The 113362-nt window shown below is 59.2% G+C and carries 107 protein-coding genes and 1 pseudogene (2 of these 108 only partly in view); 58 read left to right on the forward strand and 50 right to left on the reverse strand.

The genetic code is table 11. The annotated features are described in order from the left end of the window. Positions 1-178, reverse strand: the 5' portion of a protein-coding gene (gene leuS / locus JFU37_RS15955; RefSeq protein ID WP_201116131.1) for a leucine--tRNA ligase. Its footprint begins 2429 nt before the window's first position; 178 of the gene's 2607 nt are visible here — the first part of the coding sequence; it begins with the start codon at positions 176-178; its stop codon lies beyond the left edge, outside the window. Positions 179-457: 279 nt separating this feature from the next. Between leuS and JFU37_RS15960 the strand changes: the two genes are divergently transcribed. Both JFU37_RS15960 and JFU37_RS15965 read left to right on the forward strand, forming a co-directional pair. Further along, on the forward strand, positions 458-778 hold the full coding sequence (locus JFU37_RS15960; RefSeq protein ID WP_201116132.1) for a hypothetical protein: 321 nt from the start codon (positions 458-460) through the stop codon (positions 776-778). Positions 779-890: 112 nt separating this feature from the next. Continuing rightward, entirely contained in the window at positions 891-1652 is a 762-nt protein-coding gene (locus JFU37_RS15965) for a YdcF family protein (RefSeq protein WP_201116133.1), read from the forward strand. A 131-nt stretch (positions 1653-1783) separates the two neighbouring features. Here JFU37_RS15965 and lnt read toward each other — a convergent pair whose 3' ends face one another. From lnt to miaB, 5 genes are all read right to left on the reverse strand, one after another. Further along, complete coding sequence (gene lnt / locus JFU37_RS15970) at positions 1784-3307, reverse strand: apolipoprotein N-acyltransferase (RefSeq protein WP_201116515.1); 1524 nt, start codon at positions 3305-3307, stop codon at positions 1784-1786. A 270-nt stretch (positions 3308-3577) separates the two neighbouring features. Then, positions 3578-4417, reverse strand: a complete 840-nt coding sequence (locus JFU37_RS15975; RefSeq protein WP_201116135.1) for an HlyC/CorC family transporter — start codon at positions 4415-4417, stop codon at positions 3578-3580. A gap of 5 nt (positions 4418-4422) precedes the next feature. After that, positions 4423-4917 (reverse strand): rRNA maturation RNase YbeY, encoded by a 495-nt coding sequence (gene ybeY / locus JFU37_RS15980; protein WP_201116137.1) that lies wholly within the window; start codon positions 4915-4917, stop codon positions 4423-4425. Continuing rightward, entirely contained in the window at positions 4910-5914 is a 1005-nt protein-coding gene (locus JFU37_RS15985) for a PhoH family protein (RefSeq protein WP_201116139.1), read from the reverse strand. Before JFU37_RS15985 ends, ybeY begins: the two co-directional genes overlap by 8 nt. 181 nt (positions 5915-6095) lie before the next feature. Further along, the gene (miaB, locus tag JFU37_RS15990; RefSeq protein ID WP_201116141.1) at positions 6096-7421 is read right to left on the reverse strand and encodes a tRNA (N6-isopentenyl adenosine(37)-C2)-methylthiotransferase MiaB; all 1326 of its coding nucleotides are present in this window, start codon (positions 7419-7421) and stop codon (positions 6096-6098) included. A 134-nt stretch (positions 7422-7555) separates the two neighbouring features. Between miaB and JFU37_RS15995 the strand changes: the two genes are divergently transcribed. Beyond that, positions 7556-7885, forward strand: coding sequence for a DUF1820 family protein (locus JFU37_RS15995; RefSeq protein WP_007894425.1), 330 nt, complete (start codon positions 7556-7558; stop codon positions 7883-7885). Positions 7886-8100: 215 nt separating this feature from the next. Here JFU37_RS15995 and JFU37_RS16000 read toward each other — a convergent pair whose 3' ends face one another. The 4 genes from JFU37_RS16000 to JFU37_RS16015 form a co-directional block, all read right to left on the reverse strand. Beyond that, complete coding sequence (locus tag JFU37_RS16000; protein WP_201116143.1) at positions 8101-8649, reverse strand: tetratricopeptide repeat protein; 549 nt, start codon at positions 8647-8649, stop codon at positions 8101-8103. A gap of 224 nt (positions 8650-8873) precedes the next feature. Beyond that, positions 8874-10157, reverse strand: coding sequence for a glutamate-1-semialdehyde 2,1-aminomutase (hemL, locus tag JFU37_RS16005; RefSeq protein WP_201116146.1), 1284 nt, complete (start codon positions 10155-10157; stop codon positions 8874-8876). A 17-nt stretch (positions 10158-10174) separates the two neighbouring features. Next, positions 10175-10798, reverse strand: a complete 624-nt coding sequence (gene thiE, locus JFU37_RS16010) for a thiamine phosphate synthase (RefSeq protein WP_201116148.1) — start codon at positions 10796-10798, stop codon at positions 10175-10177. A gap of 18 nt (positions 10799-10816) precedes the next feature. Further along, entirely contained in the window at positions 10817-11614 is a 798-nt protein-coding gene (locus JFU37_RS16015; RefSeq protein ID WP_201116150.1) for a hydroxymethylpyrimidine/phosphomethylpyrimidine kinase, read from the reverse strand. 313 nt (positions 11615-11927) lie between these two features. On the opposite strand from JFU37_RS16015, the gene JFU37_RS16020 reads away from it, so the two are divergent. The 4 genes from JFU37_RS16020 to JFU37_RS16035 all read left to right on the forward strand — a co-directional run bounded on the left by JFU37_RS16020 (position 11928) and on the right by JFU37_RS16035 (position 18435). After that, positions 11928-14312, forward strand: coding sequence for a hybrid sensor histidine kinase/response regulator (locus JFU37_RS16020; RefSeq protein WP_201116153.1), 2385 nt, complete (start codon positions 11928-11930; stop codon positions 14310-14312). A gap of 74 nt (positions 14313-14386) precedes the next feature. Then, positions 14387-16036, forward strand: coding sequence for an acyl-CoA dehydrogenase family protein (locus JFU37_RS16025; protein WP_201116155.1), 1650 nt, complete (start codon positions 14387-14389; stop codon positions 16034-16036). A gap of 189 nt (positions 16037-16225) precedes the next feature. After that, positions 16226-17725 carry an AMP nucleosidase gene (gene amn / locus JFU37_RS16030; protein WP_201116516.1) on the forward strand — a complete coding sequence of 500 codons (1500 nt, stop codon included), beginning with the start codon at positions 16226-16228 and terminating at the stop codon, positions 17723-17725. Positions 17726-17793: 68 nt separating this feature from the next. After that, entirely contained in the window at positions 17794-18435 is a 642-nt protein-coding gene (locus JFU37_RS16035) for a pseudouridine synthase (protein ID WP_242485734.1), read from the forward strand. On the opposite strand, the gene JFU37_RS16040 is transcribed toward JFU37_RS16035, so the two are convergent. Then, positions 18430-18636, reverse strand: a complete 207-nt coding sequence (locus tag JFU37_RS16040; RefSeq protein ID WP_201116158.1) for a DUF2788 domain-containing protein — start codon at positions 18634-18636, stop codon at positions 18430-18432. The genes JFU37_RS16035 and JFU37_RS16040 overlap by 6 nt on opposite strands. Before the next feature lie 277 nt (positions 18637-18913). Then, positions 18914-19393 carry an Lrp/AsnC family transcriptional regulator gene (locus JFU37_RS16045; RefSeq protein WP_030129517.1) on the reverse strand — a complete coding sequence of 160 codons (480 nt, stop codon included), beginning with the start codon at positions 19391-19393 and terminating at the stop codon, positions 18914-18916. Between the two features lie 436 nt (positions 19394-19829). Here JFU37_RS16045 and JFU37_RS16050 point away from each other — a divergent pair, with 436 nt between their 5' ends. Continuing rightward, positions 19830-20903 carry a DUF6515 family protein gene (locus tag JFU37_RS16050; protein WP_201116160.1) on the forward strand — a complete coding sequence of 358 codons (1074 nt, stop codon included), beginning with the start codon at positions 19830-19832 and terminating at the stop codon, positions 20901-20903. Here the strand turns inward: JFU37_RS16050 and JFU37_RS16055 are convergent. Both JFU37_RS16055 and JFU37_RS16060 read right to left on the reverse strand, forming a co-directional pair. Further along, positions 20888-21793, reverse strand: coding sequence for a cation diffusion facilitator family transporter (locus JFU37_RS16055; RefSeq protein ID WP_201116162.1), 906 nt, complete (start codon positions 21791-21793; stop codon positions 20888-20890). The genes JFU37_RS16050 and JFU37_RS16055 overlap by 16 nt on opposite strands. Before the next feature lie 44 nt (positions 21794-21837). Further along, a complete protein-coding gene (locus JFU37_RS16060; protein ID WP_201116164.1) occupies positions 21838-22257 on the reverse strand; it encodes a polyribonucleotide nucleotidyltransferase in 420 nt (139 codons plus the stop codon). A gap of 110 nt (positions 22258-22367) precedes the next feature. Between JFU37_RS16060 and hrpB the strand changes: the two genes are divergently transcribed. Then, positions 22368-24884 (forward strand): ATP-dependent helicase HrpB, encoded by a 2517-nt coding sequence (gene hrpB / locus JFU37_RS16065; RefSeq protein WP_201116166.1) that lies wholly within the window; start codon positions 22368-22370, stop codon positions 24882-24884. A 97-nt stretch (positions 24885-24981) separates the two neighbouring features. Here hrpB and JFU37_RS16070 read toward each other — a convergent pair whose 3' ends face one another. After that, positions 24982-25911 (reverse strand): LysR substrate-binding domain-containing protein, encoded by a 930-nt coding sequence (locus JFU37_RS16070; RefSeq protein WP_201116168.1) that lies wholly within the window; start codon positions 25909-25911, stop codon positions 24982-24984. Between the two features lie 227 nt (positions 25912-26138). Here JFU37_RS16070 and JFU37_RS16075 point away from each other — a divergent pair, with 227 nt between their 5' ends. Together JFU37_RS16075 and JFU37_RS16080 are read left to right on the forward strand one after the other, a co-directional pair. Further along, on the forward strand, positions 26139-27629 hold the full coding sequence (locus JFU37_RS16075; protein ID WP_201116170.1) for an aldehyde dehydrogenase family protein: 1491 nt from the start codon (positions 26139-26141) through the stop codon (positions 27627-27629). Between the two features lie 24 nt (positions 27630-27653). After that, on the forward strand, positions 27654-29024 hold the full coding sequence (locus tag JFU37_RS16080) for an aspartate aminotransferase family protein (RefSeq protein ID WP_201116172.1): 1371 nt from the start codon (positions 27654-27656) through the stop codon (positions 29022-29024). 2 nt (positions 29025-29026) lie between these two features. Here JFU37_RS16080 and JFU37_RS16085 read toward each other — a convergent pair whose 3' ends face one another. Then, a complete protein-coding gene (locus JFU37_RS16085) occupies positions 29027-29299 on the reverse strand; it encodes a hypothetical protein (protein ID WP_201116174.1) in 273 nt (90 codons plus the stop codon). Between the two features lie 85 nt (positions 29300-29384). Between JFU37_RS16085 and JFU37_RS16090 the strand changes: the two genes are divergently transcribed. From JFU37_RS16090 to JFU37_RS16100, 3 genes are read left to right on the forward strand one after another with little or no spacing between them, the layout of a single operon-like run. Beyond that, the gene (locus JFU37_RS16090) at positions 29385-30371 is read left to right on the forward strand and encodes an ABC transporter substrate-binding protein (protein ID WP_201116176.1); all 987 of its coding nucleotides are present in this window, start codon (positions 29385-29387) and stop codon (positions 30369-30371) included. A 9-nt stretch (positions 30372-30380) separates the two neighbouring features. After that, positions 30381-31184 carry an ABC transporter permease gene (locus tag JFU37_RS16095; RefSeq protein WP_201116178.1) on the forward strand — a complete coding sequence of 268 codons (804 nt, stop codon included), beginning with the start codon at positions 30381-30383 and terminating at the stop codon, positions 31182-31184. Continuing rightward, complete coding sequence (locus JFU37_RS16100) at positions 31172-32008, forward strand: ABC transporter ATP-binding protein (protein ID WP_201116179.1); 837 nt, start codon at positions 31172-31174, stop codon at positions 32006-32008. The genes JFU37_RS16095 and JFU37_RS16100 overlap by 13 nt, the downstream gene beginning before the upstream one ends. 134 nt (positions 32009-32142) lie before the next feature. Here the strand turns inward: JFU37_RS16100 and JFU37_RS16105 are convergent, their stop codons facing one another. Beyond that, on the reverse strand, positions 32143-33234 hold the full coding sequence (locus JFU37_RS16105) for an endonuclease/exonuclease/phosphatase family protein (protein WP_201116181.1): 1092 nt from the start codon (positions 33232-33234) through the stop codon (positions 32143-32145). Between the two features lie 245 nt (positions 33235-33479). Next, the gene (locus tag JFU37_RS16110) at positions 33480-34154 is read right to left on the reverse strand and encodes a YciC family protein (protein WP_201116183.1); all 675 of its coding nucleotides are present in this window, start codon (positions 34152-34154) and stop codon (positions 33480-33482) included. Positions 34155-34332: 178 nt separating this feature from the next. Here JFU37_RS16110 and JFU37_RS16115 point away from each other — a divergent pair, with 178 nt between their 5' ends. From JFU37_RS16115 to JFU37_RS16125, 3 genes are all read left to right on the forward strand, one after another. Further along, positions 34333-35091 carry a DUF2076 domain-containing protein gene (locus tag JFU37_RS16115; RefSeq protein ID WP_201116185.1) on the forward strand — a complete coding sequence of 253 codons (759 nt, stop codon included), beginning with the start codon at positions 34333-34335 and terminating at the stop codon, positions 35089-35091. A gap of 137 nt (positions 35092-35228) precedes the next feature. Further along, complete coding sequence (locus tag JFU37_RS16120) at positions 35229-35708, forward strand: NYN domain-containing protein (RefSeq protein WP_201116187.1); 480 nt, start codon at positions 35229-35231, stop codon at positions 35706-35708. 22 nt (positions 35709-35730) lie between these two features. Next, positions 35731-36342, forward strand: coding sequence for a 3'-5' exonuclease (locus JFU37_RS16125; RefSeq protein ID WP_201116189.1), 612 nt, complete (start codon positions 35731-35733; stop codon positions 36340-36342). Positions 36343-36451: 109 nt separating this feature from the next. Here the strand turns inward: JFU37_RS16125 and JFU37_RS16130 are convergent, their stop codons facing one another. Further along, positions 36452-36898 carry an Lrp/AsnC family transcriptional regulator gene (locus JFU37_RS16130; RefSeq protein WP_201116191.1) on the reverse strand — a complete coding sequence of 149 codons (447 nt, stop codon included), beginning with the start codon at positions 36896-36898 and terminating at the stop codon, positions 36452-36454. Positions 36899-37060: 162 nt separating this feature from the next. On the opposite strand from JFU37_RS16130, the gene yedA reads away from it, so the two are divergent. Both yedA and JFU37_RS16140 read left to right on the forward strand, forming a co-directional pair. Beyond that, positions 37061-37987: a drug/metabolite exporter YedA gene (gene yedA, locus JFU37_RS16135; RefSeq protein ID WP_201116193.1), complete on the forward strand. Its 927-nt coding sequence runs from the start codon at positions 37061-37063 to the stop codon at positions 37985-37987. A gap of 65 nt (positions 37988-38052) precedes the next feature. Next, a complete protein-coding gene (locus JFU37_RS16140; protein ID WP_201116196.1) occupies positions 38053-39387 on the forward strand; it encodes a DEAD/DEAH box helicase in 1335 nt (444 codons plus the stop codon). Between the two features lie 124 nt (positions 39388-39511). Here the strand turns inward: JFU37_RS16140 and JFU37_RS16145 are convergent, their stop codons facing one another. Together JFU37_RS16145 and JFU37_RS16150 are read right to left on the reverse strand one after the other, a co-directional pair. Beyond that, entirely contained in the window at positions 39512-40750 is a 1239-nt protein-coding gene (locus JFU37_RS16145; RefSeq protein ID WP_201116198.1) for a TIGR03862 family flavoprotein, read from the reverse strand. Between the two features lie 278 nt (positions 40751-41028). Beyond that, positions 41029-41949, reverse strand: a complete 921-nt coding sequence (locus JFU37_RS16150; protein ID WP_201116201.1) for a histone deacetylase family protein — start codon at positions 41947-41949, stop codon at positions 41029-41031. Between the two features lie 74 nt (positions 41950-42023). Between JFU37_RS16150 and JFU37_RS16155 the strand changes: the two genes are divergently transcribed. From JFU37_RS16155 to JFU37_RS16165, 3 genes are all read left to right on the forward strand, one after another. Beyond that, positions 42024-42593: a GNAT family N-acetyltransferase gene (locus JFU37_RS16155; RefSeq protein WP_201116203.1), complete on the forward strand. Its 570-nt coding sequence runs from the start codon at positions 42024-42026 to the stop codon at positions 42591-42593. 108 nt (positions 42594-42701) lie between these two features. Beyond that, a complete protein-coding gene (gene tesB, locus JFU37_RS16160; protein ID WP_201116206.1) occupies positions 42702-43571 on the forward strand; it encodes an acyl-CoA thioesterase II in 870 nt (289 codons plus the stop codon). Further along, on the forward strand, positions 43568-44161 hold the full coding sequence (locus tag JFU37_RS16165; protein WP_201116208.1) for an HAD family hydrolase: 594 nt from the start codon (positions 43568-43570) through the stop codon (positions 44159-44161). Before tesB ends, JFU37_RS16165 begins: the two co-directional genes overlap by 4 nt. 140 nt (positions 44162-44301) lie before the next feature. On the opposite strand, the gene JFU37_RS16170 is transcribed toward JFU37_RS16165, so the two are convergent. Further along, a complete protein-coding gene (locus tag JFU37_RS16170) occupies positions 44302-45261 on the reverse strand; it encodes an alpha/beta hydrolase (protein ID WP_201116210.1) in 960 nt (319 codons plus the stop codon). Beyond that, positions 45262-46155: a KPN_02809 family neutral zinc metallopeptidase gene (gene ypfJ, locus JFU37_RS16175; protein ID WP_201116213.1), complete on the reverse strand. Its 894-nt coding sequence runs from the start codon at positions 46153-46155 to the stop codon at positions 45262-45264. A gap of 296 nt (positions 46156-46451) precedes the next feature. Here ypfJ and JFU37_RS16180 point away from each other — a divergent pair, with 296 nt between their 5' ends. Next, positions 46452-47228, forward strand: a complete 777-nt coding sequence (locus JFU37_RS16180) for an IclR family transcriptional regulator (RefSeq protein WP_201116215.1) — start codon at positions 46452-46454, stop codon at positions 47226-47228. A gap of 343 nt (positions 47229-47571) precedes the next feature. After that, positions 47572-48450, forward strand: a complete 879-nt coding sequence (locus JFU37_RS16185; RefSeq protein WP_201116217.1) for a DMT family transporter — start codon at positions 47572-47574, stop codon at positions 48448-48450. A 128-nt stretch (positions 48451-48578) separates the two neighbouring features. Here the strand turns inward: JFU37_RS16185 and JFU37_RS16190 are convergent, their stop codons facing one another. After that, on the reverse strand, positions 48579-49916 hold the full coding sequence (locus JFU37_RS16190) for an MFS transporter (protein ID WP_201116219.1): 1338 nt from the start codon (positions 49914-49916) through the stop codon (positions 48579-48581). Positions 49917-50524: 608 nt separating this feature from the next. On the opposite strand from JFU37_RS16190, the gene quiC reads away from it, so the two are divergent. Both quiC and JFU37_RS16200 read left to right on the forward strand, forming a co-directional pair. Beyond that, complete coding sequence (gene quiC / locus JFU37_RS16195; protein WP_201116221.1) at positions 50525-52426, forward strand: 3-dehydroshikimate dehydratase QuiC; 1902 nt, start codon at positions 50525-50527, stop codon at positions 52424-52426. Positions 52427-52528: 102 nt separating this feature from the next. Continuing rightward, the gene (locus tag JFU37_RS16200) at positions 52529-53206 is read left to right on the forward strand and encodes a TetR family transcriptional regulator (RefSeq protein ID WP_201116222.1); all 678 of its coding nucleotides are present in this window, start codon (positions 52529-52531) and stop codon (positions 53204-53206) included. An 89-nt stretch (positions 53207-53295) separates the two neighbouring features. Here JFU37_RS16200 and JFU37_RS16205 read toward each other — a convergent pair whose 3' ends face one another. The 5 genes from JFU37_RS16205 to JFU37_RS16225 all read right to left on the reverse strand — a co-directional run bounded on the left by JFU37_RS16205 (position 53296) and on the right by JFU37_RS16225 (position 58298). Beyond that, positions 53296-54150 (reverse strand): shikimate dehydrogenase, encoded by an 855-nt coding sequence (locus JFU37_RS16205; protein ID WP_201116224.1) that lies wholly within the window; start codon positions 54148-54150, stop codon positions 53296-53298. A 5-nt stretch (positions 54151-54155) separates the two neighbouring features. Next, complete coding sequence (aroQ, locus tag JFU37_RS16210; RefSeq protein ID WP_201116226.1) at positions 54156-54596, reverse strand: type II 3-dehydroquinate dehydratase; 441 nt, start codon at positions 54594-54596, stop codon at positions 54156-54158. Between the two features lie 211 nt (positions 54597-54807). After that, positions 54808-55716 carry a LysR family transcriptional regulator gene (locus tag JFU37_RS16215; RefSeq protein ID WP_201116228.1) on the reverse strand — a complete coding sequence of 303 codons (909 nt, stop codon included), beginning with the start codon at positions 55714-55716 and terminating at the stop codon, positions 54808-54810. A gap of 210 nt (positions 55717-55926) precedes the next feature. Then, positions 55927-57006 (reverse strand): tRNA (uridine(54)-C5)-methyltransferase TrmA, encoded by a 1080-nt coding sequence (gene trmA / locus JFU37_RS16220; RefSeq protein ID WP_201116230.1) that lies wholly within the window; start codon positions 57004-57006, stop codon positions 55927-55929. Next, a complete protein-coding gene (locus tag JFU37_RS16225) occupies positions 57003-58298 on the reverse strand; it encodes an NCS2 family permease (RefSeq protein ID WP_201116232.1) in 1296 nt (431 codons plus the stop codon). Before JFU37_RS16225 ends, trmA begins: the two co-directional genes overlap by 4 nt. A 214-nt stretch (positions 58299-58512) precedes the next feature. Between JFU37_RS16225 and JFU37_RS16230 the strand changes: the two genes are divergently transcribed. Beyond that, positions 58513-58968: a DUF4879 domain-containing protein gene (locus JFU37_RS16230; RefSeq protein ID WP_201116234.1), complete on the forward strand. Its 456-nt coding sequence runs from the start codon at positions 58513-58515 to the stop codon at positions 58966-58968. 66 nt (positions 58969-59034) lie between these two features. Then, positions 59035-59586 carry a DJ-1 family glyoxalase III gene (locus JFU37_RS16235; protein WP_201116235.1) on the forward strand — a complete coding sequence of 184 codons (552 nt, stop codon included), beginning with the start codon at positions 59035-59037 and terminating at the stop codon, positions 59584-59586. Between the two features lie 6 nt (positions 59587-59592). On the opposite strand, the gene JFU37_RS16240 is transcribed toward JFU37_RS16235, so the two are convergent. From JFU37_RS16240 to JFU37_RS16250, 3 genes and pseudogenes are all read right to left on the reverse strand, one after another. Then, complete coding sequence (locus JFU37_RS16240) at positions 59593-59880, reverse strand: HigA family addiction module antitoxin (RefSeq protein WP_201116236.1); 288 nt, start codon at positions 59878-59880, stop codon at positions 59593-59595. A gap of 13 nt (positions 59881-59893) precedes the next feature. After that, positions 59894-60172, reverse strand: a pseudogene (locus JFU37_RS16245) (type II toxin-antitoxin system RelE/ParE family toxin). 89 nt (positions 60173-60261) lie between these two features. Continuing rightward, positions 60262-61500: an MFS transporter gene (locus JFU37_RS16250; RefSeq protein ID WP_201116237.1), complete on the reverse strand. Its 1239-nt coding sequence runs from the start codon at positions 61498-61500 to the stop codon at positions 60262-60264. A 486-nt stretch (positions 61501-61986) separates the two neighbouring features. Here JFU37_RS16250 and JFU37_RS16255 point away from each other — a divergent pair, with 486 nt between their 5' ends. From JFU37_RS16255 to JFU37_RS16265, 3 genes are read left to right on the forward strand one after another with little or no spacing between them, the layout of a single operon-like run. Then, positions 61987-63420 carry a cytochrome ubiquinol oxidase subunit I gene (locus JFU37_RS16255; protein ID WP_201116238.1) on the forward strand — a complete coding sequence of 478 codons (1434 nt, stop codon included), beginning with the start codon at positions 61987-61989 and terminating at the stop codon, positions 63418-63420. A 3-nt stretch (positions 63421-63423) separates the two neighbouring features. Continuing rightward, the gene (gene cydB, locus JFU37_RS16260) at positions 63424-64431 is read left to right on the forward strand and encodes a cytochrome d ubiquinol oxidase subunit II (RefSeq protein WP_201116239.1); all 1008 of its coding nucleotides are present in this window, start codon (positions 63424-63426) and stop codon (positions 64429-64431) included. A 57-nt stretch (positions 64432-64488) separates the two neighbouring features. After that, positions 64489-64656 carry a DUF2474 domain-containing protein gene (locus JFU37_RS16265; RefSeq protein WP_201116518.1) on the forward strand — a complete coding sequence of 56 codons (168 nt, stop codon included), beginning with the start codon at positions 64489-64491 and terminating at the stop codon, positions 64654-64656. Between the two features lie 70 nt (positions 64657-64726). On the opposite strand, the gene JFU37_RS16270 is transcribed toward JFU37_RS16265, so the two are convergent. Further along, on the reverse strand, positions 64727-65851 hold the full coding sequence (locus JFU37_RS16270) for a methyltransferase (RefSeq protein WP_201116240.1): 1125 nt from the start codon (positions 65849-65851) through the stop codon (positions 64727-64729). A 162-nt stretch (positions 65852-66013) separates the two neighbouring features. Next, positions 66014-66733, reverse strand: coding sequence for an autoinducer binding domain-containing protein (locus JFU37_RS16275; RefSeq protein ID WP_201116241.1), 720 nt, complete (start codon positions 66731-66733; stop codon positions 66014-66016). 322 nt (positions 66734-67055) lie between these two features. Between JFU37_RS16275 and JFU37_RS16280 the strand changes: the two genes are divergently transcribed. After that, positions 67056-67832: a ferredoxin--NADP reductase gene (locus tag JFU37_RS16280; RefSeq protein WP_201116243.1), complete on the forward strand. Its 777-nt coding sequence runs from the start codon at positions 67056-67058 to the stop codon at positions 67830-67832. 130 nt (positions 67833-67962) lie between these two features. Here JFU37_RS16280 and mscL read toward each other — a convergent pair whose 3' ends face one another. Beyond that, on the reverse strand, positions 67963-68376 hold the full coding sequence (gene mscL / locus JFU37_RS16285; RefSeq protein ID WP_201116246.1) for a large-conductance mechanosensitive channel protein MscL: 414 nt from the start codon (positions 68374-68376) through the stop codon (positions 67963-67965). Positions 68377-68989: 613 nt separating this feature from the next. Here mscL and radA point away from each other — a divergent pair. Continuing rightward, on the forward strand, positions 68990-70357 hold the full coding sequence (gene radA, locus JFU37_RS16290) for a DNA repair protein RadA (RefSeq protein WP_140669448.1): 1368 nt from the start codon (positions 68990-68992) through the stop codon (positions 70355-70357). A gap of 130 nt (positions 70358-70487) precedes the next feature. Here radA and JFU37_RS16295 read toward each other — a convergent pair whose 3' ends face one another. After that, a complete protein-coding gene (locus JFU37_RS16295) occupies positions 70488-70856 on the reverse strand; it encodes a PilZ domain-containing protein (protein WP_201116248.1) in 369 nt (122 codons plus the stop codon). A gap of 160 nt (positions 70857-71016) precedes the next feature. On the opposite strand from JFU37_RS16295, the gene JFU37_RS16300 reads away from it, so the two are divergent. From JFU37_RS16300 to yjiA, 3 genes are all read left to right on the forward strand, one after another. After that, positions 71017-73083 carry a carbon starvation CstA family protein gene (locus tag JFU37_RS16300; RefSeq protein ID WP_201116250.1) on the forward strand — a complete coding sequence of 689 codons (2067 nt, stop codon included), beginning with the start codon at positions 71017-71019 and terminating at the stop codon, positions 73081-73083. Positions 73084-73098: 15 nt separating this feature from the next. Then, complete coding sequence (locus JFU37_RS16305) at positions 73099-73296, forward strand: YbdD/YjiX family protein (protein ID WP_007895266.1); 198 nt, start codon at positions 73099-73101, stop codon at positions 73294-73296. Between the two features lie 141 nt (positions 73297-73437). Beyond that, entirely contained in the window at positions 73438-74409 is a 972-nt protein-coding gene (gene yjiA, locus JFU37_RS16310) for a GTPase (RefSeq protein ID WP_201116252.1), read from the forward strand. Positions 74410-74540: 131 nt separating this feature from the next. Here the strand turns inward: yjiA and JFU37_RS16315 are convergent, their stop codons facing one another. The 5 genes from JFU37_RS16315 to JFU37_RS16335 form a co-directional block, all read right to left on the reverse strand. Further along, on the reverse strand, positions 74541-75230 hold the full coding sequence (locus JFU37_RS16315; RefSeq protein ID WP_201116254.1) for a GntR family transcriptional regulator: 690 nt from the start codon (positions 75228-75230) through the stop codon (positions 74541-74543). A gap of 25 nt (positions 75231-75255) precedes the next feature. Next, a complete protein-coding gene (locus JFU37_RS16320; protein ID WP_201116258.1) occupies positions 75256-75960 on the reverse strand; it encodes an FCD domain-containing protein in 705 nt (234 codons plus the stop codon). 84 nt (positions 75961-76044) lie between these two features. Further along, positions 76045-77358 (reverse strand): C4-dicarboxylate transporter DctA, encoded by a 1314-nt coding sequence (locus JFU37_RS16325; RefSeq protein ID WP_201116260.1) that lies wholly within the window; start codon positions 77356-77358, stop codon positions 76045-76047. Between the two features lie 335 nt (positions 77359-77693). Continuing rightward, positions 77694-78947 (reverse strand): serine hydroxymethyltransferase, encoded by a 1254-nt coding sequence (gene glyA / locus JFU37_RS16330; RefSeq protein WP_201116261.1) that lies wholly within the window; start codon positions 78945-78947, stop codon positions 77694-77696. A gap of 249 nt (positions 78948-79196) precedes the next feature. Next, on the reverse strand, positions 79197-83045 hold the full coding sequence (locus JFU37_RS16335; protein ID WP_201116262.1) for a sensor domain-containing protein: 3849 nt from the start codon (positions 83043-83045) through the stop codon (positions 79197-79199). Between the two features lie 285 nt (positions 83046-83330). Between JFU37_RS16335 and ettA the strand changes: the two genes are divergently transcribed. Further along, on the forward strand, positions 83331-84995 hold the full coding sequence (gene ettA / locus JFU37_RS16340) for an energy-dependent translational throttle protein EttA (RefSeq protein WP_201116263.1): 1665 nt from the start codon (positions 83331-83333) through the stop codon (positions 84993-84995). Positions 84996-85174: 179 nt separating this feature from the next. Here ettA and JFU37_RS16345 read toward each other — a convergent pair whose 3' ends face one another. From JFU37_RS16345 to JFU37_RS16355, 3 genes are all read right to left on the reverse strand, one after another. Further along, positions 85175-85675, reverse strand: a complete 501-nt coding sequence (locus JFU37_RS16345) for a GreA/GreB family elongation factor (protein ID WP_201116264.1) — start codon at positions 85673-85675, stop codon at positions 85175-85177. A 180-nt stretch (positions 85676-85855) separates the two neighbouring features. Further along, a complete protein-coding gene (locus tag JFU37_RS16350; RefSeq protein WP_201116265.1) occupies positions 85856-87709 on the reverse strand; it encodes an Lnb N-terminal periplasmic domain-containing protein in 1854 nt (617 codons plus the stop codon). A gap of 129 nt (positions 87710-87838) precedes the next feature. Beyond that, complete coding sequence (locus JFU37_RS16355) at positions 87839-88327, reverse strand: DUF3015 domain-containing protein (RefSeq protein WP_201116266.1); 489 nt, start codon at positions 88325-88327, stop codon at positions 87839-87841. A gap of 278 nt (positions 88328-88605) precedes the next feature. Between JFU37_RS16355 and JFU37_RS16360 the strand changes: the two genes are divergently transcribed. Together JFU37_RS16360 and JFU37_RS16365 are read left to right on the forward strand one after the other, a co-directional pair. Beyond that, entirely contained in the window at positions 88606-91044 is a 2439-nt protein-coding gene (locus tag JFU37_RS16360) for a Lon protease family protein (protein ID WP_201116267.1), read from the forward strand. A 323-nt stretch (positions 91045-91367) separates the two neighbouring features. Then, a complete protein-coding gene (locus JFU37_RS16365; RefSeq protein WP_201116268.1) occupies positions 91368-91691 on the forward strand; it encodes a PA4575 family protein in 324 nt (107 codons plus the stop codon). 25 nt (positions 91692-91716) lie between these two features. On the opposite strand, the gene JFU37_RS16370 is transcribed toward JFU37_RS16365, so the two are convergent. Further along, positions 91717-93546, reverse strand: a complete 1830-nt coding sequence (locus JFU37_RS16370; protein WP_201116270.1) for a hypothetical protein — start codon at positions 93544-93546, stop codon at positions 91717-91719. 159 nt (positions 93547-93705) lie between these two features. Here JFU37_RS16370 and JFU37_RS16375 point away from each other — a divergent pair, with 159 nt between their 5' ends. The 3 genes from JFU37_RS16375 (at position 93706) to JFU37_RS16385 (ending at position 95396) form a co-directional block, all read left to right on the forward strand. Further along, complete coding sequence (locus JFU37_RS16375; RefSeq protein WP_095166485.1) at positions 93706-94194, forward strand: TIGR00645 family protein; 489 nt, start codon at positions 93706-93708, stop codon at positions 94192-94194. Positions 94195-94343: 149 nt separating this feature from the next. After that, positions 94344-94655 (forward strand): DUF6482 family protein, encoded by a 312-nt coding sequence (locus tag JFU37_RS16380; protein ID WP_201116272.1) that lies wholly within the window; start codon positions 94344-94346, stop codon positions 94653-94655. A gap of 123 nt (positions 94656-94778) precedes the next feature. Beyond that, on the forward strand, positions 94779-95396 hold the full coding sequence (locus JFU37_RS16385; protein WP_109634978.1) for an FKBP-type peptidyl-prolyl cis-trans isomerase: 618 nt from the start codon (positions 94779-94781) through the stop codon (positions 95394-95396). A 143-nt stretch (positions 95397-95539) separates the two neighbouring features. Here JFU37_RS16385 and JFU37_RS16390 read toward each other — a convergent pair whose 3' ends face one another. The 3 genes from JFU37_RS16390 to JFU37_RS16400 all read right to left on the reverse strand — a co-directional run bounded on the left by JFU37_RS16390 (position 95540) and on the right by JFU37_RS16400 (position 97494). After that, positions 95540-95797: a PA4570 family protein gene (locus JFU37_RS16390; protein WP_201116274.1), complete on the reverse strand. Its 258-nt coding sequence runs from the start codon at positions 95795-95797 to the stop codon at positions 95540-95542. A gap of 205 nt (positions 95798-96002) precedes the next feature. Next, a complete protein-coding gene (locus tag JFU37_RS16395; RefSeq protein ID WP_201116276.1) occupies positions 96003-96344 on the reverse strand; it encodes a zinc ribbon domain-containing protein YjdM in 342 nt (113 codons plus the stop codon). A 181-nt stretch (positions 96345-96525) separates the two neighbouring features. Then, positions 96526-97494 (reverse strand): polyprenyl synthetase family protein, encoded by a 969-nt coding sequence (locus JFU37_RS16400; protein ID WP_201116278.1) that lies wholly within the window; start codon positions 97492-97494, stop codon positions 96526-96528. A gap of 240 nt (positions 97495-97734) precedes the next feature. On the opposite strand from JFU37_RS16400, the gene rplU reads away from it, so the two are divergent. The 5 genes from rplU to JFU37_RS16425 all read left to right on the forward strand — a co-directional run bounded on the left by rplU (position 97735) and on the right by JFU37_RS16425 (position 101617). Beyond that, on the forward strand, positions 97735-98049 hold the full coding sequence (gene rplU / locus JFU37_RS16405) for a 50S ribosomal protein L21 (RefSeq protein ID WP_003176051.1): 315 nt from the start codon (positions 97735-97737) through the stop codon (positions 98047-98049). Between the two features lie 34 nt (positions 98050-98083). After that, positions 98084-98359 carry a 50S ribosomal protein L27 gene (gene rpmA / locus JFU37_RS16410; RefSeq protein WP_003215862.1) on the forward strand — a complete coding sequence of 92 codons (276 nt, stop codon included), beginning with the start codon at positions 98084-98086 and terminating at the stop codon, positions 98357-98359. Positions 98360-98554: 195 nt separating this feature from the next. Beyond that, a complete protein-coding gene (gene cgtA / locus JFU37_RS16415; RefSeq protein WP_201116282.1) occupies positions 98555-99778 on the forward strand; it encodes an Obg family GTPase CgtA in 1224 nt (407 codons plus the stop codon). 243 nt (positions 99779-100021) lie between these two features. Then, on the forward strand, positions 100022-101140 hold the full coding sequence (gene proB, locus JFU37_RS16420; protein ID WP_201116519.1) for a glutamate 5-kinase: 1119 nt from the start codon (positions 100022-100024) through the stop codon (positions 101138-101140). A 12-nt stretch (positions 101141-101152) separates the two neighbouring features. Further along, positions 101153-101617: a CreA family protein gene (locus JFU37_RS16425; protein ID WP_201116283.1), complete on the forward strand. Its 465-nt coding sequence runs from the start codon at positions 101153-101155 to the stop codon at positions 101615-101617. A 186-nt stretch (positions 101618-101803) separates the two neighbouring features. On the opposite strand, the gene rpsT is transcribed toward JFU37_RS16425, so the two are convergent. Next, entirely contained in the window at positions 101804-102082 is a 279-nt protein-coding gene (gene rpsT, locus JFU37_RS16430) for a 30S ribosomal protein S20 (RefSeq protein WP_008154937.1), read from the reverse strand. Between the two features lie 252 nt (positions 102083-102334). Here rpsT and murJ point away from each other — a divergent pair, with 252 nt between their 5' ends. The 6 genes from murJ (at position 102335) to ispH (ending at position 109808) form a co-directional block, all read left to right on the forward strand. Continuing rightward, positions 102335-103873: a murein biosynthesis integral membrane protein MurJ gene (gene murJ, locus JFU37_RS16435; protein ID WP_201116285.1), complete on the forward strand. Its 1539-nt coding sequence runs from the start codon at positions 102335-102337 to the stop codon at positions 103871-103873. A gap of 127 nt (positions 103874-104000) precedes the next feature. Beyond that, positions 104001-104951, forward strand: coding sequence for a bifunctional riboflavin kinase/FAD synthetase (ribF, locus tag JFU37_RS16440; RefSeq protein WP_201116288.1), 951 nt, complete (start codon positions 104001-104003; stop codon positions 104949-104951). Next, complete coding sequence (gene ileS, locus JFU37_RS16445; protein ID WP_201116290.1) at positions 104952-107783, forward strand: isoleucine--tRNA ligase; 2832 nt, start codon at positions 104952-104954, stop codon at positions 107781-107783. Further along, entirely contained in the window at positions 107776-108288 is a 513-nt protein-coding gene (gene lspA, locus JFU37_RS16450) for a signal peptidase II (RefSeq protein ID WP_201116292.1), read from the forward strand. Before ileS ends, lspA begins: the two co-directional genes overlap by 8 nt. A 7-nt stretch (positions 108289-108295) precedes the next feature. Beyond that, positions 108296-108733 (forward strand): FKBP-type peptidyl-prolyl cis-trans isomerase, encoded by a 438-nt coding sequence (fkpB, locus tag JFU37_RS16455; protein WP_201116520.1) that lies wholly within the window; start codon positions 108296-108298, stop codon positions 108731-108733. Between the two features lie 127 nt (positions 108734-108860). Continuing rightward, a complete protein-coding gene (gene ispH, locus JFU37_RS16460) occupies positions 108861-109808 on the forward strand; it encodes a 4-hydroxy-3-methylbut-2-enyl diphosphate reductase (RefSeq protein WP_201116294.1) in 948 nt (315 codons plus the stop codon). On the opposite strand, the gene JFU37_RS16465 is transcribed toward ispH, so the two are convergent. Then, on the reverse strand, positions 109785-110333 hold the full coding sequence (locus JFU37_RS16465) for a GspH/FimT family pseudopilin (RefSeq protein ID WP_201116297.1): 549 nt from the start codon (positions 110331-110333) through the stop codon (positions 109785-109787). The genes ispH and JFU37_RS16465 overlap by 24 nt on opposite strands. Before the next feature lie 131 nt (positions 110334-110464). Here JFU37_RS16465 and JFU37_RS16470 point away from each other — a divergent pair, with 131 nt between their 5' ends. The 5 genes in view from JFU37_RS16470 to JFU37_RS16490 are tightly spaced (at most 11 nt apart) and all read left to right on the forward strand, a layout consistent with a single transcriptional unit that may run on beyond the window. Continuing rightward, positions 110465-110938, forward strand: a complete 474-nt coding sequence (locus JFU37_RS16470; RefSeq protein ID WP_201116299.1) for a GspH/FimT family pseudopilin — start codon at positions 110465-110467, stop codon at positions 110936-110938. Further along, a complete protein-coding gene (gene pilV / locus JFU37_RS16475; RefSeq protein WP_201116301.1) occupies positions 110935-111384 on the forward strand; it encodes a type IV pilus modification protein PilV in 450 nt (149 codons plus the stop codon). Before JFU37_RS16470 ends, pilV begins: the two co-directional genes overlap by 4 nt. Beyond that, positions 111381-112094 (forward strand): PilW family protein, encoded by a 714-nt coding sequence (locus tag JFU37_RS16480; RefSeq protein ID WP_201116303.1) that lies wholly within the window; start codon positions 111381-111383, stop codon positions 112092-112094. The genes pilV and JFU37_RS16480 overlap by 4 nt, the downstream gene beginning before the upstream one ends. A gap of 11 nt (positions 112095-112105) precedes the next feature. Further along, the gene (locus tag JFU37_RS16485; protein ID WP_201116306.1) at positions 112106-112588 is read left to right on the forward strand and encodes a pilus assembly PilX family protein; all 483 of its coding nucleotides are present in this window, start codon (positions 112106-112108) and stop codon (positions 112586-112588) included. Next, a protein-coding gene (locus JFU37_RS16490) for a pilus assembly protein (RefSeq protein ID WP_201116307.1) crosses the window boundary here: on the forward strand, positions 112575-113362 show its 5' end (the start). It continues 2275 nt past the right edge of the window; the window shows 788 of its 3063 coding nt (coding positions 1-788); it begins with the start codon at positions 112575-112577; its stop codon lies beyond the right edge, outside the window. The genes JFU37_RS16485 and JFU37_RS16490 overlap by 14 nt, the downstream gene beginning before the upstream one ends.

Below are 113362 nucleotides of genomic sequence, written 5' to 3' on the forward strand. Positions count from 1 at the left end.
CGCCGATGGTGTAGTTGCGCACGTGCCCCATGTGTAGCTTGCCGCTGGGGTAAGGGAACATCGACAGGCAGTAGAACGTCTCCTTGCCTGGCTGTTCACTGACTTCAAAGGACTTTTGCTCGTCCCAGAACGACTGGGCGGCGGCTTCGATTTCACGGGGCTGATATTGTTCGTGCATGGCTACTTTTGAACTGAATAGGGGTGGCCTAATCCTCTTCGATGCAACGCTGGGCGATGATCACGCCGAATCGGCGTTTCGCTGCCCAGACAAGCTGGAAGTGGAGTTACAGGAAGCGCCGTAGCATACATGACCGCACTCTACCGAGGGAAACCCTGATTACTGTCGGGGCCCCCCCGAAACGGGCTGCGAGGGCCGTTGGTCGCGGCGTCCAGCCGGTTTGTTCAGCGAAGCTAAGCTCTAAATGGGGAGTAAGTCTTATCTTCAATGAGGTGAGGGATGGTTGAGTCACGGGAAAAAGTTACAAAACCGGAGCTGTACGAAAGACTGATCGATCGGCTGGGAATGGCCCTGGACGCGGCAAAAACCGCTGGCCAGCTGCGTGACGAACGTCCTCTTGAGCTGGAACTGCGTGGTTTGAGCCCCGCTGAGTATGCACTGGTCAAGGCGTATCTGGATCGCAGTGAACGTGAAACACACGGATGCTTGTCAGAAGCAGTGAAGCAACTCGACGCACCACGTTCAGCCAAGATCATCTGGCTTAAGGACAAGACTCCCGGCAGAGACGCGGTAAAGGTCCGGTCTCTGCAATTCAAGTAAGGGCACTTGAAGCTAAAGCCATGACTGATGTTTATTTACAGCATAGTGCTTGCACAGTTGTTGTCGCATTGCGTCAACCCACATAGGCTTCGAGCATCTCTGGAGATGCTCGATGCCTTTTCGTTATTTCGTTAAACAACTTCTACTGCCGCCCGGCATTCTTTTGCTGCTGTTGGTTCTTGCCTGGTGGTTGCGTCGCTCAAGGCCGCGGCTTGCTGGCTTTTGCTTTGCGCTGGGTGTGGGTGGCTTTTGGCTGATGAGCCTGCCGGTGATGGTGCAGTGGGGCGCCGAGGCACTTGAGCGTGAAGCGCCGCTGACGCACGATGAATGGGCAACCCTGGGTCAGCAGGCGGACGCGATCGTGGTGCTGGGCTCGGGACGCGAACGTGGCGACCTGGCGTGGGGCTCCGACCAGCCGACCGGTGTGGGTCTGGAGCGTGAACGTTACGCCGCACGATTGGCCAAGGCCTCGGGCCTGCCGGTCCTGACCAGCGGCGGTTTGCATTTCGGCACTCCGCCGACTGAAGCCAAATTGATGGCTGACTCGATGCTCGATGATTTTGGCGTGACCGTGCGTTGGCAGGAAGGGCGCAGTCGCACAACCTGGGAGAACGCGCAGTTCAGCGCCGAGGTGTTGTTGCCGGAAGGGATCAAGCGCGTTGTGGTGGTGACCCAGGCCTGGCATATGCCGCGAGCGGTCTGGAGTTTCCAGAAGGCTGGGTTTGAGGTGGTGCCGGCGCCGGTAGGGTACTTGGGCGTGGACAACGCCCGGCCGCTGGGCGGCTGGATGCCGGAGTTCAAATCGATCTGGCAGAGCGGGCAGTTGTTGAATGAGGCGGTGGGGCAGGTGGGGTATTGGTTGTTTTACCGATAACCGAAAACTTACACATTCCCTGTAGGAGCGAGCTTGCTCGCGATGAGCGTGAGGGCGGCGCTTGCTGGCGGGAATCACGCGTCATCGTTCATGTCCATCGCGAGCAAGCTCGCTCCTACAGAGTTCGCGTATCAGACAGTCTTGGCCATCCGGCTCGCAACCAACGCCCATCCAAACAACAACACACACACAATGATCAGCGGCCACGAACGCCATTGCAGGTACGGCGTCAGGTTGTGCATCGGCACCACTTCGCCATACAGAATGCCGCGTTCGAATTGCGGGATCTGCGCGGTGATCTGGCCGTACGGGTTGATCAGGCCGGTGACGCCGTTATTCGTGGCGCGGATCATCCAGCGGCCGGCCTCAAGCGCGCGCATTTGCGCCATCTGCAAGTGTTGCAGCGGGCCGATGGAGGTACCGAACCAGGTGTCGTTGCTGATGGTCAGCAGTAAATCGCTACGGGCGGCGAGGCTGGCGGCGAACTCTGGATACACCACTTCGTAGCAGATGAACGGCGCAATCTGATAACCCTTGGCCTGCAGCATTGGCTGATCGTCCGGGCCGCGGGCAAAGTCCGACATGGGCAGGTCAAAGAAGGCAATCACACCGCGCAGCACTTCCTGCAGTGGAACGTATTCGCCAAATGGCACCAGCTTCTGCTTCAAGTACGTTCCGTCACCTTCGCCCACCACGGTGATGCCGTTGAAGAAACGCTTCTCGTGGTGGACTTCCTGACGGATCGGTACGCCGGTAATCAGTGCGGAGTTACGCTCTGCGGCGAAGTTTCCCATCATGTTCAGGTAGCCCTCGGCGGACTCCTTGAGCACCGGGACCGCGGTTTCCGGCCAGATCAGCAGGTCGACGCGCTTGGAACTGAAACTCATGTCGCGGTACAGCGCCAGTTGTGCGTTGAGCTGCGCCGGGTCCCACTTCATGCTTTGTTCGATGTTGCCCTGGATCGCCGCGACGGTCAGCGGTGCGCCCGCCGGACTGGTCCAGGCGTGGCCTTTCAGTGCCATGCCGGCGACCCAAGGACCGATCAGCAGCAACACGCCGGCCGCGATAAAGCCCTTACGGCCGGTCTTGATCAGGCGCGAAGCGTTGTAGATCAGTGCGGCGGTCAGGGCCAGCGTGAAGGACACCAGCCACATGCCGCCGATGGGCGCGAGTCCGGCCAGTGGGCCATTGAGCTGACTGTAGCCGGAGTAAAGCCATGGGAAACCAGTGAGAAACCAGCCGCGAAACGCTTCCTGGCCGACCCACAATGCCGCGAACGCCAAGGCATCGGCCAGCGGCGCTTCGTTTCGGCGCAACCACCGCGCCCAGATCCAGGCGGGCAGGGCGAAGAACCAGGCAATCGCTGCGGTGAAGGCCAGCATCAGCAGCCCGGCCAGCAGCACCGACGCGCCGCCAAAGTTGTGAATGCTGTAGTAGATCCAGCTGGTGCCGGCGCCAAACAGGCCGAAACCGAAACACCATCCACGGCCCAGGGCCTGGCGTGGGCTCAGCTCGCGCAAACCGGCATAGAAAAAACCGACCGCCAGCAATGCCAGCGGCCAGAGATCGAATGGCGCCAGGGCCAGGGTGGTGAGTCCACCGGCCACCACGGCCAGCAGGTTACCGGGCCAGCCGGGGCGGGTCAGACGATGCAGGGGGTGTGTCATCAGCTATTTCCTGTATCGCGCCGGGTCTGCTGTTACGCAGGGCAAGGCGCGAGGAGTGTGGTTTGGGTTTTCAAATGAGCGACGAGTAACACAGCCCTGCGTAACAGCAGACCCGGCCCTTCGGGTTGCGCCTGAAAGCGGGCCATGCTGCGTTGCAGTCCTTGGAAAGGGCAAGCCATTCCCTGCGGCCTGCGCCTTGCCTGGCCCGCTTTCAGGCGCAACGCGATGCAGGAAATAGCTGATGACACACCCCAATCCTTAGCGGGCAATAGGTGTTAAGCGCAGCAAGTGAATCCGACGGCTGTCGGCGTTCAGGATGCGGAAGCGATAAGGGCCGATTTCAGTGATTTCGTTGCGTTTTGGCAAGTGCCCGAACGCGCTCATCACCAGGCCGCCAACGGTGTCGAACTCATCGTCGGAGAACTCGCAGTCGAAGAACTCGTTGAAGTTTTCGATGGGCGTCAGGGCCTTGATCAGGAAGTCACCGCTGGGCAGGGGCTTGATGTAGCTGTCTTCTTCGACGTCGTGCTCGTCTTCGATGTCGCCGACGATTTGCTCCAGCACGTCTTCGATGGTTACCAGCCCTGCCACGCCGCCGTATTCGTCAATGACGATGGCCATGTGGTTGTGGTTGGCGCGGAACTCGCGCAACAGCACATTCAGGCGCTTGGACTCGGGCACGAAAGTGGCCGGGCGTAGCAGGTCCTTGATGTTGAAGCTGTCGCCGTTCTCCCTGAGGATCAACGGCAGCAAGTCTTTCGCCAGCAGCACGCCCATCACGTCGTCGTGGCTTTCGCCGATGACCGGGTAGCGGGAGTGGGCCGAGTCGACCACGGCAGGCAGGAACTCGCGGGGTGTCTGGGTCGCCTTGATGCTGATCATCTGCGAGCGCGGGACCATGATGTCCCGTACTTGCAGGTCCGCAACCTGGATGGCGCCTTCGACGATGGCCAGCGCTTCGCTGTCCAGCAACTTGTTTTGGTGTGCGTCGCGCAGCAGCTCCAACAGCTCCTGGCGGTTCTTCGGCTCGTGGGCAAAAGCCTGGGTGAGCTTACCCAGCCAAGACTTTTGCCCGTTGCTCGATCGATCTTCGCTCATAGCGATTACTCTGAATCCTTTGTTGTAACGATAGGGGATGTTTCTATTTCGTCGTCCGCGTACGGGTCGCGATAGCCCAGTTCTGCAAGCAACGTTCGTTCCAGCGCTTCCATCTCTTCGGCTTCGTCGTCATCTATATGGTCGTAACCGAGCAGATGCAAGCAGCCGTGAATCACCAGGTGCGCCCAATGGGCGTTTAGTTCCTTGCCTTGCTCGGCGGCTTCGCGCTCGACCACTGCCACGCAGATCACCAGATCGCCGAGCAGCGGGATGTCGAGAAACTCGTCCGGCACATCGGCAGGAAACGACAGGACGTTAGTGGCGTAATCCTTTTGCCGCCAAGTGTGGTTCAGCTCGCGACCTTCCTCTTCGTCGACCAGGCGAATGGTCATTTCAGAGTCGGCAGTGCGCTGGCGCAGAGCCAGTTCGCACCATTGGCGGAACTCGGCTTCGCTTGGGGCAGACGCTTCGGTAGCGAGTTGCAGATCAAGCTCAAGCATCGCGGCGGCTATCCTTTGGGGTGTCGTCTGCCGCACGATTCTCGAAGCGCTCGTAGGCTTCGACGATGCGTTGCACCAGCGGATGGCGCACAACGTCCTTGGGCATGAAATGGGTGAAGCTGATGCCAGGCACGTCTTTCAGCACCTCGATCACATGGTGAAGGCCGGACTTGGTGCCTTTCGGCAGATCGACCTGGGTGATGTCACCGGTGATGACCGCGGTTGAACCGAAGCCGATCCGGGTCAGGAACATCTTCATTTGCTCGACCGTGGTGTTCTGGCTTTCGTCGAGGATGATGAAGCTGTTGTTCAGCGTTCGACCGCGCATGTAGGCCAGCGGCGCGACTTCGATCACCTGACGTTCGATCAGCTTGGCGACGTGTTCGAAGCCGAGCATTTCGTAGAGGGCGTCGTACAGCGGACGCAGGTACGGGTCAATTTTCTGTGACAGGTCGCCGGGCAGGAAGCCAAGCTTTTCGCCCGCTTCAACCGCCGGACGCACCAGCAGGATGCGCCGAATCTGCTCGCGTTCCAGCGCATCCACCGCGCAGGCAACGGCCAGGTACGTCTTGCCCGTACCGGCCGGGCCGATGCCGAAATTGATGTCGTTACCGAGGATTTCCTTCACGTAGCGCAGTTGATTCAAGCCGCGAGGGCGAATCATGCCTTTTTTGGTGCGCAGGGCCACGGAAGGTTCGGCGGGGGAGACGTTGTCCAGCTCTTCGACGGCTGATTCTTGCAGGAACAAGTGAACCATGTCCGGCGACAGCTCGGTACCTTTGGTTTCCCGGTACAGGCGGCGCAGGAGGTTTTCCGCGGAGGTGGTGTGTTTCGGGTCGCCGATCAGTTCGAACTGGTTTCCGCGGTTGCGGATCTCGATGGTCAGGCGCTGTTCGATCAAGCGCAGATGCTCGTCGAATTGCCCGCACAAATTGGCGAAGCGGCGAGCCTCAACGGGCTCGAGGATGAAACGATGTGGTTCGATGGGTGCGTTCAAGGTCGTATTTAGCCGCCCTGGGGCAATTAAGATGAAATTAAGGATAGCGCCAGTGGCGCGGGTGCGAAAGCTCTTAAAACTTCTAATCGTCGAGACCGCCAAGATCGCAGCCTTCGGCAGCTCCTACAGGGGAATGCTATCCATGTAGGAGCTGCCGAAGGCTGCGATCTTTTGGCGGTTATTAGATCAGCGAGCCCCGCAATGAGTGCGGCTGTGCGGCATCAATGTGCACATCGGCGAACTGGCCGATCAAGGTTGGATTGTCGCAGCGGAAGTTGACGATCCGGTTATTCTCGGTCCGGCCTTGCAGCTCGCCGGGGTCCTTTTTCGAATAATCGGTGACCAGGATCCGCTGGATCGAACCGACCATTTGTCGGCTAATTTCGAAGCCTTGCTGGTTAAGGCGATGTTGCAGCGCGTTCAGGCGTTCTTTTTTCAGTTCTTCCGGCGTTTCGTCGGCCAGGTCGGCGGCCGGTGTGCCGGGACGCTGGCTGTAGACGAACGAGTAGGAGAAGTCGAAACCGACGTCTTCGATCAGCTTCATGGTCTGTTCGAAATCTTTCTCGGTCTCGCCCGGGAAGCCGACGATAAAGTCGGAGCTGATACAGATCCCCGGCACGGCGGCGCGCAGTTTGCGCAGTTTGGATTTGTATTCCAGGGCGGTGTGATTGCGCTTCATCGCCGACAGAATCCGGTCTGAACCCGATTGCACCGGCAGGTGCAGGTGTTTGACCAGTTCCGGCACATCGGCGTGAGCCTGAATCAGGCTGTCGGAGAATTCCAGCGGGTGCGAGGTGGTGTAGCGAATCCGGTCGATGCCATCGACGGCGGCCACCACGCGAATCAGTTCGGCGAGGTCCGCCAGGCGACCATCGTGTGTGGCGCCGCGATAACCATTGACGTTCTGACCCAGCAGGGTCACTTCACGTACGCCGTTTTCGGCCAGGTGGATAATCTCGGCAATCACGTCGTCGAACGGGCGGCTGACTTCTTCACCGCGGGTGTAGGGCACTACGCAGAACGTGCAGTACTTGCTGCAGCCTTCCATGACCGACACGTAAGCACTCGGGCCATCGACGCGCGGCTCGGGCAAATGGTCGAACTTTTCGATTTCCGGGAACGAGACGTCCACTTGCGGCAACTTGGTGGCGCGTGCGGCGTCGATCATTTCCGGCAGGCGGTGCAAGGTTTGCGGGCCGAATACCACGTCGACATACGGGGCACGATCGCGGATGGCCGCGCCTTCCTGGCTGGCCACGCAACCGCCGACGGCGATCACCATGTCCGGGTTGGCGAGCTTCAGTTCGCGCCAGCGACCGAGCTGGGAATACACCCGGTCCTGAGCACGTTCACGAATGGAGCAGGTGTTGAGCAGGATTACGTCCGCGTCTTCAGCGCGAGCGGTGACTTCCAGGGCCTGGTGTTCGCCCAGCAGATCGACCATGCGCGAGCTGTCGTACTCGTTCATCTGGCAACCGTGGGTTTCGATGTAAAGCTTCTTGGCCATGGAAAGAGTCATCACGTGATTCAAAGAACCAAGCATTATAGGGAACATGTCCCAAGGTTCCTACCGCTGCGCGTCCGGTGGCTATGCTATAGTTCGCGCCCTCATTTTTATCCCCGATGTGTTGCTCGCCCACCATGACCAAACGTGAAGCTCCAATCTACAAGGTGATTTTTCTCAACCAGGGCCAGGTGTACGAAATGTACGCCAAGCAGATCTATCAAAGTGATCTGTGGGGCTTTCTGGAAGTGGAAGAGTTCGTCTTTGGCGAGCGCACGCAAGTGGTCGTCGATCCGAGCGAAGAGAAACTCAAGGCTCAGTTTGAAGGCGTTGTGCGCAGTTTTGTGCCGATGCATTCGATCGTGCGCATCGACGAAGTCGAGCGTCTAGGCACGCCGAAAATCAGCGAAGCCCGCGGCGCGGTTGGCAATGTCATGCCGTTTCCGATGCCGATGCCTGAGAAGTAAGTAGCAGTCTTGAAGCTGATAGGGCTCTCTACTGTGGCTAGAGAGTCATTGTGATCAGGGGATTTATTGTGGCGAGGGGATTTATCCCCGTTGGGCTGCGAAGCAGCCCTGCCATCAGCCAATGCATTCTTTCAAGCGGACCGCATTCGCTGACTTTACGACTGCTGCGCAGCCGAACGGGGATAAATCCCCTCACCACAGGGCCAGTGCAGGAATCAGGGTAGTGGCGAAAACGGTGTACGCCCGTCGGCGCTTTGCAATTCCATCAGGTATTTACGGAAAATTTGCCCAAGCACTTGGGTAGCGACTTCCAGCTCTTCGCGCGGCATTTTTTCCGCCACTTCGTCAGCCGTGTCCAGCGCATCTTCAGCGCCATTGACCGCCGCCATTTTCAGCACGATGTACGCCTGAATGTTATTGGCCGGTACGCCTTCGCCATGGAAAAACATGGTGCCCAGTTTGAACTGTGCCTGGGCATGGCCTTGCAGCGAGGCCTTTTCGAAGTAGCTCAGGGCTTGATTGAGGTCGCGCGGCGTATTTTTACTGTTGTAGTAGAACTCACCCAACTCGTATTGCGCTTGCGCATCCCCTGCATCCGACGCTTTCTGACAGACAGCGAGTGCCTGTGCCAGATCTTGCCCCTGGGTATTGAGGGTGCAACGACCCATCGCTGGGATTAACAACGAGTTGCCGCCTGCCTGTGCGAGCAGGGGCTGAAGGAGCAACAGGCAGCCCAGTGCAAGGGCGCGGCCGGTGCGGTTCATGGGAATCGACTTACCTCTGAAGGGCGCGCGGACCCATCGAGGGATCCAATAAGCGCGCATTATGAAATAAGCAGGGCCAACCTTACAAAGTCTTTACTCGTTTTTCTGCTGCGCGGGAAATATATCGCCCACTTTGCGGGGGATTATTAGCAGAAGCGTAGGAATAAGGGCAGGAATGTAGGTGAAAGCTGACGCTGGCAATCGCCAACGTCAGCGGCTCAGCGTTATTTCAATGCAGCGAATGCTCGCTCGGCGGCATCCAGTGTCAGTTTCAGCTCGGCTTCGCCGTGAGCGATCGAGGTGAAGCCGGCTTCGAATGCGCTCGGCGCCAAATACACCCCGCCCTCGAGCATCAGGTGGAAGAAGCGCCCGAACCGGGCAGCGTCGCTGGCCATTACGTCATCGAAGGTCACGATGTCGTCGGCGCCGCTGAAGTACAGGCCAAACATGCCGCCGGCCTGCGTGGTCACGAACGGAATGCCGGCGGCATCAGCGCGCTGTTGCAGACCGTCGAGCAGGCGGCTGGTGTAGTCGCTCAGCTCGGCATGGAAACCTGGACGGCTGATCAGGCGCAAGGTGGTCAAGCCGGCCGCCATCGCCAATGGGTTACCCGACAAGGTGCCCGCCTGGTAGACCGGACCCAAAGGCGCGATGTGCGACATGATTTCGCGTTTGCCGCCGAAGCAGCCGACCGGCATGCCGCCGCCGATGATCTTGCCGAAGGTGGTCAGGTCCGGCGTCACGCCGTAGTGCGCTTGTGCGCCGCCGAGGGCGACACGGAAACCGGTCATGACTTCGTCGAAAATCAGCACCACGCCATGCTTGTCGCACAGGGTCCGCAGGCCTTCGAGGAAACCGGGTGCCGGTGGCACGCAATTCATGTTGCCGGCCACGGGCTCGACGATGATGCACGCCACGTCCTGGCCGACTTCGGCGAGCATGGTTGCAACGGCATCGATGTCGTTGAACGGCAGGGTCAAGGTGTGTTTGGCGAAGGCTGCCGGCACACCTGCCGAGCTTGGTACGCCTTGGGTCAGGGCGCCGGAACCGGCCTTGACCAGCAAACTGTCGGAGTGACCGTGGTAGCAGCCTTCAAACTTGATGATGCTGTCGCGACCAGTGAAACCACGGGCCAGGCGAATGGCGCTCATGGTCGCTTCGGTGCCGGAGCTGACCATGCGCACCATTTCCATCGACGGCACGATCGAGCAGACCAGATCAGCCATCTGGGTTTCCATCTCGGTGGGAGCGCCGTAGGACAATCCATGCTCAAGCTGCTTGCGCACGGCGTCCAGCACGTCCGGATGGCTGTGGCCGAGAATCATCGGGCCCCAGGAACCGACGTAATCCACATAACGCTTATTGTCTTCGTCAGTGACGTAGGCGCCTTCGGCGTGTTTGAAGAACAGCGGCGTGCCGCCGACGCTCTTGAATGCGCGAACAGGTGAGTTCACGCCACCGGGAATGTGTTTCTGGGCATTGGCAAACAGGGTTTCAGAACGAGACATGATCGGGCTCTCAAAAATCAGGATTTGAACAATTCGTTAAAGGCACGGGCCCGGCGTGTTACCTCGGCCGTGCTGTCGGCGCCAAACAAACCATGGACCACCGCCAGCAAATCGACCCCGTGGGCCACCAGCGGGGCGGCGTTGTCCAGGGTGATGCCACCGATTGCGCAGATCGGCAGGTGCAGTTTGCTGCGGGCCTGGTCGAGCAGTTCGAGGCTGCAGGTCGGTGCACCGGGTTTGGTGTTGGAATTAAAGAAGCGGCCGAAAGCGACATAACTGGCGCCTTCTTTGGCAGCTTGTTCGGCGAGCTCGAGTTGCGCGTGGCAGGTCGAGCCGATGATCGCCTGGCGACCGAGCAACGCCCGGGCCGGCGTCAGCGGGCCGTCGGTCTGGCCCAGGTGCACGCCGACGTTCAGGCGCGCGGCCAGTTCGGCATCATCGTTGATGATCAGCTGGGTCTTGTAGCGGTCGCACAGGTCGCGCAGGGTTTCGGCCTCGCGCAGACGGCGGGCCTCATCGCTGCTTTTGTCGCGGTATTGCAGCAAGGTAACGCCGCCTTCCAGCGCCGCCTCCACGTACGAAAGAAATTTACCCGCCAGTAGCTGGCTGTCGGTAATGGCGTACAGGCCACGTAGTTTCATCGGACAAGCCTCATGGCGTTACGAACAGAAATCCAGCGGCAAGCGGCGGGGCACGAACTGACCTTTGCCCAGTTGCTCGGCATCACGCAGGGTGCGCCACGTGTAGTTAAGTGCGGTCTGCACCGCGCTGACGAGATTTTCACCCTGGGCCAGACGACCGGCGAGGGCGCTGGCCAGGGTGCAACCCGATCCGTGATAACTGCCGGGCAGGCGCTGACAGGTATAGGTTTCGCGCAGGCCGTCACGGCTGTACAGGCGATTGTGTATTTCGTGTTCATCACCGTGGCCGCCTGTGATCAGCAGGTGTTTGACGAACGGCAGGAGTTTTTCAGCGCATTCGTCCGCGGTGCCTTCGGGCAGTTCGGCGAGGATGCGTGCTTCGGGGAGGTTGGGGGTGGCAATGATGGCCAAGGGCAACAGGCGTTCGCGCATAGCGTAGCCGACTTCATCCTTGCCCAGTCGTCCGCCACCGCCGGCGCGCAGCACCGGGTCGCAGACCATTGGCAAATGCGGGTGCGCCTGGAGCAGTTCGACGACGGTGTCGACCATTTCCAGTGAACCGAGCATGCCCAGTTTGACCGCAGCGACTTCGCAATCGTTGAGCACGGCGTTGGCCTGGGCCAACACCCACTCACGGTCGAGGACGCGGAAGTCAGTGACGTTGACCGTGTCTTGCACGGTCAGGGCGGTGACGGCCGGAGCCGCATGGCAACCCTGCGCGAGCAGGGCTTCGATATCTGCCTGCAGGCCGGCGCCACCACTTGGGTCGTGGCCGGAGAGACAGAGGACAACGGGGCGAGAGCTGTAGATATTCATGGTGCGCGAGCTTACCACCAAACATCTTTTTTCGGCCGCAGGAAGATCAAAAGATCGCAGGCTTCGCCAGCTCCTACAAGGAGGCTGCGATCTTTTCAGCCCCTTCTGACCGGGTCAACAGCTCTAGCTCAATGTGTAGCGCTGGAACGCCCGTGCTAGAGCCTTTGTAGGAAAGATTTCGATGGTGTTCAAAGGCCATCAACGGCTATGCTAGAGTGGATCCAAACCAATAACAGGTGATACCGGTTCTACGTCTACTCAAACGGAATGGGGGGCTTCCTGACAGAACCGGACAGGCCACGCTGGGGCTTCAATGCGCTATTTGCTGATGTTGCTGTTGTGTTTGCCCCTCATGGCGAGCGCCGTCGAATTCGATGAATTCACTCAAAGCCTCCCCTTGGGGCGCACCCTGCAAGTGTTCGAGGACGCGGGTGGTCAGGCGACCATTGCGGATGTTCGCGCACAAGCGGCGGCGGGAAACTTCAAGCCCCACCATAAAGACACCCTCAACGCGGGTTACTCGCGTTCGGCGTTCTGGCTGAAAATCGATCTGCATTACCGCCCGACCAACCCTGATGCGCAACGCACCTGGCTGCTGGAACTGGCCTATCCGCCCCTCGATCACCTCGATTTGTACTTGCCTGATGCTGACGGTCGCTATCAGTTGGCCCGACAGACCGGCGATGCCTTGCCATTCGACAGTCGCGAGATCCGCCAGAACAACTATCTGTTCGATCTGAACTTCACCCCTGATCAGACGCAAATCGTGTACCTGCGCCTGCAAAGCGAAGGCTCGATCCAGGCTCCGGTCACGTTGTGGTCGAGCACCGCATACCTCGAAGAACAGCCGGTGCGACTGTATGTGCTCGGGTTGATCTATGGCGTGTTGCTGGGGATGCTGGTCTACAACCTGTTCATCTACCTCAGCGTGCGCGACACCAGCTACCTCTATTACATTTTCTATATCGCCTCGTTCGGCTTGTATCAGCTGTCGGTGAACGGCGCGGCGGTGCAGTATTTCTGGCCGGACAACCCGTGGTGGGCCAATGCTGCGACGCCGTTTTTCATCGGTTGCGCAGGGTTGTTCGGCAGCCAGTTCGCCCGCAGCTTCTTGCAGACAGCCACTTACAGTCGCTGGCTCGACCGCTTGTTGCTGGCGCTGATTGCGTTCGGTGCGGTGGTGGTCGGATTGTCATTGATGACCAGTTACGCGCTGGCCTTGCGCTTGGCAACGGCCTTGGCACTGACGTTCACCGTGGCGATTTTTACAGCAGGGATTTTCGCCTGGCTGCGCGGTTTGCGAGTGGCGCGGTATTTTATTATTGCCTGGTCGGCGTTTTTGCTCGGCGGCATCATCAACACGCTGATGGTGTTGGGTTACTTGCCGAACGTGTTCCTGACCATGTATTCCAGCCAGATTGGTTCTGCGATCGAAGTCGCGTTGCTGTCCCTGGCGCTGGCCGACCGCATCAACGCCATGCGCGAGCAGCAAGCGCAGACCCTGTTCGATGCCGGTCAAAAACTCGAAGTGCTCAACCAGCAACTGGCTCGAAGCAACAAACTCAAGGACGAATTCCTCGCCACGCTGACCCACGAACTGCGCACGCCCATGAACGGTGTGATCGGTTCGCTGGAACTGATGCAGACCGTCGAAATGGACACCGAGCTGGAGCAATACCAGCAAACCGCAGCGGGTTCGGCACGGGACATGATGCGCATGGTCAATGGCATCCTCACCCTGACCGAGCTGCAGGCTGGCAAGCTCAAGGCCTCGGCGACCCCCTTCAGTTTGCGCGGCGTGGTTGAAGCATTGCGCCTGCAGTTCCAAGGCAATGCATCGAGCAAGTCCCTGGATTTCAAAGTGGACGTGACACAGGGGCTGCCGGATCGCTTGAACGGCGACAGCGCCAAGTTGGCGCAATGCCTGGAATGTCTGCTGGACAACGCGATCAAGTTCACCAAGGTCGGCGGTCTGGCGCTGCGCGTGACGGGCAAACCTCTGGAAAACAATCGCCTGGCCCTGTCATTTGCGGTGATCGACACCGGCATCGGTTTCACCGATCTGGGGGAGGCGACGATGTATCAACGCTTCTTCCAGCTCGACGGCTCGATGACCCGTGAATACGGCGGCCTGGGCGTCGGCCTGGCGATTTGTCGGCAACTGGTCGAATTGCTTGGCGGACGCCTGACTCACCGCTCCGAGCCAGGGAGCGGCAGCCGCTTCCAGCTGGATGTCGAGTTCGAACAGCCGGTGGTAGAGCGTGTGCAAGCACCTTTTATGAGCCGGGATTTTCCGCGCTTGCGACTGCCACAGGATTGCACCGTGCTGCTGGCGGATGACAACAGCATCAATCAACTTGTGATGCGCGGCATGTTGCTCAAGCTTGGGTTCCGGGTGCGCACCGCTGACAGCAGCGGTGCTGCGCTGGAGTATTTGCAGCGTGAAGCCTTTGACGCGGTGCTGCTTGACTGCCAGTTGCCTGCCGCGGACGGTGTGTCTCTGTGCTGCCAGATCCGCGCATTGCCGGGTTGCGCCGAATTGCCGGTGTTCATGGTGGCCCTGAGCGTTGATCGTGAGCGCTGCCCGACCGGCGCGTTGATTGACTATCTGGGCAAACCGGTAAAATTCGAGGACTTGCAGGCAGTGCTTTATCGGCGGGTGCTCTGCCCGCAGCAGGGTGAAAGCGCCGGCAGATAGGCAGATATGACACTTTGATCGGCCAAGGGGCGGTGCTTAACTGAATTCCCTTGGCTGACCAAAGGAGCCCTGTCATGAACCTGCATCAGTTCGCTGAAACCCACGAAGTCACCAACCAGCCACCGTCGCTGGACGGCACCAATCTGTATCGCATCGACCTGCCTTTGCAGGAGTGGTCGCAGCGTTTCGGGGCCGGTTGGGCGCAGGTGCGGATCGACGCTTACGGCGCACTGGCCGGCGGGCCGCTGATGGAAGCAGGGTTCCTGGCCAATCAGAACAAACCGGTCTTCGTCAGCCATGACCGTTATGGTCATCGCATCGACCTGGTGGAGTTTCATCCGGCCTACCACGAATTGATGCGCACGGCGGTCGAGCACGGGCTGACCTCGTTGCCGTGGGCGCACCCGCAGCCCGGCGCCCACGTCGCCCGCGCCGCCATGACCTACTTGCACAGCCAGGCCGAAGCCGGCAGCGGATGCCCGTTGACCATGACTTTCGCCAGTGTCCCGGCGATGCGCCTGCAGCCGGATCTGGCCGAACAATGGCTGCCGAAAATCCTCGCCACCGAATACGACCCGCGCAACGTTGGCATGGCGCACAAGGCCGGTGTCACCATTGGCATGGCCATGACCGAGAAGCAGGGCGGCACCGATGTGCGGGCCAACACCACCAAGGCGTATCCGGTCGGTGCCAGCGGTCCGGGCCAGGCCTATGAGTTGTTGGGCCATAAGTGGTTTTGTTCCGCGCCAATGTGCGATGCCTTCCTCACCCTGGCGCAGACGGACAAGGGATTGACCTGTTTCCTGCTGCCGCGCCATCGCCCGGATGGTACGCGCAATCAGTTCTACATCCAGCGGCTGAAAAACAAACTCGGCAACAACTCCAACGCCTCCAGCGAAGTGGAATTTCGTGGCGCCCTGGCGTGGATGGTGGGTGACGAAGGGCGGGGCGTTCCGACCATCATCGAAATGGTCGCCATGACCCGGTTCGATTGCATGGTCGGTTCCAGCGCGCTGATGCGCCAGGCGTTGACCCAGGCCAGCCATCACTGCGCGCACCGCCGCGTTGGCGGCAAGCTGCTCAGCGAACAACCCTTGATGCAGAACGTACTGGCCGACCTCGCCCTGGAAAGCGAAGCCGCCCTGGCCTTGAGCCTGCGCATGGGCCGGGCGCTGGATCATCTGGACGACGCGCAGGAAGCGAAATTCGCACGCCTGGTGACGGCCGTGGGCAAGTATTGGATCTGCAAGCGCGCACCCGCGATGATCAACGAAGCCGCCGAGTGCATGGGCGGTGCCGGCTATGTCGAAGAAAGCATCCTGCCGCGTTTGTACCGCGAGGCACCGGTCAATTCGACGTGGGAAGGCTCCGGCAACGTGCAATGCCTTGATGTACTGCGGGCCTTGTCGAAAGAACCGGGGGTGCTGGATGTGCTGTTCAGCGAGTTGGGGGACGGCCATGGCGACAAACGCCTGGCCGCGCACATCAGTCAATTGCAGGCGGCCTTCAAGGACACTGGCGACATTCAATACCGCGCCCGGCAGCTGACCGAAGACATCGCCTTGGGGCTTCAGGCCAAGCTATTGCTGGAGGCAGGTAATGCCGCGGTCAGTGACGCCTTCATCGCCAGTCGTCTTGGGTCGGCAGGCCGGGTGTTTGGCGCGTTGCCGCGAGGACTGGAGGTGGAAGCGATTGTGGCGCGCTCTACTCCGCAGGGTTTTTGACCACGCTCGGGTGAACGACAATGATCCACTGTGGGAGCGAGCCTGCTCGCGAAAGCGGTCTGTCAGTCATATCGATGTTGGATGTGCCGGCGCATTCGCGAGCAGGCTCGCTCCCACATTTGATCTTTGGTGAACCGACTAGTGTGTATCAGCATGCCACTGTTCCCGTCGGGCGACGATACAGGCAAGATGAAGGTCTGCAAGTCAGAACACAGGATGCTGATCGTGACCGAAGCTTTTATTATCGTTCAAACCGCCGAGCAAGCCGTGGACCGGCTTGCACTCTTGCACAATCGTGCAACCACCGCGCTGAACCAGGCGCTCAAGCGTTACCTCAAGGACCGTATTGAGCCGGACGCCGAACAGCGTGCGATGTTTCGTTATCCTGAATTGCGTCTGACCTACCATTGCCAGGGCGAAGTCCCACAGACCACGCGTGCCTACGCCAAGGTTCAGTTGCCGGGGACCTACAGCGTTACCGTCACCCATCCCGCCGCTTTCCGTAAATACCTGCTGGAACAGCTGGTGCCGTTGATGCATGACTTCACCGTGACGGTCGAAGTGGGCATCAGCCAGCAGAACATTCCTTATCCATATGTGGTTGAACAGGGCGATGAGCTGGCCGGTTCCGGTGTCACCGCCGCCGTGCTGGCGCGGGTGTTCCCGAGTACCGACCTGTCGGCCGCCACCGATGGCATTGCCGATGGTTTGTACGATTGGGAAAACACCGATCCGCTGCCGCTGGCGTTGTTCGATGCGGCCCGGGTGGACTTCTCGCTACGCCGACTGGTGCATTACACCGGCAGCGACTGGCGCCATGTACAGCCGTGGATTCTGCTGACCAACTACCACCGTTATGTCGACCAGTTCATCGTCCATGGCCTGGAGCAGTTGCGCAGTGATCCGCGTTTCGTGCGGATGGTGTTGCCGGGCAACGTGATCATCGAAAAGAGCATGGATCACGGCGAAGCCTCGGCGATTGCCGCGGGCGTGGTTTGGCATCGCTACCAGATGCCGGCCTATCACCTGATTGCCAGCGACGGCCATGGCGTGACCCTGGTGAACATCGGCGTCGGCCCGTCCAACGCTAAAAACATCACTGACCATTTGGCGGTACTGCGCCCGCATTGCTGGCTGATGATTGGCCACTGTGGTGGCTTGCGTCAGTCGCAGACCATTGGCGACTACGTATTGGCTCACGCCTACATGCGCCGCGACGGGATTCTTGACCGGGTCGTGCCGCCGAACATTCCGATTCCGGCCCTGGCCGAAGTGCAGATGGCGTTGCAGCAAGCGGCGGCCAACATCACCGGCGAGAAGGGCGATGAGCTGAAGAAACGCCTGCGCACCGGCACCGTGCTGACCTACGACGACCGTAACTGGGAGCTGCGTTGGGCTCAGGAACGTCCGTTGATCAACTTGTCCCGCGCTGTCGCGGTGGACATGGAAAGCGGCACCATCGCAGCGCAGGGTTATCGCTTGCGAGTGCCTTACGGCACGCTGCTCTGTGTCTCGGACAAACCCTTGCACAGCGAAATCAAGCTGCCGGGCTCGGCCAACGCCTTCTATGAACGCGCGGTCAGCCAGCACTTGAAGATCGGTATCGAGGCGGTGGATCTGTTGCGCACCGAACTCAACTCGCTGCACTCGCGCAAATTGCGCAGCTTCGACGAGCCGCCGTTCCGCTAACAGGCATGGTTATTTAACGGTCGGGGTACTAGCATTGGCAGCCCTGACCGTTAGATGTTCTTTTCGCCATGTCCCGTCCCCAACGTCCCGTTTCCCGCCGCCCTGGCGCGAAGCCTGCGCCATCGTCCTCAGCCCCGCGTCGCGTTGCCAAAGCGCCGCCGGCCGAGCCGAAGCTGATTCTGTTCAACAAACCGTTCGATGTGCTGACGCAATTCAGCGATGGCGAAGGGCGGGCGACGCTCAAGGACTATATCGAGATTCCGGGGATTTACCCGGCAGGACGGCTGGACCGTGACAGCGAAGGGTTGTTGCTGTTGACCAACGACGGCCAGCTTCAAGCGCGGATCGCCGACCCGAAACACAAACTGGCCAAGACTTATTGGGTGCAGGTGGAAGGCGAGCCGAGCGCCGAGCAGTTGCAGCGCTTGCGCGATGGCGTCGAGCTGAACGACGGCATGACCTTGCCCGCTGAGGCGCGGCAGTTGGATGAGCCTGAATTATGGCCACGCAACCCGCCGGTGCGCTTTCGCAAAAGCGTGCCGACCCATTGGCTGGAGCTGGTGATTCGCGAGGGACGCAACCGTCAGGTGCGGCGCATGACCGCTGCGGTCGGCTTGCCGACGCTGCGGCTGGTGCGGGTCAGAATCGGCGACTGGACGATCGAAGGGCTCGATCAAGGCCAGTGGAAGGAAGTCCCGGCGCGTTTATGAGCCGCTTTCGATGTACGCGATCACCACGCTTTTGACGATGAACGCGAAAATTCCCAGGCCCAGCACGAAGAACAGAATGAGCGTGCCGAACTTGCCGGCCTTGGACTTCTTCGCCAGATCCCAGACGATGAAGCCCATGAAAATGATCAGGATGGTGACCAGGCCGGTCATCATCCACTCTTCAAATACTGCAGGATCCATCGAACATCTCCAGCGCGGGCGGGGCTAAAAAGGGCGGGTCGAGTATACGCCATGGGGGAATGGCGGAGCATTGACCTGCGTCGGTGTGACGCGGTCATTCATCGCCTGTGCCGGCCCTTGTAGGAGCTGTAGGAGCTGGTAGGAGCTGTCGAGTGAAACGAGGCTGCGATCTTTTGATCTTGTTTCTTAAAAAGCAAAATCAAAAGATCGCAGCCTCGTTTCACTCGACAGCTCCTACCAGCTCCTACCAGCTCCTACAGCTCCTACAGAAGTGGGCTCAGTTGCGCAGGTGGGTGAGGGGCAGTTCGGTGCTGTTGAGCACCTGGTTCAACACAAAACTGGAGCGCACGCTCGTCACCCCTTCAATCCGGGTCAAATGCCCCAGCAGCAGTTTCTGATAGTGGTCCATGTCCGGCACCACCACCTTGAGTTGATAGTCGGCATCCATCCCCGTCACCAAGCTGCATTCCAGCACTTGCGGCAGCGTGCGAATGGCCGCTTCAAAGTTCTCGAACCGCTCCGGCGTATGTCGGTCCATGCCGATCAGTACGTAGGCCGTCAGGCTCAAACCGAGCATTTTGCGGTCCAGCAGGGCGACCTGACGGGTGATGTAGCCGTCATCTTCCAATTGCTTGACCCGCCGCGAGCACGGCGAGGGGGACAGGCCGATGCGTTCGGCCAGCTCCTGGTTGGAGATGCGCGCGTCACGCTGCAATTCCGCCAAAATGCTCAGGTCGTATCGGTCGAGTTTGCTCATCAATCAGGCCTTTGTCATAACTATTGCGGAAGATTATCTATCCAGGGTTAAAAATTGCGCAAGTGATGTTTATTTGAGCAATCTTCGCAATCCTCTGCCGGCGCCGCGAGCCTATTCTTATTACCAGAATCACTGCTCGGACAAACAGTCCACAGCGGCTCGCCCAATCAGGCCAGCTGCGGTCGCCACTCCCCACAGGGGATGAGCCGGCCCCCGAGCTACACACTGTCCAGAAGACGGCGTGAGGTGAGCCGACGTCATAAGCGTCGAGCACGGACGAAGTTCTCAAGGGGAGGCCGACGGGTCTCCCCTTTTTCTTGCCTGGAATTTCTCGCCAGTCCTCAATAAATAAGTTGCGCGACTGATAACCTGTTGCAGAACCGGCCTGCACTTTCCCAGTCTTACGTACAGGCCCTAACCCACAGTGAGGAAAAGCATGAAGTCGCGCATCTGGCGTTTGGCCGGTGTTGGTTTGCTGTGTGTAAGTGTCACTGCTCAAACGCTGGCCGATGAACCGCAAAACCGTGGCCCTGAGGGCGGGCAACACGGGTCGGAGGGCCATGAGGGAAACAATCAGGGCCATCAGGGAAACAATCAGGGCCATGGCGGCAACAATCAGCCGCGCCCGCAAAATAATCAGCCTGCTCAAAACAATCAACCGCGTGTGCAGAACAACGATGGCAATCGAGGTGACAACAACCGTCAGTTCGAGCACAACGGCCAGAATCAGAATGGGCAAAACCACGCGCAGCACGACTACAACAATCCGGTCCGGCCGCCACCACCGCCGCCGAAGCTGCCGGCCAATGACCTGCCGATCCAGGGCCGGCCCGACACGGTGCGCCAGACCCAGCAGCCGCAGCGTGGCTACTATCAGGACGTTCCGCGGCGCAACGATAACAACCCGCACTGGCAAAACGGTGGTCAGGCTTCACACCCCGACGATCATCGGTGGGCAGGGCGTCCGGAGGGGCATGGCAATGGCTGGGGCCCCGGCCCGCAGTACCGTCCCGGTCATATGATCGATCGCTTCCCGGACCGTGAATTCCGCGTGCCTTATCGAGGTCAGGATTACTTCTACTCCGGTGGCTACTGGTATCGCCCGCAGGGCCCACGCTATGTGGTGGTGCAGCCGCCTCGCGGAATTCGTGTCAGCTACTTGCCCGATTACGCGCGTGAAGTGTGGATCGGCGGTGCGCTGTTGTTCCTGGCGGCGGGTTCGTATTACGCCTATCAGGAAAGCACTCAGGATTACGTCGTGGTTGAACCGCCCGTGCAACAGGCGCCGCAACCGACCAGCAATGGCTATGACGTGGAGGCTTATCCAGCCAACGGCCAGTCGCCCGAGCAGATCAATCAGGACGGTTACGAGTGCTATCAATACGCAGTACAGCAGAGTGGCTTTGATCCACGAACGGCCACCTATCAACCGGACCCGTCGGTGGTGCAAGCCTACCGCCAGGCCCAGGGCAACTGCCTGAGCAGTCGCGGTTATCAGGTTTCTTTCTGAGCCCTGGCGGGCAGTACCACTTCCCGCGGGTCGGCGTGCACCAGCACTTCGGCTCGCGGGTAGGCGGCGTGAATCGCATCGGCGGCTTGATCGCTGATGGCGTGAGCGACTGACAGGGTGAGGTTTCCCGGTAACTCCAGATGCAATTGCACGAACCACTGGTTGCCGGAAATTCGCGTGCGCAGGTCATGCGCGCCCAACACCCCAGGTACACCGCACGCCAGTTCAAGCATGTGCTGGCTGACATCCGGCGGCAGTTCTTCATCCATCAGCACCGTAAAACTTTCCCGGGCGATTTGAATCGCGCTCCACAAAATGTAGACCGCGATCCCCAGACCAAACCACGCATCCACCTGGTTCCAGCCAAACCCCGCCAATATCAGCGCCACGAGGATGCTGCCATTGAGCAGCATGTCCGAGCGGTAATGCAGCGAGTCGGCGCGCACCGCGTTCGAGCCGGTGGCCTTGACCACCCGATGTTGCAACGTCAGCAACGCCAGCGTCAGCACCAGGGAGAACACAATCACCCCGATGCTGATCCACGGTGCGCCCACGGGCTCCGGATGCTTCAACCGGTCAAACGCCTGCAAGGCAATCAACACCGCACTGCCGCCAATGAACAGCGCCTGAGCCATGCCGGCCAGTGATTCGGCCTTGCCATGCCCGTAACGGTGATCGTCATCGGCGGGGCGCAAGGCGTAATGCACCGCCAGCAAATTAAGCAGCGATGTCACGCCATCGAGTACCGAGTCAGTCAACCCGGCGAGCATGCTCACCGAACCGCTCAACCACCAGGCGATGGCTTTGGCGACGATCAGCGTACAGGCCACCGCCACCGAGGCACGGGTTGCCAGCCGCAGCAGGCGGGCGTGTTCGACGCTTGTGATCATAGGTACGGCTTTTCCTTTTTTAAGCGGCCCTTCACGTGCACGGATTACGCGGCAGGTTGCAAGCCGAACATGGCCAGTTGCTGAGGGCTGCCCTTGTGTTGGATCAGGCGCGGGTCATCCAGCGGGAATCGACGACCCAGTTCAGTTTCGAGAATAGTCTGCAATTTTTGGGTATCGACCTTGCCGTCGGCGCCGATGGCGTCCTTGAGTTTTTCCGGGGCTACCTGGGCGGTCTTGCCCGGTTCGAAATAAATCGCCCCAGTGGCGAAGTCCACGGCAAACGCGATCAGGCCTGGGATGATATAGAACAGCAGCCCCACCGCATCGAGGGCGGCGATGGCCGGGTCGATCTTGCCGTCAATCTGGCCGCGGCGATCCGGGTAGAAAATCGATCCGCAAGCGGTCACTTGGGTCAGCAGGGTTGCCACCAAGACACCGCCAATCAGGCGAAAGGGAACACGCATATGAAATCTCCTGAGTCATTTGGAAAACGTAGCGTCGTCGATATGAATTAGGACCGCAACGAGCGACAAGCAGTTCGCCGTTATACTCGCGCCTCTGTTTGGGAGCCAGCATGATTTCTTTGCCGATTGATGAAGTTTTACCCGCCCTGCGTGAAGCCTTGGCTACACGCCACGAAGCCGTGCTTGAAGCACCGCCCGGCGCGGGTAAAACCACCCGTGTGCCCTTGGCCTTGCTCAACGAGCCGTGGCTGGCGGGACAAACCATCCTGATGCTCGAACCGCGCCGGTTGGCAGCGCGGGCGGCGGCGGAACGTCTGGCCAGTGAACTGGGCGAGAAGGTCGGTGAAACCGTCGGTTATCGCATTCGCCTCGACAGCAAAGTCGGCCCCAAAACGCGTATCGAAGTGGTCACCGAAGGTATCCTCACCCGGCGCTTGCAGGATGACCCGGCGCTGGAAGGCGTCGGTCTGCTGATCTTCGACGAGTTCCATGAGCGTAGTCTCGACGCCGACCTGGCGTTGGCCCTGAGTTTGAACGGCCGGGAGCTGTTCCGAGACGATCAACCGCTGAAAATTCTATTGATGTCTGCAACCCTGGAAGGCGAACGCCTGGCCGGGTTGCTCGATGACGCGCCGATCCTGCGCAGTGAAGGGCGCATGTACCCGGTGCAGATGCGTTGGAGCCGACCGTTCCAGCCGGGTGAATTCATCGAGCCTCGTGTGGTGCAGACCGTTCTCGACGCCTTGAATGACGAAACCGGCAGCCTTCTGGTCTTTCTGCCGGGGCAGGCGGAAATCCGTCGAGTTCATCAACAACTGGCCGATGCTCTGGGCGAGAGCTCACAGGTGTTGCTCTGCCCATTGCATGGCGAACTGGACCTGGCCGCGCAGCGTGCGGCGATTGATCCGGCGCCTGTCGGCAAACGCAAAGTGGTGCTGGCGACCAACATCGCCGAGACCAGCCTGACCATCGACGGTGTGCGCGTGGTGATCGATGCCGGGTTGGCGCGAGTGCCGCGTTTCGATCCGGGCAGCGGCATGACCCGGCTCGACACCCAGCGCATTTCCCGCGCCAGCGCCACACAGCGCGCCGGCCGGGCCGGGCGCCTGGAGCCGGGCGTGTGTTATCGCTTGTGGTCGCAGGATCAGCACGAGCAATTGGCGGCTTACGCCAGTGCGGAAATTCTCTCGGCGGACCTTGCCGGCCTGGCGTTGCAACTCGGGCGTTGGGGCGTGACGCCGGGTCAGTTAGTGTGGCTCGACATTCCGCCAGCGGCGGCTTATGCACAGGCTCAGGATCTGCTTGATCGACTGGGCGCCCTGGACGGCGAAGCGCTGACCCGTCACGGTCAGGCCATGGCCGAACTGCCGGCGCATCCGCGCATCGCGCATTTGCTGTTGCGCGGTCAGGCACTTGGCCTGGCAGACATGGCCTGCGACGTCGCGGCACTGCTGGGGGAGCGCGATATTTTGCGCGGTGCCGGGGCTGACTTGCACAGTCGACTGGTGTTGTTGTCCGGCGAAGAGCGCGCTGCCCGTGGCGCTCAGGGCGGCGTGCAACGGGCCCGGCAACTGGCGCGACAGTATCGCGGTTACCTGCGCGGCAAAGCGTCGGAGCCCGTCAGCGATCCGGATCATCCGCGTTGGCTCGGCGCGCTGCTGGCGCTGGCCTATCCGGACCGAGTTGCCCAACAACGTCGGGCCGGTGGCGCGGAATATCGCCTGGCTAACGGTCGCGCAGCGCTGTTCGCCGACGCCGACAGTCTGATGAAGCAACCGTGGCTGGTGATCGCCGACCTCGGCAGCCGTCAGGGCCAGCGTGAGGAACGGATTTATCTGGCAGCGGATTTCGATCCGGCGCTGTTCGATTCCGTGCTGTCGGAGCAAGTGCGTTGCGTCGATCAACTGGATTGGGACGAACGCGAAGGTGTGTTGCGCGCTGAGCGCCAGCGCAAGGTGGGCGAGTTGATCCTCAGCCGCGAACCGCTGACCGGCCTCGATGAAACGGCTCGCAGTCAGGCGCTGGTCAATCTGGTGCGACGCAAGGGGCTGGAGCTGTTGCCATGGACGCCGGAGCTGCGTCAGTGGCAAGCGCGAGTCGCGTTGTTGCGGCAGTTGGACCTCAGCAGCAAGCCTGAAAGTGAATGGCCGGATGTCAGCGACACCGCACTGCTCAAAAGCCTTGAGCACTGGCTGATGCCGTATCTGGGGAAAGTCTCGCGACTCAGTCACTTCGCCAACCTGGACCTGTCGAGCATCGTCCATAACCTGTTGCCATGGCCGCTGCCGCAACGGCTCGACGAGCTGGCGCCGCACCATTTGAGCGTGCCGTCGGGTTCGTCGATTCGTCTGGATTACAGCGAGCAACCGCCTATTCTGGCGGTGCGTTTGCAAGAGTTGTTCGGCCTGGCCGAGACGCCGAGGGTTGCCGGCGGCCGCCAGGTGGTGAAGTTGCACCTGCTGTCCCCGGCGCGGCGGCCGGTGCAGGTGACGCAGGACCTGGCCAACTTCTGGCGCAGTACTTACGCCGAGGTGAAGAAGGATTTGAAAGGGCGGTATCCGAAGCATTACTGGCCGGATGACCCGTTGGTGGCCGAAGCCACCGCGCGGATCAAACCCCGTAAATAATCTGTAGGAGCGAGCTTGCTCGCGATGGACGTGAACGATAACGCGTGCTGTCTGGAAACAAGCGCCGCCTTCAAGCCCATCGCGAGCAAGCTCGCTCCTACAAGGGTAAGTGCGATCTTTCGGCTTTCGCGGTGAGCTGCTCCCGGCAATAGTCGGCAAACAACTGCGCCGGTTTGGTCAGTTGCCCGCGCTTCAACCACGCAGCCACCAGCCCTGAGCCGGTGACGTCTTCGACGATGTCCACGCACACCACTTTCTGGCCGTCGTAGGTGCATTCCGAATGCGGCCGGGTGACCAGGATCGAAAAGCCGAACCCTTGCCCGACCATCCCCCGCACCATCTCGATCGAGGGAGAGCTGAAGGCAATGTGCGGCGTCAGGCCGAGTTCTTCGAACAGGCTGACGAAGTAAGTCCGGCTCGGTTGCACGTCCAGCAGAATCATCGGCTCCAGGCACAGGTCGCGCAGTGACACTTGCTTCAACTGGGCAAAGCGATGATCCGCCGGCAGTAACGCGTAAGGCCGTTGTGCCGGCATCAGCGGTTCGGTCTGGATGGTGGCGTCGAGGTCGTGTTCATACAGGATCGCCAGGTCGAAGGTACCCGACGTCAGGCCTTGCACCAGCTCTTGCTGCTCGCCGTCGCGGATGCGGATTTTCACCCCCGGATACAGCGCCGAGAACCCGGCAATCAACTGTGGCAAGTACAAGGGGGCAACCGTTTCGAAGCAGCCGATATCGATTTGCCCGGACACCACGTCGTTGTCGGCGAGGGCGTTCTGTTCGAACTCCTTGGCCATGCGCAACAGTTCCTGGGCCTTGCGATAGAAGCGCGCGCCGCTAGGGGTCAAGGACACACCCTGGGCGTGGTGACGGATCAGCAGTTGCACGCCGAAGCTGTCTTCCAGGCCTTTGATCGCCGTGGAGATCGCCGGCTGGGCGATGTACAGCTTGCGCGAAGCCTCGGCGACGCTGCCGCATTCGACGGTGGTGATGAAGTATTTCAGTTGACGCAGGTTGTAGGCAGCCACGGCAAACCTCGGGGTGGATGGACTATACATCCAGGCAATTTTCGCGCCGACTGCATCCGTTCTGACGACGGTGTTGTTAGGCCTGAACAATAACCACATAACCGCGCAACCGGGGAGATTGGCTGCCCAGTTTTTTCATGGTCTGCGAAGACATTTTTACTATTTTTCCTGGTCGAGGGCCTGGGCCACCATCCAATTCACAAGAAAAGCCCATGGAGCATCTGAACGTGTTCGAGCTTACATACTGGCAAAACAAGGCCGCTGCACTGCCGTTTCCAGATCAGGCACTGATCGACGGCAAACCCCATTCGGCGCAGTCGGGACAGACCTTCGCCGTGATCAACCCCGCCACCGGCCAGTGTCTGGCTAACGTGGCCGCTTGCGGCGATGAAGACGTGAACGCGGCTGTGCGCAGTGCGCGGCAAGTGTTCGAGGCTGGAACCTGGGCGGCGCGTTCGCCGGGCGAGCGCAAGCAAGTGCTGTTGCGCCTGGCTGATCTGATCATGGATCACCGCGAAGAACTGGCGTTGCTTGATTCGCTGAACATGGGCAAACCGGTGATGGATGCCTACAACATCGACGTGCCGGGCGCTGCCGGCGTGTTTCGCTGGTACGCCGAAAGCCTCGACAAACTGTATGACCAGATTGCCCCCAGCGCGCAGAACGTACTGGCGACCATCACCCGCGAAGCGCTCGGTGTGGTGGCTGCAGTGGTGCCATGGAATTTCCCGTTGGACATGGCAGCGTGGAAACTTGCCCCGGCCTTGGCTGCTGGTAACTCGGTGGTCCTCAAACCCGCCGAGCAATCACCGTTTTCCGCGCTGCGTCTGGCCGAGCTGGCGCTGGAAGCCGGCCTGCCGCCAGGTGTGCTGAACGTAGTGCCGGGTCTCGGTGAGCAGACCGGCAAAGCCCTCGGTTTGCACCCGGACATCGATTGCCTGGTCTTCACCGGCTCCACCGAAGTCGGCAAATACTTCATGCAGTATTCCGCGCAATCGAACCTCAAGCAGGTGTGGCTGGAATGCGGCGGCAAGAGTGCGAATCTGGTGTTCGCCGACTGTCAGGACCTTGATCTGGCCGCCGAGAAAGCGGCGTTCGGGATCTTCTTCAATCAGGGTGAAGTCTGCTCGGCCAACTCGCGCTTGCTGGTGGAACGTTCGATTCATGATGAATTCGTCGAACGCCTCAAGGTGCAGGCCGAACGCTGGCAGCCGGGTGATCCGCTGGACCCGTCGAGCAATGCCGGGGCGATTGTCGACAGCCGCCAGACTGCGCGCATCATGAAGTTCATCGAGCAGGCCGAACGCCTGGGCGCGACGAAGGTGTGTGGTGGTCGGCAATCGATCTTCAACGGCTCCGACAACTTTATTCAGCCGACCATTTTCACCCACGTGCGTGCGGACATGCCGCTGTTCCGCGATGAAGTATTCGGCCCGGTGCTGGCCATCACAGCCTTCGATGACGAGGCACACGCCTTGCAACTGGCGAACGACAGCGTCTACGGTCTGGCCGCTTCGCTGTGGACCGACGACCTCAATCGTGCCCACCGTGTGGCGCGACAATTGCGAGCGGGCACGGTGTCGGTCAACAGTGTCGATGCACTCGACGTGACCGTACCTTTTGGCGGTGGCAAGCAGTCCGGGTTCGGCCGCGACTTGTCGCTGCACTCATTCGATAAATACACTCAGTTGAAGACCACCTGGTTTCAATTGCGCTAATAACAAAAAAACGGAGAACTGGCGATGACCACACCACGTGAAACCCGCGACTACCAGGCCGCCGATGCTGCGCACCACATCCACGCATTCGTCGATCAAAAGGCACTCAACGACGAAGGGCCACGCGTGATGGTCCGTGGCGAGCGCCTGCATCTGTGGGACAACGATGGTCGGCGTTACCTCGACGGCATGTCCGGGCTGTGGTGCACAAACCTCGGTTACGGCCGCAAGGACCTGGCGGCGGCCGCGACTAAACAGCTTGAGCAGTTGCCTTACTACAACATGTTTTTCCACACCACCCACCCGCAGGTGATCGAGCTGTCGGAGCTGCTGTTCAGCCTGCTGCCGGGACACTACAGCCACGCGATCTACACCAACTCGGGCTCGGAAGCCAACGAGGTGCTGATCCGTACCGTGCGCCGTTACTGGACGATCCTCGGCAAGCCCGAGAAGAAAGTCATGATCGGTCGCTGGAACGGTTACCACGGCTCGACCCTGGCCGCGACGGCGCTCGGTGGCATGAAGTTCATGCACGAAATGGGCGGCATGATTCCGGACATCGAACACATCGATGAACCGTACTTTTTTGCCCACGACGGCAATCTGACCCCGGCCGAGTTTGGACTGCGGGCAGCACAGCAACTGGAAGCGAAGATTCTCGAACTCGGCGCGGACAAGGTCGCCGGCTTCATCGCCGAACCGTTCCAGGGCGCGGGCGGGATGATCTTTCCGCCAGAAAGCTACTGGCCGGAAATTCAGCGGATCTGCCGCAAGTACGATGTGCTGCTGTGCGCCGATGAAGTGATCGGCGGCTTCGGTCGAACCGGCGAATGGTTCGCCCACGAGCACTTCGGTTTCGAGCCGGACACGCTGTCCATCGCCAAGGGGTTGACCTCGGGTTATATCCCCATGGGCGGACTGATCCTGTCGAAAAAAATGGCCCAGGTGCTGGTGGAGCAGGGCGGGGTGTTTGCCCACGGGTTGACCTATTCCGGGCACCCGGTGGCGGCGGCAGTGGCCATCGCCAACCTCAAGGCGTTGCGCGATGAGGGGGTGGTGACGCGGGTCAAGGACGACATCGGGCCGTACTTGCAACAGTGCTTGCGCGAGGTGTTCGGCAATCACCCGTTGGTTGGGGATATTCAAGGCGTCGGTATGGTCGCGGCACTGCAATTGGCGGAGGACAAAACCAGCCGCAAGCGCTTTGCCAACGAAAACGATATTGCCTGGCGATGCCGCACGATTGGCTTTGAGGAAGGGGTGATTATTCGCTCGACGCTGGGGCGAATGATCATGGCGCCGGCGTTGATTGCCAGTCGAGAGGAGGTTGATGAGCTGGTGGGGAAAACCCTGAAAGCGGTTGATCGTACGGCACAGGAATACGGCCGTCTCTGATCTTAAATTAGTGTGATCCCAAAAAGATCGCAGCCTTCGGCAGCTCCTACAGGGGATCGCATTCCTGTGTAGGAGCTGCCGAAGGCTGCGATCTTTTGCTTTTGATTGAGCGTTGCACCCACCCCGTGCACCCCCGCCAACACCGCCCTTTCCCAGCGCACGCTACCCAGTTTTTTCATCGCTCCCATCGACATATTTCCTAATTTTCCTAATCCCTGCCTTGGTCCAACATCGACTTCGCCAGTCAGCCAAACGTTGACCACCGACGGGTCCATTCAGAGACCACAGGTGGCATCTGCTCCAAGGCCACTGACCGTACTGCCCATTACAAAACTAAATCAACAGCTTTGGGAGTGCTCCATGAAAAAGTCCTTGTTTACCCGCTTCGCTCATCCACTGGCGGTCACCGCCATTGCCGCGACGGTCGCTACCAGCGCCCAGGCCGGCACCCTGTCCATCGGTCACACCACGTGGGTTGGCTATGGCACGCTCTACCTGGCTCAGGATCTGGGCTACTTCAAGGAAAACGGCTTGACCGTCGAACTACCCGTCGTCGAAGAGGCCTCGATGTACATGGCCGCGCAGGCGTCGGGGGAGTTGTCGGGCTCGGCGTCGACCATCGACGAAGTGCTCAAGTACCGCCCGCAATTTTGCTTCAAGGCCGTCGCCGCACTCGATGACAGCCATGGTGGCGACGGTGTGCTCGTGGGCAAGGACGTCAAGAGCCTGCAGGAGCTGAAGGGTCAAGCGGTGGCGGTGAACGAAGGGTCGACCTCGCAGTTCTGGCTATCGTATCTGCTGAAAAAACACGGCATGAAAATGAGCGACATCACCGTGCAAAACATGACGGCTGACGACGCTGCTACCGCATTTATCGCCGGTCGCGTGCCGGCCGCCGTGACCTGGGAACCGCACCTGTCGATGGTTCGCAGCAAGAATCAAGGCAAGGTCCTGATCGACAGCAGCAGCACGCCGGGGGTAATTGTCGACGTGGTGGCGCTCAACTGTTCGGTCATCGAAAAGCAGCCAGAAGACGTCAAGGCATTGGTCGCCGGGTTGTACAAAGCGGTGAAATACACCCAGGAGCATCCGCAAGAGGCCTACAAAATAATGGCCAAAGGCGTCGGTGGTTACCTCGCCGATCCGAAGGAGCTGGCCGCCGCCGCGCAAGGCGTGCGCTTCTACGATCAAGCCATGAGCGAAAAACTCCTGGGCTCGCCGGGCAAACCGGGTGACAGCGAGCCGTTGATCAAACTGGCCAACGAAACCGCCAGTGAATTGCAGGGCAAACCCTACAACGTCAGCAATGACGACCTGATCGACAACCGTTTCGTCAGCCCGCTCTAGGAGGTTCGCATGTTCAAGCGCAATTCATGGCTGAGCCGCTGTATGACGCCCAAGACCGGCCTGCCCGTGCAGGTCATCTGGAGCGCGAGCGGTCTGGCCTGGCTTTTATTGATCGGCCTGTGGGCCGGATTGTCTTACGGCGGCGTGGTGCCGGGCATGTTCCTGCCAACACCGGGGGCGGTGGTCGAGGCCGCCGTGCGCCTGGGTCGCGACGGCACGCTCGGTCAACACGTGTGGGCCAGCGTTGAAGTGGTGATGGTCGGTTTCATCGTCTCGTCCCTGGTGGCGGTGCCGTTGGGGTTGCTGATGGGCAGCTTCCGCATCGTCCAGGCCTTCCTCGAACCGATGGTCAACTTCATCCGTTACCTGCCGGTGACCTCATTCGTGCCGCTGTTCATTCTGTGGATCGGCATCGGCCTGGAACAACGGGTCTCGGTGATCATCTTCGGGGTGTTTTTCCAGCAACTGGTGATGATCGCGGACGTGTCCAAAGGCATTTCCAAAGACCTGATCAACGCGTCCTACACCCTTGGCTCGAACCGCCGCGATGCGGTGTTGCATGTGATCGCTCCGGCGTCGTTGCCGGGTGTGCTCGACACCTTGCGCGTGACCATGGGCTGGGCCTGGACGTATCTGGTCGTCGCCGAACTGGTCGCGGCCTCCAGTGGTTTGGGCTACCTGAGCCTTAAAGCCATGCGCGGCTTTCAAGTGGATGTGATCTTTCTGGCAATCGCGATCATCGGTCTGTTGGGCCTGGTCACCGATCAACTGTTCCGTTTCCTACGTCTGAGGATCGCCGCATGGGCTCAGTAACCGCCGTCAACCCTCGTTTCATCACGCCCCAGGCTGCCCCGGCGCAGGCCGCGCCTCGACTGCAAGTGGACAAGGTCAGTCTGCGTTACCAGAAGCCCGACGGTGGAATGTTCACCGCGCTGGAGCAAGTCTCGTTCGAAGTGCCGGATCAGCAGTTTGCTGTGCTGGTCGGGCCATCGGGCTGCGGCAAGTCGAGCTTGTTGTACCTCACTGCCGGACTGAATGAACCCACGGAAGGCGAGATTTACGTGGGCGGTCAGCAAGTGCAGGGGCCGGGCGCGGATCGCGGCATGGTGTTCCAGAGCTACACGCTGTTCCCGTGGCTGACGGTGCGGCAGAACGTCGAATTCGGCCTCAAGCGTCGCGGCATGGCATCCGCCGAGCGCAAGGAAATCGTCGACTACTACGTCAATGAAGTGGGCCTGACGGGGTTCGCCGACAACTACGCCAAGCAGTTGTCCGGCGGCATGATGCAGCGTGTCGCCATTGCTCGCGCATTGGCCAACGACCCGCAAATTTTGCTCATGGATGAACCCTTCGGCGCGCTCGACAGCCAGACTCGCCTGCAAATGCAGCAACTGTTGTTGCGGGTTTGGGGCAACAGCAAGAAGACCGTGCTGTTCGTGACCCACGATATCGACGAGGCGATTCTGTTGGGCGACCGGGTCTACGTCATGGGCGCGCGGCCGGGCCGGATCAAGCAAATTCTGGACGTGCCGATCGACCGCCCACGGACCCTGGACATGGTCATGGAGCGCTCGTTCATCGACATGAAGCGCAAGATCTTCGGGTTGCTGCACGACGAGCTGGAAGAGGAGCATTGAGCCCTGATGCCAGTCGAGCGCAATTTCTGTAGGAGCGAGCTTGCTCGCGAAGGCGTCGTGTCAGGCGAAATCAATGTTGATCCACCGCTTTTCGCGAGCAAGCTCGCTCCTACAGGTCTTGCGTTGAACCGGGGTTAAGGCGCAGCCGGCAAGAGGAAACGGGCGATCACCGGCAAGTGATCGGAGATCCGCAAGGTATCGTCCTGCCTCACCATCGCCTCGACTCGTTTGATCCGCGGACTGTAGAACAGGTAGTCGACAGTCCGGTCCGGACCGTTCAAGCCCGGATCGTTCGGGTAATGGGTAAGCCACTGCGCCCGCTCGACGCCGCCGGCTTCGTTGTTGGTGGGGATCATCGGGTATTTGTCCCACAGCAAATGCAGCGCGCTGTCGGCGGAGTAGGGCGTGCGTTGCTCGGAAGGCAGGCGTTGATATTGCCCCAGCGGCAACAGATTGAAGTCACCCCCGATCAACCATGGCGTGCCACGGCTTTCGTACTTGTCGAGTACTTTGGCCACCGCCGTCACTTGATCTTGCAAGGATTGGTCGGGTTCGGTGATGCGGTCCAGATGGGTGTTAAGCACCGCTATCTGGCCGCCATCGCTCAATGGCAGGTAACTCACCAACAGGGCGTTTTTCGGTTTGAACTGGCGACTGATGAAATTGATCGGCAGGGTCGGCAATTGCAGGCGTTCGGCGTGTTCGATCTGGAAGCGGCTGAGGGTCACCAGTTGTCGGCCAACGCTGCCGAAGATGTGCGGATCGGGGACGAAATCGGCTTTCCAGTCGAAGGCGTGGGCGCTGCACGGATACAGGTCCGCGACCCGCTCTTGAAGCAGCTTGAGCTGGTTCTGGTAATCGCTGGCCTTGGCGTCGTCATCGAGTTCTTGCAGCAGCACCAGGTCCGGTTGTTCATCACGAATCACCCGCGCCACTTCATCGAGGCTGAAGGCCATGTCTTCGGGGGTCGGTTTTTCGTCGTCGCCGTGCGCCAGGTCGTTCCAGAAAACGTAGCGTTTACCCGCCAGGTATTGGACGTTCCAGGTCATCACCTTCAGCGCCTGGCCAGGCGCCAGGGTCGGCGCCAGGGTCGGCGCCTGGGCGTTGCAACTGACCGGCAACACGTCCTTGGCACCGGGGCGCCAGGTCAGCGTGTAGATCAACAGTGCAAACAGACCGATAACAATCAGCAGGCCCAGCAGGGTGTAGCGCAGTAGACGGGTCATGGCTCGGCTTATAGCGTTACAAAAGATGCCCCGAGCATAACCGAGCGTAAACGGCATGCCCATCATGTAGCAGCTGGCGAAGCCTGCGTTCGGCTGCCTGTAGGAGCGAGCTTGCTCGCGAAAGACCTGAGAGCGCACGTTTATCCAACATGAACGCGTTATCGTTAACGTCTTTCGCGAGCAAGCTCGCTCCTACAGGCAGCCGAACGCAGGCTTCGCCAGCGGCTACAAGGAGGCGTCGCCAGTCAGAGCGGTCGATCAATTTTCTCGGGCGCCTCTGCAATCAGCATGAACAAGCGGAACAGCACCACACTGGTGAACAGTTGCAGGAAGCTGTGAGCGCTGTCGATCAGCAGCGAAAGCACCGGGTTCTGCGGGTCGGGGTACACCGCCACGGTCGCGCCCTTGAGCACCCACAATGGTCCCATCACGCAAAGGATGCACACCAGAATGCGCAGGAAATGGCCGCGGGTCAGGCGCATGCTTTCCTTCATCGCCGCCAGCGGGGCCATGCCGCGCAGCACCAGCAGGTACTCGGCAAACGCCAGGGTCACCATCAGCCAGATGCCCGGCAGGAAATACAGCGACAGGCCGATCAGGATCAGCACCGTATTGAGCGCCGTCAGCAGGGCGAAGCGCGGCCACAGGGTCGCGGACATCGCCAGCAGGTCGCGGGTGCGCGGCGATTCGCCACGGCTGCGGGCATCGAGAAACAGGATCAGGGCAGCGGTGTACAGCGGATACACCAGCAGGCCGACAATCACGCTGTAACCGGGGAAACCTTCCGGGCCGGCCGTGTTGTCGACAATTTGTTGCAACAACGCTTCAAAAATCACCAGCGGCAGGCACAGCTGCACGATCTGGCCCAGATTGCGCTTGAAGAAGTACAGAGAGTCACGCAGTACGTCGAACGGATTCATCAGTCGGTATCGCTGGTCATAAGCAGTTACACACTTTAACCGATGAAGTGCTGCCACAAGCAAACGTAAACGTTAGGTAAAGACCATTGAAACATCCTGTATCAGCCTCCATTACGAGTTTGCACCTTATCCACAGTGGATAAGGGCGACGAAATTCCCGGCAATCTACGAGGTCGCCATGAACAGCGAAGAACAAACCCTGATCGATGGACTGTTTTCCCGGCTGCAACAGGCAGAAACGGATTCAGCCCCGCGCGACGCCCTGGCCGAGGCGCGGATCAAGGAGCACCTGACTCGCCAACCCGCGGCGGGCTATTTCATGACCCAGGCGATTCTGGTGCAAGAGGCGGCCATCAAGAGCCTCGACGAACAGAACAAGCAATTGACCCAGCAAGTCCAGCAGTTGCAGGCCGAACTGCAACAGGCCAAGGCTCAGGCGCCCGCGGCTGCACCCGCCAGCGGTGGCTTTCTGTCGAGCATCTTCGGTGGCAGTTCCCGCGATCCACAGCCCGCACCGACGCAGAGCGCACCGCCCTCCACTGGCGGCTGGCGCGAACCGGCGCGGCCGTCGTTCAATTCGCAACCGCCACAGCAGAACTTCGGTGCCGCACCGCCTCAGCAGAACTACGCACCGCAACAGCCTGTAGGCAGCGGATTCCTTGGCGGCGCACTGAAAACCGCCGCCGGTGTGGCGGGTGGCGTGATGCTGGCGCAAGGCATCAGCAGCCTGTTCCATCACAATCAGCAGCCGGAAGTGGTTGAAGTGATCAAGGAGGAGCCGGCTCAGGTCAGCGATCAGAGCAATGACAAAGGCTGGGGCGGTGATCAGCGCGTGGCGGACAACAACACCAACGATCAGGGCAGTTTCGCCGACGCTGACTACAACGATGACAGTTCATCGTTCTTCGGCGGCGATGACGACGATTCCTTCGTCTGACACACCATTCGTCCGGAGCGCTGCGGCGCTTCGGGCTGATTATTCGCGGAACAATCCTTATGGCTGGCATACTGGGCGACTTTTCGGGCCTGGTGCCTGATCCTGCCTGCGCGTCTGTGCGCTCATGAGGATGTACGGTGAAAAAAATTGCAGTGTTCGCCGATGTTCAAAACCTCTATTACACCGTGCGTCAGGCCTATGGTTGCCACTTCAACTATGCCGCGTTGTGGGCTGACATCAGCAAACAGGGTGAAATCGTCGAGGCCTATGCCTACGCGATCGATCGTGGCGACAGCAAACAGCAGCAGTTCCAGCAGATCCTGCGCAATCTCGGTTTTACCGTGAAGCTCAAACCCTACATCCAGCGCAGCGATGGCTCGGCCAAGGGCGACTGGGACGTGGGCATCACCATCGACATCATGGACGCCGCCGCTCACGTCGACGAAGTGGTGCTGGCCTCCGGCGACGGTGATTTCGACATGCTGCTGGAGCGCATCATCAGCAAGCACGGCGTTCAGGCGGTGGCTTACGGCGTGCCGGGTCTGACGGCTAATTCGCTGATCCGCGCCGCCAGCCGCTATGTGCCGATCGAAGGCGCATTGCTGCTCAAGAATTGATTTTTACGGAGTTGAAACAGGTTTGGAACGCATAGCAGTCATCGACTTTGAAACCACCGGGATCTCCCCGGGCACTGGCTGCCGGGCCACGGAAATTGCCGTGGTGATCCTCGAACAGGGGCGCATCGTCGATCGCTACCAAAGCCTGATGAATGCGGGCGTGCGCGTCCCGGCGTTCATCGAACAACTCACCGGCATCAGCAACGCCATGTTGCGCACCGCGCCATCGGCCGAACAGGTGATGAACGAAGTCAACGAATTCGTCGGCATCACGCCTTTGCTGGCGCACAACGCCGCGTTCGACCAGAAGTTCTGGGACTTTGAACTCGGGCTGATCAAACGCACCCGTTTGCAGAACTTTGCCTGCTCGCTGCTACTCGCTCGCCGTTTGATGCCCGCCGCACCAAACCACAAACTCGGCACCCTCACCACGTTCGCCAAACTGCCCCACACCGGCCAGGCTCACCGGGCCATGGCCGATGCCGAGATGGCCGCTAACCTGACGGCGCATCTGGCCCAGGAGCTGCGGCACAAGCATGGGTTGCGCGAGTTGTCGCATGAGTTGTTGTGCAGCTTGCAGAAAGTACCGGCGGCGAAGATCAATGAGCATCTCAAACGGCATCGCGGGTTCTAAAAGCACCGCAAATCCCTTGTAGGAGCGAGCTTGCTCGCGATGGTGTATCAGTCGACATCAATGTAGCGGACACACCATCGCGAGCAAGCTCGCTCCTACAACATCTGATCTATTTCCCTTCCAGCTGCCCCAACGGCACGCGCTTCTCGATGGCGCTCGATAACACAATCGACGTCTTGCTGAAGCCAAACTTGGCAATCCGGTTGATCAGCTCTTCCAGCTCCGGCATCGAGCCCACCGCCGCCTGCATGATCACGCATGGATCCCCGGTGACCCGGTGGCATTCGGTCAGTTGCGGGATTTTGATCAGGTCGTCGTAGGCCTTTTGATTGCCATGCTGGTTCAGGCGCAGCTCGATGACGCACTGGATCGGCAGGCCAACCTTGGACATGTCGACTTTCGCCTGGTAACCCGTGATCACTCCGCAGGCTTCGAGTTTGGCCACGCGCTCGGCGACGGCCGGGGCGGACAGGTTCACCTTGCGCGCCAGTTCGGCGTAGGACGCACGACCGTTTTCCAGAAGGGCGCTGAGAAGCATGCGGTCGTATTTATCCATCGTGACTACCCTCAAATGACATGGCTTTCGAAAACACGGTTTATGGCTATGATCTCCGTGTTTTGAAAAGTGTACCGGCGCTTTAAACAGGTTTTGTAACTTATTTTTCGCCGTTGGCCTTTCTAGAATAGCTGTTCACTTGCCTTGCCTACGAGCTGCCCCATGCCTGGCCTACGTCGCTTTCCCTTGCCGTTGATCGCTGCCTTTTTCGCCTTGTATGTGATTTGGGGCTCGACCTACCTGGTGATTCGTATCGGCGTCGAGTACTGGCCGCCGTTGCTGCTCGGGGGTATTCGGTTTGTGATTGCCGGTTCATTGATGTACGCCTTCCTGCGTTGGCGCGGGGCGCCGGCACCGACTTGGGCGCAGTGGAAAGCGGCGGGGATCATCGGGATTTTGCTGCTCAGTTGCGGTAACGGCGCGGTCAGCGTGGCTGAGCACACCGGCGTGGCTTCGGGCGTGGCTGCATTGGCGGTGGCGACGGTGCCGCTGTTTACCTTGCTCTGCGGCTATTTCTGGGGCGCGCGTAATACCCGTCTCGAATGGGCCGGGATTGTGCTCGGGTTGATCGGTATTGCCATGTTGAATCTCGGATCAAACCTGCAGTCGAGTCCGCTGGGCGCTATGTTGCTGGTGTTCGCGGCGGCGGCCTGGGCGTTCGGGTCGGTGTGGAGTAAACACTTGCCGTTACCGCAAGGCGCAATGGCCAGTGCCGTGGAAATGCTGGTGGGCGGCGTGGTGCTGTTGATCGGCAGCGCGGTCAGCGGTGAACACCTGGACAGCCTGCCGCCTATCGAAGGCTGGGCCGCGTTGGCATACCTGATTTTTTTCGGTTCGATTATCGCGTTCAACGCCTACATGTACCTGTTGAAAAATGTACGTCCGGCGGCGGCCACCAGTTACGCCTACGTCAACCCGGCGGTGGCGGTGTTGCTGGGAATCGTGTTTGTCGGCGAAACCATCGGTATCGAAGAAGCACTGGCCATGCTGGTGATCATCAGCGCCGTGGTGCTGATCGGGTTGCCGCAGTGGCGCCGGGCTCCTGTTCAGGCCGCCGTAGCGGTGCCGACTGAATCCCGTGTGAATTAGGGTAAACTGCGCGCCATTGCACACTCGTTTTGCACAACCGCGCTGAATTTTCCTACGGTAATCCCATGACTTTCGCCACCCTTGGCCTGATCGAACCCTTGCTGCGCTCTCTCGAGACGCTCGGCTACCAGACCCCGACGCCGGTTCAGGCGCAAGCCATTCCGGCGGTGCTGGCCGGTCGCGACCTGATGGCTGCCGCCCAGACCGGCACCGGCAAGACCGCCGGTTTCGCGCTGCCGCTGCTGCAATTGCTGGCCATGGAAGGGCCGAAAGTCACCGCCAACTCGGTGCGCGCGCTGATCCTGGTGCCGACCCGCGAGCTGGCCGAACAGGTTCACGAAGCCGTGCGTCAATACGCCGAGAACCTGCCGTTGAGCACGTATGCGGTGTACGGCGGCGTCAGCATCAACCCGCAAATGATGAAGCTGCGCAAAGGTGTCGACTTGCTGGTGGCGACGCCGGGCCGTTTGCTCGACCTGTTCCGTCAGAACGCCCTCAAGTTCAACCAGTTGCAAACCCTGGTGCTGGACGAAGCGGACCGCATGCTCGACCTGGGTTTTTCCGAGGAGCTGGGGAACATTTACAAGGCCCTGCCGAAGAAACGTCAGACGCTGTTGTTCTCTGCGACCTTCTCCGATGCGATCCGTACCTTGGCCGGGCAAATGCTCAACGATCCGCTGAGCATCGAAGTCAGCCCGCGCAACGTTGCTGCCAACACGGTTAAACAATGGGTGGTGACGGTCGACAAGAAGCGCAAGCCGGAGCTGTTCATCCATTTGTTGCGCAAGGGCAAGTGGAAACAAGTGCTGGTGTTCGCCAAGACCCGCAACGGCGTGGACGCCTTGGTGGAAAAGCTCCAGGGCCTGGGCATCAACGCCGACGGCATCCATGGCGACAAGCCTCAGGCCACTCGTCAACGCGCTCTGGACCGTTTTAAAGCCAGCGAAGTGCAGATTCTGGTCGCCACCGACGTCGCGGCCCGTGGTCTGGATATCGAAGATTTGCCGTTGGTGGTCAATTTCGACCTGCCAATCGTGGCTGAGGACTACATCCACCGCATCGGTCGCACCGGCCGTGCGGGTGCAACCGGGCAGGCTATTTCGCTGGTGTGCGCTGATGAAGTGAATCTGCTGTCGGCCATTGAGACGTTGACCCGTCAGACGTTGCCTCGCCAGATGGAACATGACTTTGAACCTGAGCACCGCGTGCCGGATACCGATGCCAGCGGTCAGGTGATCAAGAAGCCGAAGAAACCGAAGAAGCCAAAGACCTCCGGTGGCGGCAAACGCAACCTGGGCAAGTGGGTTGAGAGCGGGGATGCTTCGGCGCCGGAACCTTCGATCAAGCCTGTGCGAAAAGTCCCGGTGTTTAATACTGGGCCGCGTAAGCGTAAGCCTTGATTAGCGGCGGCGCCTGTTAGGCCGCCTTCGCGAGCAAGCCCGCTCCCACATTAATCGCATTCTTTCTGAAAGAACTCGGTCGAATGTGGGAGCGGGCTTGCTCGCGAAGGGCGCACCTCGGTCTTCAACCTTTGCGCTTCAACCACTCCACCATCCCCAGCCCCGCCGCACGCCCACTGGCAAAACACGCCGTCAGCAAATAGCCCCCCGTGGGCGCTTCCCAATCCAGCATTTCCCCCGCGCAGAACACACCCGGCAATTGCTTGAGCATCAATTGCTCATCCATCGACTCGAACATCACGCCACCGGCGCTGCTGATGGCTTCGTCCAGTGGACGGGTTTTTACCAGCGTCAGAGGTAGTGCCTTGATTGCTTTGGCCAGCAGTGACGCATCGGCAAAGCACTCGACCGGTATCAGTTCTCGTAACAGCGCCGCTTTCACGCCGTCGAGTCCAAGCTGGCTGTGCAGGTGTTTGGACATGGAACGCGAGCCGCGCGGTTTGCTCAGTGCCGCCTGAACTTTATCCACAGGCCGGCCCGGCAACAGGTCGAGGTGAAGGGTCGCCGAGCCCTGTTGATTGATCGCTTCGCGGATCGGAGCCGACAGCGCGTAGATCAAACTCCCTTCAATCCCGGTGGCCGTGATCACACACTCGCCCAGCCGTGGCACGTCGTCGTTGAGGCCAATGGCGATATTTTTCAGCGGTGCGCCGGCGAATTTACTGACCATCAACTCGCTCCAGGCCTGCACCTCGAAACCGCAATTGCTCGGCTGCAGCGGCGCCAGTCCTACACCGCGTTGTTCCAGTGGCAGCATCCACGCGCCATCGGAACCCAGCCGCGACCAACTGCCACCGCCGAGGGCCAGCAAGGTCGCATCAGATTTAACGGTTTTTTCGCCTTCAGGGCTGTGGATACGTAAATCGCCCTGGTCATCCCAACCGATCCAGCGGTGGCGGGTGTGGATAACTACGCCGCGGTCACGCAGCCGTTTGAGCCAGGCACGCAGCAGGGGGGCGGCCTTCATGTCCGTAGGAAACACCCGGCCGGAGCTGCCGACAAAGGTCTCGATACCCAGGTCATGAATCCATTGGCACAACGCGTCAGCCCCAAAGCCCCGCAGCAGTGGCGCTATCTGCGGTGCCCGCTCGGCGTAGCGTGAGAGAAATGCCGGGTAGGCTTCGGAATGGGTGATGTTCATGCCGCCGACACCGGCCAGCAGGAATTTTCGCCCCACCGAAGGCATGCCGTCGTACAGGTCGACGTTGATCCCGGCCTGGCTCAGCACTTCCGCCGCCATCAAACCGGCAGGGCCGCCACCGATGATTGCGACGTGAGGGGCTTGGGAGGAGGGCTGAGTCATGGCGTGCGCTGCGGTTTGGCGGAATAAGCCGGGCATTCTACCAGCCCGAAACATTGTAGGAGCGAGCTTGCTCGCGATGGTGTGTCAGTCGACACCCATGTAGCAGACACACCATCGCGAGCAAGCTCGCTCCTACATTATTGGATCTAGGTCGTTTCAAATGGTTGATCAAAAAACAATCATCCCATTGCAGGCTATAGGCTGCATGGCCTGTAGGCCCTTTCACTCAGGTTATCCACAGGCAGTTCCACAGGCATTGTGGGTAAAGCATCCACAGCTCAATGACAACCTGATGACTGCCAGACCCGTTGCGCGCTGTGATGCAGAATTCCATGACGGCGGGCCAAGGCCTTGCGGTCCTTGCTATAGCCGCCGCCAATCACTCCGACTACCGGAATATCCCGCCCCAGGCAATGGCGCATCACGCTTTCATCCCGGGCCGCTACGCCTTCGTCTGTCAGCTTCAAATAACCGAGCGCGTCATCCTTGTGCACATCGACGCCGGCGTCATACAGCACCAGGTCCGGTTGATAGAGTGGCAGCAAATAGTTGAGCGCATCGTCCACGACCTTGAGGTAATCGGCATCACCCATCCCCTTGGGCAACGGTATGTCCCAGTCACTTTCGGCCTTGCGTGCAGGAAAGTTCTTTTCGCAATGCAGGGAAACGGTCACTGCGTCCGGGGTGTTGTGCAGAATTCGAGCCGTCCCGTCGCCTTGGTGCACGTCGCAATCGAAGATCAGCACCCGATTCACACGGCCACTTTCCAGCAGGAAATGGCTGATCACCGCCAAGTCGTTAAAGATGCAAAAACCCGCCGGATAGTCGTAGTGCGCATGATGCGTGCCGCCGGCCAGGTGACAGGCCAGCCCGTGCTCCAGCGCTTGCTCGGCCGCCAGCAACGAACCGCCGACCGCCCGCACCGTGCGACGGGCCAACGCCTCGCTCCAGGGCAAGCCCAGGCGACGTTGGTCTTCGCGGGACAACTCGCCACTCATGTAACGTTCGATATAGGCAGCGTCATGTGCGAGGGCAAGAATCTCCGGGGGGCAGAGCTGCGGACGCAGCAGGTCGGCGTCGCGGGTCAGGCCGCTGTCCACCAGGTGATCGCGCAGCAGGCGAAACTTGTCCATGGGGAAGCGGTGATCCGCCGGGAACTCGGGACTGTAGTCTTCGTGGTATATCAGCGGCAGGGGCATGACGATTTAATGTAGGAATGAAAGACGGATCCTACCAGCGTTGTAGACTTGCGGCATGGAAAGGGGAGGGCACGATGGAGCCGATACTGGAACTCGAGAGCGCGCGACTGTTATTGCGGCAGTGGCGCGATGAGGATTTGCCGGAATTTGCGGCGATGTGCGCCGATCCACAGGTGATGCGATATTTTCCAGCGCCCTTGAGTCGACTGGAAAGCGCTTCGCTGATCGGGCGGATTCGTGGCCATTTTGCCGAGCACGGTTTCGGCCTCTGGGCGCTGGAGCGCAAGGACACGGGCGACTTTATCGGTTTTACCGGGCTCGGCGTGGTCGGTTTCGACGCGCCCTTCACCCCGGCCGTCGAGATTGGCTGGCGCCTGGCCCGCGAGCATTGGGGGCTGGGTTACGCCAGTGAAGCAGCCTGGACCGCTCTGCGCTGCGGGTTTGACCGTTTGGCGCTGAAAGAGGTCGTGTCCTTCACCACCCAGACCAATACCCCTTCTGAAAAAGTCATGCAGGCGATTGGCATGCACCATGATTCAGCCGATGACTTTGAGCACCCGAAGCTCGCAGTCGATCATCCCCTGCGGCACCATGTGCTGTATCGCATCAGCCGTGAACAATGGCTGCAAACGTTGCATGGATAAGCGGGCGCGGACGTTTACAATGGCGCCCATAGTGGCGCCCGGGCCGGAAACTGAATCGACCGCCGCAGCCAAGACTGCGCGGCATTGCGTTATGTGAGGAGAGTCTGAATGAGCCAAGTGTTGGATGATCTGGTCGAGCTGTTGACCCTGGAACCGATCGAAGAAAACCTGTTCCGTGGTCGCAGCCAAGACTTGGGCTTTCGTCAGTTGTTCGGCGGCCAGGTGATCGGCCAGTCCCTGTCGGCGGCCAGTCAGACCGTCGAAGAAGCGCGCCATGTGCATTCGATGCACGGTTATTTCCTGCGTCCGGGCGATTCCACATTGCCCGTGGTGTATCAGGTTGACCGGGTGCGCGACGGCGGCAGTTTCAGCACGCGCCGGGTGACGGCGATCCAGAAGGGCAACCCGATTTTCACCTGCAGCGCCTCGTTCCAGTACGACGAAAAAGGCTTCGAGCACCAGGCAGAGATGCCGATTGTGGTCGGCCCGGAAAACCTGCCATCGGAACTGGAACTTGCCCAGCAACGCGCGCATCTGATTCCTGAGCACATGCGCGAAAAACTGCTGTGCCCCAAGCCCATCGAATTCCGGCCGATTACCGAGAAAGATCCCTACAACCCGCAGCCGTCCGATCCGATCAAGTACGTCTGGTTTCGCGCCGACGGTGCCCTGGCCGACTCCCCGGCGCTGCACAAATACCTGTTGGCTTACGCCTCGGACTTCGGTCTGCTGACCACGTCGATGCAGCCGCATGGCAAATCGGTCTGGCAGAAAGACATGCAGGTCGCCAGCCTCGATCACGCGCTGTGGTTCCACGCGGACCTGCGCGCCGATGATTGGTTGCTCTACGCGATGGACAGCCCGTGGGCCGGCAATTCTCGCGGATTCACCCGGGGCAGCGTGTTCAACCGCGCCGGGCAATTGGTAGCGTCGGTCACTCAGGAAGGCCTGATTCGTTATCGCAAGGATTGGGCATGAGCCTGGCTGAGGTGCGGCACTGGGTGTTCGACATGGACGGCACCCTCACGGTGGCCGTGCATGACTTCGCGGCGATTCGCGTGGCCTTGGCGATCCCGGCCGAACACGACATCCTGACCCACCTCGCCACGTTGCCGGCTGATGAAGCCGCTGCGAAACATGCGTGGTTGCTGGAGCACGAACGTGATTTGGCCCTGGGTTCGAAACCGGCGCCGGGTGCGGTGGAGTTGGTGCGGGAGTTAGCCGGGCGCGGCTATCGTCTGGGCATTTTGACGCGCAATGCTCGCGAGCTGGCGCACGTCACGTTGGAGGCGATTGGCTTGGCCGACTGCTTCGCGGTGGAGGATGTGCTGGGTCGTGATGAAGCGCCGCCTAAACCGCATCCGGGTGGTTTGCTGAAATTGGCCGAAGCCTGGAAGGTGCCCGCGAGTGAGCTGGTGATGGTCGGTGATTACCGGTTTGATCTGGATTGCGGACGGGCAGCGGGGGCGCGGACGGTGCTGGTTAATCTGCCGGATAATCCCTGGCCGGAGTTGACCGATTGGCATGCGGCGGATTGTGTGGCGTTGCGGGAAATGTTGTCGGCTTGAGGGCCCCATCGTTGGATCGCCGCCCGGAGCCGGCTCGCTCCCACAGTTGATCTTCAGTGAACACAAAATTTGTATTCCATAGAGAACCAATGTGGGAGCGAGCCTGCTCGCGAAGGGGCACTGCCAAACACCACAAAAACTTACTGACCGAACAAAACCTTCTGCCCCTCAGGTGAATTAAACATCCCATCTCCATCATGCCCAACCCCGGGCACTTCGATCAGCTGCTGACTCAATCCTTGAGGATGGCTGCGCTTTAAATAATTAAAATAATTGCGCCCACGAATCAATCGATACGCACCCTGGGCCTCTGCCTCGCAGCCTTTATCCAGCGCCGGATGATTGGGGTTGATGTCCTGCTGGCCCAGCAGATAAACGACGTCACGTTTGACGTATTTTTCCTCCAGCTGCGCAGGCGTTTGCCCTTCGGCATAGGCAGGCAAATCCGACAGGCCGTACTTCCAGCGATTGAAATCGGGACACGCCGCGTGCTTGAACGCCACGGGCCGCCGCTCATCGAAATACGCATAGGACGACGGGTTAGCAATCACAAAACGTACCTGCACGCCGGCCTCTTGGAGTTCCGGCACATCCTGGCTCAACACCGCATAACGCTGAACCACCTGAGCGCCGCCAGAGTGACCGGCGATGACAATTTCCTTCACGTCCGGAAACTGTCGGCGATCGCCGATTCGGGCGATGATTTCGTCGAGTGCCGCGTAGGAACTCAGAGGAAACGGACCTGTGGATAAACCGCCGGCCATCCAGTCATTGCCCTGCCAGCGCAATACTGTGTCGGCCACGGGATGGAGTGCGATGTCGGTTTCGTTCAGGAACTGCGGCGCAATCACCAAGGTGGTCGCGCTTTGTCCGGCCTGTTCGGCCGCGCGTTCGGCGCTCTGGCGGTAAGTTTCAGCATTGCGCAGCCGACCGTGGATGATGATCAGTACGCGTTGGATTTTCGCCGGCGCCGGGCCGATGCCCACAGCCATCTCACCTTCTTTCAACAGCAGTCGCCCAGGGCTGACCTCCTTGACCCCGTGCTCGGCAGCCTGGGTGCTTGCGCAGGCGATCAGCAACGTCAACAGCCACTTATTCATTTATAGGTTTTTCGCGGCAAAGGTATCGCACTGACCAACCTGGCCTTGCGCAAATCCGGTTTTGAACCAGCGCACCCTTTGCGCCGACGTTCCATGTGTAAACGAGTCCGGCACCACGCGACCCTGACCTTGCTGCTGCAAACGATCGTCGCCGATGGCGTTGGCGGCGTTCAGGGCTTCTTCGACGTCACCCGGTTCCAGCCAGTTCAGGCGTTTCTGTGCATTGTTGGCCCAGACCCCGGCCAGACAATCGGCCTGCAATTCCTGGCGCACCAGCAAACCGCCGTCGCCTTCCATTTGCCGACCTTGTTGGCGAGCCGTCTGAATTTTCGCTGAAACACCGAGCAAGGTCTGAACATGGTGTCCGACTTCGTGAGCGATCACGTAGGCCTGCGCGAAATCACCCGCGGCGGAAAAGCGTTGGGACATTTCCTGGAAGAACGCCATGTCCAGGTAGACCTTCTGGTCTGCCGGGCAATAAAACGGGCCGGTCGCCGATGTCGCCAGGCCGCAGGCCGAATTGATCCGGTTGCTGAACAGCACCAGGGTCGGATTCTTATACTGCCGACCGGCCTGTTGGAAAATCTGACCCCAGGTGTCCTCGGTATCGCCGAGGATCGAACGCACGAACTCGGCGCCTTCATCATTGGCCGGCGGCGCCTTACGGGTCTGGTTGCTGGCCGGTGCCGATTGTTCGGTCATCTGCCCGGTCAGCTGTCCGAGGATCTGCATCGGGTCCTGGCCGGTGATCCAGCCGATCCCGACAATCAAGAGAATCGCCGTCAGGCTCAAGCCCTTGCCGCCACCGAAGCGCATCCCGCCACCACCGCCGCCGACATCATCACCACGTGCATCGACCACGTTGTCGCTGCGTCGGCCTTTTTTCCATAGCATGCGGGAATCCTCTGTTTATCCGTGGGGATGAGTGTTGCTGGTGTGTAGGAGCGGCGCCAGTCCGGTCGTCCGGCTTTTTCCACGCACGGCAGCATTCCCGGCAACCGTTAGTGGTCGCCAGGAACAGTGCAGACAGTAGGAACATGGATAGCCCATCGAATTCCATCAGGCGATGGGTTTTTATCGAGCGGGCGGACGCCTGCCTCGGCCGTTACTGGTCGAACGTATCCCAGTTCCAGATTTCGCATTCGGCCAGTTGTCTTCTAGAATCGGACAAACTCTGTGTGGAATCTTCCATGGCCGGCAGTCAGATCGAACGTGTTTTCAGCGTGTTGGAAAGCCTCACCAGTGACTCGCGCGGACTGCCGATGCAGACGTTGGCGGAGCAACTGGATATCCCTAAAAGCGCGACCCATCGCTTGCTCGCCGAACTGATTCGGTTGGGCTACGTGCGGCAGAATCCGGAGAACTTGCGCTATCACTTGTCGACCAAATTGGTCGCGATGGGTTTTCGCTACTTGTCGAGCAGCGGCGCGGATATTGTTCAGCCGGTGCTCGACCGGTTGGCTCAGGAAACCGGTGAGCTGGTGCGTCTGGGGGTGATCGAAGGCGAGCGGCAGACCTGGATCGCCAAGTCTCAGGGCGCCCGTTCCGGGCTGCGTTACGACCCGGACATGGGCCGCGACGCACCGCTGTTTTACACCGCCTCCGGCCATGCGTGGCTGGCGTGCATGAGCGATGCCGAAGCCTTGTCGCTGGTGGAGCGGCAGGGTGGTGACCGGCCGAAGGATTTGGGGCCGAATGCACCACGCTCCAATATTGAATTGCTCGAACGCCTGCGCATGGCGCGTGAGCAGGGCTATGCCTGGGTGGAGGAGAGTTCGGCGGTGGGAACGTCGGCGATTGCGGCGGTGGTGCGGCATCCGAGCGATGGCCGGGTGATCGGCGTGCTCAGCATTGCCGGGCCCAGTGCTCGGATGCCGGGGGCGCGGCTGCATGAGTTGGCGCCGCTGTTGTTGAAATTTACCGAGGAGCTGTCGGCAGCAAGTCTGGCTTCTGAATTGTTCGGCTAACGTTCAAAAAGATCGCAGCCTTCGGCAGCTCCTACAGGGTTTGTGTAGGAGCTGCCGAAGGCTGCGATCTTTTGATTTTTGGATCTTGTGCGCTGTTCGCACACTTTTTCGGTTTGCGTGTGTAAAAATCTGGAACCAGATTCTAAATTGTTGGAGTTCACCCTTCCGCCAAAAATCACAAAAGGATCGCGCCTTGAACTCAGCCCTTGGAATTGTCCGGGTCGGTGGTGGAAACATGCGCTAGCAGCATTACCACCTTATGCGACGTCGGGCACTTTATGACCTGCAGAAGCAAGGCTTGCCCGCGAAGCTTTTGAATTTTGATGCAAAACAAGGACAACCCATGACCATCAGCACCCCGCTCTCCGGTGTCAACCAACCCTTCAAGGGGATTTTGCTGATCGTTGTCGCGACTTTTCTGTTTTCCAGCCATGACGCCTTGTCGAAATACCTCTCGGGCTTCTACCCGATCGTCATGGTGGTCTGGGCCCGTTATGTGGTCCATACCTTACTGATGGCCGGGATTTTCCTGCCTCAATCCGGGTTAAATGTCCTGCGGACCAAACGACCGTTGCTTCAGCTGGTGCGGGCGTTGTGCCTGCTCGGTACCAGTCTGTTCTTCACCACGGGCCTGATGTTCATTCCGTTGGCCGAGGCGACATCGGTCAACTTCCTGGCTCCGGTGCTGGTCACCGCATTGTCGGTGCCGCTGCTCGGTGAACACGTCACCCGAGGCCAATGGATCGCGGTGATCTGTGGATTTATCGGGGTGTTGATCATTGTCCATCCCGGTGGCGATCTGTTCACGCCAGCGGTGTTGTTGCCGCTCTGCTCGGCTCTGTTTTTCTGCTTCTATCAGTTGCTCACCCGCAAGCTCAGCGAAATCGATAGCCCGACCACCAGCAACTTTTTCGCCGGGTTGTGCAACACCTTGGTGATGAGTGCGCTGGTGCCGTTCTTCTGGCAGCTGCCGAGCCTGGGGCATGGCCTGATGATGCTGGCGCTGGGGTCGTGCGGGATGACTGCGCATCTGTTTCTGACGCAAGCCTTCCGCCATGCGGCGCCGGCATTGCTGGCGCCCTTCAGTTATTGCCAGATTGTGTTTGCGGGGCTGCTGGGCTGGTTACTGTTTTCCCACACACCCACCCTGACCACGGTGCTCGGGATCGCGGTGATTTGCTGCAGCGGCCTGGCGGCGGCATGGCAGCAGAGTCGCCGATAGAAGGTCAGCGGTGAAAGACCTGTGGGAGCGAGCCTGCTCGCGATGGCGGTGTGTCAATCAACGACTGTGTTGACTGTCAGTCCGCTATCGCGAGCAGGCTCGCTCCCACAGGGGATTGCATCGGGGCTTTACTCGATGACGGTCGGAATCTTGCGCGGCGCCATGAAGTACATCCAGATCAGCGCGATGAAGTACATCGCCGGAATCAGGGTGAACAGCACGGTGTAGTTGTTGTTGGTGATGGTCAGAATGTGGCCGACCAACTGGGTCATGAACATGCCGCCAATGGCCGCGCACATGCCGCCAAAGCCGAACACCGTGCTCATCATGTGTTTAGGCGTGTAGTCCATCACCAGGCTCCAGATGTTGGCGGTCCAGGCCTGGTGCGCACCGATGGCCAGGGAAATGGCAAACACCGCTACCCACAGACTGCTCGAGCCGGCCGCCATGATCACGCCGACGATGCAGCAGGCAAACAGGAACATGGACATCAGTCGCGCCTTGATCGGGTTGATCCCGCGGCCGATCAGGAACGAGGACAGGATGCCGCCACCGACGCTGCCGAAGTCCGCCGTCATGTAGATGATGATCAGCGGGATCCCCATCTGGGTCACGTTGATGCCCAGGCTGTATTGCTGATTGAGGAACGGCGGCAGCCAATACAGGTAGAACCAGAACACCGGCGCCGTCATCGAGTAGGCGAGGGCGAAGGCCCACGTGCCACGCATGCGCAGGATCTTCGAGAACGGTACGCGGGTTTGTTCCGGTTCGACTTCGTTCTGGATGTAGTCCAGTTCCGATTGTTTAACGCTTGGGTGATCTTCCGGGTTGAAGTACTTCAAACCCCAGAACAGCAGCCAGATCCCGCCCAATGCCGACATGCACAGGAACGCGCCCTGCCAGCCCCAGACGTGAAGGATCAGCGGCAGCAGCATGGGGGTAAACATCGCGCCGACGTTGGTCCCGGCGTTGAAGATGCCGGTGGCCACGGCGCGCTCGCCGGCCGGAAACCACACACGGGTGGTTTTTACGCAGGCCGGGTAGTTGGCGGCTTCGGTCAAGCCGAGAATGAACCGACAGACCATAAAGCCGACCGCCGAAGTGGCCAGGCCGTGAGCACCGGTGGCGATGCTCCAGAGCAATACCGCGCAGAAGAACACGCGTTTCACGCCGACCCGGTCAATCAGCCGGCCTTGCAGCACGAAACCGATGGCATAGCCGACCTGAAACCAGAAGTTGATGTTGGCGTAGTCCATCGCCGTCCAGCTCATTTCTTTGGCGAGGACGGGCTGCATGACGCCCAGTGCGGCGCGGTCGATGTAGTTCAGGGTGGTGGCGAAAAACACCAGCGCCAGCATGCCCCAACGGGTTTTGCCGACGGCCATGGCGCCGCGGATCTTGTCGCCGATGCCGCCTGTGGCGACGCCCATGGCCGGAGCTATGCGAGAGCTTTGAGAAGGAATCATGTGTGCCATCCGTTCAATGACTGACAAGCAAAGCTCGTCGGGACTTCAAGGGCGCTTAATCAATCGGCGGCGGTCTGCACGCAAGGATTGATCGGCTGAGGAGTTTTCGTCAGCAGACGACAACGCGTTATTCAGCGAGCGGCACGGTTCGGCCAGAGGCGCGAGACGTTCGGATGGACGCCGGGCAGGGCGTGTGAGGCGTGTAGCGAGGGAGCAAGGCGTTGAATGAGCGCATGAGCGTGTACCCGTTTTTTGAAATTTTTATGTGGTGTTCTGGGTCTTGGGTGACTGATGCCGGTGATTGATGACCGGAACCAATGTGAGGTTGATGTTGCGCAGTGGACGAAAAATCGTCAATTCGCCAAAGGCCATTGTGTTCGATAATCGCACGTAAAACTAACTGGGTAGTACACTTTGAATTGCTGTGCGGGATCGCTCAGCCAATAATTTACCCCATGATAAAACGCGACCCCTGTAGGAGCTGCCGCAGGCTGCGATCTTTTGATTTTGATCATTGCAAAGATCAAAAGATCGCAGCCTGCGGCAGCTCCTACATAAAAGCGTGCGATGTCGAAAACAAGATTGTCCCCCCCACCGGGAGTCGAAATATGCAACGTTCCATTGCCACCGTTTCCTTGAGCGGCACCCTGCCGGAAAAACTCGAAGCCATTGCCGCTGCCGGTTTTGATGGCGTGGAGATTTTCGAAAACGACCTTCTCTACTACGACGGCAGTCCGCGGGAAATTAAACAGATGTGTGCCGATCTCGGGATCGCCATCACGCTGTTTCAACCGTTCCGTGACTTTGAAGGTTGCCGCCGTGATCGTCTGCCGCGCAACCTGGAGCGGGCCGAGCGCAAGTTCGACCTGATGCAGGAACTGGGCACGGACCTGGTGCTGGTGTGCAGCAACGCCTCCGCCGATTCGGTCGGTGATGAACAGATCCTCGTCGATGATTTGCGTCTGCTGGCCGAACGGGCCGGGGCTCGTGGCCTGCGAATCGGCTATGAAGCGCTGGCCTGGGGGCGGCACGTGAACACTTATCAGCAGGTGTGGAACATCGTTCGACAGGCTGACCATCCAAGCCTCGGCGTGTTGCTGGACAGTTTTCACACGCTGTCGCTCAAGGGTGACCCAAGCGCTATCGCCGAGATTCCCGGCGAAAAGATCTTCTTCGTGCAAATGGCCGACGCACCGATCCTGGCCATGGACGTGCTGGAATGGAGTCGGCATTTCCGCTGCTTCCCGGGCCAGGGTGAATTCGATTTGCCGGGGTTCCTCGCACCGATCATCAAGAGCGGTTACACCGGGCCGTTGTCGCTGGAAATCTTTAACGACGGCTTTCGCGCAGCGCCGCCACGGGCCAATGCCGCCGACGGTTTGCGTTCGTTGCTGTACCTGGAAGAGAAAACCCGTGAGCGTCTGGCGCAGGAAGCCAAACCAACGGCCCCGCTCGATATTTTGTTCGAGACGCCCAAGGCCAGCGAGTACAACGGCATCGAGTTTCTTGAGTTCGCCGTGGACGAAAGCCTTGGCGCCAAGCTCTCCCATTGGCTGGAGCGACTGGGTTTCGTCAAGGCCGGTCAGCACCGTTCCAAGAGTGTCAGCCTGCTGCGTCAGGGCGATATCAACCTGATTCTCAACTCCGAACCTTACTCTTTCGCGCACAGTTTTTTTGAGGCTCACGGCCCATCGCTGTGCGCCACCGCTGTGCGGGTCAAGGACAGCGCCAGTGCGCTAGCGCGGGCTGTGGCCTACAAAGGGCAGCCTTATCGCGGACTGGTTGGCCCCAATGAACTGGAACTGGCGGCGGTGCGTGCACCCGACGGCAGCTTGATTTACCTGGTGGACCAGGACGCCGATGTCTACGGCACCGATTTCAATTTGCTATCGACGGCAACGGCCAGTGGCGGGCTTAAACGCATTGACCACATGGCCATGGCATTGCCGGCCGACAGCCTCGACAGTTGGGTGCTGTTTTATAAGAGCCTGCTGGATTTCGAAGCCGACGACGAAGTGGTGTTGCCCGATCCCTATGGCCTGGTGAAGAGCCGGGCGCTGCGCAGTCGCGACAGTTCGATCCGCTTGCCGTTGAACATTTCCGAGAACCGCAACACCGCCATCTCTCACGCGCTGTCGAGTTATCGCGGCTCCGGCGTGCACCACATTGCCTTTGATTGCGACGACATCTTTGCCGAAGTCAGCCGGGCCAAGGAGACGGGTGTGCCACTGCTGGACATCCCGCTCAATTACTACGATGACTTGGCGGCGCGGTTCGATTTCGACGACGAGTTCCTCAGCGAACTGGCCTATTTCAACGTTCTTTATGACCGCGATGCTCAGGGCGGCGAACTGTTTCACGTTTACACCGAGCCGTTTGAAGGGCGGTTCTTCTTTGAAATTATCCAGCGCAAGAATGGTTATGCCGGTTACGGCGCGGCCAACGTGGCGGTGCGACTCGCCGCCATGGCCAAATCCCGCAGTGGCGCCGTCCGTCAGGCAAAGTTGTAGGAAATTCGTAAGCGCGGGGTTAAACCGTTGCCGCACGACTTCCTTCAGTGTGCGGCGCGGCCCATAATCGCCAGCCTGTGCAGTAATGGCCGTGAGCCCGCAATGACAATCACTTCAGAACGCTCTGTAGCCCCCGACGAACCTATCGTCGAGCCGCGCAAGAGTCGCAAGAACAACCCGGAAAAAACCCGCGAGAACATCCTTCAAGAGGCCATTGTCGAGTTCGTTCAGCAAGGGCTTTCCGGCGCTCGCGTCGATGCCATCGCCGAGCGCATCCACACCTCCAAGCGCATGATCTATTACTACTTCGGCAGTAAGGAACAGCTCTACGTCGAGGTGCTGGAGAAACTCTACGGGGATATCCGCAGCACGGAAAACCGGTTGCACCTGGCCGAGTTGGCGCCGCTGGACGCCATTCGACGGTTGGTGGAGTTCACCTTTGATCACCATGATCGAAACGTGGATTTCGTGCGCATCGTCAGCATCGAGAACATTCACAACGCCGAGTATGTAAAACGCTCCGATGCGATCAAGGCGATGAACACTACGGTGCTCGATTCACTGGGCGTGATTTTGCAGCGTGGTGCCGAAGAGGGATTGTTCCGTAGTGACATCAACCCGCTGGACGTGCACTTGCTGATCACTTCGTTTTGCTTCTATCGCGTGTCGAACCGCCATACCCTTGGTGAGATTTTTCAGATCGACTTGTCGGAAGAAAGCGTCAAGCAACGCCATCGGGAGATGGTCTGCGAGTCGGTGTTGCGGTATTTGCAGGCCTGATAGATTTTAAAAGATCGCAGCCTGCGGCAGCTCCTACAGGGATATGCGTTCCAATGTAGGAGCTGCCGCAGGCTGCGATCTTTTGATCTTCAGCCCTTCATGCTCTGAAAATGCGCCAGCATCCGCTGCGCATCGGGCACCACGCTGCTGAACAACTCAAACGCCTTCACGGCCTGAAACACCGCCATACTGCCGCCATCCAGCGTCCGGCATCCCAAAGCCCGGGCGTTGCGCAGCAGCTCGGTTTCCAGCGGAAAATAAACGATCTCAGCCACCCACAACTCGGCCCGAAGCAGCTCCGCCGGCACCGGCATACCCGGCAACTTTTTCATGCCCATAGGCGTGGTGTTCACCAGACCGTCGGCCTGTGCCAGCGTACTCGACAGATCATGTCCGGCCATCGCTCGACCGGCGCCGAAATATTGATTGAGGTTGTCCGCCAGGCGTTGGGCGCGGCTGATTTCCACGTCGAAAATGCTCAGCCGTTGTACGCCTTCGCTCAATAGCGCGTGGGCCACTGCCGCGCCTGCGCCCCCGGCGCCCATCTGGACGACACTCTTGACGGCAACGCCCTGCAAGCCACGCCGAAAACCTTCGGCAAACCCCAGGCAATCGGTGTTGTGGCCGATGCGCTTGCCATCCTTGAGCACGACGGTGTTCACCGCGCCAATGCCTTGGGCTTCCGGCGACAATTCGTCGAGCAGCGGGATGATCGTCTGCTTGCACGGGAAGGTGATGTTCAGCCCGGTGAAGTTCATGCGCTCGGCCGCCACCAACAGGTCAGGCAACGCGCCGCTGTCGAGTTGCAACTGATCGAGGTCGATCAGGCGATAGAGGTAACGCAACCCCTGGGCATCGCCTTCATGCTCATGCAGCGCCGGGGTGCGGGAAGCCTGGATGCCGGCGCCGATCAGGCCGGCCAGTACCACGTTGTTCGGAGTCACAGTGCTCACCCTTTCAGACGTTGGCTGAAGTGCTCCAGCGCGAGGCGATAGCCATGGCTGCCGAAACCGGCCATGACCGCGGTGGCGATGGCCGATACGAAGGAGTGGTGGCGGAAGGGCTCACGGGCGTGGACGTTGGACAGGTGAACTTCGATCACTGGCAGTTCGCTGGCGACGAGGGCATCGCGGATCGCGACCGAGGTATGGGTCCAGGCGGCCGGGTTGATGACAATCCCGGCGCAACGGCCTCGGGCCGCGTGAATCCAGTCGAGCAATTCGCCTTCATGGTTGGTCTGGCGAAACTCAACCGCCAGGCCGAACTCTTCGGCGGCTCGTCCGCACAAGGCTGAGATATCCGCCAGGGTTTCATGGCCGTAAGTGGCCGGTTCACGGGTGCCGAGCAGGTTCAGGTTCGGGCCGTTGAGCACCAGAACGATAGGGTTCATCGGGGGTCTCTCCACTTATTATTTTTGGCATTGGCCGGGGAATCGGCTTGTGGAGATAAATTGTACTAGCTAGTTAGTTTGGTCAATTAAAGAGACACCGCATCGGGTTTATGTGTGCGGTGATCGCACAAAAGCAAAAGATCGCAGCCTGCGGCAGCTCCTACATTTGGAACGCGTGCCCCTTGTAGGAGCTGCCGCAGGCTGCGATCTTTTAGCGGGGCAGGTGCTCAACCAGGAAATCAATAAACGCCCTTAACCGCAACGGTACGTGGCGACTTTGCGGATAGAGCAGGGTGAACGGCCGTGAGCGTCCACCAAAAGGCTTGAGCACCTCCACCAGCGAGCCATCGGCCAGTTCGTTTTCGACGATGAAGCGATAGGTTTGAAACAGCCCCGCCCCGTGTTTCGCCAGTGTCACCCCCAGCACATCGTCGGAACAACTCAGATTGCCGTCAGCGAGAATCTCCCGCGGCTCGCCATTGTCATTGAACAGCCAGGCGATTCGCCGACCGCTGCTGGGTAATTCGTACTGGATGCATTCGTGCTGCTTGAGGTCGTCCAGTGTTTGTGGCGTGCCCGCGCGCTTCAGGTAATCGGGGTTGGCAATCATCACCAGCGCCGCGTCTTCAAGGTGTCGGGCGATCAGGCCTGAATCCGGGATGGCTCGCACGCGAATGGCCATGTCATAGCCTTCACCGACGAAATCGATGTTGCGATTACTGATGTGCGACTCGACCTTCACCGACGGGAACCGCGCACGAAATTCAGGCAGCAACGGCAGAATGCGGTGGTGGGCATAGGTGGTGGGAATACTGATGCGCAGCGTGCCGGAAGGTTGCTGCTGCTGGCCCATGACCTCACGCTGGGCTTCGATCAGTTGCGCCAGCGCTTGACGACATTCTTCGTAATAACGCCGGCCACTGTCGGTCAGTTTCACGCTGCGGGTGGTGCGGGCGAACAGCCGCACACCCAGGCGTTCTTCCATGCGCGACACCGAACGGCTCACGGCCGCCGGCGTTACACCGGCCACCAGCGCGGCAGCGGTAAAGCTACCGGCCTCGGCGGCCAGGCAAAACAGTTCGATGCTGCCGAGCTGAAGATCATCGAATGTTCGCTGCATGATTGATTACACCGGGGATCAATTGAAGGGCTTGATGCAGTGTTTATCAAATTGGCGAAAGGATTGCTTACCATTTTTGTCCCTTGATTGCCGTGCTTGGGACGATTTGGAACGCTAGCCTCAAGTTCGGATGACTGAAGTCAGGTCACCGATTGAGCGCCCACAAAAAAGCCGTCGTACTGACGGCTGTTTTGTATCGGCCGGCTGCAATCACCGCCGGGTCAGCAACACCCCGGACTCCATGTGATGAGTCCACGGGAACTGGTCAAACATCGCGCACCGAGTGATGCGGTGGCTGTCGTGCAGTTGGGCGATGTTGGCGGCCAGGGTTTCCGGGTTGCAGGAAATGTACAGGATGTTGTCGAAGCGACGCGTCAGCTCGCAGGTGTCCGGGTCCATACCGGCGCGAGGTGGATCGACAAAGACGCTACCGAATTCGTAGCTCTTCAGGTCGATGCCGTGCAGGCGACGGAACGGCCGCACTTCGTTCAGCGCTTCGGTCAGCTCTTCGGCGGACAAGCGCACCAGGGTGACGTTATCCACAGCGTTTTCGCTGAGGTTACTCAGCGCCGCATTGACCGATGCCTTGCTGATTTCGGTGGCCAGCGCTTTGCGCACGCGGGTCGCAAGCGGCAGGGTGAAATTGCCGTTGCCGCAATACAACTCCAGCAAATCGTCGGAGCGATCACCGATTGCGTCGTACGCCCAGTTGAGCATCTTCTGGTTGACGGTGCCGTTGGGCTGGGTGAACGCGCCTTCGGGCTGACGGTAGCTGAACGTGCGACCGCCGACTTCCAGCTTTTCGACCACATAATCGTGACCGATGACTTCGCGTTTACCTTTGGATCGGCCGATGACGCTGACGTTCAGGTCGGCCGCCAGTTTCGAGGCCGCCGCGTGCCAGTGCTCGTCCAGCGGGCGGTGATAGCACAGCGTGATCATTGCATCGCCGGCCAGGGTGGTCAGGAACTCCACCTGAAACAATTTGTGGCTCAGCGCCGCGCTCGCTTTCCATGCCGCCTTCAGTTGCGGCATCAACTCATTGATGCGCAGGCTGGCGATCGGAAACGCTTCGATCAGGATCGGCGTGCGTTTGTCTTCCTGGGAAAACATCGCGTAGTGCCGCTCGCCGCCTTCGCGCCACAGGCGGAATTCGGCACGCAGGCGGAAGTTTTGCAGCGGCGAATCGAAAACCGCCGGCTCGGGCGCATCGAACGGAGCCAACAGATCACGCAGGCGCGTGACCTTTTCTTCGAGCTGAACAGCGTAGGCCTGGGAATCAAAAGTCATGCGTTGAACCAACCCAACTTGATCACGAACAGAATCGACAGAATCACCAGCGCCGGGTTCAGTTCACGGGCGCGGCCGGACAGCAATTTGATCCCGGTCCAGGCGATGAAGCCGAAGGCGATGCCGTTGGCAATGGAATAAGTGAACGGCATGGCCAGGGCGGTGACCACGACCGGTGCGGCAACGGTGATGTCGTCCCAGTCTATTTCGGCCAGGCCGGATGTCATCAGTACCGCGACGAACAGCAGTGCCGGTGCCGTGGCGAATGGCGGAATACTGGCGGCCAGTGGTGAGAAGAACAGCGCCAGCAGGAACAGAATCGCGACCACCACAGCGGTCAGGCCGGTGCGGCCACCCGCACTCACGCCGGCTGCGGATTCGATGTAACTGGTGGTGGTCGAGGTGCCCAACAGCGAACCGGCCATGGCCGCGGTGCTGTCGGCGATCAGGGCGCGGCCCATTTTCGGCATGTGGCCGTCCTTGCCCATCAGGCCGGCGCGCTTGGCGACGCCGATCAACGTGCCAGAGTTGTCGAACAGGTCGACGAACAGGAAGGCGAAAATTACGCTGACCAGACCGATGTCCAGTGCGCCCTTGATGTCCAGTTGCAGGAACGTCGGGGCTAGTGACGGCGGCATCGACATCACGCCGCCGAACGGAGTGAAGCCCATCAGGATGGAAACAATGGTCACCGCCAGAATCCCGATCAGTACCGCGCCGCGCACTTTCAGGGCTTCGAGGGCAACGATCAGGGCAAAACCGAGGGTCGCAAGGATTGGAGCGGGTTGCTTCAGGTCACCGAGGCCGACCATGGTCGCCGGGTTGCTGACCACGATGCCCGCGTTATGCAGGGCGATCAGCGCCAGGAACAGGCCGATACCGGCAGCAATCGCCGAACGCAGCGGCAACGGGATGCTGTTGATGATCCATTCGCGGATACGGAAGATCGACAGCAGGAAGAACAGCACCGCCGAAATGAACACCGCGCCGAGCGCCACTTGCCAGGTGTGGCCCATGTGCAGGACCACGGTGTAGGTGAAGAAGGCGTTCAAGCCCATGCCCGGCGCGAGGGCGATCGGGTAGTTGGCAATCAGGCCCATCACGGTGGAGCCGATGGCGGCCGCCAGGCAGGTCGCGACAAACACCGCGCCCTTGTCCATGCCGGTCTCGCCGAGGATGCTCGGGTTGACGAACAGAATGTAAGCCATTGCCAAAAAGGTCGTGACGCCCGCTAGAATCTCGGTCCGCACGTTGGTGTTGTGTGCCTTGAGTTGAAACAGCCTTTCCAGCATGTCTGCTCCCCGTGGCGCGCCGGGCGCCGTGAATGTATCGACCTCAACAGCAAAGCACAGACCGCAGCAGGCGCCTGGTAATTTTCTGTGGGTCGGAAAAAGCCGCGCATCATACCAGCAGCGTGGGGCTGTGGCTGCTTATGGCTGCGATCGTCGTCGATGTTTTGCACTTAAGCCAAGTGAGCCATACTGCGCGCTGGTTTTGGGGGTACCTATGTATTGCATGAAAAAGCGTGTGATTGCGGCATTCAGCGTATTGATTGCCCTGTTTCTGGGGGCGCAGACCACATTGGCGGCATCGGCGCCACCGTTGAGCCAGGTGAACGTGGTCAAAGTCGAGTCGCCGGGCTGTGGCTTTGAAGACATTGCACCGGGGCAAGAGCAGACCGTCTGCAATCACACGGGGCCGAACATCAAGATTTACGTGCTGGAAGTTGGCTACGGCAGGGGGGCGCAGGTCGGGCTCGACGGTTTTGAGGTGAGCGGTACTCGCACCCCAGTCTGTGCCTTCGATAACGGCAACCTGACCGATTGCACGGTAGGGAGAAAGACCGTCGGTTATGTGTATGTCTTCGGTCTGTCAGGCAAGGAGGAGGGCACGTTCACCTTCAGCGACACGTCCATCAATGCGCCAGGCAACACAATGTCGACACAGCTTTACATCAAGTAACGGCAGGCTCGAACAAGGGACAGGAAAGCTGACTACGCTTTAAAGATCATCCTGTGGACTGTACCCATGACTTTTAGAGCTTTGATTACCCTCGCCGAGGGCATCGATGACCTGCAAACAGTGACGTTGATCGATGTATTGCGTCGCGCCAAGGTTGAAGTGGTGGTGGCCAGCATTGAAGGGCGGCGCATGCTCACCTGTGCCCGCGGCACCCGATTGACGGCTGATGCGATGCTGGTGGATTTGCTGGCCCAGCCGTTCGACCTGATCGTCCTGCCCGGCGGGGTGGTCGGGTCGCAACATCTGGCCGCCCATCAACCCTTGCAACAATTGATCAAGGATCAAGCGAAGGCCGGGCGTCTGTTCGCCGGCATCGCCGAGGCCCCTGCAGTGGCGCTGCAAGCCTTCGGCGTTTTGCGTCAGCGGCGCATGACCTGCCTGCCATCGGCCAGTCACCAACTGTTGGGTTGCAATTTCGTCGATCAACCGGTGGTGGTCGATGGTAACTGCATCACCGCCCAAGGCTCGGGCGCGGCACTGCCATTTGCGTTAGTGTTGGTGGAACAACTCTGCGGCAAAGCCATGCGGGCAGCGGTGGCGGGGGCGTTGCTGGTTTAGAGACGGTCAGACGTGGACGGCGAGAGGTTTGATGACCGGTTGCTCACGCTGCTCTGCTTGCCAAAGATCGTAGTCGGTCTGAACACCTAGCCACATCCGGGCCTTGCCGATTCCGGCTCGCTCCAGACGTACCGCCAGGTCTGGACTGATCGGCGCGTGGCCATGCAGGACCCGTGAAAAATGCGGGCGCGCAAACCCCAGGTGCCGCGCCAGTTCCGTGACGCTGATGCCCAGCTCGGGCAATACATCCATCAAAAGTGTTTCGCCAGGGTGTGGCGGGTTGTGCAAGGGCATGTCCTGCCTCCTGTCAGTGGTAGTCCAGATAGTCGACCAGCTCGATATCCGAACCGATAAAACGAAAAACAACCCGCCAGTTTCCCGAAACGCTCAGTGACCAGTACTCAGTCAACTCTCCCCTGAGCGGGTGCAATCGCTATCCCGGTAGGTCGAGGTCGCCAGGTACCACTGCGCGGTCCATGAATTGCAGCATTCGAGACAGACGCTTCGCATGGTCTGCACGGATCCCGCGAGTCGAACCTGTTTCATAGAAGCCACGAAGGCCTTTGTGCTGAAAGGAAATGATCATGGGATGAGTGTAAGGCGTTACATTACACTCAATGCATTATCTATGTATTGCACCTGGTCGGCAAATTTGTGCTTCACCACTGCTGTGCATCAAACCTTGGCTTCTTCCACCGGCACACGCATGCGGTCGCGGTTGGCCAGGGTCGGGAACAGTTTGATCCACGTACCGGTGACCACCAGTGTACCGATGCCGCCCATGACCACCGCCGGCACGGTGCCGAACCAATGGGCGGTGATGCCGGATTCGAACTCGCCTAACTGGTTCGAAGCGCCGATGAACAGACCGTTCACGGCGCTGACGCGGCCACGCATTTCGTCCGGGGTTTCCAGTTGCACGAAGGACGCCCGGATCACCATGCTGATCATGTCTGCCGCGCCCAACACCACTAGCACTGCGAGGGAAAACCAGAAGGAGGTCGACAGGCCGAAGGCGATGGTCGCGACACCGAAAATGCCTACCGCCGTGAACATCACCCGTCCGACGTTGCGTTCCACGGCAAATCGCGCCAGGAACAGCGACATGAGCAACGCCCCCACCGCCGGCGCCGAACGCAGCAGGCCCAGACCCCACGGGCCGGTCAGCAGAATGTCTTTGGCGAACACCGGCAGCAACGCAGTCGCGCCGCCGAGCAATACGGCAAACAGGTCCAGGGAGATCGCCCCGAGAATGTCCGGACGGCTGCGGATGAAACGGATGCCCGCCAGTAACGAATCCAGGGTGGCCTTGCCCTTGTTCAACGGCGTTTGCCGGGCCGGGAGGTTGAGCATCAGTGAGCATGCGATGAGGTAGAGGATCACGGTCGGGCCATAGACCCAGACGCTGCCGAAGGCGTAGAGCAACCCGCCGAGGGCCGGGGCGACGATCGTTGCCGATTGTTGCGCCGATTGTGCTGCAGCGACGGCGCGGGGGAACAACGCGTTGGGCACGATGCTCGGCAGCAAGGCTTGCGTCGTCGGCATCTCGAAGGAGCGCGCAGCACCGAGCAGGAACGCCAGGATGAAGATCATCTCGCGGGTGACATGGTCGGTCGCACTACCGATCGCCAGCGACAGTGCGATCAACGCTTGCACGGACTGGCAGATCGCCGCGACCTTGCGCCGGTCATAGCGGTCTGCGACATGCCCGGTGTGCAGCATGAACAATACCCGCGGGGCGAACTCCACAAGACCCACCAAACCCAGATCGAGCACGTTGCCGGTCAGTTGGTAGAGGTTCCAGCCAATGGCCACCGTCAGCATCTGAAATCCGCTGGCGGTAAACACCCGAGCCAGCCAGAACGCAATGAAAGGGCGGTGATGACGTAACAGCAAGGGCGCTTGGCTGGGCATCTGAAGGCAGGTCTTGAACGAGGGGAGGGTCGAGATTATCACCAAGCTGTAACCAGAAGTTGCAAGGAGCGGCAATTTAGTTAGCTAGACACCGATCTGGACAGCGCGGAAATCTCCCTGTGGGAGCGGGCTTGCTCGCGAAAGCGGTGTGTCAGGCAAATTGATTTCGACTGATACGCCGCTTTCGCGAGCAAGCCCGCTCCCACAGGGAATGTGTTGCGACTGATTGCCGGGCCTATGAGGCAACCTGTCACGCGGCAAAAGACCACACCGTCTATCGTCAAAAATGGGACTACTCTTTTAACGTTGCTTGATCCAGGTCAAGACCATTCGTGGAATTGATCCTGCGGCCAGATGGCCAGACTCCCTACGTTGTGATGCGTGCAAAAGAGAACGAATTCAAATTCGCCACACTCCATATCCGTGGGGGGGCAGTGGGTGTAGGCCGCAAGCCTTCAGCCGGTATTACCTGACAGAGGAAGACTTATGTTCGGTTTGGAGGCTCTTGATCTCGCCCGGATTCAGTTCGCGTTTACCATTTCGTTTCACATTCTATTTCCTGCCATCACCATTGGCCTCGCGAGTTACCTGGCGGTGCTCGAAGGCCTGTGGCTGAAAACCCATAACGACACGTACCGCGATCTGTACCACTTCTGGTCGAAGATCTTTGCGGTCAACTTCGGCATGGGCGTGGTCTCCGGGCTGGTCATGGCCTATCAGTTCGGCACCAACTGGAGCCGCTTTTCGGACTTTGCCGGTTCCGTGACCGGGCCATTGCTGACGTACGAAGTCCTCACGGCCTTCTTCCTTGAGGCCGGTTTCCTCGGTGTCATGCTGTTCGGGTGGAACAAGGTCGGACGCAAACTCCACTTCTTCGCCACGGTCATGGTCGCCATCGGCACGCTGATTTCGACGTTCTGGATTCTCGCCTCCAACAGCTGGATGCAGACGCCGCAGGGCTATGAAATCGTCAATGGCCAAGTCATTCCGGTGGATTGGCTGGCGGTGATCTTCAATCCGTCGTTCCCCTACCGCTTGATGCACATGGCCACGGCGGCGTTCGTCGCCACTGCTTTCTTCGTCGGTTCTTCGGCGGCCTGGCATTTGCTGCGTGGCAAGGACAACCCGGCGATCCGCACCATGCTCTCGATGGCCATGTGGATGGCCTTGATCGTCGCGCCGATTCAGGCCGTCATCGGTGACTTCCATGGCCTCAATACGCTTGAGCATCAGCCGGCGAAAATAGCCGCGATCGAAGGTCACTGGGAAAACGTCGGTGATGAACCGACGCCACTGATCCTCTTTGGCTGGCCGGACATGAAAGCCGAGAAGACCAAGTTCGCGGTCGAGATTCCGTACCTCGGTAGCCTGATCCTGACGCACTCCCTGGATAAACAGGTGCCGGCGCTCAAGGAGTTTCCAGCGCAAGACCGGCCAAATTCGACCATCGTGTTCTGGTCATTCCGCGTCATGGTCGGCCTGGGCTTCCTGATGATTTTCACCGGTTTGTGGAGCCTGTGGCTGCGCAAACGCGACACGCTGTATACCTCGAGACCGTTCCTGTACCTGGCGTTGTGGATGGGACCGGCCGGCCTGATCGCGATTCTCGCCGGTTGGTTCACCACTGAAATCGGCCGTCAGCCGTGGGTGGTCTACGGACTGATGCGCACGGCGGATGCGTCTTCCAACCATAGCTTCATGCAGATGAGCATCACGCTGATCATGTTCGTTGTGGTGTATTTCGCGCTGTTCGGTGCAGGCCTTGGCTACATGATGCGTCTGGTGCGCAAAGGGCCGAAGATCGACGAAGGCAAGGAAACCAATGACGGTGGTCCCGGCCAGAAACGCACGCCGGCGCGTCCGCTGTCCGCTGCTGACGATGATGGCGAGCACAGCCCCAGCCTGACCAAGGAGATTTGAATCATGGGTATTGATCTTCCGCTGATCTGGGCCGTGATCATCATCTTCGGCATCATGATGTATGTGGTGATGGACGGCTTCGACCTGGGGATCGGGATTCTTTTCCCGTTCATCAAGGGCAAGACCGACCGCGACGTGATGATGAATACGGTTGCGCCGGTCTGGGATGGCAACGAGACCTGGTTGGTACTGGGCGGCGCGGCGTTGTTCGGCGCCTTCCCACTGGCTTATTCGGTGGTGCTCTCGGCGTTGTACCTGCCGTTGATTTTCATGCTGATCGGGCTGATTTTCCGCGGCGTAGCTTTTGAATTCCGCTTCAAGGCCAGGGACGACAAGCGTCATCTCTGGGACAAGGCATTCATTGGCGGTTCAGTCGCTGCGACGTTTTTCCAGGGCGTGGCGCTGGGTGCATTCATTGACGGGCTGCCGGTGGTCAACCGTCAGTTTGCCGGTGGCTCACTGGATTGGCTGACGCCGTTCACCCTGTTCTGTGGTTTGGCGCTGGTGGTGGCTTATGCGCTTCTCGGTTGCACCTGGCTGATCATGAAAACCGAAGGCAAGTTGCAAGAGCAGATGCACGACCTGGCGCGGCCATTGGCGTTCGTAGTGTTGGCGGTGATCGGTATCGTCAGCATCTGGACCCCGTTGGCCCATGCCGAGATTGCGGCGCGCTGGTTCACCCTGCCTAACCTGTTCTGGTTCCTGCCGGTGCCGATCCTGGTGTTGGTGACCATGTACGGTCTGATCCGCGCCGTGGCTCGCAATGCGCACTACACGCCATTCCTGTTGACCCTGGTGCTGATTTTCCTCGGCTACAGCGGTTTGGGCATCAGCCTGTGGCCGAACATCGTGCCGCCGTCGATCTCGATCTGGGACGCCGCCGCACCACCGCAAAGCCAAGGCTTCATGTTGGTGGGCACGCTGTTCATCATCCCGTTCATCCTGGGGTACACCTTCTGGAGCTACTACGTGTTCCGCGGCAAGGTGACCCACGAAGATGGTTACCACTAGAGCACACGACAATGGCGCAGGGCTGATACCTGCTCCGTTTCAGAGGAGATTGCGATGATGGCGGGTAAACATTCCTTGCAGGAAATCGAGGCCGCAGAGAAAAAGCCGCTCTGGCAGCGACTTGGCTGGCTGGTGATGATCTGGACCGGCAGCGTGGTAGCGCTGTTCATCGTCGCGAGCCTGATGCGCATGTTCATGAATGCCGCAGGCCTGACCACGCACTGAAATTCCCATCCCGTTGCTTTGTGGCACGGATTCAAACCCTCCAGTTATGGAGGGTTTTTTTTACCTGCGACTATTTGCGCGCTTTGAGGATCACGAACTTGGGTGTGGCCGCCACTTGTTCGACGCCGCGGAACAAGCGCGCCAGCTTGCTGTGATAACCCAGGTGACGGTTACCGACGATGTACAGCGCGCCGCCGACCACCAGCGCCTCGCGCGCCTGCTGGAACATACGCCAGGCGAGAAAGTCGCCGACGACTTGCTGCTGGTGAAACGGTGGGTTGCACAACACCACATCCAGCGACTGAGGTTCCTGGCCGGCCAGGCCATCACCGGCACGCACGATCACCTCCCGCTCACCCAGCGCCGCGCGCCAGTTTTCGGCCGCCGATTGCACGGCCATGAACGACTCGTCCACCAGCGTGTAGTGAGCCTCAGGGTTCTGCAGTGCGCTGGCGATAGCCAGAACACCGTTACCGCAACCGAGGTCCGCGACCCGCGCAGCGCCAAGATTCTTTGGCAAGTGCGGCAGAAATGCTCGTGTACCGATATCCAGACCTTCGCGACAGAACACATTGGCGTGGTTAAGCAGTTCGATTGCAGGTGCGTCGAGTTGATAGCGCGAAGGATAAGGCGATACCGCAGGTGTTTTGGATTGCGCGTCAGCAATCAGCAACCGAGCCTTTTTCACGGCCAGCGAGGCGTGCACCGGGCCGATATAGCGCTCCAGCAGATCGCCCGCCGCACGGGGCAAATGTTTGATCATGGCGGCGGCAATGACTTGGGCGCCGGGCGCCAGACAGCCTTGCAGGCGGATCAGTTGCTCTTCCAGCAGGGCCAGGGTTTTCGGTGCCCGGATCAGTACCCGGTCAAACGGACCCACGAACGCTTCGCTGGCGGGTACGCTCGGCACGGCATCAAACGCCTGGCCGTTTCGAATCAGATTCTTTTCCAGCCCCTGGAAGGCCAGGAACGAGTCGCCACTGCTAATCACCTGAACCTTGCCCGCCAGACTGGCGGCCAATGCGCCAAAGCTGTCGTTGAGCACCAGCACCCGAGTCTCGATGGACGGCTGCTGTTCGGCCAGATAATTGAGCAGGTACTCGTCTGCGGCATCAAACGCTTGCAGCGGTTCGTTCTGCTGTTCGGGCTGGCGGATCAGGTCGAGGCGGGCGAAGGGTGTTTCGAGCAAAGGCATGGGGCGGGGCTCTTGGTAATCAACGGGTGTCCCGCCGCCAAGAGGCATTGTCGCGGGCAGAACCGGCCGAGTGGACTGCATCGTGCGGGTTGGCACGATCTCACTCAGGAGGGACTGCAAATGGTACGTTTTTTTCTTTTGGAATACTCGTGGGTTTTTTGATCATCCGGGGAGATAGCCGGCCTTGGCGGCGGCGATGACGGCCGAAAGCTTATTATTGACCTTGAATTTTTCAATCACCTTCTGCACATGAAAGTTAACGGTGCGCGGGGTGACATTGAGGATGACGGCACTCTCGCCCGCAGTCTTGCCATCCGCTGCCAGTTTCAATACGTCGATTTCACGTTGTGATAACTGCGGTGGAGACGGTTTCACGGCTAGCCTGGGAAACGTCTTCGCCATCAGTCGATGCAGATGCCGCCCCATGAAAATTGAAAAACCAAGGTTTTCATACAACTCCAGCGCTGTAATCGGGCAATGGCTGCGGGCCAGGCTCAAGATGCTGCAAAGGCCGCTTTCTTCGTCATGAACGGAGTGCGACCAGCCGAACTGCAAACCTTGGTACTCAAGCGCGTCCCATAACCATGAAACCTTGGAGAACAATTCTTCACTCCACAGAATCGGCATCATGCTCTGATTGCAATGAGCTACTACCGGATCAATGTCGCGATGCTGCTTCTGTTCATACTCGGTGTTGTAATCCGGCGGGTAGTTATTTAATCGCACGGTGTTCGTCGGGCCGGTCTTTGCTGCACAGGTTGTTGAAAAGGCGAAAAATTTGAACCCGATGTTTTTCGCGAAACTGAGTGAAATTCGATAGGCAGTATCGATATCGGTTGTACACAAAAGTTGATTGAGCTGCGATTCCTTCCACCTCTCCATTGGGATCTCCAAGTGTAAATTTACGCGGGGACGCTTTTTGGATCCGAGATCCAGCACCTTGCGAGTGTAGGATGATTCCGATAGATGTGTCTAAAAATTTCGATATTATTCGCTTATAAAAATAAATATTCAGTTCTAATGCGGATTGAATTTTTTGCAGAGTTTTTGAATGACGGCATTAATGTGATTGCTATTAATCTATGTGTTAACCCAGTTAGTTAAAGTGGTATTTGAGAGTTGATATCAAAGTCACTACAAATCGTCAGTGTTTAATTCGTATGCTTTGGGGGAAACTAGGGCTGCCAGTTCAACGGAGCACCCCATGACCGCCAGCGTAGAAAAATTCACGCGCCAGACATTGCTCGACGTTCGGCCGTTGACCCCGAACCTGTTCACGTTACGCACCACCAGGGACCCTGGCTTCCGATTTCGTGCCGGGCAATTCGCCCGGTTGGGTGTGACCAAGGCTGACGGCAGCACGGTATGGCGCGCCTATTCCATGGTGTCGTCGCCCTATGACGAATTTCTCGAGTTCTTTTCAATCGTCGTGCCGGGCGGCGAATTCACCAGTGAATTAAGCCGCCTGGAAGTCGGTGATACGTTGCTGGTCGACCGTCAGGCCTTTGGTTACCTGACGCTTGATCGCTTTGTCGACGGGCGTGACTTGTGGCTGTTATCCACAGGCACCGGCGTAGCACCGTTCCTGTCGATTCTGCAGGACTTCGAGGTCTGGGAAAAATTCGAGCGGATCATACTGGTGTACAGCGTGCGCGAAGCCCGGGAACTGGCCTATCAGGAGCTGATTGCGGGGTTGGCGCAGCGCGATTATCTGGCGGAGTTCGCACACAAATTGCAGTTCATTGCCACCGTCACTCGGGAGGAGCATCCGGGCGCCATGAGTGGCCGAATCACTGCCCTTATCGAGAGTGGCGAGCTGGAGCGGGCAGCCAGCGCAGCCCTGACGGCTGAGCACTCACGGGTCATGCTTTGCGGCAATCCGCAGATGATTGATGACACGCGCCAGTTGCTTAAACAACGCGATATGCACTTGAGCCTCAGCCGTCGCCCCGCGCAAGTGGCAGTGGAAAACTACTGGTAATAAAACGGCGCCTGTAGGAGCGAGCTCGCTCGCGATGGACTCAAGAGCGCTGTGTTTAACCAGTAAACACGCGTTATCGTTAGCGATCATCGCGAGCAAGCTCGCTCCTACAGGGGCGTTTCTTCTTCCGCTATGGCCGATTGTTCTGGGCCTTCAATAGATCGCGGATCTCTTCCAGCAGCTCCTCTTCCTTGGTCGGAACCGGCGGCAGCGTGGGGGCGACAGCTTCTTCGCGTTTCAGGCGGTTGATGGCTTTGACGCCCATGAAGATCGCGAAGGCGACGATAATGAAGTCGATCATGCTCTGGATGAATTTACCGTATGCCAACATCACCGCTGGGATGTTGCCGTCGGCGGCTTTGAGCGTAATGGCCAGGTCGCTGAAGTCCACCCCACCAATCAGCAGGCCGATGGGTGGCATCACGACATCGCCGACGAACGACGTTACGATCTTGCCGAACGCGGCGCCGATGATGATACCGACGGCCATGTCGACCACATTGCCTTTGACTGCGAAGGCCTTGAACTCATTTAGCACGCCCATTGGTTATTTCCTTGTGACTGATGAGGTTGGTGAGCGCAGTGTAATTCAGCAAAACGCATCCTGCTCGAAACACCCGCTGCCAGCGCTTGCCGCTAGCGACCGGGTCCCCGGTGATAAGCTAACAAAGAATGCCGTCATTCTTATCCAGGCTGTTCGCTCGGGACGAGGATTTTTGCGGGCGTAATCATGCTCGGTCCGATGAGCATTTCTATGTTTGTTTCTGTAGATAGCTGGCAGTGCTGGGTAGTTTGAATGTAAATGAAGTTTCATGTTTGAGTTGATCAGGGTGTAGAAATATCGACACGGCATGAGTGGCAATATGACTTCACTTGTGGAGGGGTCGAGAGTTGCATGTCTATATTAGAGCTCTGATTATCAGGGGAGAGGTTGTACAGCCATATTTTAGTTGTTAAAGGCTTGTACAGATTTAAGTCAAATAATTGATTGGAAATTTTAGAAGAGGGCTGAAAGTTGTACAGATTTTCACAAGTCACAATCCGTTTAATATCGTTCATTCATTCGGTAAAGTTGCTGCCAGAAGATCTGCCACGCCACAGCGTCGCGCTGATCCGGTCCACCTGAGTTATCATCGCGGTTTTTGCCGGGAGTTCAGATGGCCAAGGCCAAGCGCATGTATGGCTGCACCGAGTGCGGCTCGACTTTCCCCAAGTGGGCCGGCCAGTGCGGCGAGTGCGGGGCCTGGAACACCCTGACAGAAACCATGGTCGAGAGTGGCGGTGCCGCGCCTCCCAGCGGGCGCACCGGCTGGACCGGGCAACAGGCGCAGATCAAGACCCTGGCCGAAGTCAGCGTCGAGGAAATCCCCCGTTTTTCCACCGCTTCCAGCGAACTGGATCGCGTGCTGGGTGGCGGACTGGTGGACGGCTCGGTGGTGCTGATCGGCGGTGACCCTGGCATCGGTAAATCGACCATTCTCCTGCAAACCTTGTGCAACCTGGCCAAGAGCATGCCGGCGCTCTATGTCACTGGCGAAGAATCCCAGCAACAAGTGGCCATGCGCGCCCGTCGTCTCGGATTGCCCCAGGATCAGCTGCGGGTGATGACCGAAACCTGCATCGAAACCATCATCGCCACGGCTCGAGTCGAAAAGCCCAAGGTGATGGTGATCGACTCGATCCAGACGATTTTCACTGAACAACTGCAATCGGCGCCGGGTGGCGTGTCCCAGGTTCGTGAAAGTGCGGCATTGCTGGTGCGCTATGCCAAGCAGAGTGGAACAGCGATTTTCCTCGTCGGCCACGTGACCAAAGAAGGTGCGCTGGCCGGACCGCGCGTGCTGGAGCACATGGTCGATACCGTGCTGTATTTCGAAGGTGAGTCCGATGGACGCTTGCGTCTGCTGCGGGCGGTGAAAAACCGATTCGGCGCCGTCAATGAACTGGGCGTGTTCGGCATGACCGACAAAGGCCTGAAAGAAGTCTCCAACCCGTCAGCGATTTTCCTGACCCGTGCTCAGGAAGAAGTGCCGGGCAGCGTGGTCATGGCGACGTGGGAAGGGACCCGGCCGATGCTGGTGGAAGTCCAGGCACTGGTCGATGACAGTCACCTGGCCAATCCGCGCCGGGTCACGCTGGGCCTGGATCAGAATCGACTGGCGATGTTGTTGGCGGTGTTGCACCGTCACGGTGGCATTCCGACCCACGATCAGGACGTGTTCCTCAATGTGGTCGGTGGGGTGAAGGTGTTGGAAACGGCATCCGACCTGGCGCTGATGGCGGCGGTCATGTCCAGTTTGCGCAATCGGCCATTGCCCCATGACTTGCTGGTGTTCGGCGAAGTGGGTTTGTCTGGTGAGGTGCGCCCGGTGCCAAGCGGTCAGGAACGTTTGAAAGAAGCTGCCAAGCACGGCTTCAAGCGCGCCATCGTGCCTAAGGGCAATGCGCCGAAAGAGGCGCCGCCAGGCTTGCAGATTATTGCCGTAACGCGCCTGGAACAGGCCCTCGACGCATTGTTCGAATAAATTTTTGTCAGGGAGCTGTCCCTGTGGGAGCGAGCCTGCTCGCGAATGCAATCTGTCAGCCGGCATTGATGCTGACTGGCACACCGCTTTCGCGAGCAGGCTCGCTCCCACAGTGGAATAGCGCTAGTCGTCAGATTTCGATCAGGGCACCCAGTTCTCGTTCAAGCTCCTTCGAATCGCCCAGGTTGAGTTCGATCAAGCGTCGCAGGCGCTCGATGGATTCCAGGCTGATGTGTTTGCAGACAAAGCCGAGCTGGCCAAGGTCATCGTGGGTCAACATCACATCCATCTTGATCTCGACGTCGGCGTTCAGATGAATATCGACCAGGAAATGCCAGTCACGATTACCCAGCCACGGCTCGGGTTTCTCGATGAGCAGGCCCTTGAGCGACAGGTCGATCAGCTTCACCGGCCAGGTGAACTCCCCCTGGCTCAGCTCGGTTCTGGCATCGAACGCAATACGTTTAAAGCGGCGGCGATTGGCAGGGTGGTCGCTCATGGCGCAATCCTCGGAAAGGTTCGCTGACTATAGACCCGCATTGTCCAAGGCTGCCAGCGCAGGCAGGCCTCTAGACCAATGTCGGGGTATGGTCTTTGCCGTCAGGAGCGCTAAACTCGGGGTGGCTGTCTTTCTTGTCCACCTTGGCTGGAATCATAAAATGAAAAATAATAATAGCCTGCTACGCCATCTGCCCTGGCTGCTGCTGGCAATCGTAGGCGCGTGCGCCCTGGGTGTCGTGGCATTGCGCCGAGGCGAGGCAATCAATGCCTTGTGGATCGTGGTCGCAGCAGTCGCTATCTATCTGGTTGCCTATCGTTATTACAGTCTGTTTATCGCTAACAATGTGATGCAGCTCGACCCGCGACGGGCCACCCCCGCCGTGCTCAACAATGACGGTCTGGACTATGTGCCGACCAACAAACACATCCTCTTCGGTCACCACTTCGCCGCCATCGCTGGCGCGGGGCCGCTGGTGGGTCCGGTGCTGGCCGCGCAGATGGGCTATCTGCCCGGTACGCTGTGGCTGATTGCCGGGGTGGTGCTGGCCGGTGCGGTTCAGGACTTCATGGTCCTGTTCCTGTCCACCCGCCGCAACGGCCGTTCCCTGGGCGACATGGTCCGTGAAGAAATGGGCCGCATCCCCGGCACCATTGCGCTGTTCGGCTGCTTCCTGATCATGATCATCATCCTCGCGGTGCTGGCGCTGATCGTGGTCAAGGCCCTGGCCGAAAGCCCGTGGGGTATTTTCACGGTGATGGCGACCATCCCGATCGCCATGTTCATGGGCATTTACATGCGCTACATCCGCCCGGGCCGCATCGGCGAAATCTCCGTGGTCGGGGTGCTGTTGCTGCTGGGTTCGATCTGGCTGGGTGGGCAGATTGCCGCTGATCCGTTCTGGGCCAAAGCGTTCAGTTTCACCGGGATTCAGATCACCTGGATGCTGATCGGCTACGGTTTCGTGGCGGCCGTGCTGCCGGTGTGGCTGATTCTGGCACCGCGCGATTACCTGTCGACCTTCCTCAAAATTGGCACCATCGTGGCGCTGGCCATCGGTATTCTGGTGACCATGCCCGTGCTGAAAATGCCGGCCTTGACCCAGTTCATCGATGGCACCGGGCCGGTGTGGAAGGGCGGTCTGTTTCCGTTCCTGTTTATCACCATTGCCTGCGGTGCGGTGTCCGGTTTTCACGCACTGATTGCCTCCGGCACCACGCCGAAACTGTTGGCCAGTGAAGGGCATGCCCGTTACATCGGTTACGGCGGCATGTTGATGGAATCCTTCGTGGCCATCATGGCGATGGTGGCCGCTTCGGTGATCGAGCCTGGCGTTTACTTCGCCATGAACAGCCCGGCGGCGATCGTCGGGGGTGATGTGATGCAAGTCGCGCAAACGGTCAGCAGCTGGGGGTTCGCGATTACGCCGGAAGCCCTGCAAGCGGTGGCCAAGGACATCGGTGAAACCACCGTCCTGGCTCGCGCCGGGGGCGCGCCGACCCTGGCGGTCGGTATCGCGCAAATCCTGCACAGTGTGCTGCCGGGTGAAAACACCATGGCCTTCTGGTACCACTTCGCGATCCTGTTCGAAGCGCTGTTCATCCTGACTGCCGTGGATGCCGGCACCCGTGCCGGACGGTTCATGCTGCAGGACTTGCTCGGCTCTTTTGTGCCGGCGCTGAAACGCACTGAATCCTGGACCGCCAACCTGATCGCAACGGCGGGTTGCGTGGCGATGTGGGGTTACCTGCTGTACCAAGGCGTGATCGACCCCTTGGGCGGGATCAACACCTTGTGGCCGCTGTTCGGGATCTCCAACCAGATGCTGGCCGGAATCGCGCTGATGTTGGCGACCGTTGTGCTGATCAAAATGAAACGCCAGCGCTACGTCTGGGTCACCATGCTGCCCGCCGTGTGGCTGCTGATCTGCACCGTCACGGCCGGCTTCATCAAGCTGTTCGACGCCAACCCGGCGATTGGTTTCCTGTCGCTGGCGAAGAAATACAGCGATGCGCTGGCCAACGGTCAGATCCTCGCCCCGGCCAAGGACATCACGCAGATGCAACACGTGATCTACAACGCCTACACCAACGCCACGCTGACGGCGCTGTTCCTGTTCGTGGTCTTCAGCATTCTGTTCTATGCGCTCAAGGTCGGCATCGCCGCCTGGGGCACCAAGGAACGTACGGATAAAGAAGCGCCATTCCACGCCGTGCCGGACGCGTAATCGAGGATTGCAAGCATGTTCAATGACCTGAGTCGCCTCGGTAAATACCTCGGTCAGGCCGCGCGCCTGATGGTCGGCATGCCCGACTACGACAATTACGTCGAGCATATGCAAACCAAACACCCGGACAAACCGGTGATGAGCTACGAAATGTTCTTTCGCGAACGCCAGGAAGCTCGTTACGGTGGCAAGGGCGGACCGAAGTGCTGTTAACCCTGTAGGAGCGAGCTTGCTCGCGATGGACGTCAACGATAACGCGTGCTTGCTGAATGCACGCGTTGTCCTTGTGTTCATCGCGAGCAAGCTCGCTCCTACAGTTATTTTTGCGCCCTCATTTTTGAAGGAGAATCAGGTTTGCTATCTCCCATCCCGGTCACGATCCTCAGCGGCTTCCTCGGCGCCGGCAAGACCACGCTGTTGCGTCACCTGCTCAAAGCCGAGCACGGCCTGAAAATCGCCGTGATCGAAAACGAATTCAGTGACGCCGGCATCGACACCCAATTGTTGGGAGACGAACCGGTGCAAGTGATGACGCTGTCCAACGGCTGCGTCTGCTGCACCATCCATACCGACTTGACCAAAGCCCTGTACCTGCTGCTTGAACGCCTGGACAGTGGCGAAATCGCGTTCGACCGTCTGGTGATCGAATGCACCGGACTGGCCGACCCGGCACCGGTGGCACAAACCTTTTTCATCGATGAAGAACTGCGCGAGCGCTACATCCTCGACGGCATCATCACCCTGGTGGACGCGGCTCACGCCGACACTCACCTGACCCAGACCATCGCCCAGGCGCAGATCGGTTTCGCCGACCGTTTGTTGGTGAGCAAGCGCGATCTGGTGGACGAACCCACCTTTACCGCGCTCAGCGAGCGCCTGACCCGTATCAACCGTCGCGCACCGATCCGTGTGGTCGACCACGGCAAGATCGACCTGGCTGAATTACTCGACGTTCGCGGTTTCAACCTCAATGCCGACCTCGGTGGCGGCATGAGTTTGCGACCCGTGGGCAAGGCGCCTTCCATCGATCGTATTTCCAGCCTGGTGCTACGCACTGGCAAGCCGCTGGATATCGACAAGCTCAGCGAGTTTATGAACGAATTGCTGGAAGACCATGGCAAACAACTGCTGCGTTACAAAGGTGTGTTGAACATCGCGGGCGAACCGCGGCGCATGGTGTTTCAGGGGGTGCTGAAGCTTTACGGCTTCGACTGGGACACAGAGTGGGCGGAAGACGAAACGCGCGAGAGCGTGATCGTGTTTATTGCCGACGAATTACCGGAAGAGAAGATTCGTGAAGGGTTTGCGCGGGTGGCGGCGGAGTAAGGCCTGACATTTTCAGCGGGCCTGATGCTGCCATCGCGAGCAAGCTCGCTCCCACAATTGATCGGTGTCGGCCACAGGAGATTGGTCACACAGAGATTCAATGTGGGAGCGAGCTTGCTCGCGATGGCGATTTAACCGGCGACTCGACTCTCGCTCATTGTCAGTCCCGACTGGTGTAAGGTTTCTTCCAGATGATCCAGATGCTGGCTCAGTGATTTCTCGGCCGCCACGGCATCCCCACGCTCAACCGCCTCTACAATTTTCTGATGCAACTGCCACACGCAATGACCCTCCGCCCAAGCATCAAACTGCGCAATTGCCAGCGAAGTAACAGGCACCAAGCTACCCAGAAAATGCGCTAACGGCGCATTCCCCGCCATTTCCGCCAACCGCAAATGAAACTCCCCCGACAATCGGATGGCTGGCCCGCGCGCTGTACAGTGGCGCTCGCAATCGATCAACGCGCGCAGACGTTTCAAGTCGTGCGGGCGAGGCTGCTGACAAGCCAGGCGCACCAGGGTGATCTCGGTCAGCCGTCGGGCATGCAACGTCTGCCGGGTCTGGTCAGTATCAAGCGCGGCGACCCGGGGACGATGGTGGGTGCGCAGGACAACGATCTGCTGATGGGACAGTCGCGTCAGTACGCCACGAATGTCACTGCGTCGCACGTTGAACATCTGCGCCAGGCTTTCTTCGGTAAAGCGACTGGCCGCATGGATGCGCTGTTCGAGAATGGCGTCGAAGATACGCGAGTAGAGGTCATCCACCGGCGGGGGAAAGGGCAGGGCAGTTAGAGTCTGCGGTGAAGCGAAGCTGTTCATGGCCTGTCTCCAGTTCCAAGGGGGTTCAACCGCCGAGGTTGTCGTCCGGGATGTTCAATTCGATGCCCATCCGTTGGCCTTCGCGAAGGATGTGGCGACGCATTTCCGCGCTGGCCTGGGCGCTATTCTTGCTGCGGATCGCGCGCACCACGGCTTCATTTTCCTCGAGGCGTTCTGCCAAATGCTCGGGCGAGTTGCGCAGTACGTCGGCGCTTTGCTTGAGGGCATTGCTGGTCTGCTGAACCACGCTTTGGAAGATCGGGTTGGACGTCAGGGTGAACAACTCTTCGTGGAACGCGATGTAGGCGTTCACGCCGGCTTCGCTGTCATTGGCCTCCAGCGCTTCGCGCATGTCCATCAGGGTCAGGCGCAGTTGTCCTACTTCCTTGCTGCTGATCGATTGCGCGACCAAGCCGACGATGAACGGCTCAAGTGTGTAGCGCAGTTGCAGCACGTCTTCCAGGCTCGCGCCGGCCACCGCGCTGTCGTGGCTTTGGCTGTCGCTGAGATTGGCTTCCAGCACCACCACGCCTTTGCCCGGCATCGAACGCACCAGGCCGAGTGTTTCCAGCACGATCACCGCTTCGCGCAGGCTCGGGCGGCTGATACCCAATTGTTCGGCCAGTTCACGCTGGCCCGGCAACATGTCGCCGGAGCGCCACTGACCCCGGGCCAATGCGGCCCTGAGTTTTTCTACCACTGAAGTTACGACGGTTGATGTGGTAATCACTTGATTGCTCCATGAGCCTGTAAGGGCGGCGTCGCAGGCAAGATCAAAAGATCGCGGCCTGCGGCAGCTCCTACAGAGGTGAATTCAAAATTCCTGTTGATGTGCCGGTGCGACCGGTTTTCTCGACTGGAAGGTATAACCCGGCTGGCCGGAAAGCACCTTGTTCGCGCGCTGGATGTCGATGTCCTTTTCCCAGCGTGCAATGGCCACGGTCGCGACGCAGTTGCCAATCAGATTGGTCAGCGCGCGGCCGATGCCCATGAACCAGTCCACCGCCAGCACCAACACCAGGCCGACCACCGGAATCGCCGGGATCGCCGTCAGTGTCGCCGCCAGAATCACCAGCGCCGAACCGGGAATGCCGTGGGCGCCTTTGGAGGTGATCAGTGACACCAGCAGGATTGTCAGCAGATCAGTCATGGCCAGCGGCGTGCCGGTGGCGTTGGCGATGAACACAATGGCCAGGGTCAGGTAGATCGAGAAGCCGTCCAGATTGAACGAGTAACCCGTCGGAATCACCAGGCCGACCGTCGAGCTGCCGATGCCCAGATGCTCAAGTTTGCGCATGATCTGCGGCAGTACGGCGTCGGATGAAGCGGTCCCCATCACGATCAGCAGTTCTTCACGCAGGTACTTGAGCAGCGGCCACATTCGCAGGCCGGACAGGCGCATCACCAGGCCGAGAACCAGCGACACGAACGCCGCGCAGGTCAGGTAAAACAGGCCGACCAGGCTGCCCAGGTGCTGCAACGAGTCCAGGCCATATTTGCTGGTGGTGAAGGCGATGGCGCCGAACACACCGATCGGCGCCAGGCGCACGATCATGCCCATGATGCGGAAAATCACGTGGCTCAGTTCATTGATCAGTCGGGAAATGCCGGAAGCCGCTTCGCCCACCAGGTTCAGCGCGCTGCCGAACAACACGGAAAACAGCAGGACCTGCAGGATGTTGTTGTCGGCAAAGGCGCCAATCACCGAGGTCGGGATCAGGTCCATCAGGAACTGAGTGGTGGTGTGCATGTGTTGGCCGCGCTGGGCAATGTCCCCGATGTCGGCGGTGGACAGTTGATCCAGGTGAATATTCGCGCCACTGCCGATGCCGGTGCTGAACGCGAACACCAGCCCGATCACCAGAGCGATGGTGGTCAGCACTTCGAAGTAAATCACCGATTTCAGGCCGATGCGCCCGACCTTCTTCAGGTCACCGGCACCGCTGATGCCGCTGACCACCACGCAGAACACGATCAGGCCAATGAGCATCTTGATTAGCTTGATGAAGCCGTCGCCGAGGGGTTTGAGCTGGGCGGAGTATTCGGGAAGGGTCAGCCCGCAGACGATGCCGAGCACCAGTCCAAGAACCACTTGAAGGAAGATTGAACGCGAGCACCATCTGAGCATGGGAGGAATCCTGGTCGGTGTCCTGGCAGCCGTGCGCGGGGCGCCGCAGATTCAGGACTTAATTATTGTGGTCTTACCGGTATGTCCAGTGCAGGCGCAGTCTACGCTCGGTTTTTTCCTGAGTGCAAGCAAAAATATTGAAATTGGCATGACCGGTCTGACCAGTTGTTTCAACTCCCCCAAAATCAAAAGATCGCAGCCTTCGGCAGCTCCTACAGGTGTACGCCGATCCATGTAGGAGCTGCCGAAGGCTGCGATCTTTTGATCTTTACGTCAGGCGAAAAAAAACCGGCCATCACTGGCCGGTTTTTCAGGGCTGCGGTTTAGCGGTGCAATTAAGCGCCGTACACCGGCAGCTTCTTGCAGATGGCCTTGACCTTCTCACGAACGGCGTCGATCACCGCTTCGTTGTTCAGATCAGCCAGGATGTCGCAGATCCAGCCGGCCAGTTCTTTGCACTCTGCTTCCTTGAAGCCGCGAGTGGTCACCGCCGGAGTGCCGAAGCGCAGGCCGGAGGTGACGAACGGGGAGCGAGGATCGTTTGGCACGGAGTTCTTGTTCACGGTGATGAACGCCTTGCCCAGAGCGGCGTCGGCGTCTTTACCGGAGATTTCCTGCTTGATCAGCGACAGCAGGAACAGGTGGTTTTCAGTACCGCCCGATACCACGTCAAAACCGCGCTCGATGAACACGCCGGCCATGGCCTTGGCGTTTTTCACCACTTGTTGCTGGTAGGTCTTGAACTCAGGCTGCAGCGCTTCCTTGAAGCAGATCGCTTTAGCGGCAATCACGTGCTCCAGTGGGCCACCCTGGGCGCCCGGGAATACGGCGGAGTTCAGCTTCTTCTCGATGTCGGCGTTGGCGCGAGCCAGGATCAGACCGCCACGTGGACCGCGCAGGGTCTTGTGCGTGGTGGTGGTCACGACGTCAGCGAAAGGCACCGGGTTCGGGTAGACGCCAGCGGCGACCAGACCGGCCACGTGAGCCATGTCGACGAACAGGTAGGCGCCGACCTTGTCAGCGATTGCGCGGAAACGCGGGAAGTCCAGGATCTGCGAGTAGGCAGAGAAACCGGCCACGATCATTTTCGGCTTGTGCTCGACCGCCAGACGCTCAACTTCGTCGTAGTCGATCAGGCCATTGGCGTCGATGCCGTACTGGATGGCGTTGTACAGCTTGCCCGAGGACGAAACACTGGCGCCGTGGGTCAGGTGACCGCCGTGGGCCAGGCTCATGCCCAGAATGGTGTCGCCCGCTTGCAGCAGGGCCAGGTAAACGGCGCTGTTGGCTTGCGAGCCGGCGTGCGGCTGAACGTTGGCGTAATCAGCGCCGAACAGTTCTTTGGCGCGGTCGATGGCAAGTTGCTCGACCACGTCGACGAACTCGCAACCACCGTAGTAGCGCTTGCCCGGATAGCCTTCGGCGTATTTGTTGGTCAGTACCGAGCCTTGAGCTTCCATCACCGCTGGGCTGGTGTAGTTTTCCGAAGCGATCAGCTCGATGTGTTCTTCCTGGCGCTGAGCTTCTTGCTCCATGGCGGCAAAAAGGTCGGCGTCGTACTTGGCAATAGTCAAATCACGGCTGAACATGGCGGTCCTCAAGGATCGGGGCAGAAAAGGGGGGCATTCTAACCCAATGGGTTTTAGATGGCATATGAAAGGACATCATGTCGCAGACAAGTGGGCTTCATGACGGGATCAGTGGTGATCATGCGGGCCTCTTCGCGAGCAGGCTCGCTCCCACAGTGGATCTTTGGTGTTCACAAATTGTGTGTACACCCAAAAAACCTGTGGGAGCGAGCTTGCTCGCGAAGGGGCCATCCGCAGCACCGCAAAACTTCAGTCAAACATGAACAGCGCATCATTACTGAACTGCGCTTCAAACCGGTTCGCCGGCATCGGCCGCCCAAACAGATAGCCCTGGACCTCATCGCAACCATGCTCGCGCAGGAAGTCGAGCTGCTCATGGGTTTCCACGCCCTCGGCGATCACCGCCAGATTGAGGCTGTGGGCCATGGCGATAATCGCGCGGGCAATCTGCGCATCCTGTTCACCCGACGGCAGGCCATCGACAAAGGTGCGGTCGATTTTCAGCACGTCGATCGGGAACTGCTTGAGGTAGTTCAGCGATGAGTAACCGGTGCCAAAGTCATCAACCGCAATGCTCAGGCCGAGGTTTTTCAGCCCGGCGAGAATCTGCATCGCTTCGCTGACTTCGCGCATCAGGATACTTTCCGTCAGTTCCAGCTCCAGACACGCCGGCGGCAGGCCGGCTTCCTTGAGGATGGTGGCGATCCGAGTCCCGAGCTGGCCATCGGAGAACTGCCGGGCCGAAATGTTGACCGATACCTTTGGCACGCGGACCTTGTTCTGATGCCAGGTCTTGAGCTGGCGACAGGCCTCGCTGATCACCCAGTCGCCGACATCGACGACCAGGCCGAGCTCTTCGAGCACCGGAATGAAGTCCCCCGGCGGCACCAGTCCACGACGTGGATGACGCCAGCGCAGCAGGGCTTCGGCGCCGGTCAAACGTTTGCCATCGCCGCTGAACTGCGGTTGGTAGTACAGAACGAATTCGTCTTGCTCCAGGGCGTGACGCAAATCGCTTTCCAGTTCCAGTCGCTCCAGGGCGCTGGCGTTCATGTCCGCCTGATAGAACTGGAAATTGTTCTTGCCGCGCTCTTTAGCGTGATACATCGCGGTGTCGGCGTTTTTCATCAGCTGGCTGAGTTCATTGCCGTCCTGTGGGCTCAGGGCGATCCCGATACTGGCCGTGACAAAGAACTCGCGGCCTTCGAGGACGAACGGTTTCACCAGGCTGGCGAGAATCTGTTCGGCGACATGAATCGCCCGGTTCAAGGCGATTTCACGGTTGATGCGCGGTTGCAGCAGCAAGGTGAACTCATCGCCGCCCATGCGGGCCACGGTGTCGTCATCGTCGACGCAGCCGAGCAGGCGTGTGGCCATATCCTTGAGCATGCGGTCGCCAGCGGCGTGGCCCAAAGAGTCGTTGATCGGCTTGAAGCGGTCCAGGTCGAGGAACATCAGCACGACCCAGGACTTCTGCCGTTCGGCCGATTGCAGCGCGGTGTGCAGGCGATCCTGAAACAGCGTGCGGTTGGGCAGGTGAGTCAGGGCGTCGTAGTAGGCGAGACGGTGGATTCGCTGCTCACTGGCCTTGCGTTCGCTGATGTCGCTGAAGAAGGCTACGTAGCTGGCTAGGTCGCCTTCGTCATCCAGTACCGCGGTAATCCCGACCCAGGCCGGGTAATGCTCGCCATTGCGCCGCTTGAGCCAGACTTCACCTTCCCAGGTGTTGTGCTGATGCAATTGCTTGAGCACGTAGCGCAAATGCGCTTCCTGTTGTTCATCGACGGTCAGCATGCTCGGCAACTGGTCGAGGACTTGTTCTACCGCATAACCGCTGACGCGACTGAAGGCTTCGTTGGCCTGGACAATATAGCCGGCCGGATCGGTAATCAGGATGGCCGAGGTCGAGTGCTCGAATACGGTCGCCGCCATGCGCAAGTCTTTCTCGGCCCGGCGCTGCTGGCTAATGTCACGACCGACGCCCAGCACACCTTCAAATGCACCCTGGTCGTCCCAGACCAATACCAGCCGTAGCTCAATGGGAATCTTGCGCCCATCGGCCCGCAGGCAATCGAATAAATACAGTTGGGTTTGCACCTGGTTGCGCAACAGCGCCAATTGGTCGGGCTTATCCAGCGCTTTGTGAACCCGGTCCATCAGGTGGTAAATGCCGGTCAGCTGTTGTGGGTTGGCAATGGTCGATTGCCAGCCGTTCTGGAAAATCCAGCCGGCGTCGTAGCCCAGCACGGCTTGTACCGATGGGCTGACGTAATTGAGCTTCATCTTGCTGTCGGTGGAAAAAATCACGTCGCTGATGCTTTCGGCGAGCATCCGGTAGCGCTGTTCGCTGTCGCGCAGGGATTCGCTGGCTTCGATTTGTTCGGTGATGTCCTTGGCCACGCCAATGATCCGCGTGACCTGATCATGCTTGTCGCGCGCCAGGGCCTGTTCGCGAATCTCGAAACGCCGCCACTTACCGTCCCGGTGCCGGAAACGCAGCTGGCACTGGAGCAACTGCCTGTAGCCAGCGTGTCGCTGTTCCTGACGCGAGCGGTGGTAGAAATCGGCATCTTCGGGGTGCAGGAGTATTTCCCAGAAATACTCGCCCATCTGGTGCAACTCGGTACGGTTGTAACCGAGCCTCTGGCCCAGGTGGTGGTTGCTGAAGATCATCCGCTGGCTGATCACGTCTTGCACATAGAGGTGATCCGGCACGGTGCGCACCACGTCGGACCAGAATCCTTCACGTTCCAGCAGCGACAGTTCGATGAGCTTGCGGCTGGTGATGTCGGTGATGCTCAGGATCACCGCGTTGTAGTCGTCCAGGTCTTCCGGCAGCCGCAGCACCAGCCACAGGTGCTGGTCGTGGCCATTGGCGTCCTGGAGTTTGATTTCCAGCTCAAGCTGATTCTGCTGGTTGAGCACCGCCTCGAGCATTTGATAGCCGATATCGGTGCCGTCCAGTGGGCCGCCATCGATCAGCAGTTTCCAGGCTTGATCGCGGGAATTGACGTTGAGCAGTTGCAGCGCAACCTGGTTGACCTCAGTGACGCGCAGCTCCTTGAGCAATGATTGACGTTGCGACGGGGTCTGCAGCCAGGCCTGCAATTGCTCGTTATTTTGCAGCTGGGCCTTGTCGAAGGCGCTTTTAAGCCCGCAGACGTCGAGCACACACAGAGCGACGCCGGTGCCTTCGAAAATATCCTGATAGCGCCGACGCCCTTCGTGCAGTTGACGTTGCCGGCGGCGCATGTTCAGCAGAACGATGAAGGGTAACAGGGAGAACGCCAGGCCCAGCAGGCATTTGCCGATGAATGCCGGCAGCAGTTGTTCGAGGACCCGTTGTCGGTCGAACAGCCCGCGCAATTGCCAGTCGCTGCTGCTCAAGGGAACGGTCAGCACGCTGTCGGCTACATCGTCCGGGGTCAGCATTCCCGGATTGATCGAGGGCAGCCCTTCATCGCGACTGATGATCTGGTGATTGATGCGGTTTTCCACCAGCCACAGCGGGCGAATGCCGGCTTCATTTTGTTGGGTCAGTGAGGTGAAAAATGTCGGTGTCAGGCGCAGGGCCCAGTAACCACGGGTGCTGCCGCTGGCTTGATGCAGCAGCAGGTGCACCACCGAGCCGTCATCGGCATTACTGAAGTAGTGGGCCTGAGCGTGGCTGCGTCGGACGAGTTCGCTCAGGTAGTCGGCGTCCTCGCTGCTGGCAGCGCTGTCGCTGAGGATTTTCCCGGATGGACTGAGCAAGGCGAGGCTGCGCAATTCCGGTATCGATTGTTGCAACTTGCTCAGCAGCACCTGCAGTTCGTCGGCGCTTTGCGGTTGCTCGACGATCGGCAGCAGGTTGAGGGCAATTTGCGCTTTCAGTGTCATGTTCAGGCTGACTTGCGCGGCCAGGTCGGCGGTGTAATCGATGGTGTACTGACGCTGGCTTTTCTGGGTGGCGCGAAGTTGATCCAGCAGCTGCCAGAACAGCAGTGCAAGCAACAACAACACCAGCATGGCCAATGCGCTCTTCAACGTTCCGCGCAGGGGGGAGCCGGGTGCGACAGCGGGTGCACTGGTGGTCAGGGGCGGAGTGACATTAGACAAGCTGAAATCCTGCGGATTGGCTGGACTGGCGCGACGTGCACTATAAGCCGGACGCCCGAAGGGCGGCTAGCATGCCTTGAGTTGTGGCAAAGTGCCAGTCCCGCCCGGCTGGACTGCCTTCTGTCAATAAGGTAGCTTTGCCGGTTACGCGGGAGCGTTCCAGCTCCTAGAATCAGACTTTTTCAGCGTGCACGTATTGATAGCCATCAATCGGACGACGCGCACAGTCTGGCCGGGCTTCGCCTGCGCTCCAATCATTCATCTGTCACTGACCCAAGGTTCTCCATGGCTCAATACGTCTTCACCATGCATCGGCTGGGCAAAGTTGTTCCGCCGAAGCGGGAAATCCTGAAAAACATTTCGCTGTCCTTCTTCCCAGGCGCCAAGATCGGCGTGCTCGGCCTCAACGGTTCGGGTAAATCCACGCTGCTGAAAATCATGGCCGGCGTCGACACCGAGTTCGACGGCGAAGCCCGTCCGATGCCGGACCTGAACATTGGCTACCTGCCGCAAGAGCCGATCCTGGACCCGACCAAGACCGTGCGTGAAGTGGTCGAGGAAGCGGTCAGCGTGATCAAGAACGCCCAGGCGCGCCTGGACGAGGTCTACGCAGCTTACGCTGATGAAGATGCCGACTTCGACAAGCTGGCGGCAGAACAGGCCAAGCTCGAAGCCATCCTGCAAGCCAGCGACGGTCACAACCTGGATCGCCAACTGGAAGTCGCCGCCGATGCGCTGCGTCTGCCAGCGTGGGATGCCAAGATCGAATTCCTGTCCGGTGGTGAAAAGCGTCGTGTGGCCCTGTGCCGCCTGCTGCTGTCCGCCCCCGACATGCTGCTGCTCGACGAACCGACCAACCACCTGGACGCCGATTCCGTCGCCTGGCTGGAGCACTTCCTGCACGACTTCCCGGGCACCGTGGTCGCCATCACGCACGACCGGTACTTCCTGGACAACGTTGCTGGCTGGATCCTCGAACTCGACCGTGGCGCCGGTATCCCGTACGAGGGCAACTATTCGGGTTGGCTCGAAGCCAAGTCCGATCGTCTGGCTGCCGAATCCAAGCAGCAGTCGGCTCACGAAAAAGCCATGAAGGAAGAACTGGAGTGGGTGCGCAAAGGCGCCAAGGCTCGTCAGTCCAAATCCAAGGCTCGTCTGCAACGCTTCGAAGAAATGCAATCGCAGGAATTCCAGAAGCGCAGCGAAACCAACGAGATCTACATCCCGGCCGGTCCGCGCCTGGGCGACAAGGTCATCGAGTTCAAGAATGTCTCCAAGGGCTACGGCGATCGCGTCTTGATCGACAACCTGTCGTTCTCCATGCCGAAAGGCGCCATCGTTGGCGTGATCGGCGGTAACGGTGCCGGTAAATCGACCCTGTTCCGCATGTTGATGGGCAAGGAAACGCCGGATTCGGGCAGCATCGAAGTCGGCGAAACCGTGCAACTGGCCTGCGTCGATCAGAGCCGCGAAGACCTGGACGGCAGCAAGACTGTGTTCCAGCAAATCTCCGACGGTTCCGACCAGATCCGCATCGGTAACTACGAGATCCCGTCACGTACCTACGTCGGCCGCTTCAACTTCAAAGGTGGCGATCAGCAGAAGTTCGTCAAGGACCTGTCCGGTGGTGAGCGTGGTCGCTTGCACCTGGCCCTGACCCTGAAAGAGGGCGGCAACGTCCTGCTGCTCGACGAACCGTCCAACGACCTCGACGTTGAAACCCTGCGTTCCCTGGAAGAAGCCCTGCTGGACTTCCCGGGCGCCGCCATTGTGATCTCTCACGATCGGTGGTTCCTTGACCGCGTCGCGACGCACATCCTGGCGTACGAAGACGACTCGCAAGCCGTGTTCTTCGAAGGCAACTACACCGAGTACGAAGCTGATCGCCGCAAACGCCTCGGCGAAGCTGCTGCTCAGCCGCACCGTGTACGACACAAAAAACTGGCCTGATTCAGGTTGGCTGGATGAAAAACGGAGCCTTCGGGGCTCCGTTTTTTTTGGAGGCTTTCAGTGGTACCGAGGTGCGACATTCGCGAGCAAGCTCGCTCCCACAGGGGATTCGTGTTGGCTACAAATCTGGAATCCGCTGAAGATTTACTGTGGGAGCGAGCCTGCTCGCGAAGGTGTCCTTAAGATCCCCCCACTTCTATGCCCAAGACTTCAATCACCAAATCCCCCACCGGCCGCTTCCACACCACCTCATCACCCACCTGCGCGCCCAACATCGCCCGTCCCAACGGCGAGCTCCAGTTGATCAACCCACTGGCAGCATCCGCCTGATCCTCGCCTACTAACTGCACGCGCTGTTCGTGGCCTTGTTCATCGGCAAAGGTCACCCAACTGCCTATTTGCACTTTTTCGGTGGAAGAGGCCGGTACAACCACCTGAGCGCTTTGCAGACGCTGATTGAAATACCGCCAGTCACGGTCAAGGTCGGCCTGGCGCTGCTTGTCGGCCAATTCGCCCTTCGCGCTTTGTTCATTGAGCAGGTTCTGCACCTCGGCGACTTTCGCCTGCAACTGGGCAAGGCCTGCGGGCGTGACGTAGTTGGGCTGCGCGCTGACCTGCCGTTCGACTGGCTGATCGGCTTGCGCGGCGGCGTTATCTTCATTGACGAAAGCGCGACTCATGGTTTTCTCCCGTTATAGGGTTTGGGCCATGCTCGCAGGCTTTTAGTTTCGATGTATGTCTGTCAGCGACGCTCTCTCGCACTCCATAGGAAAGCAAGATCAAAAGATCGCAGCCTTCGGCAGCTCCTACCTTGGATTTCATCACCCTGTAGGAGCTGCCGCAGGCTGCGATCTTTTGAGCTAGTAGTGATACCACTTCACCTCCAGCATCACTTCGTTCTCGGGTGATGCGAGGTGGCTGAATTCGCGCTGGGCACTCAGGCGCATACCCAGGTTGCGCGACAGTTCCCACTGCTGATTCAGGCTCATGCTGCGGCGTACTTCGCCGTTGGTGAAGAAATCCCCTTTGGTTTCCAGGCTGAAGTTACCCAAAGGGTTTTTCCATAGCACACCACTGTTGAAGCCGGCCGCCGGGGCGATGAAGCCCGCGAAGTCATTGTTGTGTTCTACACGCACGGTACCCAGGGCAAACCCGAGTACGTCCTCGCCCAGTTGCCATGTCCCGCCGCCGCCACCGTTGACGTGGCTGACCAGCGTTTCGTCATCATGCTTGCCCGGCACGCGCTCCAACCCGCCGGTGACTTGCCACGAAAGCGGTTGTAGCAGCTCATTGCGCGGGGTCAGGGAGCGGATGGTTGCCAGATCAAGCTGCTGGAATTGCCAGTGATTGCCTTCGTACTGGCGCAGCTTCATTTGCAGGATTTCGATCTGCGCGCCGAGAGGGAAACTCTCGGCGTTGTCATTGAGGTCGTGATAGGCCATGCGCAGGCCGTACTCGCCAAACGCTTTGTCGCCCCGGGTGCCGATACCCGCTTGCCAGGTGCGGGATTCGTGGCCGTTTTCGGGCAGGCCGGGTTGCGGGATGTCCAGCTCCGGAGGCGGGTTCTGGTTGATTGCGCGCAGCAATTCGAAACTGCGCTGCGCCCGCTGCGGGTCGCGCTCCTGGCCATTGGCGCGGTAGCGTTCAAGTCGGTAAGCCGCATCGATGATCAGCGCCTGGCGGTCGCGCGGTTGCGCCTTGAATGCCGGTTCCTGCAGTTGCTTCTGATCGGCGCTGACCTTCAGCACCCATTGTTGTTCTTGCGGATTCAATGGCTCGGCGCGGCTCAGCAGTTCACGCTCGCGCGAGGGACGATACTGAATGGATTCGACCAGTCCGGCTTCTTTCACGGCTTTGACCGTGTCGGTAGGAATGGCCGTCAGCGGAAATTGTTCGGTCAGGCGCAGGCTCGGACGGGCCACTTGCAGCAGTTCCAGCAGGCGATAAGAGCAGTTTTCGTCGAAGAAGAAATAGTCGAACTGGATCTGTTTCAGTTCCCAGACGTGCTCGACCATGCGCTCGGTTTCGGCCTGGGTCAGGTTTAGCCGGTACTCCCACAGGTCCCGGTTCTCGAGGCTACGGTACTCCGAGAGTTTTTCCTGATACGGCACCAGCGCAAACAGCCCCGGATAACCGCCCATCAAACCTTTCCAGGCATAGAGAATGCTGTTGTCCGAACCTTCGATGTAGGCACCGAAGTTGATCGCGTAACTGAGCAGGGCGGTGTGATCGCTCTGCACATCGGCCTGGTCAATGCGCAGCAAGGTGTGGCCGAACATCGATGACGGACTGTTCAGGTAGGCCGCCGGGAAAATCATCACCGCGCTGTGGGGTGAGACATCCTTGAACCATTGTTTGAACTCGGTGCAGTCCAGCGTCGGCAAACCGGTCAGGTTGAGCTGCGCCTTCAGCCAGCGTGTGCGGGCGGGGTAGACGCATTGGGCGTGTTTTTCGCCAGCACTGGCCGGGGCATACAGCGCCTGCACGGTCGCCGCCAGTTCATGGTCCGGGTGTTCGTTACCGTCGGGGGCCAGGAAGAATTTCTTGTCACTGACGTAGCTGCGCCAGCCGCCGAGCTTGGCGGTTTCGTAGTGGCCCAGGGAAATCCAGAAGGGGTCATTGGCCAGTTGCTGCAAACGTTGATTGTCGATGTGGGGCGCGGCGGACAGCGGGGCGCAGACACAGAGCGCCAGCCAGGCAAGGCGTTTGAGCATAGTGAGCAACTTAAGTCGAAAAAAATAAAGACCCGGCGCGGTTGATGCCATCTTGAATGACATTACCCAAAGAGGGGCAGGTCCAAAAAACAAAAAACCCGCTCCCCGAAAGGAACGGGCGGGTCGAGCTTAAGCTTGAGTGGCGTACTTGGCCAGACGCGGATCGTTCTTCAGAACGGCCATCGTGTTGGTATGCACATCGTCAGCGGTGACGTCAGCCTTGCTGAAAATCTGCTGGAAGTGCTCATGAGTCACGGCGGCGAAGTGCGCACGGTCTTCCGGCGCCACGCCCAGTACCACGGCGTAAGTGGTCAGCGCTTCGCCCTGACCTTTAGCCATGTCTTCGGACAGCTCATTCATCATGCCATTCATGGCAAACCAGGATTTGCCGCCGTAGGTCAGCGACGCATTCGTTGCGCAGCCGTTGGTACCGGAGGTCATACCGAAGGTTGCGTTGCCGGAAGTGCCGTTGGTGGTGGATGCCAGGAAATGAGCCGGGGTGCCACGCTGACCTTCGAACAGCATGTTGCCCCAACCGCAATCCGGGCCGCCTGGCGCTTGAGCCATAGCGTTGAGGGATACAACGGTGAAGAGAGTACCGAGAAGAATCCGTTTCATAGCTGAGTTCTCTTTATGTGCATACCAATGGACAAGGGGGTCTGGCCCATTTTGGCGCCAGTTGGGCCGGTTATTAGTCCAGCCGCGCAGTTTGGAGTTTAGGCACGATCGGGGGGTTCCGTGATTTTTTGCAAAACATGCATTGAAAACATTGATTTGGCCCCGGCCCGCTTGGGGATAGCGCTTTGTCTATGCTTTGGCTTGAGGCGCGCCTTGCCAGTCGGGTATAGGCAGCGCCAGAATGCCGCTATCTGCCCCGCCTGATGTAAGGAAGCCCGATGCCTGATCCTGTTGCTGCCAGCTTGCGTCTAGCGCCCGAAGCGCTGACCCGTCCGTTTTCCGCTGAACAGTTCAGCTTCTCTACCACCAATGATCTGGAGCCCTTCCGCGGTGTGCTTGGCCAGGAACGTGCGGTCGAAGCCTTGCAGTTCGGTGTGGCCATGCCACGCCCCGGTTACAACGTCTTCGTCATGGGCGAGCCTGGCACTGGCCGGTTCTCGTTCGTAAAGCGTTATCTGAAAGCCGAAGGCAAGCGCCTGCAGACCCCGGCGGACTGGGTCTACGTCAACAATTTCGATGAACCTCGCGAGCCTCGCGCCCTGGAACTGCCATCGGGCACGGCCAACGCCTTCATCGGTGACATCAACGGTTTGATCGACAACCTGCTGGCGACCTTTCCCGCCGTGTTCGAGCACCCGTCCTACCAGCAGAAGAAAAGTGCTATCGACCGCGCCTTCAACCAGCGCTATGACAAAGCACTGGACGTGATCGAACGTCTGGCGCTGGAGAAGGAAGTCGCGCTTTACCGCGACGCCAGCAACATCGCGTTCACCCCGATGAGCGAAGGCAAGGCGCTGGACGAAGCGGAGTTCGCTCAGTTGCCCGAGGTGGATCGCGAGCGTTTCCACGAAGACATTTCCTGGCTGGAAGAGCGGCTGAATGAAGAGCTCGCCAGCCTGCCGCAATGGAAGCGTGAGTCGAGCAATCAACTGCGCCACCTCAACGAAGAAACCATCACGCTGGCCTTGCAGCCTTTGCTCTCTCCGCTGTCGGAAAAATACGCCGAAAACGCGGCCGTCTGCGGCTACCTGCAAGCGATGCAGGTTTACCTGCTCAAGACCGTTGTCGAGCAATTGGTCGACGACAGCAAGGTTGATGCCGTTGCCCGCAAGATGCTGGAAGAACAATACGCGCCGAGTCTGGTGGTGGGTCATTCGTTCAGCGGCGGTGCGCCGGTGGTGTTCGAGCCGCATCCGACCTATGAAAACCTGTTCGGTCGTATCGAATACAGCACCGACCAGGGCGCGCTATACACCACCTATCGCCAACTGCGTCCGGGGGCCTTGCACCGCGCCAACGGCGGTTTCCTGATCCTTGAAGCGGATAAAATGCTCAGCGAACCGTTCGTGTGGGATGCGCTCAAGCGCGCCCTGCAATCGCGCAAGCTGAAAATGGAATCGCCGCTGGGTGAACTGGGCCGACTGGCGACCGTTACGCTGACGCCGCAACACATTCCGTTGCAGGTCAAAGTCGTCATCATCGGCGCCCGGCAGCTTTATTACACCCTGCAAGACCTCGATCCGGACTTCCAGGAGTTGTTCCGCGTCCTGGTGGATTTCGACGAAGACATCCCGATGGTCGACGAGAGCCTGGAGCAGTTCGCCCAGTTGCTCAAAACCCGGACCTCCGAAGAAGGCATGGCGCCGCTGACCGCCGATGCGGTGGCGCGACTGGCGACCTACAGCGCTCGCTTGGCTGAGCATCAAGGGCGTTTGTCCGCGCGAATCGGTGATCTATTCCAACTGGTCAGCGAAGCAGATTTCATTCGCCACCTGGCGAGTGACGAAATGACCGACGCCGGGCACATCGAACGTGCGCTCAAGGCCAAGGCCACGCGCACCGGGCGCGTCTCGGCGCGGATTCTTGATGACATGCTGGCCGGGATCATCCTGATCGACACCGATGGCGCAGCCGTCGGCAAGTGCAACGGGCTGACAGTGCTGGAAGTCGGTGACTCGGCGTTCGGTGTGCCGGCGCGGATTTCCGCCACGGTGTATCCGGGCGGCAGCGGCATCGTCGACATCGAGCGTGAGGTCAACCTCGGCCAGCCGATTCACTCCAAAGGCGTGATGATCCTCACCGGGTACCTGGGCAGCCGTTACGCCCAGGAATTCCCGCTGGCGATTTCCGCCAGTATCGCGCTGGAGCAGTCCTACGGTTACGTCGATGGCGACAGCGCGTCGCTGGGCGAGGCTTGCACATTAATCTCGGCGCTCTCGAAAACGCCGCTCAAGCAATGTTTTGCGATCACCGGCTCGATTAACCAGTTCGGGGAAGTGCAGGCGGTGGGCGGGGTCAACGAGAAAATCGAAGGCTTCTTCCGGCTCTGCGAAGCCCGCGGGCTGACCGGTGAGCAGGGGGCGATCATTCCTCAGGCAAACGTGGCCACGCTGATGCTGGACGAGAAGGTGCTGGCAGCGGTGCGTGCGGGGCAGTTCCACGTATACGCGGTACGCCAGGCTGATGAGGCGTTGAGTCTGTTGGTCGGCGAGCCGGCGGGAGCGCCGGACGAGAACGGCGAATTCCCTGAAGGCAGCGTCAACGCGCGGGTGGTGGAACGTCTGCGGGTGATCGCGGAAATGATCAGCGAAGATGACCTCAAGGAAGCCGAAAAAGAAGCGGCGCAGGAAGCACTGGTCGAAGCCAAGCCGGCCTGACGCACACTGGACTTGAGATCTCACAAAGCAAATGTGGGAGCGGGCTTGCTCGCGAAAGCGGTTTTTCATTCAACAGAAATGTTGGCTGATACACCGCATTCGCGAGCAAGCCCGCTCCCACATTTTTATCGGTGCTGAACTCACAAAGTGCCATCACACTGACGTCAATATTCACACAATGACCATTCGGCGCCTTCTGGTCTTAGTTGACGTGCTAGTCAGACTTTTCTTCTATTCTCAGCTCAAGGATATCGACAGTAATCACTGGATCGAGACAGCCTTCCCGTGGGGGCTGAATACCGGATCTACCGAGGGTCGCCGCCATGTCGCGCAACCTCTGCCTCACCCGTCAATGCTTGGGTCTAGTGACCCGTATCGAATGTTCCATCCGCCCATTGGCGGGGGATACGGGCATGTGGACCTTGCTCTTCGCTGCCGGAATGGCCGGCGAACAACCTTCAGCCATCAAGGCCCAAGGCCCGTTTCACGGCCCTTTCGTGGCGGAATCGATTCTCGACACTATTGTTGAAAGCCTGACGCTGCACGGCTATGAGCTGGCCGATGATCCGCAAATCTGGTGCCTGCATCTTCAAGCCCAGTTGCGGGAAATCAACGGTGGTCGGTACCGCACTTTCGGCGGCTCCTGATTTCGCGTCCGTATTGTTGAGCAGGCTATTGGGCAAGGTGGGAGGTGTCAGCCTTGTCGAGTTTGACCTCGAAACCATATTGCACGGTGGTGAGGTCGGTTCGTTGATAGGTTTCCAGTCGACTGGGCTGCCCGTAGAAGTAATGCACGCCGAACAAGGCCGGGCCTTCGGCGCTGGCATCGTGGCTGACCGAAAGAATTTCCTTCAGATAATTGCCGCTTTCGTCCCTGGCGAAAAATCGCCAGTCCTGGGCGGGAAACAGCTTTTGATCAACCACCAGCGCGTTGCCTTTGAGCTCCAGGCCCTTGGGCAGTTGGTGGGCGTCGATCGTGTTTTTCTCAACCGTGGCCAGGAATAGCGGCATGGAGCCCACCGCGTAAGCCGGCGTTTCAGGAAACAGGTTCAGGTCGTAGGTAATGGTGCCGCGCAGCGGATCGACCTGGTAAGCCTCCGGTGGCAATTCGATAGGCTCATCGCGTTTACCGTTGCTGTCCTCGGTGAAGAAACTGACCGGGCTTTCGCCAGGGCTGAAGGACGTGCCGAGCAACTCATCATTGAAGCTTTTGGGGTGATCGAACTCGATACGGACGGCGCTCGGGTCATCGACTGACTGGCTGATGCTGACACTCTTTTTCAGTTGCTCCTCACCCAGTGTTGCACCCTTGAGCCAGTTCGGGGCCTGATCGTCGTACACCACTACCGGCAGCGAGAGTGGCTGAATGGTTTTCGCCGTGGTGTTGCGGTCGAAGCGCCGTATCGGCAGGTTCAGGTTTTTTCGGGTCACCGTAGCGGCTGAAAAATCCAGCACGCTGACTTCCAGAGTGTCGATCGGCCCATTGAAATACACCTTGGTGTAATGGTGGTTCTGTTGCTTTTCAAAGGTGCGCTGTTCTTCATCGATCTGTTTTTCGAACGCTTCGCTCCAGGCCTTCTGTTGCTGCATTTTCGCCAGTTGTTTTTGATAAAAGGCGATTTGGGTGGCGGTTTCGTTGATCGAGCCTGAGCGCGAGAGGAATTGCCCGGTGGAGTCCCTGGCCTGGACGATCAGCGGGTTCAGCGGGGTTTCGCTGACCTCGGGCGCCAGCGGTGCAGTGTTGTTGAATTCGACTTCGGCGTAATTGTTTGCAAGTTTCAGCAGCGTGACGCTGAGGTTGTCGTTGGTGCGAGTCTGGCCAACGTCCTTTTTCGTCAAGTCGAAGCTGTAGAGTCTGCGCGGCGCAATGACTTCTACTTTGCCTTGCAGGCTGACGGGTTGCGGCTGGTTCTTGTTGTCGATCTGCAGGCCTTCGATGAAGGGGTAGGACACCGTCAGGTCGTCGGGGTTGGTCAGGTTGGAGCTCGACGGGCTCAGTTGAATGCCTGGATCGGTTTCCGACCATTCCGGCTGGAACGGAATCACGCGTTTGTTGCTCAGGGTTACCGACTGCCATTCCAGGCCGTGGGGGAACAGAAATGCGGCCGGTATACTGAAGTTGAAGGGGAACACCGGTTGCAGGTCGGTCAGGTAATCAGAGCCGGAGTCTTTGTGCAGCACGAACAGACCGTTGATGTAGGTGTCGACCAGGGCCTGCGGGGTGGGGTAGTGCTTGAGTACGGCGAGTACGTCTTCACCGTATTCGGTTTCCACCGGTTTGCTGTCGAGCTTGAGCTGCGCACGTTCGAGCAATAACAGTGAACCACCGAGTTCGGCCACGGCATCCTTGAGTTTCGGATCGGCAATCGCATCCAGGGATTTCTCGAACTGTGCGGTTTTTTCCTCGAGGCTGAGCTGGCGCTTCTCGTCGCTGGGTGAGCAGCCGCTTATCAGCAGGGCCAGGCAAAGTCCGGCACTCATTAAAGGCAATCGCACATCCATTTCCAGTCTTCCTGTCCGATGTCACTTAGGTGTCAATGCTTTGGACACTAGCAGAAAAACCTTGTCACACACGCGCAGGTGGCGGATTTCCCAACGGTTTCTGGGTGTGACGGGCCGCTGTTATACTCGCGGCCATTTCCAGTCCACCTGTGAGATTCAATGGAACGCTTTATCGAAAATACAATGTACGCCTCCCGCTGGCTGCTGGCTCCGATCTACTTTGGCTTGTCCCTGGGGCTGCTGGCCCTGGCGCTGAAATTCTTCCAGGAAGTGTTTCACGTCATCCCTAACGTTTTTTCGATGGCTGAGTCGGACCTGATTCTGGTGCTTCTGTCGTTGATCGACATGGCGCTGGTGGGCGGTTTGCTGGTGATGGTGATGATTTCGGGGTACGAGAACTTCGTCTCTCAGCTGGACATCGATGAAAGCAAGGAGAAACTCAACTGGCTCGGCACCATGGACTCGTCTTCGCTGAAGATGAAAGTGGCCGCGTCCATCGTGGCGATTTCGTCCATCCACCTGCTGCGGATTTTCATGGACGCCAAGAACGTCGATCCCGAGCATCTGAAGTGGTACGTGATCATTCACATGACTTTTGTAATCTCGGCGTTTGCCATGGGTTATCTGGATAAGCTGACCAAGCACTGATCTACACAACCCCTGTGGGAGCGAGCAGGCTCGCTCCCACAGGGGGATTTGCTCGAACCGGACGGGCGGTGTCGTTTTTGCCTTGTACTTTGATGCTCCGAGGCATATGCCTGTAAGTATCTTGGCTCGACACTGTATGAGGTGCCTACATGAACTTCGAAGAGTTGCGTGCTTATGCCATCGCCGGGAAAGTCGATGAGCTGAACCTGATTTCCATGGAAGGCGGGATCTACCTGCTGGAGGCACGCATGCATGGCGCTGCGTATCCCTTGAGCGACGCCCGGGGCCAGATGTTTCACCTGCGCTCGGTCGAGCATGCACGTGAAGTGATTCATGCCTTTCCCACCTTGCCATTCAACCTTGTGCACACCTCGGTGCATGACGAAATGTGCGGGCTCGTTGCCAATGCAGAGGAAAGCCTGAAGGTGCCGATCGCCTTCCGTACTGTCTGGCAGCGTTGACGCCTCTCATCAGCGCGATGACATCTGTGCTAGTCTGCTGGCCCTTTTGGTTCCGGGCGCGCGCCGGGACGCGCTGTGCACGCACGGCAAGTTCCTGGGCCGTCCGCACAGCGGAGCAGTGTCATGTCCGAAGTAAATCTGTCCACCGACGAAACCCGCGTCAGCTACGGTATTGGCCGTCAGTTGGGCGACCAGCTGCGCGACAACCCGCCACCGGGCGTTAGCCTGGACGCGATCCTGGCAGGTCTGACCGACGCTTTCGCCGGCAAGCCAAGTCGTGTGGGTCAGGAAGAAATGTCCGCGAGCTTCAAAGTAATTCGCGAAATCATGCAAGCCGAAGCGGCTGCCAAAGCTGAAGCGGCTGCTGGCGAAGGCCTGGCCTTCCTGGCTGAAAACGCCAAGCGTGACGGCATCACCACCCTGGCTTCGGGCCTGCAATTCGAAGTGCTGACTCAAGGTGAAGGCGCCAAGCCAACCCGTGAAGATCAAGTGCGCACTCACTACCACGGCACCCTGATCGACGGCACTGTATTCGACAGCTCCTACGATCGTGGTCAGCCTGCAGAATTCCCGGTTGGCGGCGTGATCGCTGGCTGGACCGAAGCCCTGCAACTGATGAACGCCGGTAGCAAATGGCGTCTGTATGTGCCGAGCGAACTGGCTTACGGCGCTCAAGGCGTTGGCAGCATCCCGCCGCACAGCGTTCTGGTATTCGACGTCGAATTGCTCGACGTTCTGTAAGACCTGAGTGTCGGAACGGGCTCGGTCATGTGGGAGCGGGCTTGCTCGCGAAGGCGGTATGTCATTCAACGATGATGTTGAATATCATGGCCTCTTCGCGAGCAAGCCCGCTCCCACAGGGCTCGCTCCGACATGTTGCATTTTCATAGTTCGATGTTGTGCTGCAGTTCACTGGTCGGGCGCAATGCCCGGGCATAGCAGAACAGAAACAGATTGCGCACCAGTTCCTTGAGCACTACCGGCTCGCTGGAACTCAAGCCGTTGACGTCCAGGTCACCCTGATCCTGCAGTTCGTTCAAGGCTTCTTCTTCAAGCACCGCACAGACTTCCCCTGTTTCCCGATGCAGGATCCTGAGGTAAGGGTGTGGGCGGTCCAGCCATGCATCGATCAAATAAGTCATGTCTCATCTCCATTGATTTGGATTTCAATGAGAATAATTCTTATTCATCAAATAGCAAGGGCCTATTGGCGGTTTGCTTTTTTTCTGGGTAAAGGGTGCGTAGGGTCAAAACGACTGGCGTTTGGCTATTGCGAGGTAATGCCGGGCGAAGCGGGGGAGGGTGAGGCACCATCCCACGCCGGGCGCAGGATGGAATACAGCAGATTCAGACTTTTCTGACGAATTCGGATTTGAGCTTCATCGGGCCGATGCCGTCGATTTTGCAATCGATGTCGTGGTCGCCATCGCACAGGCGGATGTTCTTGACCTTGGTGCCGACCTTGACCACCAGCGACGTACCTTTGACCTTGAGGTCCTTGATCACGGTGATGGTGTCGCCGTCCTGCAGGACGTTGCCGACCGAATCTTTTTTCACGGTGTCATCGGACGCCACTTCGGCTTCGCCACCGGCGGACCATTCGTGGGCGCACTCGGGGCAGATCAACTGCGCGCCGTCTTCATAGGTGTATTCGGAATTGCATTTTGGGCAGGGTGGCAACGTGCTCACTAAAGCTCCTTGGATTCAGGATCGCTAAAAAGCGCACATTATATAGGGTTTTATTACGAGGGACGCTATTCCTGTAGGAGCGAGCTTGCTCGCGAAGGACGTTAACGATAACGCGTGCATCCAGGATAAACGCGGTGTCCTTGAGTTCTTCGCGAGCAAGCTCGCTCCTACAGAAGTTCGCTTAGTGCGTGCGGGCTACCGCAAATTCGCTCAACTCCACCAGCGCATCGCGATATTCGCTGGCTGGCAGCACGTCGAGGCAGGTGATCGCACGGGCCACATATTGCCGTGCAAGCTGCGCGGTGTAGTCCAGCGAGCCCGAGTCTTCCACGGCTTCGCGGATGCTTTCCAGGTCTTCGATACCGCCTTTCTGGATCGCCTTGCGCACCAATGCGGCTTGCTCGGGCGTACCTTCGCGCATGGTGTAGATCAGCGGCAGGGTCGGTTTGCCTTCGGCCAGATCGTCACCGACATTCTTGCCCAGGGTTTGCGCGTCGCCTTTGTAGTCCAGCAGGTCGTCGACCAGTTGGAAGGCTACACCCAGGTGATCGCCAAAGGTGCGCAGGGCTTCGGCCTGTTCCGGAGTGGCTTCGCAGAGGGCGGCAGCACTGTGGGTCGAGGCTTCAAAGAGCATCGCGGTCTTGCCGCGGATGACTTCCATATAGGTTTCTTCGGTGGTGCTGGCGTCACGAACCTTGGACAGCTGCAACACTTCGCCTTCGGCGATGATGCGCGTGGCTTGCGAAAGGATCTTCATCACCGGCATGGAGCCCAGTTCGACCATCATTTCGAAGGAGCGTGAATACAGGAAATCGCCGACCAGGACACTTGGCGCGTTGCCCCACATGGCGTTGGCGGTCGAGCGGCCACGGCGCATGCCGGACATGTCGACCACGTCGTCGTGCAGCAGGGTAGCGGTGTGCAGGAACTCAATGGTCGCGGCCAGCAGACGCAGGTCGTCGCCTTCGCGCCCCAGCGCCTTGCCACACAGCAACACTAATAAAGGACGCAGGCGTTTGCCGCCGGCCGAGGTAATGTAATCGCCGATTTTCGAAACCAGCGGCACTCGGGAAGTCAGCTGTTTCTTGATGATGCCGTCGACGGCGCTAAAATCGTCCGCCACCGCGCGGTAAAAAGCTTGGGGTTGCATCAGCGACAGTTGCTCCAGAAGGGTTGCGCGGCATGCTAGGACCCGCGTCGGCGGGTGTCAAGGCGCGATGGACGGCCTCTTGCATCGCCTCGGCAGCTTGCGTACAATCGCGCACCCTGAACTTCCTGGGCAGCACCTGCCTTACGCAATTGCAAACAGGCCTTCCAGCCCAATGCAGCCATGCCAGCCAATACCTCTTCTTATAAAGAGCTGGGTGAGCAGGATTATCGGAGAAATACCATGTCGTACGCAGTAATTGTTACTGGTGGCAAGCAATACAAGGTCGCCCCAGGTGAATACCTGAAGATCGAAAAACTGGAAATCGCTACCGGCGAATCCGTTACTTTTGATCGCGTTCTGTTGGTCGCCAATGGCGATGACGTGAACATCGGCGCTCCAGTTGTTGCTGGCGCTACCGTTGTGGCTGAAGTGATCTCCCAAGGTCGTCACGATAAAGTCCGCATCATCAAGTTCCGTCGTCGTAAGCACCACATGAAGCGTATGGGCCACCGCCAGTGGTACACCGAGATCAAAATCACCGGTATTCAGGCTTAATTTCAGCCTAATTCCTCACTAGGAGAATTGACTCATGGCACACAAAAAAGCTGGTGGTAGTACCCGTAACGGTCGCGACTCAGAAGCCAAACGCCTTGGCGTGAAGATGTATGGCGGCCAGGTTATCATTCCGGGCAACATCATCGTGCGTCAGCGCGGCACCCAATTCCACGCCGGTTACGGTGTTGGCATGGGTAAAGATCACACTCTGTTCGCTAAAATCGACGGCGTGATCAAGTTCGAAGTAAAAGGCGCTTTCAACCGCCGTTACGTGAGCATTGTCCCGAAGACTGAAGTCGTCGCGGCATAATTACGTAGTTGCTGGAAAAGCCCTGTCTCGCGACGGGGCTTTTTCGTTTGTGGGGTGAGTCTCTTGCAAAGCTGTTTGTAATGGGCTCCAGCGCTGGATTTTGCGGTCGTTGATTGAGGTCGCTGCGCTCATTTTTGCAAGAGTCTTATGTCTTAGTGTTTTTCGGCTCGTCCGTATGACGAGAGGCGTTTTGTTATGAAGTTTGTTGATGAAGTATCGATTCGAGTAAAGGCCGGCGACGGCGGCAACGGTTGCATGAGCTTCCGTCGCGAAAAATTCATTGAAAACGGCGGCCCGAACGGCGGCGACGGTGGTGATGGCGGCTCGGTCTACATGATCGCCGACGAAAACCTCAACACCCTGGTGGACTATCGTTACACCCGGCACTTCGATGCCGAGCGCGGTTCCAACGGCGGCAGCACCGACTGCACCGGTAAGAAAGGTGAAGAGCTGGTGCTGCGTGTTCCAGTCGGCACGACTGTTATCGACTCCGCTACTCAGGAAGTCATCGGCGACCTGACCAAGGCTGGTCAGCGTCTGCTGGTTGCCCATGGCGGCTGGCACGGTCTGGGCAACACCCGTTTCAAATCCAGTACCAACCGTGCTCCGCGTCAGACCACTCCGGGTAAGCCGGGTGAGGCGCGTGACCTCAAGCTGGAAATGAAGGTGTTGGCGGACGTTGGTCTGCTGGGCTTGCCGAACGCTGGCAAAAGTACCTTCATTCGTTCCGTATCGGCTGCCAAGCCGAAAGTCGCCGACTACCCGTTCACCACGCTGGTGCCGAACCTGGGTGTGGTCTCGGTCGATCGCTGGAAAAGCTTTGTGGTTGCGGACATTCCTGGCCTGATCGAAGGCGCTTCCGACGGCGCGGGCCTGGGGATTCGCTTCCTCAAGCACTTGTCGCGTACCCGTTTGCTGCTGCACCTCGTCGATATGGCGCCGCTGGATGATGCCAGCGCTCCAGATGCCGCTGAAGTGATCGTCAGCGAACTGACCAAGTTCAGTCCATCCCTGGCTGAGCGTGATCGTTGGTTGGTATTGAACAAATGCGACCAGATCCTTGAGGAAGAGCACGATGCTCGCGTCAAGGAGATCGTTGATCGCCTGGAATGGACCGGTCCGGTCTACGTGATTTCGGCCATCTCCAAGCTGGGTACTGAGCGTCTGTGCCACGACATCATGCGTTACATGGAAGATCGCGCCGATCGCCTGGCGAATGACCCGGCCTACAAAGAAGAGCTGGCCGATCTCGATCAGCGCATCGAAGACGAAGCCCGTGCCCAGTTGCAGGCGCTGGATGACCAGCGTGCCCTGCGCCGCAGCGGCGTGAAGTCGGTCCATGACATCGGCGACGATGATTGGGACGAAGAAGATGTGGATGACGAAGACGGTCCGGAAATCATTTACGTGCGTGACTGATTCTGTGGGAGCGAGCTTGCTCGCGAAAGGCTCGAGAGCGCCGCGTTGATTCAGTAAGCGCGCGTCATCGTTGGCACCCTTCGCGAGCAAGCTCGCTCCTACAGGCGGTGTTATCATCGCTGGCACGCCGGCTCACTAGGCGCCGCTCAATTGAGCGGCGTTTTAGTATCTGGAAATCGGTAGTCACGAATAACGTTACGGGTAGCGCTGGGTCGCGCTGTCCTCAAGCTAAGGTTGAAGATGATGCGGAGCAAGGTGGCAGGTGCGCAGCGTTGGGTTGTGAAGATCGGCAGCGCGTTGCTGACGGCGGACGGCAAGGGTCTGGATCGCGCGGCAATGGGTGTCTGGGTTGAGCAGATGGTGGCCTTGCATGAGGCGGGCGTCGAGCTGGTGCTGGTGTCCTCCGGGGCTGTGGCTGCGGGCATGAGCCGTCTGGGCTGGACCGTACGACCCAGCGCGATGCACGAGTTGCAGGCCGCTGCCGCCATCGGCCAGATGGGCCTGGTTCAGGCTTGGGAGTCGAGCTTCGCCGAGCATGGTCGGCACACCGCGCAAATTCTCCTGACCCATGATGACTTGTCTGACCGCAAGCGCTACCTGAATGCTCGCAGCACCTTGCGTGCGCTGGTTGAGCTGAAGGTGATCCCGGTGATCAACGAGAACGACACCGTGGTCACCGACGAGATCCGATTTGGCGATAACGACACGCTTGCGGCGCTGGTGGCGAACCTCGTCGAGGCTGACTTGCTGGTGATCCTCACGGATCGTGACGGCATGTTCGACGCTGATCCCCGCAACAATCCCGGCGCCAACCTGATTTACGAGGCGCGCGCCGATGATCCGGCGCTGGATGCGGTGGCGGGGGGTACTGGCGGTGCCTTGGGGCGCGGCGGGATGCAGACCAAATTGCGTGCGGCGCGTCTGGCGGCTCGTTCTGGGGCTCATACCATCATCGTCGGCGGGCGCCTTGAACGTGTACTGGATCGCCTGAAGGCGGGCGAGCGCATCGGCACCTTGCTGTCGCCGGAGCGCGGCCTGTTGGCAGCGCGCAAGCAGTGGCTGGCCGGGCATCTGCAAACCCGAGGCACGCTGGTGCTGGACGCGGGTGCGGTGACGGCGTTGTCCCAGGGCAACAAAAGTTTGCTGCCGGTCGGCGTCAAACTGGTTCAGGGCAGCTTCCGTCGCGGCGAAATGGTGGTATGCGTGGCGCCGGACGGTCGTGAAATCGCTCGCGGACTGGCCAATTACAGCGCGCTGGAAGCACAAAAAATCATCGGTCAGTCGTCAGAGGCGATTGTCGGTCTGTTGGGTTACATGGCAGAGCCTGAACTGGTTCATCGCGATAACCTGATCCTGGTCTGAAGGAATACCTGAATGCGCGTGGCAAAAGGATTATTGGGTCTGCTGCTGGCAATGCCGCTGCTGGCTTCGGCTGAGGAAATTGGTCAGGTATCGACGGTGTTCAAATTTGTCGGCCCGAACGACCGTATTATCGTCGAAGCGTTTGATGATCCGAAGGTCGAGGGTGTGACCTGCTACCTGTCGCGAGCCAAGACGGGCGGGGTGAAGGGTGGCCTGGGTCTGGCCGAAGATCGCGCTGAAGCGTCTATCGCTTGTCGTCAGGTCGGGCCGATCAACTTCAAGGGTGAGCTGAAGGATGGCGAAGAGGTGTTCAAGGAGCGTACGTCGCTGGTGTTCAAGACCATGCAGGTGGTGCGCTTCCTCGACAAGAAGCGCAATACGCTGGTGTACCTGGTCTACAGCGACCGGTTGATCGAAGGCAGCCCGCAGAATGCAGTGACGGCGATACCAATTCTGCCGTGGACGCACGCCCAGTAAGTTAACAAAGATCCAAAATGTGGGAGCGGGCTTGCTCGCGAAGACGGAGTATCAGTCAATACAGATGTCGACTGATACACCGCTTTCGCGAGCAAGCCCGCTCCCACATTTTTTTTGCGATGTGTTTGCCAAATCGCAGGCAATAAAAAACCGACCCAGGGGTCGGTTTTTTAACAAGCTTATCGCTTATGCGGCAACAGCAAGGTTCAGAGCCTTGACGTGACCGTTCAGGCGGCTCTTATGACGAGCTGCCTTGTTCTTGTGGATGATGCCTTTATCGGCCATACGGTCGATAACTGGCACAGCCAGAACGTAAGCTGCTTGAGCTTTTTCAGCGTCTTTTGCGTCAATGGCTTTAACTACATTCTTGATGTAGGTACGAACCATGGAACGCAGGCTGGCGTTGTGGCTGCGACGCTTCTCAGCCTGTTTTGCACGTTTTTTGGCGGAAGGTGTGTTGGCCACCGTCGAGCTCCTCGAAAGACTTTTTAGGAAATAGCAAACAAAATAGGCCGCGAATCATGCCGATGAGTTAATGAGTTGTCAAGGGCGGTTGATGCGTCCCGCTGAGTGGTCGATCTAAAGAGGCGGGATATTTATTTCCGGCGCTTGACCTGTAAACTCGCGAGCTTTGGCTCTGTGCTGCTGCGGCGCGGAGTATCGCATAAGTAGGCGCTTTGTTCGCCTGCTGTTTATCGACAGGCACAAACTCTTTCAATGAATCTGCTCAAATCGTTGGCCGCCGTCAGCTCTATCACAATGGTTTCCCGGGTTCTGGGGTTCGTTCGTGACACGCTCATCGCACGTGCATTTGGCGCAGGGATGGCGACTGACGCCTTCTTTATCGCCTTCAAACTGCCCAATTTGCTGCGGCGGATCTTCGCCGAGGGTGCCTTTTCTCAGGCATTCGTGCCGATTCTTGCCGAATATAAAAGCCAAAAAGGTGAGGAGGCGACGCGAACATTCATTGCGTATGTCTCGGGTCTGCTGACGCTGGTGCTGGCGGTAGTCACCGCATTGGGCATGCTGGCTGCGCCGTGGGTCATCTGGGCCACGGCGCCGGGGTTCACCGATACCCCGGAAAAATTCCAGCTGACCTCCAGTCTGTTGCGGGTGACCTTCCCTTATATATTGCTGATCTCCCTGTCTTCATTGGCCGGGGCGATCCTCAATACGTACAACCGCTTCTCGGTGCCGGCCTTCGTGCCGACCCTGCTCAACGTCAGCATGATCATCTTCGCGGTGTTCCTGACGCCGTATTTCGATCCGCCGGTCATGGCCTTGGGCTGGGCGGTTCTGGCGGGTGGCCTGGCGCAATTGCTTTACCAGCTGCCGCACCTGAAAAAAATCGGCATGCTCGTGCTGCCGCGCCTGAATCTGCGCGACAGCGGCGTCTGGCGGGTGATGAAACAGATGCTGCCAGCGATTCTCGGGGTGTCCGTGAGTCAGATTTCGCTGATTATCAACACCATCTTCGCCTCCTATCTGGTGGCCGGCTCCGTGTCCTGGATGTACTACGCCGACCGCTTGATGGAGTTGCCGTCGGGCGTGCTCGGTGTGGCGTTGGGCACGATTCTGCTGCCGACGCTGGCCAAGACTTACGCTGGCAAGGATCGCCAGGAGTACTCGCGAATTCTCGATTGGGGTCTGCGCCTGTGCTTCGTGTTGGTGTTGCCGTGCTCCCTGGCGCTGGGGATCCTGGCCAAGCCACTCACCGTTTCGCTGTTCCAGTACGGCCAGTTCAGTGCGTTTGATGCGGCCATGACGCAGCGGGCGCTGATCGCTTATTCGGTTGGTTTGCTGGGAATTATCGTGATTAAAGTGCTGGCCCCTGGCTTTTATGCGCAACAAAACATCCGTACGCCGGTAAAAATCGCGATTTTTACCCTGATCGTCACCCAGTTGTTCAACCTGGTGTTGATTGGTCCGCTGGCGCATGCTGGCCTGGCCCTGGCCATCAGCGCCGGAGCCTGCATCAACGCCGGGCTGTTGTTTTATCAGCTGCGCAAGCAGCAGATGTACCAGCCACAACCGGGGTGGGCGAAGTTCGGCGCCAAGCTGGTGGTCGCTGTTGTTGTGATGTCCGCGGTGCTGCTGGGTGCGATGCATTTCATGCCCGCCTGGGATCAAGGGCACATGCTTGAACGCTTTTTACGTCTGGGTGCTTTGGTCATCGCAGGTGTGGTGGCATATTTCGGTATGCTGGCGTTGATGGGCTTCCGGTTGCGCGACTTCAATCGCAAGGCCTTGAGCTGAGTCGTTACCTCGATAAACACGGGTGGGCCGGCAGTTTTGTCGGCTCGATCACTTTGGTTACGGTGTTGCCTGTCGTCGGCCGCCGGGTGTGGTTATAATCGACCACTTTATGAGCAAGAAGCGCGTTATGCAGCTGGTTCGAGGCCTCCACAATCTGCGCCCCCAGCATCGGGGCTGTGTCGCCACTATTGGCAACTTTGACGGTGTTCACCGTGGCCACCAGGCAATCCTGGCGCGCCTGCGTGAACGTGCGATCGAGTTGGGCGTGCCCAGCTGCGTGGTGATTTTCGAGCCTCAGCCTCGGGAGTTCTTCGCTCCGGACACGGCGCCTGCGCGCCTCGCCCGGCTACGGGACAAACTGCAGCTGCTGGCCGACGAAGGTGTTGACCGGGTTCTTTGCCTGGCCTTCAACCAGCGCTTGAGCAAGCTCAGCGCCAGCGAGTTCGTCGATACCATTCTGGTGGACGGCCTCGGCGTACAGCACCTGGAGGTCGGTGACGACTTCCGTTTCGGCTGTGACCGGGCAGGAGATTTCGATTTCCTTCAACAGGCCGGCATCGCCCAGGGCTTTACCGTCGAGGCGGCACAAACCGTCGAGCTGGACGGTATTCGCGTCAGCAGCACCCAGGTCCGAAATGCCCTGGCGGCTGCCGATTTTGCCTTGGCCGAGCGACTGCTCGGTCGGCCGTTCCAGATTACCGGGCGGGTGCTGCATGGCCAGAAGCTGGCGCGCCAACTGGGTACGCGAACCGCCAACATACAACTCAAGCGGCGTCGCGTGCCGCTGACCGGGGTTTACCTGGTCAACGTCGACATCGACGGCAAGACCTGGCCAGGCGTCGCCAACATTGGCGTTCGACCCACGGTCCAGGGAGATGGCAAAGCCCACCTCGAAGTGCACCTTTTAGATTTTGCCGGCGATCTGTATGACCGGCGTTTGACGGTGGTTTTCCACCACAAGCTGCGTGAAGAGCAGCGTTTCGCCTCTCTGGAGGCGCTTAAGACGGCGATCAATGCGGATGTTGCCGCCGCCCGTGCCCTGTCGCACCTAGCGCCAATCGCTAATGAAGAGCCTTAAATGACCGACTATAAAGCCACGCTAAACCTTCCGGACACCGCCTTCCCAATGAAGGCCGGCCTGCCTCAGCGCGAACCGCAGATTCTGCAGCGCTGGGACAGCATTGGCCTGTACGGTAAGTTGCGCGAGATTGGCAAGGATCGTCCGAAGTTCGTACTTCACGACGGTCCTCCGTACGCCAACGGCACGATTCACATCGGTCATGCGCTGAACAAAATTCTCAAGGACATGATCATCCGCTCGAAAACCCTGTCGGGTTTCGACGCGCCTTATGTTCCGGGCTGGGACTGTCATGGTCTGCCGATCGAGCACAAAGTCGAAGTGACCCACGGCAAGAACCTGGGCGCGGACAAGACCCGCGAACTGTGCCGTGCCTACGCGACCGAGCAGATCGAAGGCCAGAAATCCGAGTTCATCCGTCTGGGCGTGTTGGGCGATTTCGCCAACCCGTACAAGACCATGGACTTCAAAAACGAGGCCGGTGAAATCCGTGCCTTGGCTGAAATCGTCAAAGGCGGCTTCGTGTTCAAGGGCCTGAAGCCTGTGAACTGGTGCTTCGACTGCGGTTCGGCCCTGGCGGAAGCGGAAGTCGAGTACGAAAACAAAAAGTCCTCGACCATCGACGTGGCGTTCCCGATTGCCGACGAAGCCAAGCTGGCTGCTGCTTTCGGCCTGCCGTCGCTGGGCAAACCGGCTTCGATCGTGATCTGGACCACCACCCCGTGGACCATCCCGGCTAACCAGGCGCTGAACGTTCACCCGGAATTCACCTACGCCCTGGTCGACGTCGGTGACAAACTGCTGGTATTGGCTGAAGAGCTGGTCGAGTCGTGCCTGGCCCGTTACAGCCTGGAAGGTTCGGTCATCGCGACCACCACCGGTAAAGAACTGGAACTGATCAACTTCCGTCACCCGTTCTACGATCGCCTGTCGCCGGTTTACCTGGCCGACTACGTCGAACTGGGCGCTGGCACCGGCGTGGTTCACTCCTCGCCGGCCTACGGCGTAGACGACTTCGTGACCTGCAAGAAGTACGGCATGGTCAACGATGACATCATCAATCCGGTGCAAAGCAACGGCGTTTACGTACCGTCGCTGGAGTTCTTCGGCGGCCAGTTCATCTGGAAGGCCAACCCGGCCATCGTCGACAAACTGACCGAAGTCGGTGCGCTGCTGCACACCACCATCATCGAACACAGCTACATGCACTGCTGGCGTCACAAGACTCCGCTGATCTACCGCGCCACGGCGCAGTGGTTCATCGGCATGGACAAAGAACCTGTGACCGGCGATACCTTGCGCAAGCGTGCGATCAAAGCCATCGAGGACACCAAGTTCGTCCCGGCCTGGGGTCAGGCGCGTCTGCACTCGATGATCGCCAATCGTCCGGACTGGTGCATCTCCCGTCAGCGCAACTGGGGCGTGCCGATCCCGTTCTTCCTGAACAAGGAAAGCGGCGAGCTGCACCCACGTACCGCCGAGCTGATGGAAGAAGTCGCCAAGCGCGTTGAAGTCGAAGGCATTGAAGCCTGGTTCAAGATGGACGCTGCCGAGCTGCTCGGCGATGAAGCGCCGCAATACGACAAGATCAGCGACACGCTGGACGTCTGGTTCGATTCGGGCACCACGCACTGGCACGTCCTGCGCGGTTCGCACCCGATGGGCCACGAGACCGGTCCACGCGCCGACCTGTACCTGGAAGGCTCCGACCAACACCGTGGCTGGTTCCACTCGTCGCTGCTGACCGGTTGCGCCATCGACAACCACGCGCCATACCGCGAGCTGCTGACCCACGGCTTCACCGTCGACGAGTCTGGTCGCAAGATGTCCAAGTCGTTGGGCAACGTGATCGCACCGCAAAAGGTCAACGATACCCTGGGCGCCGACATCATGCGTCTGTGGGTGGCTTCCACCGATTACTCGGGTGAAATGGCGGTTTCCGAGCAGATCCTGCAACGCAGTGCGGACGCCTACCGGCGTATCCGTAACACCGCGCGCTTCCTGCTCTCCAACCTCACCGGTTTCAACCCGGCCACCGACATCCTGCCGGCGGAAGAAATGCTCGCCCTCGACCGTTGGGCTGTGGACCGTACCCTGCTGCTGCAACGCGAGCTGCAAGAGCACTACGGCGAGTACCGTTTCTGGAACGTCTACTCCAAGATCCACAATTTCTGCGTGCAGGAACTGGGTGGTTTCTACCTCGACATCATCAAGGACCGCCAGTACACCACTGGCGCCAACAGCAAGGCTCGCCGTTCGGCGCAAACCGCGCTGTATCACATCTCCGAAGCGCTGGTGCGCTGGATCGCGCCGATCCTGGCGTTCACGGCCGACGAGCTGTGGGAGTATCTGCCGGGTGAGCGTAACGAATCGGTGATGCTCAACACCTGGTACGAAGGCCTGACCGAACTGCCGGAAAGCGTCGAGCTGGATCGCGCCTATTGGGAGCGGATCATGGCGGTGAAGGTCGCGGTCAACAAGGAAATGGAAATCCAGCGCGCGGCCAAGGCCGTCGGTGGCAATCTGCAAGCCGAAGTGACGCTGTTCGCCGAAGAGGCGCTGAGTGCCGACCTGGCCAAGCTGAGCAATGAACTGCGTTTCGTGCTGATCACCTCGACGGCTACCGTTGCACCGTTCGCGCAGGCTCCGGCCGATGCCGTGGTCACCGAAGTCAGCGGATTGAAACTGCAAGTGGTCAAGTCGAGCCACGCCAAGTGCGCCCGTTGCTGGCACTGCCGCGAAGACGTCGGCGTGAACCCGGAGCATCCGGAAATCTGCGGTCGGTGCGTCGACAACATCAGCGGTGCTGGCGAGGTTCGTCACTATGCCTAACGCCGTTGGCCGTTTTGGACGGCTGAGCTGGCTCTGGTTGAGTTTGCTGGTCCTGGTCATCGACCAAGCCAGCAAGTTCCACTTTGAAGGCGCGCTGAGCATGTACCAGCAAATCGTGGTGATCCCCGATTACTTTAGCTGGACGCTGGCCTACAACACGGGCGCGGCATTCAGTTTCCTGGCTGACAGCTCTGGCTGGCAGCGCTGGCTGTTTGCCCTGATCGCGGTGGTGGTCAGTGCGGTGCTAGTGGTGTGGCTCAAGCGTCTGGGCCGCAAGGAAACCTGGCTGGCGATTGCGCTGGCCCTGGTGCTCGGTGGCGCGCTGGGCAATCTGTATGACCGCATTGCCCTGGGCCATGTGATCGATTTCATTCTGGTGCATTGGCAGAACCGCTGGTACTTCCCGGCGTTCAACTTTGCCGACAGTGCGATTACTGTGGGTGCTGTAATGCTTGCATTGGACATGTTCAAAAGTAAGAAGACCGGAGAAGCCGTTCATGACTGAACAGGTATTGGCTGAGCAACGCATCCGCCAGAACACGGAAGTCACCTTGCACTTTGCAATTCGCCTGGAGAACGGCGACACCGTCGACAGCACGTTCGACAAAGCCCCGGCGACCTTCAAGGTTGGCGACGGTAACCTGTTGCCAGGTTTCGAAGCTGCGCTGTTCGGCTTCAAGGCTGGCGACAAGCGTACGCTGACGATTCAGCCGGAAAACGCATTTGGCCAGCCGAACCTGCAGAACGTGCAAATCATCCCGCGCTCGCAGTTCAAGGACATGGAGCTGTCGCCTGGCTTGCTGGTGATTTTCAACGATGCGGCGAATACCGAGTTGCCCGGTGTGGTGAAAGAGTTCGATGACGAGCAAGTGACCATCGACTTCAACCACCCGCTGGCCGGCAAGACATTGACCTTTGACGTCGAGATCATCAACGTCATATCGCTGTAACATTGTAGGAGCGAGCTTGCTCGCGATGGTCTCAAGGACACCGCGTTTTTTCTGGATGAACACGGTGCCCGTTGGTCCATCGCGAGCAAGCTCGCTCCTACACACAGGGCAAGACACGAGGCACAGCATGCAAATCAAACTCGCCAACCCCCGTGGCTTCTGCGCCGGCGTGGACCGTGCGATCGAAATCGTCAATCGCGCTCTGGAGGTCTTCGGGCCGCCGATTTATGTGCGCCACGAAGTGGTTCACAACAAGTTCGTCGTCGAAGACCTGCGCGCGCGCGGGGCGATTTTCGTCGAAGAACTGGATCAGGTGCCGGACGACGTGATCGTGATCTTCAGCGCCCACGGTGTTTCCCAGGCGGTACGTACCGAAGCCGCTGGCCGTGGCTTGAAAGTGTTCGACGCGACCTGCCCGCTGGTGACCAAGGTGCACATCGAAGTCGCGCGCTACAGCCGTGACGGCCGTGAATGCATCCTCATCGGCCATGCCGGTCACCCGGAAGTCGAGGGCACCATGGGCCAGTACGATGGCAGCAATGGTGGGGCGATTTACCTGGTCGAAGATGAGAAAGACGTTGCCGCGCTGCAGGTGAACAATCCTGAAAAACTGGCGTTCGTGACCCAGACCACCCTGTCCATGGACGATACCAGCCGCGTTATCGACGCCCTGCGTATGCGCTTCCCGGCGATCGGTGGCCCGCGCAAGGACGACATTTGCTACGCGACGCAAAACCGTCAGGACGCAGTCAAGCAACTGGCTGATGAATGCGATGTGGTGTTGGTGGTTGGCAGCCCGAACAGTTCCAACTCCAATCGCCTGCGTGAGCTGGCAGAGCGCATGGCCACCCCGGCGTATCTGATCGATGGCGCCGAAGACCTGCAAAAGAGCTGGTTCGACGGTGTCGAGCGCATCGGCATCACCGCTGGTGCCTCGGCGCCGGAAGTCCTGGTGCGTGGTGTGATCCAGCAGTTGCAGGCCTGGGGCGCTACCGGTGCCGATGAACTGGCTGGTCGCGAGGAAAACATCACGTTCTCCATGCCTAAAGAGCTACGCGTCCGTTCGCTGCTCTGAGTTTTTCCCTCCCGTGCATAACGCCTGTGCAGTCTTGGTGCTGCGCAGGCTGACGCGACCGCTTGGGGCCAGTACCACCTGCAGCAGACTCACCGGCTCGCTGGCTGCGCAAATGTGTATTGTCCCTGCCTGAAACTCTCCTCTGGAGAACTGCGGTTCGCCCAGATCGCTGAAACGCACGAAACTGCTGACCGGCCGATTGCCAACGATCAGCACCCGAGTCCCGCTCTGGCGTTCGACCAGCAACGGATTGCTGCTGTCTTTCTGCCCCTTTCCGCTGATGTCCAGAATGATCCGCCAGCCTTGGCCCCAGTCGCCGTTGAGGGCATGAATCACAACGCCCTGATGGCGTGTGATGGCCTCCGTTCTGGCGGTGCGTATTCCACTGTATAGCGACTGCGCCGCGTCCTCGCGACGGTTCGACTCCGTGAGCTGCGCAAACGCCGGGCTGACCAATAGCAGAACAATCCCGACAATTGTCAGTCCCATGAGCAGTTCGATCAGGCTGAAACCTTGCTGACGCATACATCTTCCTCCCTGGAAGTGTGGCAACTCACGCGATCCTGGCGCGAGTCATGGCAAAACAAACGAACATCTGCCGGTCGAATGTTCTAGCGTGCAGATGCAGGTATAGCCGACGGCTACGGAGGGCACTGATGGATCATCGTACAAAAGGTTTCACGCTGATCGAGTTGCTGGTGACACTCGCGGTCTTTTTGATCCTGATCACCCTGGCCGTTCCGGCATTCACCCGCTCGGTGCAAAGCACCAAGGCCGACACCGAGATCGGCGACTTGCAACGAGGTTTGAATTTCGCCCGGCTGGAGGCGATCGATCGGGGCTTGACCACCCGGGTCCGTCCAACGGCAGGCGGCAGCGTCTGGACCGGGGAAGTGACGGTCTATGATGGTACTGGCACTCCGGCCAATGTATTGCGGGTTGTTCCAGCGATGAGCAGCGGCGCGACACTGACGCTAACCTCAGGCGTGACTGCCATCGATTTCAACAATCTCGGGGGATTGTCGGCACCGTCCACGGCGGTGGTGATCAATTATGTATTGGGGGCGCAAAGCAGGACGCTGAATGTGTGTCTGAACGGACGAATTCTATTGGGTGGAAGTTGCGGATGAGGGAAGGGAGCAAGCGTGCACAGGAGGGCATGACGCTGATCGAAGTCTTGGTGGCGTTGGTGATTCTGAGTGTTGGGCTGTTGGGGGCGGCGGCGATTCAGCTCAATGCGCTGAAGTACACTGACAGCTCGCGGATGACCAGCCAGGCGAGTTTTATCGCCTACGACATGATGGACCGCATACGCGCCAATTCCGGTGCCGATTACACCGTCACGCCACCGACCTCGGGCAACCTGAGTGTCGCCAGGGATCAGGACCTCTACGACTTCACCTCCAACATCGTCAATTTCCTCGGCACTACCGCCACGGGCAGCGTCACCCTCAACCAGCGGGTGTACACCATCACCATTACCTGGGACGACTCGCGGGCGGCCAATATCGCCAATACCCGTCGCAGCTTTGTGCTGACCAGTCGCGCTACCGTAGACCCGGTATCGACACCATGAACCGGTCCAGCAGAGGTTTCGGCCTGATCGAGTTGCTGATCGCTTTGGCGTTAAGCCTGATCGTAGTGCTGGGCGTGGCGCAGATTTTCATCGCGGCCAAGAACACCTACGTCAGCCAGAACACCTCGGCCAGCATGCAGGAAGATGCGCGTTTTGTGCTAAGCAAACTCATTCAGGAAATCCGCATGGTGGGGATGTTCGGGTGTCTGGCGACAATCACTGACGCAAGCGCGGGAGCGAGCTTCAGTGCCAGTCAGGTCGCGCCGATCAGCTGGGACAACGCCAACCTCAAGCTGACCCTGGTCACCGCCGATGTGGGTGGGAGTGGCGGGACGCCGACCTGGACGGTGGTTTCCGATTGCCGTAATACGGCGACGGCCTACTCCAATCAACAGGCTGCTGCGACTGGACAGCTGGCGTTTCCGATTCGGCGACTGATCTACAGCCTCAAGAATGGTCAGCTGACAATGGGTAGCGGCGTTGGTACGCCGGCTCAGGCAGTACTGGTCGACAACGTCAGTGCTTTCAACGTGAGCTTCGGCCTCGCCGCTTCGGCCACCGATACGGCCGCCTCCAGTTACAGCACCAATCCGTCGGACCCGGCGCGAATCCGAAGTGTACGACTGACCTTGATCCTCAAGGATCCGAACGGTCGGGTGCGCGATCAAACCTTCAACGTGGTTGCCGCTTTGCGCAATCGCTTGCCATGAGGGTAGGGCCGATGAGTTGTTCTCCCATGACCTCTGACTCCCAGCGCGGCATGGCACTGCTGGTCAGTCTGGTGTTCCTGTTGTTGCTGACGCTGATCGGACTTTCATCGATGCAGAACGCCACCCTGCAGGAAAAAATGGCCAATAGCGTGACCTTGCGCAACCAGTCATTCCAGGCTGCCGAAGCCGCGTTGCGCATCGGTGAAAGTGCGGTGCAACTGGGCACCTATACGTTGCCGGTGTGCAGCGGCACGACTCAATGCGCGCCACCGGCAGAATCATCGCTGATCACCGCTGCCGGGTTCAATTCCACCTCGGGAGTGACCTGGATCGCGGCCGGCAGTGGCTTCTACGGGGTACAGAACATCGGTACAACGCTGACTGCCGTGAATGTACCGAGCAACACCTCCGCGACGCTTTACCGGGTTACAGCGGTGGCCTTTGTGGGCAACAACGTTCGCAGTGTGGTGGAGAGTATTTATGCGAAGTACTGAAAGGCGCGCCACGTTATGGCAGTTGTTGTGCGGCGCGCTGTTGGGGCTTTATCTCTCGGCGCCGGCGTATGCCTTCACACCCTCTGATTCACCGTTGTTGAGCGCTGCGGCGGTTGCGCCGAACGTGATGCTGATGATTGATGACTCGGGGAGCATGAACAGCATTATTTATGCCGCCGGATTCGACCCAACGATAAAGCGTACACCGGCCAGGGAATGCAATTTCTTACTTGGCCTATGTCTGAGCGGGTCCGATATCGTCGGAGACACTATTTTTCTCTCCAGCCTGCCGACCTGTTCAAACGGTGGCTACGCATTCTATAAAAACAGCCTTTCGCCTCAGTGCCTTAATCTTCCAGACCCGGCGGGCAATGGCGATACCCGATACACCGCGGATTACATTTCATACATTGTCAGCCTGGCCAACGGCCAAAACCGAAATTTCGCTTCCGCCGACTCGATAATCCCCATCGAATCCCGCATCAGCGTGGCCCGCAAGGTGTCGACTGATCTGGTGGCCAGTAACCGTGGGCTGCGCATGGGGTTGGCGACGTTCAATCCGGTCACCAGTAACAACGCAGGGAATGGTGGCTACATCGCCCGATCCATCAGCGACCTATCGGACACCTCCAACTACAACGCGCTGATCAACTCGATCAGTGGCTTGACGGCCGTCGCCAATACCCCGCTGGCAGAAACCTATTACGAAGTTACCCGGTATTTTCGGGGTATGACGCCTTACTACAACGCGACACCCGCCACCTATACCAGCCC

Source organism: Pseudomonas sp. TH41, from assembly GCF_016650695.1.
Lineage (GTDB): Bacteria > Pseudomonadota > Gammaproteobacteria > Pseudomonadales > Pseudomonadaceae > Aquipseudomonas.

What these genes read in the sequence shown, in the direction of transcription:
- JFU37_RS15960 (WP_201116132.1), top strand. Translation starts at nt 458, where the DNA reads ATGGTTGAGTCACGGGAAAAAGTTACAAAACCGGAGCTGTACGAAAGA.
- JFU37_RS15965 (WP_201116133.1), top strand. Translation starts at nt 891, where the DNA reads ATGCCTTTTCGTTATTTCGTTAAACAACTTCTACTGCCGCCCGGCATT.
- JFU37_RS15975 (WP_201116135.1), bottom strand. Translation starts at nt 4,417, where the DNA reads ATGAGCGAAGATCGATCGAGCAACGGGCAAAAGTCTTGGCTGGGTAAG.
- ybeY (WP_201116137.1), bottom strand. Translation starts at nt 4,917, where the DNA reads ATGCTTGAGCTTGATCTGCAACTCGCTACCGAAGCGTCTGCCCCAAGC.
- miaB (WP_201116141.1), bottom strand. Translation starts at nt 7,421, where the DNA reads ATGGCCAAGAAGCTTTACATCGAAACCCACGGTTGCCAGATGAACGAG.
- JFU37_RS15995 (WP_007894425.1), top strand. Translation starts at nt 7,556, where the DNA reads ATGACCAAACGTGAAGCTCCAATCTACAAGGTGATTTTTCTCAACCAG.
- JFU37_RS16000 (WP_201116143.1), bottom strand. Translation starts at nt 8,649, where the DNA reads ATGAACCGCACCGGCCGCGCCCTTGCACTGGGCTGCCTGTTGCTCCTT.
- hemL (WP_201116146.1), bottom strand. Translation starts at nt 10,157, where the DNA reads ATGTCTCGTTCTGAAACCCTGTTTGCCAATGCCCAGAAACACATTCCC.
- thiE (WP_201116148.1), bottom strand. Translation starts at nt 10,798, where the DNA reads ATGAAACTACGTGGCCTGTACGCCATTACCGACAGCCAGCTACTGGCG.
- JFU37_RS16015 (WP_201116150.1), bottom strand. Translation starts at nt 11,614, where the DNA reads ATGAATATCTACAGCTCTCGCCCCGTTGTCCTCTGTCTCTCCGGCCAC.
- JFU37_RS16020 (WP_201116153.1), top strand. Translation starts at nt 11,928, where the DNA reads ATGCGCTATTTGCTGATGTTGCTGTTGTGTTTGCCCCTCATGGCGAGC.
- JFU37_RS16025 (WP_201116155.1), top strand. Translation starts at nt 14,387, where the DNA reads ATGAACCTGCATCAGTTCGCTGAAACCCACGAAGTCACCAACCAGCCA.
- amn (WP_201116516.1), top strand. Translation starts at nt 16,226, where the DNA reads ATGAAGGTCTGCAAGTCAGAACACAGGATGCTGATCGTGACCGAAGCT.
- JFU37_RS16035 (WP_242485734.1), top strand. Translation starts at nt 17,794, where the DNA reads ATGTCCCGTCCCCAACGTCCCGTTTCCCGCCGCCCTGGCGCGAAGCCT.
- JFU37_RS16040 (WP_201116158.1), bottom strand. Translation starts at nt 18,636, where the DNA reads ATGGATCCTGCAGTATTTGAAGAGTGGATGATGACCGGCCTGGTCACC.
- JFU37_RS16045 (WP_030129517.1), bottom strand. Translation starts at nt 19,393, where the DNA reads ATGAGCAAACTCGACCGATACGACCTGAGCATTTTGGCGGAATTGCAG.
- JFU37_RS16050 (WP_201116160.1), top strand. Translation starts at nt 19,830, where the DNA reads ATGAAGTCGCGCATCTGGCGTTTGGCCGGTGTTGGTTTGCTGTGTGTA.
- JFU37_RS16055 (WP_201116162.1), bottom strand. Translation starts at nt 21,793, where the DNA reads ATGATCACAAGCGTCGAACACGCCCGCCTGCTGCGGCTGGCAACCCGT.
- JFU37_RS16060 (WP_201116164.1), bottom strand. Translation starts at nt 22,257, where the DNA reads ATGCGTGTTCCCTTTCGCCTGATTGGCGGTGTCTTGGTGGCAACCCTG.
- hrpB (WP_201116166.1), top strand. Translation starts at nt 22,368, where the DNA reads ATGATTTCTTTGCCGATTGATGAAGTTTTACCCGCCCTGCGTGAAGCC.
- JFU37_RS16080 (WP_201116172.1), top strand. Translation starts at nt 27,654, where the DNA reads ATGACCACACCACGTGAAACCCGCGACTACCAGGCCGCCGATGCTGCG.
- JFU37_RS16085 (WP_201116174.1), bottom strand. Translation starts at nt 29,299, where the DNA reads ATGGACCCGTCGGTGGTCAACGTTTGGCTGACTGGCGAAGTCGATGTT.
- JFU37_RS16090 (WP_201116176.1), top strand. Translation starts at nt 29,385, where the DNA reads ATGAAAAAGTCCTTGTTTACCCGCTTCGCTCATCCACTGGCGGTCACC.
- JFU37_RS16095 (WP_201116178.1), top strand. Translation starts at nt 30,381, where the DNA reads ATGTTCAAGCGCAATTCATGGCTGAGCCGCTGTATGACGCCCAAGACC.
- JFU37_RS16100 (WP_201116179.1), top strand. Translation starts at nt 31,172, where the DNA reads ATGGGCTCAGTAACCGCCGTCAACCCTCGTTTCATCACGCCCCAGGCT.
- JFU37_RS16105 (WP_201116181.1), bottom strand. Translation starts at nt 33,234, where the DNA reads ATGACCCGTCTACTGCGCTACACCCTGCTGGGCCTGCTGATTGTTATC.
- JFU37_RS16110 (WP_201116183.1), bottom strand. Translation starts at nt 34,154, where the DNA reads ATGAATCCGTTCGACGTACTGCGTGACTCTCTGTACTTCTTCAAGCGC.
- JFU37_RS16115 (WP_201116185.1), top strand. Translation starts at nt 34,333, where the DNA reads ATGAACAGCGAAGAACAAACCCTGATCGATGGACTGTTTTCCCGGCTG.
- JFU37_RS16130 (WP_201116191.1), bottom strand. Translation starts at nt 36,898, where the DNA reads ATGGATAAATACGACCGCATGCTTCTCAGCGCCCTTCTGGAAAACGGT.
- yedA (WP_201116193.1), top strand. Translation starts at nt 37,061, where the DNA reads ATGCCTGGCCTACGTCGCTTTCCCTTGCCGTTGATCGCTGCCTTTTTC.
- JFU37_RS16140 (WP_201116196.1), top strand. Translation starts at nt 38,053, where the DNA reads ATGACTTTCGCCACCCTTGGCCTGATCGAACCCTTGCTGCGCTCTCTC.
- JFU37_RS16145 (WP_201116198.1), bottom strand. Translation starts at nt 40,750, where the DNA reads ATGACTCAGCCCTCCTCCCAAGCCCCTCACGTCGCAATCATCGGTGGC.
- JFU37_RS16150 (WP_201116201.1), bottom strand. Translation starts at nt 41,949, where the DNA reads ATGCCCCTGCCGCTGATATACCACGAAGACTACAGTCCCGAGTTCCCG.
- JFU37_RS16155 (WP_201116203.1), top strand. Translation starts at nt 42,024, where the DNA reads ATGGAGCCGATACTGGAACTCGAGAGCGCGCGACTGTTATTGCGGCAG.
- tesB (WP_201116206.1), top strand. Translation starts at nt 42,702, where the DNA reads ATGAGCCAAGTGTTGGATGATCTGGTCGAGCTGTTGACCCTGGAACCG.
- JFU37_RS16165 (WP_201116208.1), top strand. Translation starts at nt 43,568, where the DNA reads ATGAGCCTGGCTGAGGTGCGGCACTGGGTGTTCGACATGGACGGCACC.
- JFU37_RS16170 (WP_201116210.1), bottom strand. Translation starts at nt 45,261, where the DNA reads ATGAATAAGTGGCTGTTGACGTTGCTGATCGCCTGCGCAAGCACCCAG.
- ypfJ (WP_201116213.1), bottom strand. Translation starts at nt 46,155, where the DNA reads ATGCTATGGAAAAAAGGCCGACGCAGCGACAACGTGGTCGATGCACGT.
- JFU37_RS16180 (WP_201116215.1), top strand. Translation starts at nt 46,452, where the DNA reads ATGGCCGGCAGTCAGATCGAACGTGTTTTCAGCGTGTTGGAAAGCCTC.
- JFU37_RS16185 (WP_201116217.1), top strand. Translation starts at nt 47,572, where the DNA reads ATGACCATCAGCACCCCGCTCTCCGGTGTCAACCAACCCTTCAAGGGG.
- JFU37_RS16190 (WP_201116219.1), bottom strand. Translation starts at nt 49,916, where the DNA reads ATGATTCCTTCTCAAAGCTCTCGCATAGCTCCGGCCATGGGCGTCGCC.
- quiC (WP_201116221.1), top strand. Translation starts at nt 50,525, where the DNA reads ATGCAACGTTCCATTGCCACCGTTTCCTTGAGCGGCACCCTGCCGGAA.
- JFU37_RS16200 (WP_201116222.1), top strand. Translation starts at nt 52,529, where the DNA reads ATGACAATCACTTCAGAACGCTCTGTAGCCCCCGACGAACCTATCGTC.
- aroQ (WP_201116226.1), bottom strand. Translation starts at nt 54,596, where the DNA reads ATGAACCCTATCGTTCTGGTGCTCAACGGCCCGAACCTGAACCTGCTC.
- JFU37_RS16215 (WP_201116228.1), bottom strand. Translation starts at nt 55,716, where the DNA reads ATGCAGCGAACATTCGATGATCTTCAGCTCGGCAGCATCGAACTGTTT.
- trmA (WP_201116230.1), bottom strand. Translation starts at nt 57,006, where the DNA reads ATGACTTTTGATTCCCAGGCCTACGCTGTTCAGCTCGAAGAAAAGGTC.
- JFU37_RS16225 (WP_201116232.1), bottom strand. Translation starts at nt 58,298, where the DNA reads ATGCTGGAAAGGCTGTTTCAACTCAAGGCACACAACACCAACGTGCGG.
- JFU37_RS16230 (WP_201116234.1), top strand. Translation starts at nt 58,513, where the DNA reads ATGTATTGCATGAAAAAGCGTGTGATTGCGGCATTCAGCGTATTGATT.
- JFU37_RS16235 (WP_201116235.1), top strand. Translation starts at nt 59,035, where the DNA reads ATGACTTTTAGAGCTTTGATTACCCTCGCCGAGGGCATCGATGACCTG.
- JFU37_RS16240 (WP_201116236.1), bottom strand. Translation starts at nt 59,880, where the DNA reads ATGCCCTTGCACAACCCGCCACACCCTGGCGAAACACTTTTGATGGAT.
- JFU37_RS16250 (WP_201116237.1), bottom strand. Translation starts at nt 61,500, where the DNA reads ATGCCCAGCCAAGCGCCCTTGCTGTTACGTCATCACCGCCCTTTCATT.
- JFU37_RS16255 (WP_201116238.1), top strand. Translation starts at nt 61,987, where the DNA reads ATGTTCGGTTTGGAGGCTCTTGATCTCGCCCGGATTCAGTTCGCGTTT.
- cydB (WP_201116239.1), top strand. Translation starts at nt 63,424, where the DNA reads ATGGGTATTGATCTTCCGCTGATCTGGGCCGTGATCATCATCTTCGGC.
- JFU37_RS16265 (WP_201116518.1), top strand. Translation starts at nt 64,489, where the DNA reads ATGGCGGGTAAACATTCCTTGCAGGAAATCGAGGCCGCAGAGAAAAAG.
- JFU37_RS16270 (WP_201116240.1), bottom strand. Translation starts at nt 65,851, where the DNA reads ATGCCTTTGCTCGAAACACCCTTCGCCCGCCTCGACCTGATCCGCCAG.
- JFU37_RS16275 (WP_201116241.1), bottom strand. Translation starts at nt 66,733, where the DNA reads ATGGAGAGGTGGAAGGAATCGCAGCTCAATCAACTTTTGTGTACAACC.
- JFU37_RS16280 (WP_201116243.1), top strand. Translation starts at nt 67,056, where the DNA reads ATGACCGCCAGCGTAGAAAAATTCACGCGCCAGACATTGCTCGACGTT.
- mscL (WP_201116246.1), bottom strand. Translation starts at nt 68,376, where the DNA reads ATGGGCGTGCTAAATGAGTTCAAGGCCTTCGCAGTCAAAGGCAATGTG.
- radA (WP_140669448.1), top strand. Translation starts at nt 68,990, where the DNA reads ATGGCCAAGGCCAAGCGCATGTATGGCTGCACCGAGTGCGGCTCGACT.
- JFU37_RS16295 (WP_201116248.1), bottom strand. Translation starts at nt 70,856, where the DNA reads ATGAGCGACCACCCTGCCAATCGCCGCCGCTTTAAACGTATTGCGTTC.
- JFU37_RS16300 (WP_201116250.1), top strand. Translation starts at nt 71,017, where the DNA reads ATGAAAAATAATAATAGCCTGCTACGCCATCTGCCCTGGCTGCTGCTG.
- JFU37_RS16305 (WP_007895266.1), top strand. Translation starts at nt 73,099, where the DNA reads ATGTTCAATGACCTGAGTCGCCTCGGTAAATACCTCGGTCAGGCCGCG.
- JFU37_RS16315 (WP_201116254.1), bottom strand. Translation starts at nt 75,230, where the DNA reads ATGAACAGCTTCGCTTCACCGCAGACTCTAACTGCCCTGCCCTTTCCC.
- JFU37_RS16325 (WP_201116260.1), bottom strand. Translation starts at nt 77,358, where the DNA reads ATGCTCAGATGGTGCTCGCGTTCAATCTTCCTTCAAGTGGTTCTTGGA.
- glyA (WP_201116261.1), bottom strand. Translation starts at nt 78,947, where the DNA reads ATGTTCAGCCGTGATTTGACTATTGCCAAGTACGACGCCGACCTTTTT.
- ettA (WP_201116263.1), top strand. Translation starts at nt 83,331, where the DNA reads ATGGCTCAATACGTCTTCACCATGCATCGGCTGGGCAAAGTTGTTCCG.
- JFU37_RS16345 (WP_201116264.1), bottom strand. Translation starts at nt 85,675, where the DNA reads ATGAGTCGCGCTTTCGTCAATGAAGATAACGCCGCCGCGCAAGCCGAT.
- JFU37_RS16350 (WP_201116265.1), bottom strand. Translation starts at nt 87,709, where the DNA reads ATGCTCAAACGCCTTGCCTGGCTGGCGCTCTGTGTCTGCGCCCCGCTG.
- JFU37_RS16355 (WP_201116266.1), bottom strand. Translation starts at nt 88,327, where the DNA reads ATGAAACGGATTCTTCTCGGTACTCTCTTCACCGTTGTATCCCTCAAC.
- JFU37_RS16360 (WP_201116267.1), top strand. Translation starts at nt 88,606, where the DNA reads ATGCCTGATCCTGTTGCTGCCAGCTTGCGTCTAGCGCCCGAAGCGCTG.
- JFU37_RS16365 (WP_201116268.1), top strand. Translation starts at nt 91,368, where the DNA reads ATGTCGCGCAACCTCTGCCTCACCCGTCAATGCTTGGGTCTAGTGACC.
- JFU37_RS16370 (WP_201116270.1), bottom strand. Translation starts at nt 93,546, where the DNA reads ATGGATGTGCGATTGCCTTTAATGAGTGCCGGACTTTGCCTGGCCCTG.
- JFU37_RS16375 (WP_095166485.1), top strand. Translation starts at nt 93,706, where the DNA reads ATGGAACGCTTTATCGAAAATACAATGTACGCCTCCCGCTGGCTGCTG.
- JFU37_RS16380 (WP_201116272.1), top strand. Translation starts at nt 94,344, where the DNA reads ATGAACTTCGAAGAGTTGCGTGCTTATGCCATCGCCGGGAAAGTCGAT.
- JFU37_RS16385 (WP_109634978.1), top strand. Translation starts at nt 94,779, where the DNA reads ATGTCCGAAGTAAATCTGTCCACCGACGAAACCCGCGTCAGCTACGGT.
- JFU37_RS16390 (WP_201116274.1), bottom strand. Translation starts at nt 95,797, where the DNA reads ATGACTTATTTGATCGATGCATGGCTGGACCGCCCACACCCTTACCTC.
- JFU37_RS16400 (WP_201116278.1), bottom strand. Translation starts at nt 97,494, where the DNA reads ATGCAACCCCAAGCTTTTTACCGCGCGGTGGCGGACGATTTTAGCGCC.
- rplU (WP_003176051.1), top strand. Translation starts at nt 97,735, where the DNA reads ATGTCGTACGCAGTAATTGTTACTGGTGGCAAGCAATACAAGGTCGCC.
- rpmA (WP_003215862.1), top strand. Translation starts at nt 98,084, where the DNA reads ATGGCACACAAAAAAGCTGGTGGTAGTACCCGTAACGGTCGCGACTCA.
- cgtA (WP_201116282.1), top strand. Translation starts at nt 98,555, where the DNA reads ATGAAGTTTGTTGATGAAGTATCGATTCGAGTAAAGGCCGGCGACGGC.
- proB (WP_201116519.1), top strand. Translation starts at nt 100,022, where the DNA reads ATGCGGAGCAAGGTGGCAGGTGCGCAGCGTTGGGTTGTGAAGATCGGC.
- JFU37_RS16425 (WP_201116283.1), top strand. Translation starts at nt 101,153, where the DNA reads ATGCGCGTGGCAAAAGGATTATTGGGTCTGCTGCTGGCAATGCCGCTG.
- murJ (WP_201116285.1), top strand. Translation starts at nt 102,335, where the DNA reads ATGAATCTGCTCAAATCGTTGGCCGCCGTCAGCTCTATCACAATGGTT.
- ribF (WP_201116288.1), top strand. Translation starts at nt 104,001, where the DNA reads ATGCAGCTGGTTCGAGGCCTCCACAATCTGCGCCCCCAGCATCGGGGC.
- ileS (WP_201116290.1), top strand. Translation starts at nt 104,952, where the DNA reads ATGACCGACTATAAAGCCACGCTAAACCTTCCGGACACCGCCTTCCCA.
- lspA (WP_201116292.1), top strand. Translation starts at nt 107,776, where the DNA reads ATGCCTAACGCCGTTGGCCGTTTTGGACGGCTGAGCTGGCTCTGGTTG.
- ispH (WP_201116294.1), top strand. Translation starts at nt 108,861, where the DNA reads ATGCAAATCAAACTCGCCAACCCCCGTGGCTTCTGCGCCGGCGTGGAC.
- JFU37_RS16465 (WP_201116297.1), bottom strand. Translation starts at nt 110,333, where the DNA reads ATGCGTCAGCAAGGTTTCAGCCTGATCGAACTGCTCATGGGACTGACA.
- JFU37_RS16470 (WP_201116299.1), top strand. Translation starts at nt 110,465, where the DNA reads ATGGATCATCGTACAAAAGGTTTCACGCTGATCGAGTTGCTGGTGACA.
- pilV (WP_201116301.1), top strand. Translation starts at nt 110,935, where the DNA reads ATGAGGGAAGGGAGCAAGCGTGCACAGGAGGGCATGACGCTGATCGAA.
- JFU37_RS16480 (WP_201116303.1), top strand. Translation starts at nt 111,381, where the DNA reads ATGAACCGGTCCAGCAGAGGTTTCGGCCTGATCGAGTTGCTGATCGCT.
- JFU37_RS16485 (WP_201116306.1), top strand. Translation starts at nt 112,106, where the DNA reads ATGAGTTGTTCTCCCATGACCTCTGACTCCCAGCGCGGCATGGCACTG.